Source organism: Rhizobium sp. 01T417 (assembly GCF_056398905.1).
Map to the genome: position 1 here is coordinate 2,501 of NZ_JBFTQH010000018.1, position 109,401 is coordinate 111,901.

At 60.9% G+C, this 109,401-nt stretch carries 114 protein-coding genes, 2 tRNA genes and 3 pseudogenes (2 of these 119 only partly in view); 56 read left to right on the top strand and 63 right to left on the bottom strand.

Translation table 11 applies throughout. The features are described from left to right. Positions 1–1,382, top strand: partial view of a M23 family metallopeptidase gene (locus tag AC1DPR_RS18180; protein WP_018860468.1) — the 3' portion only. 559 nt of this gene lie to the left of the window's left edge; the window shows 1,382 of its 1,941 coding nt (coding positions 560–1,941); its start codon lies off the left edge, out of view; its stop codon occupies positions 1,380–1,382. A gap of 55 nt (positions 1,383–1,437) precedes the next feature. On the opposite strand, the gene clpB is transcribed toward AC1DPR_RS18180, so the two are convergent. From clpB to AC1DPR_RS18235, 11 genes are all read right to left on the bottom strand, one after another. Then, on the bottom strand, positions 1,438–4,041 hold the full coding sequence (gene clpB / locus AC1DPR_RS18185; protein WP_169681319.1) for an ATP-dependent chaperone ClpB: 2,604 nt from the start codon (positions 4,039–4,041) through the stop codon (positions 1,438–1,440). Between the two features lie 251 nt (positions 4,042–4,292). Further along, positions 4,293–4,559: a DUF1214 domain-containing protein gene (locus AC1DPR_RS18190; RefSeq protein ID WP_026371858.1), complete on the bottom strand. Its 267-nt coding sequence runs from the start codon at positions 4,557–4,559 to the stop codon at positions 4,293–4,295. Between the two features lie 404 nt (positions 4,560–4,963). Next, positions 4,964–5,371 (bottom strand): DUF1254 domain-containing protein, encoded by a 408-nt coding sequence (locus AC1DPR_RS18195; protein WP_477816830.1) that lies wholly within the window; start codon positions 5,369–5,371, stop codon positions 4,964–4,966. Between the two features lie 67 nt (positions 5,372–5,438). After that, positions 5,439–7,094, bottom strand: coding sequence for an arylsulfatase (locus AC1DPR_RS18200; RefSeq protein WP_113471544.1), 1,656 nt, complete (start codon positions 7,092–7,094; stop codon positions 5,439–5,441). 218 nt (positions 7,095–7,312) lie between these two features. After that, positions 7,313–8,086 carry a DUF4167 domain-containing protein gene (locus AC1DPR_RS18205; RefSeq protein WP_025661665.1) on the bottom strand — a complete coding sequence of 258 codons (774 nt, stop codon included), beginning with the start codon at positions 8,084–8,086 and terminating at the stop codon, positions 7,313–7,315. Positions 8,087–8,430: 344 nt separating this feature from the next. Beyond that, positions 8,431–9,312, bottom strand: coding sequence for a peptide chain release factor N(5)-glutamine methyltransferase (gene prmC / locus AC1DPR_RS18210; protein ID WP_018857871.1), 882 nt, complete (start codon positions 9,310–9,312; stop codon positions 8,431–8,433). Then, entirely contained in the window at positions 9,309–10,388 is a 1,080-nt protein-coding gene (gene prfA, locus AC1DPR_RS18215) for a peptide chain release factor 1 (RefSeq protein ID WP_018857870.1), read from the bottom strand. The genes prmC and prfA overlap by 4 nt, the downstream gene beginning before the upstream one ends. A gap of 28 nt (positions 10,389–10,416) precedes the next feature. Continuing rightward, positions 10,417–12,684: a phosphoenolpyruvate--protein phosphotransferase gene (gene ptsP / locus AC1DPR_RS18220; RefSeq protein WP_018857869.1), complete on the bottom strand. Its 2,268-nt coding sequence runs from the start codon at positions 12,682–12,684 to the stop codon at positions 10,417–10,419. 90 nt (positions 12,685–12,774) lie between these two features. Further along, the gene (locus AC1DPR_RS18225) at positions 12,775–14,049 is read right to left on the bottom strand and encodes an aspartate kinase (RefSeq protein ID WP_018857868.1); all 1,275 of its coding nucleotides are present in this window, start codon (positions 14,047–14,049) and stop codon (positions 12,775–12,777) included. A gap of 318 nt (positions 14,050–14,367) precedes the next feature. Then, entirely contained in the window at positions 14,368–14,799 is a 432-nt protein-coding gene (locus AC1DPR_RS18230; protein ID WP_018857867.1) for a MarR family winged helix-turn-helix transcriptional regulator, read from the bottom strand. A 19-nt stretch (positions 14,800–14,818) separates the two neighbouring features. After that, positions 14,819–15,268 carry a MarR family winged helix-turn-helix transcriptional regulator gene (locus tag AC1DPR_RS18235; protein WP_018857866.1) on the bottom strand — a complete coding sequence of 150 codons (450 nt, stop codon included), beginning with the start codon at positions 15,266–15,268 and terminating at the stop codon, positions 14,819–14,821. A 376-nt stretch (positions 15,269–15,644) separates the two neighbouring features. Between AC1DPR_RS18235 and AC1DPR_RS18240 the strand changes: the two are divergent. The 3 genes and pseudogenes from AC1DPR_RS18240 to AC1DPR_RS18250 all read left to right on the top strand — a co-directional run. After that, positions 15,645–16,831, top strand: a pseudogene (locus AC1DPR_RS18240) (chloride channel protein); the annotation flags it as partial. A 165-nt stretch (positions 16,832–16,996) separates the two neighbouring features. Further along, a complete protein-coding gene (locus AC1DPR_RS18245; RefSeq protein ID WP_477816869.1) occupies positions 16,997–17,245 on the top strand; it encodes a hypothetical protein in 249 nt (82 codons plus the stop codon). Between the two features lie 132 nt (positions 17,246–17,377). After that, the gene (locus AC1DPR_RS18250) at positions 17,378–19,585 is read left to right on the top strand and encodes a CHASE2 domain-containing protein (protein ID WP_018857864.1); all 2,208 of its coding nucleotides are present in this window, start codon (positions 17,378–17,380) and stop codon (positions 19,583–19,585) included. A 42-nt stretch (positions 19,586–19,627) separates the two neighbouring features. On the opposite strand, the gene AC1DPR_RS18255 is transcribed toward AC1DPR_RS18250, so the two are convergent. Further along, on the bottom strand, positions 19,628–20,587 hold the full coding sequence (locus tag AC1DPR_RS18255) for a FecR family protein (protein ID WP_192303287.1): 960 nt from the start codon (positions 20,585–20,587) through the stop codon (positions 19,628–19,630). A gap of 187 nt (positions 20,588–20,774) precedes the next feature. On the opposite strand from AC1DPR_RS18255, the gene ubiG reads away from it, so the two are divergent. Beyond that, a complete protein-coding gene (gene ubiG, locus AC1DPR_RS18260) occupies positions 20,775–21,521 on the top strand; it encodes a bifunctional 2-polyprenyl-6-hydroxyphenol methylase/3-demethylubiquinol 3-O-methyltransferase UbiG (RefSeq protein ID WP_018857862.1) in 747 nt (248 codons plus the stop codon). 15 nt (positions 21,522–21,536) lie between these two features. Here the strand turns inward: ubiG and AC1DPR_RS18265 are convergent, their stop codons facing one another. The 6 genes from AC1DPR_RS18265 to AC1DPR_RS18290 form a co-directional block, all read right to left on the bottom strand. Further along, complete coding sequence (locus AC1DPR_RS18265) at positions 21,537–22,412, bottom strand: SDR family NAD(P)-dependent oxidoreductase (protein WP_113471538.1); 876 nt, start codon at positions 22,410–22,412, stop codon at positions 21,537–21,539. After that, entirely contained in the window at positions 22,409–23,194 is a 786-nt protein-coding gene (locus AC1DPR_RS18270) for a hypothetical protein (RefSeq protein ID WP_026371856.1), read from the bottom strand. The genes AC1DPR_RS18265 and AC1DPR_RS18270 overlap by 4 nt, the downstream gene beginning before the upstream one ends. A 10-nt stretch (positions 23,195–23,204) precedes the next feature. Next, positions 23,205–23,792, bottom strand: a complete 588-nt coding sequence (locus tag AC1DPR_RS18275) for a protein-S-isoprenylcysteine O-methyltransferase (RefSeq protein ID WP_026371855.1) — start codon at positions 23,790–23,792, stop codon at positions 23,205–23,207. A 68-nt stretch (positions 23,793–23,860) separates the two neighbouring features. Next, the gene (locus tag AC1DPR_RS18280; RefSeq protein WP_018857858.1) at positions 23,861–24,439 is read right to left on the bottom strand and encodes a hypothetical protein; all 579 of its coding nucleotides are present in this window, start codon (positions 24,437–24,439) and stop codon (positions 23,861–23,863) included. 150 nt (positions 24,440–24,589) lie between these two features. Then, the gene (locus tag AC1DPR_RS18285; RefSeq protein ID WP_037075964.1) at positions 24,590–24,718 is read right to left on the bottom strand and encodes a hypothetical protein; all 129 of its coding nucleotides are present in this window, start codon (positions 24,716–24,718) and stop codon (positions 24,590–24,592) included. Between the two features lie 170 nt (positions 24,719–24,888). Then, entirely contained in the window at positions 24,889–25,470 is a 582-nt protein-coding gene (locus AC1DPR_RS18290) for a L,D-transpeptidase (RefSeq protein WP_018857857.1), read from the bottom strand. Between the two features lie 294 nt (positions 25,471–25,764). Here AC1DPR_RS18290 and AC1DPR_RS18295 point away from each other — a divergent pair, with 294 nt between their 5' ends. Further along, positions 25,765–26,520 (top strand): SDR family NAD(P)-dependent oxidoreductase, encoded by a 756-nt coding sequence (locus tag AC1DPR_RS18295; protein WP_018857856.1) that lies wholly within the window; start codon positions 25,765–25,767, stop codon positions 26,518–26,520. A gap of 1 nt (position 26,521) precedes the next feature. On the opposite strand, the gene AC1DPR_RS18300 is transcribed toward AC1DPR_RS18295, so the two are convergent. From AC1DPR_RS18300 to AC1DPR_RS18315, 4 genes are read right to left on the bottom strand one after another with little or no spacing between them, the layout of a single operon-like run. Then, positions 26,522–26,950, bottom strand: coding sequence for a DUF1178 family protein (locus tag AC1DPR_RS18300; protein WP_018857855.1), 429 nt, complete (start codon positions 26,948–26,950; stop codon positions 26,522–26,524). Then, positions 26,947–27,804 (bottom strand): carbon-nitrogen hydrolase family protein, encoded by an 858-nt coding sequence (locus AC1DPR_RS18305; protein WP_018857854.1) that lies wholly within the window; start codon positions 27,802–27,804, stop codon positions 26,947–26,949. The genes AC1DPR_RS18300 and AC1DPR_RS18305 overlap by 4 nt, the downstream gene beginning before the upstream one ends. A gap of 9 nt (positions 27,805–27,813) precedes the next feature. Next, a complete protein-coding gene (gene grxC / locus AC1DPR_RS18310) occupies positions 27,814–28,071 on the bottom strand; it encodes a glutaredoxin 3 (RefSeq protein ID WP_018857853.1) in 258 nt (85 codons plus the stop codon). Positions 28,072–28,102: 31 nt separating this feature from the next. After that, a complete protein-coding gene (locus AC1DPR_RS18315) occupies positions 28,103–28,852 on the bottom strand; it encodes a ComF family protein (protein WP_018857852.1) in 750 nt (249 codons plus the stop codon). A gap of 117 nt (positions 28,853–28,969) precedes the next feature. Between AC1DPR_RS18315 and AC1DPR_RS18320 the strand changes: the two genes are divergently transcribed. Further along, a complete protein-coding gene (locus tag AC1DPR_RS18320; protein WP_025661652.1) occupies positions 28,970–29,854 on the top strand; it encodes a methyltransferase domain-containing protein in 885 nt (294 codons plus the stop codon). A gap of 8 nt (positions 29,855–29,862) precedes the next feature. On the opposite strand, the gene AC1DPR_RS18325 is transcribed toward AC1DPR_RS18320, so the two are convergent. The 6 genes from AC1DPR_RS18325 to AC1DPR_RS18350 all read right to left on the bottom strand — a co-directional run bounded on the left by AC1DPR_RS18325 (position 29,863) and on the right by AC1DPR_RS18350 (position 33,985). Next, complete coding sequence (locus AC1DPR_RS18325) at positions 29,863–30,027, bottom strand: Flp family type IVb pilin (protein WP_025661651.1); 165 nt, start codon at positions 30,025–30,027, stop codon at positions 29,863–29,865. Between the two features lie 66 nt (positions 30,028–30,093). After that, on the bottom strand, positions 30,094–30,411 hold the full coding sequence (locus AC1DPR_RS18330; protein ID WP_018857849.1) for a hypothetical protein: 318 nt from the start codon (positions 30,409–30,411) through the stop codon (positions 30,094–30,096). A 123-nt stretch (positions 30,412–30,534) separates the two neighbouring features. After that, entirely contained in the window at positions 30,535–30,948 is a 414-nt protein-coding gene (gene mutT, locus AC1DPR_RS18335; RefSeq protein WP_018857848.1) for an 8-oxo-dGTP diphosphatase MutT, read from the bottom strand. After that, complete coding sequence (locus AC1DPR_RS18340) at positions 30,945–31,766, bottom strand: GNAT family N-acetyltransferase (RefSeq protein WP_051085593.1); 822 nt, start codon at positions 31,764–31,766, stop codon at positions 30,945–30,947. Before AC1DPR_RS18340 ends, mutT begins: the two co-directional genes overlap by 4 nt. Next, entirely contained in the window at positions 31,735–32,976 is a 1,242-nt protein-coding gene (gene argJ, locus AC1DPR_RS18345; protein ID WP_169681332.1) for a bifunctional glutamate N-acetyltransferase/amino-acid acetyltransferase ArgJ, read from the bottom strand. Before argJ ends, AC1DPR_RS18340 begins: the two co-directional genes overlap by 32 nt. Positions 32,977–33,097: 121 nt before the next feature. After that, positions 33,098–33,985, bottom strand: coding sequence for a peptidylprolyl isomerase (locus AC1DPR_RS18350; RefSeq protein WP_018857845.1), 888 nt, complete (start codon positions 33,983–33,985; stop codon positions 33,098–33,100). Positions 33,986–34,231: 246 nt separating this feature from the next. Between AC1DPR_RS18350 and secA the strand changes: the two genes are divergently transcribed. The 5 genes from secA to AC1DPR_RS18375 all read left to right on the top strand — a co-directional run bounded on the left by secA (position 34,232) and on the right by AC1DPR_RS18375 (position 41,710). Further along, positions 34,232–36,946, top strand: a complete 2,715-nt coding sequence (secA, locus tag AC1DPR_RS18355) for a preprotein translocase subunit SecA (protein WP_018857844.1) — start codon at positions 34,232–34,234, stop codon at positions 36,944–36,946. 191 nt (positions 36,947–37,137) lie between these two features. Further along, complete coding sequence (locus AC1DPR_RS18360) at positions 37,138–37,758, top strand: C39 family peptidase (RefSeq protein WP_477816831.1); 621 nt, start codon at positions 37,138–37,140, stop codon at positions 37,756–37,758. Positions 37,759–37,793: 35 nt separating this feature from the next. Continuing rightward, positions 37,794–38,897, top strand: a complete 1,104-nt coding sequence (locus AC1DPR_RS18365; RefSeq protein ID WP_477816832.1) for a D-alanine--D-alanine ligase family protein — start codon at positions 37,794–37,796, stop codon at positions 38,895–38,897. Between the two features lie 109 nt (positions 38,898–39,006). Then, on the top strand, positions 39,007–40,416 hold the full coding sequence (locus tag AC1DPR_RS18370) for a lipopolysaccharide biosynthesis protein (protein WP_477816870.1): 1,410 nt from the start codon (positions 39,007–39,009) through the stop codon (positions 40,414–40,416). A gap of 4 nt (positions 40,417–40,420) precedes the next feature. Further along, complete coding sequence (locus AC1DPR_RS18375; protein ID WP_477816833.1) at positions 40,421–41,710, top strand: GNAT family N-acetyltransferase; 1,290 nt, start codon at positions 40,421–40,423, stop codon at positions 41,708–41,710. 21 nt (positions 41,711–41,731) lie between these two features. On the opposite strand, the gene AC1DPR_RS18380 is transcribed toward AC1DPR_RS18375, so the two are convergent. Further along, positions 41,732–43,360 carry an AMP-binding protein gene (locus AC1DPR_RS18380; protein WP_477816834.1) on the bottom strand — a complete coding sequence of 543 codons (1,629 nt, stop codon included), beginning with the start codon at positions 43,358–43,360 and terminating at the stop codon, positions 41,732–41,734. Positions 43,361–43,537: 177 nt separating this feature from the next. Here AC1DPR_RS18380 and AC1DPR_RS18385 point away from each other — a divergent pair, with 177 nt between their 5' ends. After that, positions 43,538–44,518: an aldo/keto reductase gene (locus AC1DPR_RS18385; protein WP_477816835.1), complete on the top strand. Its 981-nt coding sequence runs from the start codon at positions 43,538–43,540 to the stop codon at positions 44,516–44,518. A 75-nt stretch (positions 44,519–44,593) separates the two neighbouring features. Next, complete coding sequence (locus AC1DPR_RS18390; RefSeq protein WP_477816836.1) at positions 44,594–45,388, top strand: class I SAM-dependent methyltransferase; 795 nt, start codon at positions 44,594–44,596, stop codon at positions 45,386–45,388. On the opposite strand, the gene AC1DPR_RS18395 is transcribed toward AC1DPR_RS18390, so the two are convergent. Beyond that, positions 45,385–45,969 (bottom strand): TetR/AcrR family transcriptional regulator, encoded by a 585-nt coding sequence (locus tag AC1DPR_RS18395; protein ID WP_018857836.1) that lies wholly within the window; start codon positions 45,967–45,969, stop codon positions 45,385–45,387. The two genes, AC1DPR_RS18390 and AC1DPR_RS18395, sit on opposite strands and share 4 nt — an antisense overlap. Positions 45,970–46,093: 124 nt before the next feature. Between AC1DPR_RS18395 and AC1DPR_RS18400 the strand changes: the two genes are divergently transcribed. Next, the gene (locus tag AC1DPR_RS18400; RefSeq protein ID WP_018857835.1) at positions 46,094–47,392 is read left to right on the top strand and encodes an MFS transporter; all 1,299 of its coding nucleotides are present in this window, start codon (positions 46,094–46,096) and stop codon (positions 47,390–47,392) included. A 120-nt stretch (positions 47,393–47,512) separates the two neighbouring features. Next, positions 47,513–47,597 (top strand) — tRNA-Leu (locus AC1DPR_RS18405). A gap of 81 nt (positions 47,598–47,678) precedes the next feature. Here AC1DPR_RS18405 and AC1DPR_RS18410 read toward each other — a convergent pair. Both AC1DPR_RS18410 and AC1DPR_RS18415 read right to left on the bottom strand, forming a co-directional pair. Next, the gene (locus tag AC1DPR_RS18410; protein WP_477816837.1) at positions 47,679–48,569 is read right to left on the bottom strand and encodes a Hint domain-containing protein; all 891 of its coding nucleotides are present in this window, start codon (positions 48,567–48,569) and stop codon (positions 47,679–47,681) included. 360 nt (positions 48,570–48,929) lie between these two features. Further along, the gene (locus tag AC1DPR_RS18415) at positions 48,930–50,060 is read right to left on the bottom strand and encodes a glycosyltransferase family 39 protein (RefSeq protein ID WP_026371851.1); all 1,131 of its coding nucleotides are present in this window, start codon (positions 50,058–50,060) and stop codon (positions 48,930–48,932) included. A gap of 278 nt (positions 50,061–50,338) precedes the next feature. Here AC1DPR_RS18415 and AC1DPR_RS18420 point away from each other — a divergent pair, with 278 nt between their 5' ends. From AC1DPR_RS18420 to AC1DPR_RS18430, 3 genes are all read left to right on the top strand, one after another. After that, complete coding sequence (locus AC1DPR_RS18420) at positions 50,339–52,090, top strand: cation:proton antiporter domain-containing protein (RefSeq protein WP_477816838.1); 1,752 nt, start codon at positions 50,339–50,341, stop codon at positions 52,088–52,090. 121 nt (positions 52,091–52,211) lie between these two features. Then, positions 52,212–52,808, top strand: a complete 597-nt coding sequence (locus AC1DPR_RS18425) for a YqaA family protein (RefSeq protein WP_018857816.1) — start codon at positions 52,212–52,214, stop codon at positions 52,806–52,808. A 22-nt stretch (positions 52,809–52,830) separates the two neighbouring features. After that, complete coding sequence (locus AC1DPR_RS18430; protein ID WP_018857815.1) at positions 52,831–53,343, top strand: disulfide bond formation protein B; 513 nt, start codon at positions 52,831–52,833, stop codon at positions 53,341–53,343. 21 nt (positions 53,344–53,364) lie between these two features. On the opposite strand, the gene AC1DPR_RS18435 is transcribed toward AC1DPR_RS18430, so the two are convergent. Then, a complete protein-coding gene (locus AC1DPR_RS18435; RefSeq protein ID WP_477816839.1) occupies positions 53,365–53,922 on the bottom strand; it encodes an HNH endonuclease in 558 nt (185 codons plus the stop codon). 111 nt (positions 53,923–54,033) lie between these two features. Beyond that, a complete protein-coding gene (locus AC1DPR_RS18440; RefSeq protein WP_477816840.1) occupies positions 54,034–54,720 on the bottom strand; it encodes a DNA-3-methyladenine glycosylase family protein in 687 nt (228 codons plus the stop codon). Between AC1DPR_RS18440 and gluQRS the strand changes: the two genes are divergently transcribed. Then, positions 54,719–55,600, top strand: coding sequence for a tRNA glutamyl-Q(34) synthetase GluQRS (gene gluQRS / locus AC1DPR_RS18445; RefSeq protein ID WP_018857813.1), 882 nt, complete (start codon positions 54,719–54,721; stop codon positions 55,598–55,600). The genes AC1DPR_RS18440 and gluQRS overlap by 2 nt on opposite strands. Here gluQRS and AC1DPR_RS18450 read toward each other — a convergent pair. Further along, positions 55,565–56,479, bottom strand: coding sequence for a YihY/virulence factor BrkB family protein (locus AC1DPR_RS18450; RefSeq protein WP_018857812.1), 915 nt, complete (start codon positions 56,477–56,479; stop codon positions 55,565–55,567). The genes gluQRS and AC1DPR_RS18450 overlap by 36 nt on opposite strands. Before the next feature lie 77 nt (positions 56,480–56,556). Here AC1DPR_RS18450 and AC1DPR_RS18455 point away from each other — a divergent pair, with 77 nt between their 5' ends. From AC1DPR_RS18455 to AC1DPR_RS18485, 7 genes are all read left to right on the top strand, one after another. After that, a complete protein-coding gene (locus AC1DPR_RS18455; RefSeq protein ID WP_113164268.1) occupies positions 56,557–57,390 on the top strand; it encodes an SDR family oxidoreductase in 834 nt (277 codons plus the stop codon). Positions 57,391–57,410: 20 nt separating this feature from the next. After that, positions 57,411–57,614 (top strand): twin transmembrane helix small protein, encoded by a 204-nt coding sequence (locus AC1DPR_RS18460; protein ID WP_018857810.1) that lies wholly within the window; start codon positions 57,411–57,413, stop codon positions 57,612–57,614. A gap of 25 nt (positions 57,615–57,639) precedes the next feature. Beyond that, positions 57,640–58,218: a cob(I)yrinic acid a,c-diamide adenosyltransferase gene (locus AC1DPR_RS18465; RefSeq protein WP_477816841.1), complete on the top strand. Its 579-nt coding sequence runs from the start codon at positions 57,640–57,642 to the stop codon at positions 58,216–58,218. A gap of 42 nt (positions 58,219–58,260) precedes the next feature. Then, positions 58,261–59,049, top strand: coding sequence for a rhomboid family intramembrane serine protease (locus AC1DPR_RS18470; protein ID WP_477816842.1), 789 nt, complete (start codon positions 58,261–58,263; stop codon positions 59,047–59,049). Between the two features lie 171 nt (positions 59,050–59,220). Beyond that, complete coding sequence (locus tag AC1DPR_RS18475; RefSeq protein WP_169681343.1) at positions 59,221–59,982, top strand: electron transfer flavoprotein subunit beta/FixA family protein; 762 nt, start codon at positions 59,221–59,223, stop codon at positions 59,980–59,982. An 18-nt stretch (positions 59,983–60,000) separates the two neighbouring features. Then, positions 60,001–60,930, top strand: coding sequence for an electron transfer flavoprotein subunit alpha/FixB family protein (locus AC1DPR_RS18480; RefSeq protein ID WP_477816843.1), 930 nt, complete (start codon positions 60,001–60,003; stop codon positions 60,928–60,930). Positions 60,931–61,078: 148 nt separating this feature from the next. Continuing rightward, positions 61,079–61,960 (top strand): 3-hydroxybutyryl-CoA dehydrogenase, encoded by an 882-nt coding sequence (locus AC1DPR_RS18485; RefSeq protein ID WP_025662821.1) that lies wholly within the window; start codon positions 61,079–61,081, stop codon positions 61,958–61,960. Between the two features lie 92 nt (positions 61,961–62,052). On the opposite strand, the gene AC1DPR_RS18490 is transcribed toward AC1DPR_RS18485, so the two are convergent. The 5 genes and pseudogenes from AC1DPR_RS18490 to AC1DPR_RS18510 form a co-directional block, all read right to left on the bottom strand. Next, positions 62,053–62,583, bottom strand: coding sequence for a hypothetical protein (locus tag AC1DPR_RS18490; protein WP_018857804.1), 531 nt, complete (start codon positions 62,581–62,583; stop codon positions 62,053–62,055). Between the two features lie 274 nt (positions 62,584–62,857). Next, the gene (arsK, locus tag AC1DPR_RS18495; protein ID WP_477816844.1) at positions 62,858–64,054 is read right to left on the bottom strand and encodes an arsenite efflux MFS transporter ArsK; all 1,197 of its coding nucleotides are present in this window, start codon (positions 64,052–64,054) and stop codon (positions 62,858–62,860) included. Continuing rightward, positions 64,029–64,457 (bottom strand): arsenate reductase (glutaredoxin), encoded by a 429-nt coding sequence (gene arsC, locus AC1DPR_RS18500; protein WP_477816845.1) that lies wholly within the window; start codon positions 64,455–64,457, stop codon positions 64,029–64,031. The genes arsK and arsC overlap by 26 nt, the downstream gene beginning before the upstream one ends. Then, positions 64,454–65,142: pseudogene (locus AC1DPR_RS18505) on the bottom strand (aquaporin). The gene arsC and the pseudogene AC1DPR_RS18505 overlap by 4 nt, the downstream one beginning before the upstream one ends. 30 nt (positions 65,143–65,172) lie before the next feature. After that, a complete protein-coding gene (locus AC1DPR_RS18510; RefSeq protein ID WP_018857800.1) occupies positions 65,173–65,526 on the bottom strand; it encodes an ArsR/SmtB family transcription factor in 354 nt (117 codons plus the stop codon). A 42-nt stretch (positions 65,527–65,568) separates the two neighbouring features. On the opposite strand from AC1DPR_RS18510, the gene AC1DPR_RS18515 reads away from it, so the two are divergent. Further along, positions 65,569–66,084: a DUF6428 family protein gene (locus AC1DPR_RS18515; protein ID WP_477816846.1), complete on the top strand. Its 516-nt coding sequence runs from the start codon at positions 65,569–65,571 to the stop codon at positions 66,082–66,084. Positions 66,085–66,126: 42 nt separating this feature from the next. Continuing rightward, a complete protein-coding gene (locus AC1DPR_RS18520) occupies positions 66,127–66,375 on the top strand; it encodes a hypothetical protein (protein WP_477816847.1) in 249 nt (82 codons plus the stop codon). Positions 66,376–66,629: 254 nt separating this feature from the next. Here AC1DPR_RS18520 and AC1DPR_RS18525 read toward each other — a convergent pair whose 3' ends face one another. Continuing rightward, a complete protein-coding gene (locus AC1DPR_RS18525; protein WP_477816848.1) occupies positions 66,630–67,511 on the bottom strand; it encodes a LysR substrate-binding domain-containing protein in 882 nt (293 codons plus the stop codon). A gap of 10 nt (positions 67,512–67,521) precedes the next feature. Between AC1DPR_RS18525 and AC1DPR_RS18530 the strand changes: the two genes are divergently transcribed. Together AC1DPR_RS18530 and AC1DPR_RS18535 are read left to right on the top strand one after the other, a co-directional pair. Next, a complete protein-coding gene (locus tag AC1DPR_RS18530) occupies positions 67,522–67,815 on the top strand; it encodes a cupin domain-containing protein (protein WP_477816849.1) in 294 nt (97 codons plus the stop codon). A gap of 374 nt (positions 67,816–68,189) precedes the next feature. Further along, the gene (locus AC1DPR_RS18535) at positions 68,190–68,870 is read left to right on the top strand and encodes a redoxin family protein (protein WP_477816871.1); all 681 of its coding nucleotides are present in this window, start codon (positions 68,190–68,192) and stop codon (positions 68,868–68,870) included. 82 nt (positions 68,871–68,952) lie between these two features. Here the strand turns inward: AC1DPR_RS18535 and AC1DPR_RS18540 are convergent. Further along, positions 68,953–69,097, bottom strand: a pseudogene (locus tag AC1DPR_RS18540) (TlpA family protein disulfide reductase); the annotation flags it as partial. 125 nt (positions 69,098–69,222) lie between these two features. Between AC1DPR_RS18540 and AC1DPR_RS18545 the strand changes: the two are divergent. Then, a complete protein-coding gene (locus AC1DPR_RS18545; RefSeq protein ID WP_477816850.1) occupies positions 69,223–70,125 on the top strand; it encodes a hypothetical protein in 903 nt (300 codons plus the stop codon). A 140-nt stretch (positions 70,126–70,265) separates the two neighbouring features. Beyond that, positions 70,266–70,595, top strand: coding sequence for a hypothetical protein (locus AC1DPR_RS18550; protein WP_192241130.1), 330 nt, complete (start codon positions 70,266–70,268; stop codon positions 70,593–70,595). Here AC1DPR_RS18550 and tlpA read toward each other — a convergent pair. Continuing rightward, entirely contained in the window at positions 70,573–71,235 is a 663-nt protein-coding gene (gene tlpA / locus AC1DPR_RS18555) for a thiol:disulfide interchange protein TlpA (RefSeq protein ID WP_113470286.1), read from the bottom strand. The two genes, AC1DPR_RS18550 and tlpA, sit on opposite strands and share 23 nt — an antisense overlap. Before the next feature lie 41 nt (positions 71,236–71,276). On the opposite strand from tlpA, the gene argH reads away from it, so the two are divergent. The 6 genes from argH (at position 71,277) to AC1DPR_RS18585 (ending at position 78,273) form a co-directional block, all read left to right on the top strand. Continuing rightward, positions 71,277–72,677 carry an argininosuccinate lyase gene (gene argH, locus AC1DPR_RS18560; protein WP_477816851.1) on the top strand — a complete coding sequence of 467 codons (1,401 nt, stop codon included), beginning with the start codon at positions 71,277–71,279 and terminating at the stop codon, positions 72,675–72,677. Positions 72,678–72,756: 79 nt separating this feature from the next. Further along, positions 72,757–72,951: an LPS translocon maturation chaperone LptM gene (gene lptM, locus AC1DPR_RS18565; RefSeq protein WP_018857791.1), complete on the top strand. Its 195-nt coding sequence runs from the start codon at positions 72,757–72,759 to the stop codon at positions 72,949–72,951. Between the two features lie 114 nt (positions 72,952–73,065). Next, positions 73,066–74,334 (top strand): diaminopimelate decarboxylase, encoded by a 1,269-nt coding sequence (gene lysA, locus AC1DPR_RS18570; RefSeq protein WP_477816852.1) that lies wholly within the window; start codon positions 73,066–73,068, stop codon positions 74,332–74,334. 226 nt (positions 74,335–74,560) lie between these two features. Next, the gene (locus tag AC1DPR_RS18575; RefSeq protein WP_477816872.1) at positions 74,561–77,203 is read left to right on the top strand and encodes a TIGR02302 family protein; all 2,643 of its coding nucleotides are present in this window, start codon (positions 74,561–74,563) and stop codon (positions 77,201–77,203) included. A gap of 118 nt (positions 77,204–77,321) precedes the next feature. Then, positions 77,322–77,654 carry a hypothetical protein gene (locus tag AC1DPR_RS18580; protein ID WP_477816853.1) on the top strand — a complete coding sequence of 111 codons (333 nt, stop codon included), beginning with the start codon at positions 77,322–77,324 and terminating at the stop codon, positions 77,652–77,654. Between the two features lie 169 nt (positions 77,655–77,823). Beyond that, a complete protein-coding gene (locus AC1DPR_RS18585) occupies positions 77,824–78,273 on the top strand; it encodes a hypothetical protein (RefSeq protein WP_477816854.1) in 450 nt (149 codons plus the stop codon). A 27-nt stretch (positions 78,274–78,300) separates the two neighbouring features. On the opposite strand, the gene AC1DPR_RS18590 is transcribed toward AC1DPR_RS18585, so the two are convergent. The 3 genes from AC1DPR_RS18590 to AC1DPR_RS18600 all read right to left on the bottom strand — a co-directional run bounded on the left by AC1DPR_RS18590 (position 78,301) and on the right by AC1DPR_RS18600 (position 80,124). Continuing rightward, positions 78,301–78,660, bottom strand: a complete 360-nt coding sequence (locus AC1DPR_RS18590) for a response regulator (RefSeq protein ID WP_007789408.1) — start codon at positions 78,658–78,660, stop codon at positions 78,301–78,303. A gap of 138 nt (positions 78,661–78,798) precedes the next feature. Continuing rightward, complete coding sequence (hpt, locus tag AC1DPR_RS18595; protein WP_018857784.1) at positions 78,799–79,341, bottom strand: hypoxanthine phosphoribosyltransferase; 543 nt, start codon at positions 79,339–79,341, stop codon at positions 78,799–78,801. A gap of 75 nt (positions 79,342–79,416) precedes the next feature. Continuing rightward, positions 79,417–80,124 (bottom strand): hypothetical protein, encoded by a 708-nt coding sequence (locus AC1DPR_RS18600; RefSeq protein WP_477816855.1) that lies wholly within the window; start codon positions 80,122–80,124, stop codon positions 79,417–79,419. A gap of 148 nt (positions 80,125–80,272) precedes the next feature. On the opposite strand from AC1DPR_RS18600, the gene ftsE reads away from it, so the two are divergent. The 4 genes from ftsE to AC1DPR_RS18620 all read left to right on the top strand — a co-directional run bounded on the left by ftsE (position 80,273) and on the right by AC1DPR_RS18620 (position 83,594). Further along, the gene (gene ftsE / locus AC1DPR_RS18605) at positions 80,273–80,932 is read left to right on the top strand and encodes a cell division ATP-binding protein FtsE (protein ID WP_007528031.1); all 660 of its coding nucleotides are present in this window, start codon (positions 80,273–80,275) and stop codon (positions 80,930–80,932) included. A 55-nt stretch (positions 80,933–80,987) separates the two neighbouring features. Continuing rightward, the gene (locus AC1DPR_RS18610) at positions 80,988–81,935 is read left to right on the top strand and encodes a cell division protein FtsX (RefSeq protein WP_477816873.1); all 948 of its coding nucleotides are present in this window, start codon (positions 80,988–80,990) and stop codon (positions 81,933–81,935) included. A 69-nt stretch (positions 81,936–82,004) separates the two neighbouring features. Continuing rightward, entirely contained in the window at positions 82,005–82,712 is a 708-nt protein-coding gene (locus tag AC1DPR_RS18615) for a YdcF family protein (RefSeq protein ID WP_477816856.1), read from the top strand. Between the two features lie 84 nt (positions 82,713–82,796). Next, on the top strand, positions 82,797–83,594 hold the full coding sequence (locus AC1DPR_RS18620) for a lysophospholipid acyltransferase family protein (RefSeq protein WP_477816857.1): 798 nt from the start codon (positions 82,797–82,799) through the stop codon (positions 83,592–83,594). A 2-nt stretch (positions 83,595–83,596) separates the two neighbouring features. Here the strand turns inward: AC1DPR_RS18620 and AC1DPR_RS18625 are convergent, their stop codons facing one another. Next, positions 83,597–84,130, bottom strand: coding sequence for a gamma-glutamylcyclotransferase (locus AC1DPR_RS18625; RefSeq protein ID WP_018857778.1), 534 nt, complete (start codon positions 84,128–84,130; stop codon positions 83,597–83,599). A gap of 51 nt (positions 84,131–84,181) precedes the next feature. On the opposite strand from AC1DPR_RS18625, the gene AC1DPR_RS18630 reads away from it, so the two are divergent. Further along, positions 84,182–85,177, top strand: coding sequence for a DUF2125 domain-containing protein (locus AC1DPR_RS18630; protein WP_477816858.1), 996 nt, complete (start codon positions 84,182–84,184; stop codon positions 85,175–85,177). Positions 85,178–85,187: 10 nt separating this feature from the next. On the opposite strand, the gene AC1DPR_RS18635 is transcribed toward AC1DPR_RS18630, so the two are convergent. The 3 genes from AC1DPR_RS18635 to AC1DPR_RS18645 form a co-directional block, all read right to left on the bottom strand. Then, on the bottom strand, positions 85,188–86,117 hold the full coding sequence (locus tag AC1DPR_RS18635) for a prephenate/arogenate dehydrogenase family protein (RefSeq protein WP_113161172.1): 930 nt from the start codon (positions 86,115–86,117) through the stop codon (positions 85,188–85,190). Then, positions 86,114–87,223 carry a histidinol-phosphate transaminase gene (gene hisC / locus AC1DPR_RS18640; RefSeq protein ID WP_477816859.1) on the bottom strand — a complete coding sequence of 370 codons (1,110 nt, stop codon included), beginning with the start codon at positions 87,221–87,223 and terminating at the stop codon, positions 86,114–86,116. Before hisC ends, AC1DPR_RS18635 begins: the two co-directional genes overlap by 4 nt. A gap of 96 nt (positions 87,224–87,319) precedes the next feature. Further along, positions 87,320–88,096 (bottom strand): class I SAM-dependent methyltransferase, encoded by a 777-nt coding sequence (locus AC1DPR_RS18645; RefSeq protein WP_477816860.1) that lies wholly within the window; start codon positions 88,094–88,096, stop codon positions 87,320–87,322. A 54-nt stretch (positions 88,097–88,150) separates the two neighbouring features. On the opposite strand from AC1DPR_RS18645, the gene gloB reads away from it, so the two are divergent. Together gloB and AC1DPR_RS18655 are read left to right on the top strand one after the other, a co-directional pair. Continuing rightward, the gene (gene gloB / locus AC1DPR_RS18650) at positions 88,151–88,921 is read left to right on the top strand and encodes a hydroxyacylglutathione hydrolase (protein ID WP_018857773.1); all 771 of its coding nucleotides are present in this window, start codon (positions 88,151–88,153) and stop codon (positions 88,919–88,921) included. Beyond that, on the top strand, positions 88,921–89,343 hold the full coding sequence (locus tag AC1DPR_RS18655; protein ID WP_113470280.1) for a cupin domain-containing protein: 423 nt from the start codon (positions 88,921–88,923) through the stop codon (positions 89,341–89,343). The genes gloB and AC1DPR_RS18655 overlap by 1 nt, the downstream gene beginning before the upstream one ends. A 13-nt stretch (positions 89,344–89,356) precedes the next feature. Here AC1DPR_RS18655 and yddG read toward each other — a convergent pair whose 3' ends face one another. Together yddG and AC1DPR_RS18665 are read right to left on the bottom strand one after the other, a co-directional pair. Next, positions 89,357–90,250, bottom strand: a complete 894-nt coding sequence (gene yddG / locus AC1DPR_RS18660; RefSeq protein WP_018857771.1) for an aromatic amino acid exporter YddG — start codon at positions 90,248–90,250, stop codon at positions 89,357–89,359. A 30-nt stretch (positions 90,251–90,280) separates the two neighbouring features. After that, positions 90,281–91,057: a DUF3108 domain-containing protein gene (locus AC1DPR_RS18665; protein ID WP_113470299.1), complete on the bottom strand. Its 777-nt coding sequence runs from the start codon at positions 91,055–91,057 to the stop codon at positions 90,281–90,283. 238 nt (positions 91,058–91,295) lie between these two features. On the opposite strand from AC1DPR_RS18665, the gene rpmB reads away from it, so the two are divergent. Further along, on the top strand, positions 91,296–91,592 hold the full coding sequence (rpmB, locus tag AC1DPR_RS18670) for a 50S ribosomal protein L28 (protein ID WP_024316182.1): 297 nt from the start codon (positions 91,296–91,298) through the stop codon (positions 91,590–91,592). 115 nt (positions 91,593–91,707) lie between these two features. Further along, positions 91,708–92,343 (top strand): queuosine precursor transporter, encoded by a 636-nt coding sequence (locus tag AC1DPR_RS18675; protein ID WP_113470279.1) that lies wholly within the window; start codon positions 91,708–91,710, stop codon positions 92,341–92,343. A gap of 137 nt (positions 92,344–92,480) precedes the next feature. Here the strand turns inward: AC1DPR_RS18675 and AC1DPR_RS18680 are convergent, their stop codons facing one another. From AC1DPR_RS18680 to AC1DPR_RS18695, 4 genes are all read right to left on the bottom strand, one after another. Next, positions 92,481–93,512 (bottom strand): esterase-like activity of phytase family protein, encoded by a 1,032-nt coding sequence (locus tag AC1DPR_RS18680; RefSeq protein WP_477816861.1) that lies wholly within the window; start codon positions 93,510–93,512, stop codon positions 92,481–92,483. A 21-nt stretch (positions 93,513–93,533) separates the two neighbouring features. Continuing rightward, positions 93,534–95,435 (bottom strand): cobaltochelatase subunit CobT, encoded by a 1,902-nt coding sequence (gene cobT, locus AC1DPR_RS18685; RefSeq protein ID WP_018857766.1) that lies wholly within the window; start codon positions 95,433–95,435, stop codon positions 93,534–93,536. Between the two features lie 12 nt (positions 95,436–95,447). Beyond that, positions 95,448–96,440 (bottom strand): cobaltochelatase subunit CobS, encoded by a 993-nt coding sequence (gene cobS / locus AC1DPR_RS18690; RefSeq protein WP_018857765.1) that lies wholly within the window; start codon positions 96,438–96,440, stop codon positions 95,448–95,450. 312 nt (positions 96,441–96,752) lie between these two features. Beyond that, the gene (locus tag AC1DPR_RS18695) at positions 96,753–97,364 is read right to left on the bottom strand and encodes a J domain-containing protein (RefSeq protein ID WP_018857764.1); all 612 of its coding nucleotides are present in this window, start codon (positions 97,362–97,364) and stop codon (positions 96,753–96,755) included. A 100-nt stretch (positions 97,365–97,464) separates the two neighbouring features. Here AC1DPR_RS18695 and AC1DPR_RS18700 point away from each other — a divergent pair, with 100 nt between their 5' ends. Continuing rightward, positions 97,465–97,746: a BolA family protein gene (locus AC1DPR_RS18700; RefSeq protein ID WP_026371844.1), complete on the top strand. Its 282-nt coding sequence runs from the start codon at positions 97,465–97,467 to the stop codon at positions 97,744–97,746. 55 nt (positions 97,747–97,801) lie between these two features. On the opposite strand, the gene AC1DPR_RS18705 is transcribed toward AC1DPR_RS18700, so the two are convergent. Genes AC1DPR_RS18705 through AC1DPR_RS18720 form a run of 4 tightly spaced genes read right to left on the bottom strand, consistent with a single transcriptional unit; the run spans position 97,802 to position 101,359 of the window. Continuing rightward, on the bottom strand, positions 97,802–98,281 hold the full coding sequence (locus AC1DPR_RS18705; RefSeq protein ID WP_026371843.1) for a DUF2938 domain-containing protein: 480 nt from the start codon (positions 98,279–98,281) through the stop codon (positions 97,802–97,804). A 53-nt stretch (positions 98,282–98,334) separates the two neighbouring features. Next, complete coding sequence (locus tag AC1DPR_RS18710; protein ID WP_018857761.1) at positions 98,335–99,645, bottom strand: HlyC/CorC family transporter; 1,311 nt, start codon at positions 99,643–99,645, stop codon at positions 98,335–98,337. Further along, positions 99,642–100,772 (bottom strand): 3-dehydroquinate synthase, encoded by a 1,131-nt coding sequence (aroB, locus tag AC1DPR_RS18715; RefSeq protein WP_112667914.1) that lies wholly within the window; start codon positions 100,770–100,772, stop codon positions 99,642–99,644. The genes AC1DPR_RS18710 and aroB overlap by 4 nt, the downstream gene beginning before the upstream one ends. Next, positions 100,772–101,359, bottom strand: coding sequence for a shikimate kinase (locus AC1DPR_RS18720; protein ID WP_062374831.1), 588 nt, complete (start codon positions 101,357–101,359; stop codon positions 100,772–100,774). Before AC1DPR_RS18720 ends, aroB begins: the two co-directional genes overlap by 1 nt. A gap of 146 nt (positions 101,360–101,505) precedes the next feature. Between AC1DPR_RS18720 and AC1DPR_RS18725 the strand changes: the two genes are divergently transcribed. From AC1DPR_RS18725 to AC1DPR_RS18745, 5 genes are all read left to right on the top strand, one after another. Then, the gene (locus AC1DPR_RS18725; RefSeq protein WP_018857758.1) at positions 101,506–101,682 is read left to right on the top strand and encodes a hypothetical protein; all 177 of its coding nucleotides are present in this window, start codon (positions 101,506–101,508) and stop codon (positions 101,680–101,682) included. Between the two features lie 4 nt (positions 101,683–101,686). Then, complete coding sequence (xerD, locus tag AC1DPR_RS18730; protein WP_025661865.1) at positions 101,687–102,640, top strand: site-specific tyrosine recombinase XerD; 954 nt, start codon at positions 101,687–101,689, stop codon at positions 102,638–102,640. Positions 102,641–102,701: 61 nt separating this feature from the next. Then, positions 102,702–103,655: an acetyl-CoA carboxylase carboxyltransferase subunit alpha gene (locus AC1DPR_RS18735; RefSeq protein WP_018857756.1), complete on the top strand. Its 954-nt coding sequence runs from the start codon at positions 102,702–102,704 to the stop codon at positions 103,653–103,655. A 188-nt stretch (positions 103,656–103,843) separates the two neighbouring features. Continuing rightward, on the top strand, positions 103,844–105,067 hold the full coding sequence (locus AC1DPR_RS18740; protein ID WP_018857755.1) for a L,D-transpeptidase family protein: 1,224 nt from the start codon (positions 103,844–103,846) through the stop codon (positions 105,065–105,067). A gap of 4 nt (positions 105,068–105,071) precedes the next feature. Further along, entirely contained in the window at positions 105,072–105,296 is a 225-nt protein-coding gene (locus AC1DPR_RS18745) for a sulfurtransferase TusA family protein (RefSeq protein WP_018857754.1), read from the top strand. 1 nt (position 105,297) lies between these two features. On the opposite strand, the gene AC1DPR_RS18750 is transcribed toward AC1DPR_RS18745, so the two are convergent. Both AC1DPR_RS18750 and AC1DPR_RS18755 read right to left on the bottom strand, forming a co-directional pair. Then, positions 105,298–106,458 carry a CobW family GTP-binding protein gene (locus tag AC1DPR_RS18750; protein ID WP_018857753.1) on the bottom strand — a complete coding sequence of 387 codons (1,161 nt, stop codon included), beginning with the start codon at positions 106,456–106,458 and terminating at the stop codon, positions 105,298–105,300. 12 nt (positions 106,459–106,470) lie between these two features. After that, positions 106,471–107,595, bottom strand: coding sequence for a D-alanyl-D-alanine carboxypeptidase family protein (locus AC1DPR_RS18755; protein WP_025661862.1), 1,125 nt, complete (start codon positions 107,593–107,595; stop codon positions 106,471–106,473). Between the two features lie 157 nt (positions 107,596–107,752). Between AC1DPR_RS18755 and AC1DPR_RS18760 the strand changes: the two genes are divergently transcribed. After that, positions 107,753–108,916: a M20 aminoacylase family protein gene (locus tag AC1DPR_RS18760; protein WP_018857751.1), complete on the top strand. Its 1,164-nt coding sequence runs from the start codon at positions 107,753–107,755 to the stop codon at positions 108,914–108,916. A 72-nt stretch (positions 108,917–108,988) separates the two neighbouring features. Further along, positions 108,989–109,065, top strand: a tRNA-Arg gene (locus tag AC1DPR_RS18765). A 138-nt stretch (positions 109,066–109,203) separates the two neighbouring features. On the opposite strand, the gene AC1DPR_RS18770 is transcribed toward AC1DPR_RS18765, so the two are convergent. Further along, positions 109,204–109,401, bottom strand: partial view of a c-type cytochrome gene (locus tag AC1DPR_RS18770; protein WP_477816874.1) — the end only. Its footprint extends 216 nt past the window's final position; 198 of the gene's 414 nt are visible here — the last part of the coding sequence; the start codon falls outside the window, past its right edge; the stop codon is at positions 109,204–109,206.

Consider the following 109,401-nt stretch of genomic DNA (forward strand, 5'->3'; position numbering starts at 1 on the left):
ATCTCCAGGTGGCGCCCGGCATGACGCTCGACGAGATCGAGGAGAATGTGCGCTCCAACGGCTCAATCCTGACCGACGGCGCCGCCCAAGTGGCAGCACTCTACTATGTCGACCCACGCCGCTTCTCCAACGACGATAACGACGTTGACCTGACAGCCGGCCTGACGGCGCGCGTCCTCGAGCAGAACATGACGGTCTCCGCACCGGAATCGATCACGCCGCAGACCGAGGAATTCGCCGACGACATCATCCCGGTGCGCCAGTCGACCTCGATCATCAAGGCGATGACGGACTCGGGCTATCCCGAACTGCAGGCCAAGGGGCTGGCAGGCTACCTCTCACCGATGATCGGATCGGACGACCTCTCCAAGGGCGATGTGTTGCGCATCGGCATCCTGCAGAAAGGCGAACAAGCAAAGATCATCCGCGCCAGCATCTATCGCGGCACGCGCCATCTTGTCACCGTGGCGCTTGACGACCACGATCGGTTCGTGGCCGGCCGTGAACCACCTGAGATCGACGCAGTCACGACCGCCTTCGACGACAATTCGACATCGGTCCCGTCCAACCAGAATCTGCCACGCGTCTATGACGGCATTTATCGTGCCGCACTGTCCTACGGCATGACCAAGGACATGACCGCCCTGATCATCAAGCTGCTGGCAAGCAGCGTCGATTTCCAGGCGGAGCTGCGGCCGACCGACACGCTGGAAGCCTTCTTTTCCGTCGCCGATTCCAGCGGTCAGGCAACGGAGGATTCCGAGCTACTCTATGTGAACGCGCGTTTCGGCGACACACAGACCCGCTTCTACCGCTTCCAGGATGCGGAAGATGGGTCGATCGACTACTTCGATCAGGACGGCAAGAGCATTCGGCAATTCCTGCTGCGCAATCCCGTTCCGAACGGCATCTTCAAGTCAGGCTTCGGCATGCGCCGGCACCCGATCCTGGGCTTTGCCCGCATGCATACGGGCGTCGATTGGGCGGCACCGCGCGGCACGGCGATTATCGCAGTCGGCAACGGAACGGTCGAGAAGGCCGGCTGGGATTCCGGCGGTTATGGCAACCAGACCATCGTCCGCCACGCCAACGGCTACGAATCCTCCTACAATCACCAGAGCGCCATCGCCAAGGGCGTCGTTCCCGGCTCCAAGGTACGTCAGGGCCAGGTAATCGGCTGGGTTGGAACGACCGGCGAATCCACCGGTCCGCATCTGCACTACGAGATGATCGTCAACGGCACCAAGGTCGATCCGCTGCGCGTGCGCCTGCCAGGCGGCAAGTCGTTGAAGGGTGAGGCGTTGGCAAAATTCGAGGACGAGCGGCAGCGCATCGACACCCTCCTCGGCAACCAGCCGCCGCCACAAGTGGCAAGCAAGTAGCGTCCATCAAAAATGGCGGCCCGGGGCCGCCATTTTCTTTCCTGTTGTCGAGGCCTTAGGCCGCTTCGTTGACCGCGGAATTCCGCGTCCGGAACAGCAGCCGATCCGTACCGCCTGTGATCTTCACCGTCGAACCATCCGGAACCTGCCCGGAAAGGATCTGTTCGGCGAGCGGATCCTGCACGTATTTCTGGATCACCCGCTTCAGCGGCCGCGCACCATAGACCGGATCGTAACCCTTGTTGGCGAGCCAATTGCGGGCATCGTCATCGAGCTCGAGTGTGATCTTGCGTTCGGCAAGCAATGCCACCAGACGCATCAGCTGGATATCGACGATCGCGCCCATTTCCTCGCGCTTCAGGCGATGGAACAGGATGATCTCATCGATACGGTTTAGGAACTCCGGCCGGAAGTGACCGCGCACGACGTCCAGCACCTGCTCGCGGATCTCATCTGTGTCATGACCGTCGGGTAGCTCCGTCAACATCGTAGCACCGAGGTTCGACGTCATGATGATCATCGTGTTGCGGAAATCGACTGTCCGGCCCTGACCGTCGGTCAGGCGACCGTCGTCGAGCACCTGCAGCAGCACGTTGAAGACGTCAGGATGCGCCTTTTCGATCTCGTCGAAAAGAACGACCTGATACGGCCGCCGGCGAACGGCTTCCGTCAGCGAACCACCTTCCTCATAGCCGACATAGCCGGGAGGCGCGCCTATCAGCCTGGCCACCGAGTGCTTCTCCATGTACTCCGACATATCCATGCGCACCATCGCCGTTTCGTCGTCGAAGAGGAAGCGGGCAAGCGCCTTGGTCAGCTCCGTCTTGCCGACGCCGGTCGGGCCGAGGAAGATGAACGAGCCGATCGGCCGGTTCGGATCCTGCAGGCCGGCGCGCGCGCGGCGCACCGCCCGCGACACTGCCTGAACCGCATCACCCTGGCCGATCACCGATTTCGCCAGCTCGTCTTCCATACGCAGAAGCTTGTCGCGTTCGCCTTCCAGCATCTTGTCGACAGGGATACCGGTCCAGCGGGAAACGACATGCGCAATGTTGTCGGGGATGACGACCTCCTGCACCATGGCGCTGCGATCGCTGTCCTGCTGTTCGGCCTCCGTGAGCTTCTTTTCCAGTTCCGGAATGACGCCGTAAGTCAACTCGCCGGCGCGCTGAAACTCACCCTTGCGCTGGGCGATCGCCAGATCGTTGCGGGCCTCATCCAGCTGCTTCTTCAGATCGGCGGCGAGGCCGAGCTTCTGCTTTTCCGCCTGCCAGCGGGCCGTCAGGGCGTCGGCTTCTTCCTCGAGGCCAGTCAACTCGGTTTCAAGCCGCGTCAGCCGGTCGGCAGACGCCGTATCGGTTTCCTTCTTCAGCGCTTCGCGCTCGATCTTCAGCTGCATGATGCGGCGATCGAGTTCGTCCAGCTCTTCAGGCTTGGAATCCACCTGCATGCGCAGCCGCGCAGCGGCTTCGTCCATCAGGTCGATCGCCTTGTCGGGCAGGAAGCGGTCGGTGATGTAGCGGTTGGAAAGCGTCGCAGCCGCAACCAGGGCCGAATCCGAGATACGGACCTTGTGATGCTGCTCGTACTTTTCCTTCAAGCCACGCAAGATCGAAATCGTGTCCTCGACCGTCGGCTCCTCAACCATGACAGGCTGGAAGCGGCGGGCTAGGGCCGGATCTTTCTCAACGTGCTTGCGGTATTCGTCGAGCGTCGTCGCACCGACGCAGTGTAACTCGCCACGCGCAAGCGCCGGCTTCAGGAGGTTGGAGGCGTCCATCGCCCCATCCGCCTTGCCGGCACCAACCAGCGTGTGCATTTCGTCGATGAAGAGAATGATCTCGCCGTTTTCGGCCTGCACCTCGTTAAGCACGGCTTTCAGCCGCTCCTCGAACTCGCCGCGATATTTCGCGCCGGCGATCAGCGCGCCCATGTCGAGCGCCATCAACTTCTTGTCCTTGAGTGATTCAGGCACGTCGCCGTTGACGATACGCAGTGCGAGGCCTTCGACAATGGCGGTCTTGCCGACGCCAGGCTCGCCGATCAGCACGGGGTTGTTCTTGGTGCGGCGGGAGAGAACCTGGATCGTGCGGCGGATTTCGTCGTCACGGCCAATGACCGGATCGAGCTTGCCCTCGCGGGCTTCGCCGGTCAGATCGCGGGCATACTTCTTCAGCGAGTCGAAGCCTTGTTCGGCGTTCGAGCTGTCAGCGGTGCGGCCCTTGCGAATTTCATTGATGACTTGGTTGAGCGCCAGCGCGGTCACACCGGCATTCTTCAGCGTCGTCGACGTCGAAGCCGAAGACTCGATCGCCAATGCCTGCAGCAGGCGCTCGACCGTGACGAAGCTGTCGCCGGCCTTCTTCGCTGCCTCTTCGGCAGTGGAAAGCACCTTGGCAAGCGGCTGCGCGAGATAGATCTGCCCGTTGCCGCCGGATACCTTCGGCAGCTTGGCAAGTGCGGCATCGTTGGCAAGGCGCGCCGCTTTGGGATCACCGCCGGCGCGCTCGATCAGCGAGGCGGCCATGCCCTGGTCGTCGTCGAGCAGCACTTTCAGTACATGTTCGGGTGTGAACTGCTGGTGTCCCTGCGCAAGCGCATAGGTTTGGGCGGACTGAATAAAACCGCGCACCCGCTCGGAGTATTTTTCGATATTCATGCTGTACCTCCATGGATCGCCCTGCCCTCATAAGGCACAGGCCGATGACTGAGATTGAGCTCCCTTAAATGGCAAGCCCATTGTTCCGCCGCGGTTGGGATTTGCGGCTGACGAACCTGGGCTGGATATGGTGGAGGATTTCAAAAGTTTAAAGAGGCGATGACGTGAAAAACCCCGGCCTTTGCGACCGGGGGTTCTCATTTCATGTCCTGTCTCCGCCGGAGCCATGTCGGCTGCCGGCAGCCATCCAATCACTTGATTTCTTCGATGTCGTTGGGCTTCCAGGAGCCGTCAAAGGCCGGCTGCGTGGGTCCGTAGATGCGGATGTAGCTGAACCAGCCACGTCCGGACTGGGTTTTGATCCAACGGCCTTCGCCATCCTTCGGCGCCGTTGGACCAAAATAGAGGTCGACCGGCTTTGACGTGTCGATGTCCTTCAACTCGAAGAGCGAGCGGAGCGCCGCCTTGTCCTGATCCGTCTGCACGTCGGAGCGAGTCTGCGCGTCATAGAGCGTCACGGACCAGAGCAGCTTGCCCGGGACGGGCTGGGGAATCGTCAGCTTGTAGTTCTTGCTCCGTCCAGAAACGCACCGCTAGCGTCGCGAGCACCGAGCCAATAGAGCCGAGCCCGCGCCGGCCGAACGGTGGAACATTGCGGGCGTGACGATCGCCTGTGCGAACCAGCGATCATGTGCCTCCAGATCGACGCCCATCGGCGTCTCGAACTGGGCAGCGTTGGGAACCAGGCCGACCCACTCCCATTTGCGGTCCGGCCACGCAAAGCGGTCCGGCCGATCGCTATCGAACGCCGATACGAGAAGCTGGTCACGACCAACCTTCGCAGCTTTTTCGAGGATAGCTTTCGTACGGGCATCAGGTGCGAACGGCTTGCCCTTTTAGATACCGAGCGTCGCAAGAAGCCCTACATCGGTGTGAATTTCTCGACGAGGGGTTCCTCATCGATGATCCGCTGCAATACCTCCCGGAACTGGATGTTGTCCTCCCACTTGAGAGAGGTGCTGTCCATTGCCTTCTCGGTGGTGTCGACGATCGCGATTGGCTTCGGCTTGCTGGCCGTACTCAAAGGGTAGACCTTGATGGCGTGCAGCGCCTTCAGCGCCTTGTCCTGGTCGCCACCGACCGGCAGAGCGCGCACAGCAAGCAGAACTTTGTAGGTGGCCGACTTCCCGACATGGTAGCCCTTTGGCACCTTGCCCTTGTAGTCAGGCAGCAGGATGAGGTGCTTTCCACCCTTTCCGCCATCCGGGCCGGGGAGATTATGGTCGTTGATCAGGCCGATATAGGCGCCCGGCGGCAACTCAACCACCATCGGACCGTCCCTCTTTGGTGAGGACAGCCCGCGCCGTTTGGCCGGCGCGGGCTGTCGCGGTGTTTGCCTATTGCGGGGCAAGCCGCTCGAGTTCATTCAACCGCTTCAGTGCCGCTTGCTGGCGAAGCAGCCCGTAGTTGATGCCGCTGGCATTGAGCGAGCTGCCTTCCTGATACGGGAACTGGTCGAAGTCTGAGAAGAAGTCCTTGATCTTCCCCTGGATCGGAACGAGCAGCCACATGTTCCTTGCAAGGAACTCGATCGCTCCGCCACCGTCCTCCATGCCACGCTCGTAGGGGTCCATTCGCAGGTTGGCGATCATAGCCCATGCTGGGACTTCACGGGTGGCCGTGGCAATGTTGCCGTGGCTCGCGATGGCAAAGCTCAGCTTCCAGTCGTTCCAGCGAAGCGCATTGAGATTGCCGCCCTGATCGAAGTAGTAGACGACATCGCGCGGGCCGCTCTGAGCCTCACCCTTCAGGAAAGGCAAAAGATCATAGCCGTCCAGGTGAACCTTGAAATCCTTGGTCCCTGACTTGAACCCGGCCTTCATCTGCTCCTTGATGTCGGATATCCCGGCGGCGCTCGCGAATGTCGGCATCCAATCCATTAGCGTAACGATCTCATTCACCTCGGTCCCGGGTTTGACGACGCCCGGCCAGCGAACCATCATCGGAATGCGGAAGCCGCCCTCCCATGTCGTGCCCTTTTCACCGTGGAACGGCGTCTGGGCACCATCAGGCCACAAGGCAAGCTCGGCGCCGTTGTCGGTCGTGTAGAGAACGATAGTGTTGTCGGCGATGCCGAGCTGATCCAGCTGCTCGAGAAGCTGGCCGACGTGACCGTCGTGCTCCACCATACCGTCGGCATGAATGCCCTTGCCGGTTTTTCCAAGCGAGTCCGGCTTCAGATGGGTGAAGACGTGCATGCGGGTCGAGTTGAACCAGCAGAAGAACGGCTTGTCAGCTTTCGCTTGCCGATCGATGAAGTTCTTGGCGGCAGCCAGGAATTCCTCATCGACCGTCTCCATACGCTTCGTGTTGAGCGCACCGGTATCTTCGATCTTGCCGTCCGCAGTTGACTTGATCACGCCACGCGGACCGAACTGCCGGCGGAACGCCGGGTCCTTCGGGTAGAAGTAGCCTTCCGGCTCTTCCTCGGCGTTGAGGTGGTAGAGGTTGCCGAAGAACTCGTCGAAGCCATGCTTGGTCGGCAGGTGCTGGTCCTGGTCGCCGAGGTGGTTCTTGCCGAACTGGCCGGTCGCATAGCCCTGCGTCTTCAACACGTCGGCAATCGTCGGCATCCAGTCCTGAATGCCGTGCGGATCGCCGGGCATGCCGATCGTCAAGAGGCCGGTGCGGAATGGTTCTTGCCCGAGAATGAAGGAGGCGCGGCCCGCAGTGCAGCTCTGCTGGCCATAGGAATCGGTGAAGATTGCGCCTTCCCTGGCGATGCGGTCGATATTGGGCGTGCGATAGCCCATCAGCCCCATCGTGTAGGCGCTGATCTGCGGTATGCCGATGTCATCGCCGAAGATGACAAGAATATTCGGCTTCTTGCCGGATGGTGCCGCCGCCGTCTGCGCCTGGGCTGCTGCGAAACTCACCATGCTGGCGACCGTGGCGGCCCCGGCGGCAAGGGCTGTTGACCCTATCAGCAGATTACGGCGCGTGAGGTTGCTGGCGTCGGAGGAGGATGATCGTACGCTATCGTCGCTGGCCATTTCGCGTGTCTCCCGTCAAACGTGAACTTTTGGAATGTTGTCTGGTGATGAGATGCATCGGCGCGAACCAAAGAGGCATAGCCACAGCGTAGACGTAAGTACGTTACGGTAAATGCACGACACTTTAACGGTCGGAGGCGAGACGGCGGCAGAAACGAAAAAGGCCGCTCCATAGAGCGGCCTTTTATCCATTAGCTCGGATCGTTGAAGCGATCCGGTTATTCCGAAGCGGCATCCGCCAAAACAGGCGCATCGCCGGAACCTTCACCCTCGGCCGGAGCCTCGCCTTCCGCAGCGCGGCGCGGACGACGCGGACGGCTACCGGCAGTGCGGCGACGCGGCTGACGCTCGCGCGGCTGGCCTGCAGCACTTTCCTCGTCCATCGAAACCTCTGCCGGAATACCTTCGATCTCCGGCTGCGGGCCGCTGCCATCGTTCACCTCGGGCTGCGGCGCTTCAGCTGCGACCGGGGCCGGCTGCTGTTCCTGGCGACGCGGCTGGCGGTCTTCGTTGCGGCGCGGCTGCTCGTCGTTGCGACGCTGCGACTGTTCTTCCGAACGGCGCTGCTGATGCTCGTGCTGGTGACGCGGTGGCTGGACGATGACAACATCGTCATTGTCGATGGCTTCGACATCGTCACCATCGCGCTCCGCACCTTCACTGAATTCGTTGCGGTCGTCGCGCTGGAAGCGCTCCTGCATCTGCGCCTGAGCGGCTGCAATGATGCGGTTATAGTGTTCGGCGTGCTGCAGGTAGTTTTCAGCGATAACGCGATCGCCCGAACTCTGCGCGTCGCGCGCAAGTTGTGCGTACTTTTCAGCGATATGCTGCGCGGTACCACGAATCTTAACGTCTGGGCCGGAGCTGTCGTAGGTCCGCGTCAACGGGTTGCCGCCCTTGCGGTTGAAATTGTTGTTGTTGTTATTTCCGCCGCCGCCGCCGTTGTTATTGCCACGCCCGCGACCGCGCTTGTTCTGCTGTCCTGGCCTCATAGATCGTTCACCTGAATTCTCTGTTTGTTGTGGAGTTATGGCACCAACGGCCGTGGCCGGTTCACCGGCTCAGAGCCCTCGTGCCGCAAGCATACTGCGCCTTCGCGCCAACCTGCCGCTTGTTCTCAAGTCAGTTTGACTGATTCACGCATTGGGTCGTATTCAACCTTTGAAGCTCTCGTTTAAAAGAGCGGACCCCCGAGGCCGAGTTAGTTTCGAACGTCTCACCGTTCTGTCCTATCTCTCCAACGCGTGGGGTCAACCTATATTGCTTCCCGTGGAAATCCAAGCCTTTTCTTCGCAATGACACCAATGTCCTGTTCAGTGCTTAAAGTCGTCGCGCATCACTTGAGCGCGAACACAAGCGCCCGGTCATTCTGGCCGTAATCCTTTACGGATTCCAGAAGCTTGAAGCCTTCAGCCTCGAAAACGTCTGTCACGTCGTTTCGCTGGTCGTAGCCGATCTCAAGTCCCACAACGCCGTTCGGCTTTATGAACCTTGCCGCATCCTTGGCGATGGTTCTGTAGGCGTCAAGCCCATCCCGGCCGCCATCCAGTGCGGCATGGGGATCAAATTTCGTCACTTCGGGAGCGAGAGTGTGAACGACCTTAGAAGCGATATAGGGCGGATTTGAGACAATCGCGTGAAACGAGCCGTGGATATTCTGAAACCAACTGGATTGAATGGTTTCGAAGCGATCCTGCAATCCGTTTCTTTCCGCGTTTGATTTCGCCGTCTTCAATGCATCGGCCGATATATCGCTGCCGACGCCTGACGCTTCCGGACATTCGCTCAACAGAGCAAGGCATATCGCCCCGGTTCCGGTTCCTAGGTCCAGAATATGGATATGGCCCTCGGTATTTGCAAGGTCGCGCAGATAAGGAAGCATCGTATCGACGAGAATTTCCGTATCAGGCCGTGGCTCAAGGGTTTCCGCAGACAAAGACAGCGGCAGGCCATAGAATTCCCGTTCGCCGAGAATGCGGTGAACAGGCTCATGCGCCAGCCGGCGTTCGATGGCTTGCTCGATCATTGCCATCTGCTCTGTGCTGACGGTTTCGCCGCCACGTGTTACGATGGCGGTCGTCGAAAGTCCAAGCAGCCCTGCGACGAGCATACGGGCATCAGCCGAAGCACTGTCGACACCGGCTTCAGTGAAACGACGGCGAGCCTCGGCCAGCATTTGGGAAACCGTAGCCTCGGCCTGTTTCCCGCTCATGCTCATTGCTGCTCGCCGAGTTGCGCCAACTGGCTTGCCTGATAGTCGGCCATCAGCGCGTCGACCACCTCGTCTATCTCGCCGATCATCATCCGGTCGAGCTTGTAGAGTGTCAGATTGATCCGGTGGTCCGTCACCCGCCCCTGTGGGAAGTTGTAGGTGCGGATGCGTTCGGAGCGATCGCCGGAACCGACCTGGCTCTTGCGATCGGCGGAACGCTCGCTTTCGGCCCGTTGACGCTCGGCGTCGTAGAGACGCGAACGCAGAACCTGCATCGCCTTGGCGCGGTTCTGATGCTGCGATTTCTCGGAACTGGTGACGACGATGCCGGTCGGCAGATGGGTGATGCGCACCGCTGAGTCGGTGGTGTTGACGTGCTGGCCGCCAGCGCCGGATGAGCGCATCGTATCGATGCGGATGTCTTCTGGCCGGATCTCGATGTCGATTTCCTCCGCCTCCGGCAGAACCGCGACGGTCGCGGCCGAAGTGTGGATGCGACCGCCGGCTTCCGTTTCCGGCACGCGCTGGACACGGTGAACACCGGATTCAAACTTCAGCTTGGCAAATACGCCCTTGCCGGTGATGGTCGCGATGATTTCCTTGAAGCCGCCCGCCTCGCCTTCGCTCGACGACAGGACTTCGACCTTCCAGCCGTGGGCGGCTGCATAGCGCTCATACATCCGGAACAAATCACCAGCAAAGAGTGCGGCTTCCGAACCGCCGGTGCCAGCGCGGATTTCCAAAATAGCGCTCTTCTCGTCTGCTGCATCCTTCGGCAGCAGCAAGATCTGGATTTCCTGCTCCAGCGCCTCCAGCCGCTCCTTCACCTCGGGCAGCTCCAGTTCGGCCAGATCGCGCATCTCACGGTCCACCGACTTGTCGTTCAGCAGGGTTTCGAGGTCCGCAAGCTCGGCAATTGCCTTCTCGAAGGCGCGGATCTTCGTGACGACGGGCTGCAACTCGGAATATTCGGAGGCGAGCTTGACGTAGACGTCAGCCGAGGGGCCAGCCGACATGCGCGCTTCGATCTCGCCAAAACGGCGTTCCAGCTCGCGCATCTTTTCAACGGGAAGCTTCGCCACCCTTCACTCCGATTCTGCTTGTCTTGACCTAAAGAGGAATATTGTGAGCTTCCGCGAAGTGGGCAAGCACATCGCGGATCGAAGTCGCCGACTTGGTGTCGTCAAGCGCCTCGTTCATCACCTTCGCCAGCGTCTCAACCTCGAGACCGAGCAGCATCGCCTTGACCGGACCGATCGATGCTGGCGACATCGAAACCGAACGGAAGCCTATGCCGAGAAGCGCCATCGCCGAGATTGGCTTGCCGGCAAGCTCGCCGCACAAGGTCACGGGCGTGTTGTTGCGCTCGCCTGCCCGCACGATGTCGCGCAGGATCCTAAGGAACGGTTTGCCAAGCGGATCGAAGCGGTCGGACACGCGCGCATTGCCGCGATCGACCGCCATCGAAAACTGGAAGAGGTCATTCGACCCGACCGAGACGAAATCGACCGCCGACATCAGCTCGTCGAGCTGCCAGAGCAGCGCCGGCACCTCCAGCATCGCCCCGAACTGCAGCTTGCGCGGCAGGCCGTGGCCGAAGCGCGAAAGGTGCTGAACCTCCTTCTGCAGCAGTTCTCGCACGGCGGCGATCTCGGAAACCTCGGTTACCATTGGCACCATCAGCTTCAGCTCGATGCCGGCCGCCGCCTTCAGCATGGCGCGCAGCTGCGTGCGCAGCAGGCCCGGACGATCGAGCGAAAGGCGGATTGCCCGCCAGCCGAGCGCCGGATTTTCTTCCTCATGGCCACGGAAATAGGGAACGACCTTGTCGCCGCCGATATCAAGCGTGCGGAATGTCACAACTCGTCCGGCCGCCTGCTTCAGCACATTGCGATAAAACAGCTCCTGCTCTTCCGCCTTCGGCATGTTGGAGGCGATCATGAACTGCAGCTCGGTGCGGAACAGGCCAATGCCTTCAGCACCCGAGTCCGAAAGCTGCGGCAAATCGACCAGCAGCCCGGCGTTCATCATCAACGATACGCGCTGGCCGTCCCTGGTGCGCGACTCGACCGAGCGCAGCGCCCGGAACTGCTCCTGGCGGCGGGCGCGGAACCGTACCTTTTCCTCGTAGGAGCGCTGATGCTCCGGCATGGGGCGAAGGTGCACATGCCCGCCATCGCCGTCGATGATGACGGCATCGCCGTTTTCGGCGAGCGCCACCACGCCAGCGGCCTGGCCGATCACAGGAATGCCCATGGCACGCGCGACGATCACCACATGGCTCGTCACCGCACCTTCTTCCAGCACGAGCCCGCGCACATTGGCACGCGGATAGTCCAACAACTCAGCCGCACCCATGGCACGCGCCAGGATGATGGCGTCGCTTGGGAAACCGTCCCCCGCTGTGCGGCCGGTATAGCCGGTCAACTGCCGCAGCAGGCGGTTCGCGAGATCTTCGAAATCGTGCATCCGTTCCCGCAGATAGGGATCGGTCATGCGGATCATGCGCGCCTTGGTGTCGCTCTGCACCTTCTCGACGGCGGCTTCCGCGGTCAAACCGTTACGGATTGCTTCCTCGAGCTTGCGCACCCAGCCCTGGTCATGGGCGAACATGCGATAGGTTTCGAGAACCTCGCGGTGCTCGCCCTCCATCGAAACGTCGCGCTGCGACAGAAGGTCATCGATCGAGATGCGGAGCGACCCTAGCGCCTCGCCCAGGCGGCGGATTTCCTTCTCGGAATCCTCATTCAAAAGGTTGGTGACGACGATACGCGGCTCATGCAGCACGACGTAGCCGAGGCCGATGCCTTCATTATAGGTGTCGCCGTCGATGGTCACCGAACGCGTCAGGTCGAGTTCGAGCCCGGGCTTGGTGATCTTCTTGAGTTCGCCGGTGGCGATCATCTCCGCAAGCACCATCGCGGTCGTCTCGAGCGCTTCGAGCTCTTCTTCGCGGTAGGTGCGGCTCGCCTTGTTCTGCACGACCAAAACGCCGAGCGAGCGGCCGGTGCGCAGGATCGGCACGCCGAGGAACGAATGGTAGATCTCTTCGCCGGTTTCCGGCAGGTAGCGGAACGCCGGGTGCGATTGCGCGTCGGAGAGATTGAGAGGCTGCGCCGATGCCGCGATCGTACCGACCAGACCTTGTCCCATCTTGAGCTGGGACAGGTGGACCGCTTCCTTCTTCAGACCTTCGGTTGCATAGAGCTCGAGAACGCCGTCAGCGCGCAGCACATAGACGGAGCAAACCTCCGCCACCATGTTGCCTGCAATCTGGCGAACGATCCGATCGAGACGCTCCTGCGGCTCCAGCGGCTCCGCCATCAACTCGCGCAGCCGCTTGAGCAGCACGCGCGGACCGCCGGAAAGGTCTCTCATTGCGTCTCAAGCTCCAAAACAAACATCAAAGCCTCGCGGCCGACAGCCGCGTGACTTCACAACTTGAACGCGCGGCAGACTCGTTCAGAATCAGTTCTTATCGAGACCGTAGCAGGAATGCAAAGTCCTGACAGCGAGTTCCGCATAAGGACCATCAATCAGGATCGAAATTTTGATCTCAGAGGTGGTGATCGCCTTGATGTTGATGCCCTTGTCGGCCAGCGCCTTGAAAGCGGTGGCGGCAACGCCGGCGTGGCTGCGCATGCCGATACCGATGACCGACACTTTCACCAGGCCCGCTTCGTTCTGAACGACGTCGTACCCGATCTTTTCCTTGTTCTCGCCGAGAACCTTGATCGCCTTGTCGACATCACCCGAAGGAACCGTGAAGGTCATGTCGGTCTTCGAGCCGTCTTCCGAGATGTTCTGGACGATCATGTCGACATTGATGTGGCTTTCGGCCAGCGGTCCGAAGATCGCAGCGGAAACGCCCGGCCGGTCGGCAAGACGGCGAAGCGAGATCTGAGCCTCATCCTTGGCATAGGCGATGCCGGTGACTACTTCCTGTTCCACGATTTCATCCTCGTCACAAATCAGCGTTCCGGGCGGATTCAAGAAGTCACCCATGCCCGGAGCATCGGGATCTTCGAAAGAGGAGCGCACGAAGGTACGGACCTTGTGCACCATGGCAAGCTCGACGGAGCGAACCTGCAGAACCTTGGCGCCGAGCGACGCCATTTCGAGCATTTCCTCGAATGCGATCTTCTTCAGGCGGCGTGCCTGCGGCACGATGCGCGGATCGGTCGTGTAGACGCCGTCAACGTCGGTATAGATATCGCAGCGATCGGCCTTGACCGCAGCCGCGATCGCAACTGCCGACGTATCGGAGCCGCCGCGGCCGAGCGTCGCGATGCGGTTGTCGGGCCCAAGACCCTGGAAGCCGGCGATGACGGCAACCTGCCCCTCGCCCATACGCTTGATGATGTCGGAGCCATCGATATCGAGGATGCGGGCGGCGCCATGGGCGTTGTCGGTACGGATCGGGATCTGCCAACCCTGCCAAGAGCGGGCATTGATATCCATCGCCTGCAGCGCGATCGCGAGCAAGCCGGAGGTCACCTGCTCGCCCGATGCAACAACGGCATCATATTCGCGCGCATCGTAAAAAGGTGAATTGGCGCCGACGACCTTTGGCGTGCCTTGCACCCACCCGACCAGCTCGTTGGTCTTGCCGGACATGGCGGAGACGACCACCGCCACTTCGTGGCCGGCGTCGACTTCACGTTTCACATGGCGGGCAACGTTCTTGATGCGGTCCAGATCAGCGACGGACGTTCCGCCGAATTTCATTACGATGCGTGCCATATGCCTCTACCACGACCTAGCGCCGAGAGAGACCAAAGCCAGACCCGGCATCACGAACCCTGCATGGAGCCGCATGGCCGAAGAGCCCGGAATTGGGAGTTTCTGGAACCCTTCTAGAGCCTTGCACCCCAAGGGCCCAAGTTGCCGCGTCTCTTAGCGAGTTTGTTGGGGGGTGGCAAGGTGTGGAAAGGAGAATGCGACACCCTGGAACTGGCGGGTAAAAGTGGCAGCTGCCACCCCGGCTAGGCCTCCTCAGCCTCGAGGGCGTTGGGCAGCGCAGCAGAGGAGAGAAATCTGCCGGAGGTCTGAGACTTCCCTTCAACGCTCGATTTCGTCCTGCAGCTTCCTGAGGATGTCAATCAGCTGCGGCGCCATCTCCCGGATTTCCGTCAGATGGATAGCAGTCAGGCGCTTCAACACTCGCTCTGCCTTGTCGGTGAGCTCCAATGTCTGCCGGCGCTTGTCGTTCGGATCCGTGCGACGCGACACGTAGCCGGCTGTGACCAGACGTCCAACGAGCTCCGTTGCCGAATGGGGCGCGATCAGCAGCCGTTCAGCAAGCATTCCGATCGTCATCGAGTCTTCGCCGCGATGGCCCTTGATCGACAGCAATGCCTGATGCTGTTGCGTTGGGAGCCCCTCCTCTTGTGCCGCGGACGTGCTGAAATCCATGAAGCGGCGCAAGGTGTAGCGCAGATTGGACAAGGCCTCGTAGTCGGCGTCGGTCAGTCGTTCTCCGGGTGTCCTCAATGCAGATCCCTCGTGGCCATCATTGCATCCATGCGGCGACTTCCATTCTTCGATGATCCTGGAGCACGCGCAACGCCAGCATGAGTTCGGGAGCCATCTCCCGGATCTCGTAAAGATGCGCAGGCGTCAGCCGTCGCAATATCTCTTCCGCCTTGTCTGTCAACCGCACAATAGTCCGGCGCCTCTGCTTCACTTCGATAGTGACATAGCCACGTCCCTCAAGCGAGCGCGTAAGTTCGGCTGCAGATGCAGCCGGGACGAAGAGTCGCGCCGCCAAGGTTGAAACGCTCATCTGTTCTCCGCTTCCCAGTCCCTTGATCGCGAGTAGTGCCTGATGCTGTTGCGGCGATAGACCGAGCTTCTCCGCCGCCTTGGTGCTGAATTGGCGAAATTTTCGAATTCTGTACCTCAGGTTGGCCAACGCGGCATAGTCAACATCCGATAAGCTGCCGTTTTTGCCCGACACCATTTCTGCCTCCAGATCTGCTTGTTGATTTATATCGTATCACGATATATTTGCAACGTCGAACAAAAGCGTTTCAACGGGATCCTCCATGTACGAGCAATCGACCCCTCACCGGCCACATGACTTTACCGGCGGCCTCTCGCGGCGCGAGGCCGGGGACTTTACGACGGACAACCGCGTTCTCGCGCTGGTCGGCATGGCCGTGGTGGTCGGCTCCGGCGGTGCGTTCGCCGCCTGGGTCCTGGTGAGCCTGATTTCGCTGGTCACCAGTCTCGTGTGGTTCGGGCGTTTCAGTATTGCCGCCACCTCGCTTGCTGATGCACCGCGCTCCGTATGGATGGTTGCCATTCCCATCCTTGGCGGCCTTGTTATCGGGCTGATGGCCCGCTTCGGATCCAAGAAGATCCGCGGTCACGGCATCCCCGAGGCAATCGAGACGATCCTGATTGGTGGCAGCCCGATGTCGCCGAAGGTGGCGATTCTCAAGCCGCTCTCGTCGGCGATCTCCATCGGCACCGGCGGACCTTTTGGCGCCGAAGGGCCGATCATCATGACGGGCGGCGCCATCGGATCGCTCTTCGCGCAATGCTTCCACTTGAGCTCGGCCGAGCGCAAGACGCTCCTCGTCGCGGGTGCGGCCGCCGGCATGACCGCAATCTTCGGTTCACCGATTGCCGCAGTCATGCTCGCCGTAGAATTGCTGCTCTTCGAATGGAAGCCCAGAAGCTTCATCCCCGTTGCCATCGCGGCCTGCGTATCGATCTGCTGGCGCCCCTTCCTGTTCCAGGCCGGCCCTCTTTTTCCCAAGCAATTTCACATGGACCTTCCCTGGTGGGGCATCGCGCTCTGCGCTGCGATGGGGATTATTGCGGGGCTGCAATCCGGCCTGTTGACGACGATGCTCTACAAGATCGAAGATCTCTTCGAGGCCCTGCCGATCCATTGGATGTGGTGCCCGGCGATTGGCGGGTTGATCATCGGCCTCGGCGGCTTGATCGAGCCTCGCGCCCTCGGAGTCGGCTACGACATCATCGAAGGATTGCTGAACAGCACTCTTCTGCCGTCGGCCGTGTTGGCGGTCCTGCTTGTGAAAGCATTCATCTGGCTTGTGGCGCTGTCATCGGGCACATCCGGTGGCGTACTCGCGCCGCTGCTGATCTTCGGAGGAGCCCTCGGATGGCTGGTCGGCCTGGTGCTTCCCGGCGACCGGGATTCTGGGCCTTGCTGGGCATGGCCGCAATGATGGGAGGAACGATGCGCGCACCGCTGACGGGCACGTTCTTTGCCGTCGAACTCACCGGCGACGTTTCGATGCTGGTACCCCTCCTGGCGGCCACGGTAGCAGCCTACGTGGTGACCGTTCTCCTTCTTCGCCGGTCGATCCTCACCGAAAAGATCGCACGGCGCGGCCAACACATCACGCGAGAATACGGCATTGATCCCTTCGAATTGACGCGTGCGCGCGAGATCATGATCAAGGAGGTCGACACGCTTGCAGCAAGCATGACAGTCGGCGATGCCTGCGCCTTCTTCGCGACGCCTGCAAGAACGCACCGGGTTTATCCGGTCGTTGACGGCAGCGGTGTCCTCAAGGGACTGGTCTCCGGTAGCGATGCGTTGCGATGGCAGGACGCAGCCGCGTTTTCCGACCAACGTCTCGACGACATGGTGTCCGACGCATCTATCCCCGCGGCACATCCTGACGATACGGTCGGATATGTCGCTGACCTGATGTTGTCGACTGGCTCCGGCCGCATCCCGATCGTGGATCCACAGACCGCCAAGCTTCATGGCTTGATTGCGCGGAAGGACCTACTGCGCCTTCGAAGCACGCTGCGAGCGACGGAGACCGAGCGAAGGCCCTTTCTTGGGCCGCGCAGAGCAAATGACGAGCGCATGCTGACGTTGGAGAATTCAGAGGCTGCAGCTTCGCAGACCAACAACCCGCATCGCCTGGGCAAGGAGTTTCCGACCGACTGAACAGCGTCGCTGATTTGCTCGAAAGGCGCAGTTGCATCGCGCGGTGGAAACAGGCAGCCTAGTCGCGCCCGGAAATGCGCCTCCTTTATCGCCGGCGCCACTTGGTTCCAGGCCCGAGGGCTCCGATTGCATATGACGCGTGCGCAGCAAATCGGCGTTATTATTGGCCTCGCCATCGTCGCGGCGTTCACGATGCTGCGGGCAAGCGATCCACCACTGCTGCGGCAAATCCGCGACGTCACATTTGATGAATATCAGCGGATCTCACCGCGCGCCTTTGAGCCGACACCGGTCCGCATCATCGATATCGACGAGGCCTCGCTCAAGGAATTCGGCCAGTGGCCCTGGCCGCGCGACCGGCTGGCGCTTCTCGTGGAGCGCCTGTCCGATCTGGGAGCCGCCGCGATCGCCTTCGATGTGCTGTTTGCAGAACCGGACCGTCTCTCGCCGCGCACTGTCATGCGCGATGTCGCCGGCGTCGACCCGACGTTGCTGAGGCGGCTACCCGACAATGACGAGCTTTTCGCCCAAGCGATCGCCGGACGCCCCGTGGTGCTCGGCTTCGGCCTGACGACGGAGGGTAACTATCGGCCACCGGTCAAAGCAGGCTTCGCTTTCACCGGCGAGAGCCCCGTCAACGCGCCGCCCCGGCTCGACGCAGCGACACCGGTACGCCCGCAATTGCAGCTCAGTGCGACAGGTCTCGGCCACATCAGCCTCAATCCCGGCAATCCCTCCGCTGTCGTACGCAAGGTCCCGCTCTTTCTGACGGATGGGGAGCAGCTCTATCCGAATCTGGCGATCGAGGCGCTGCGTGTCGCCCAGGGCGCTTCGACCTATGTGTTGGCAGCCGCCCCCGAGGCTCCCGATACACTGACATCGGTCAAGATCGGTGAGTTCGTCATACCGGTGACTGCGAGCGGTGAGTTGTGGCTGTATATCAGTCCTGATGTCCCGCAACGCTATATCTCCGCCGGCAAGATCCTGGCGCCACAAGGCGTCGATCCGCAGGTCGCTGCCGCCATCGAAGGAAGCATCGTCTTTGTCGGCACATCCTCGGCTGGTCTGCAGGATATCCGCACGACGGCGCTCGGCCAGAACGTCCCTGGTGTTTCCATGCATGCCCAAACCGTCGAACAGATCCTGACGGGCCACTTTCTCTCCCGGCCCGATTGGGCGGATGGACTGGAAATTCTTGCGATTGCCATCCTAGGTACGCTCCTGGTGGTGCTGACGACCTTCGTCAGCCCGGCTGTGGCGCTTGCCTGCGGCCTATGCCTGACGGCATTGGCGCTTGCGGCCTCCTGGTTTGCCTTTTCCGCCTGGGGCCTGTTGCTCGATCCGCTCGCGCCGATCATTGCCGGCTCAATCACCCATTTCGCCGCCACCTCATTCCGCATCCTCGTTATCGACCGCGAGCGGCGCGCAGTCCGCCGTGCCTTCGGGCAGTATCTCTCACCCTCGCTGCTCTTTCGGATCGAGCACAGCCGCGATGCGATGCGGCTCGGCGGCGACGACCGCGAACTGACGGTGATGTTCGTCGACGTGCGCGGCTTCACCGAACTCAGCGAACGACTGCAGCCAGCCGAAGTCGTCCGCTTCCTGAATACGCTGCTCGATGCGTTGAGCCGCCACGTGACGGCCAATGAAGGGACGCTCGACAAATTCATCGGCGACTCGATCATGGCCTTCTGGAACGCCCCGGTGGATGTCAAAAATCATCCTGCCAAGGCAGTCCGCGCCGCCCTTGCCATGCGTGAGACGCTCGCTTCGCTCAACGCATCCGATGCTTTCGGCTTCGGCCCGGAGTATCAGGTCGGTATCGGCGTCGGCATTCACACCGGCCTTGCCTGCGTCGGCAACATGGGGGCCGAAACACGCTTCAACTATTCCGCCGTCGGCGACGCCGTCAACGTCGCGGCGCGCATCGAATCCGCCTGCAAGGAAGTTGGCTTCGACATTCTCGTCTCGGAAACCACGGCTGGCGAACTGGCGCATTTCGCACTCCTCGACGCCGGCCTGCTCGGACTGAAAGGCAAGAGCAGCCGGGCGCGCCTCTATGCCGTTGTCGGTGGCGAGCACGTTCGCGGTTCAAGTGCATTTGCCGAGATGCATCGCATTCATACGGAGCTTGTCGCCGCGCTCCGCGCCCATTCGGCGGAGACACGCAAGCTGCTCAATATCGCCAAGCTCAAGTCAGCCGAGCTAACCGCGACCCTGCCCCAATTCTATAGCCGCCTCGGGCGCCGGGCGGACCACTTCCGCGACAGTCCCGGCAATGACGATGACGGTATTGGCGCGGCTCTGCCGCATGAAACCAAGCTTCACCTCGAACCCTGATTGCGGCTCTTACGACCACGACCCATCGCGATCGTGGTCTCATCATCGCCAATTGCGCCCACGGTCGCGGTCAAAAGGGCCTCGACCGAAGTGATCCCAACCGCGATGGTGATCCCAGTCGTGATGGTGGTCACGGTCGTGGTGGTGATGGTGATCAGGCTTGTCCGGCTTGTCGGGTGGATCCGGCGTGTCCGGGGGCTGTTGCGGTGTCTGCGGCAATTGGGACGGTTGAGGTGCCTGTGGCGCCTGCTGCGGCGCCTGGGGTGCCTGCGGCGCCGGCCGCTCCTGCCGCTGCGGCCGGGGCCGGTCCTGACGGTCCTGGCGCAGGGACGCCAGCCCGCAACTGGTGCGAATGCCGCCGAGCGCGCCCGAAAGCTGCTGATCGCCGGACAGGAAGGGCAACGCTCGCGGATTACTCAGTGTCTGCAGCGTGCTGCGATCGACCTTGCTCGGATCCGTCATTCGGCCGCCGCGGGTTGCGACCACGCAGTCGCATTGCTGACGCAACTGCTTGCAGCCCCCTGGGCCGCAGAAACTTGCGGCACCGTTCAACAACACGATCGCCGTCGTACCGTTCGGGCCGACGTAGAAATCGAACGCCGTTCCGCGCACCCCGATCGTGCCGGCCGGAGTTACAATCGAGTAGGCCGACGAGGCTGAATTGCCGCTGATCCAGCGGAACGTGCCTTTCGCCGCCTTGATCGAAAGCCTCTTCACGGAGGCCGAATCGTCATAAACGAACTTGTCGATCACGACCGTCGACCCCGCACCGACAGCCAGTTTGGTGCCATCCTTGAAGATGAATTGTCCAAGGCCGGACTGCGATGTGCGGATGCGCTCGTCCTTATGGACGGGGGATCGCACAACCAGCGGGCCGGTCTCGCCTGAAACCTCGGTTCGAATCAGTGTTGCCTGCCCAACCGGCTCGGCGGAGAAAGCCTGCAGCGGACCGAATAAAGCAAAGAAGACACCTGCAGCGACAGCACCACAGAAGCGAGACATGGTCGACCCCCGATAAACTGTCAGTATATTAGCATATTGTTAACTTTAACGTCTTCTCATCTTCTTGGTGTAGGGAGTACGGCTTTCGCCTTCACCGGGAGTTGCTTGCGCACCACGCCCGCGGTCAGCTCTTGACTTCCTCACAGCTTCGTCCGACTTCACTCAGAACGAATGCGAGGACAAAAGCATGAGCGAAGCGGCAAAAAGCACGATCGACCAGGAAGAGGTGGACCGCTTTTCGGCGATGGCGGCCGAATGGTGGAGCCCCACCGGTAAATTCAAGCCACTGCACAAATTCAACCCCGTGCGGCTCGCCTATATTCGCGATAAGGCAGCGGAAAACTTCGGCCGCGACGTTCGTTCCCCAAGGCCGCTAGAGGGTCTTCGCGTCCTCGACATTGGCTGCGGTGGCGGTTTGCTCTCGGAGCCGGTGGCCCGCATGGGTGCCAGCGTCGTCGGTGCAGATCCATCGGAAAAGAACATCGGCATCGCTTCGACCCATGCGAAAGCCTCAGGCGTATCCGTCGATTACCGTGCCGTCACGGCCGAACAGCTTGCAGAGGCCGGCGAAACCTTCGACATCGTTCTCAACATGGAGGTCGTGGAACACGTCGCCGACGTCGATTTCTTCCTGGGCACCTGCGCAAAGATGGTTCGCCCGGGTGGCTTGATGTTCGTCGCAACGATCAACCGGACGATGAAGGCCGCCGCGCTCGCCATCTTTGCGGCAGAAAATATCCTGCGGTGGCTGCCGCGCGGCACTCATCAATATGAGAAGCTGGTCCGTCCCGAAGAGATCGAAAAGCCGGTTGCGGACAATGGCCTTTCGATCATCGATCGCACGGGCGTCTTCTTCAATCCGCTGTCAAACCAGTGGAATCTGTCGAAGGACATGGATGTGAACTACATGATGCTGGCGAAACGCCCTGGCTAATAGAGGTCGCGAGGGTCAGACCCCTCGACGCGCCTGTCTCGAGCCACAGCACTCCTTGAAAGGCTTGCCCGAGCCGCATGGACACAGGTCGCGACTGCGCCGTTGCAGGCGACCGATCAAGGGCACCTTCACGGCCGATGGCAGCGACGATGCCACGAAGGCGACCAGCTTCGCCGAAAGGCTTGGAATCACCAGACGGCGTCCGGCTTTGAACCCGCGCCAGGCGCGCTCGGCCACATAGTCCGAGCTGAGCTTGGGCAGGATCTTGAACAGAGCCGCCCGACCAGCACCAGACCGCTCCAGAAACTCCGTCGCAACGGGCCCAGGCGCAACGCAGGTAACCGTCACGCCGGTTGATCTGACCTCTTGATGCAGCGCCTCCGAGAAGGAGCGGACGAAGGCCTTGCTGGCGTAGTACAGCGCCATGTTCGGACCCGGGGTGAAACCCGCAATGGAGCCGAGATTGAGCACGCCGCCGCGGCCACGCGCCACCATACCCGGCAGGAAGTGCAGGGTCAGGTCAGTGAGTGCCCGGATGTTAAGGTCGACCATGCCAAGCTGGTCGGCAATCGGCAGTGTCGTTGCCGCACCGCGCAAACCATAGCCGGCGCTGTTGACCAGCACCTCGCAAACAAGGCCGTTGGCCGTAAGGAAGTCCTTCAGCCGCGCCGATGCGTCGGCCGCAAGCAGGTCGAGCGAGAGGGTGAATGCTGGGCCGCCTGCCGTTTTCACATCATCCGCAGCCGCCTCCAGTCCATCCAGCGACCGCGCAACGAGGACGACCGTCGCACCTTCTCGGGCCGCCACCTTGGCAATCGCCCGGCCGATGCCACGGGACCCACCGACCACGACGACGGCGGGGCGCAATGCTTCACGCTGTTCGTCTGTCATGGTGCCATCCCCGACACCGCCCCATCGGGGATCGCTTCGCCTGAAGCCATCCCGCGGACTTCGTCGGCAATCGCCCCATTCAGGATACTTTCGAAGCGAACGAGCGCACGGGCAACGTTCGCGCCATCCATGACCCGGTGATCATAGTGGATGCGCACGGTGACCGTTCCGTCTTCGGAGATCGGGCCATAATTGAAAATGGTGGTCAGCGGCGTTAGAGGGTTCAACGACTCCGCCCCCAGGCCCGAATAGACCGACAGCTGGAATGTGCCGAAGCGCCGTCCGCGTTGACGGCCAAGGTTCAGCCCAAGCCACATCAGGAGCCATCGGATCGGGCCGGGTGCGCGCGCAAATTTCAGCGCCCTGCGGAATTCCTTGATCTCATGGATCGGCTTTGATCTGGCTGCAAGAAAATGTCCCTCGATCTCGGCAATGGACCGATGCTCCGGATCCTTGATCGTGCTCAGCAGAACGATTCGCTCGCCCTCATGCTCGCGCTCATGCGCAACGGAGGCGACACTGACCGGATATTCGTAGAGTTGCGGCCGGGGCAGCTTGACATAGGCACGCCGCAACTCCGCCACGTCCTGGCTGAGAAGGGCATAGCCCTTCAGGAACAACACCGTCCAGGACGTCTTGCTCTGCTGCGCCATCCTCGCTTGCTGTAGCGGCGCGAGATTCATCTGCCGCTGCACCGTGACGCGCGGCACGCCGATCGAGAACCGCATCAGGTCTCCGACCAGACGTCGTGATGGCGAAAGCTTGACGGCGCGTCCCCGCATCCTGCGTCCTCTAGTAGATGTAGGGGATAATTCGCTTCGTCCGGTCCATGTAGGCGCGGTACTCGGGACCGAAAATCTCCAGCATCATCCGCTCCTCCTTGTCTACCCGCAAAAAGAACAGGACTGCGAAGCCGATCAGGCCCGCCAGCCCAACGACCCAATTCGCGAGCAGAAAGGCCTGGCCAAGCGCCATCAGCAGAAAGGAGGTGTACATCGGATGGCGGACGAGCGCGTAGGGGCCGTGGGAAATCAGCTCGTGTTTCTCGCGGATCTGCAGCGTGATCGACCAGTTGCGGCCAAGCGCCTTGTGCGTCCTGCGGAAGACCCACATGGCCGTGAAAAACAATAGAGCACCGAGAATCACTGCCCACAGATGAGCAGGGTAGTCGGCGGCTGCTGGCTTTCCGGTTGCGACGTAGAAGCCTGGAATAAAGGCAAGCCCTATCAACGCAGCCGTAAGACCCGCCGCCTCCACACCGGAGCGCCGGTCGCTGACGACCCTCGTGCGCCTCGCGCGGCGTTCCGAAGGATAGCGAATGGCATACCAGGCGATGATGCCAAGCACCCACACGATTTTGCCAATGAGAGTGACGCTCAATTCAGATCACCGGAGCCCTTCTACGCCTGCCATCTATGGTGCCGAACGACCCGACGGCTCGCTCCGCATCACGTATTCATCTCTCGCAGCTTTGTAATGAACTCTTGCGGACGAAGCCAGATGCTAGGCGTCTTGTATCCCATGGAACTTGCGATCTCGCCGACGAAATTGTTGCAATTGTCGACGGTGGCCTGCCACATCTTCGATTTGGCCTGCAGGTCACGAATGTAAGCGACGGTCTTGTTGTACTCCGCTTCGGTGAGCAGGATGCGCCAGCTTGCCGAACGATAGGCTTCTTCAAGATCGCCATCCGTGGCCCCGGTCGACGCCGGAACGGGGATGAAATGCCCGAGTACGTAAGGCGCGGCGTCGGGAGAAGCCGGCGCAAGCCCGGCGACCTGCGGATTGATCATTCCGCCAGCCTTGTTCAGGCGTCCGAACACCGCATAGGTATGGCCATAGGTCAGCGCATAGCGTGAACGGAATTCGATGAAATACTGCCCCTCGCGCTGGGAGGCTTTAGCGACTTGTGCACCGCTGGCGTTCGAGGTGTACCTCGGTTGCGGTGGCTTGTCGTCAGATTGGCAGGATGTGAGCGCGAGCGCGGTGAGAATCAGGAGGGATAGGTGGCCTTTAGCAAGCGTCATGCTACGCTTCATCTCCGAGATCGAAGAGCACAGACACCCAAACAGAAATGCCAGCCTAGGGTTGCGCATTTGCGCATTAGGCAGCCTGGCTCCGACAACGATTTGGGGGAGGGGCCACAAAGTCCCTCCCCCTTACTCAAAAGTCAGATGTTACTTGGTGATCGGGGCTTCTGCCACCGGTGGCGGGGCTTTGCCCTTGCCCTTACCAACTGCTCCGCAAGCCGTCAGGCTCGAAACGGAAAACAAAGCAACAAGGCACATGATTAGGATTCTGCTCATCAAGTAGTTCCTCTCCGTTAGCATGGAATAGGTTATCGAAGGCAACGATTCTACTAATAGCGGTAAATTAGCGACAAGCCAAGTGCAGAAAGGGCACACCTAGCCGTCGCGTCGCACAGGCGACGCGCAAAGCTAACAGAGGGTGGCAATATCGATACAAAATGTAAGTATCATACGACCAAAACGCCGGTCCCAATGGGCGCCCGGCTGTAGAGGTGAACGATGTCTTCATTGGTCATGCGGATGCAACCATTCGACACGGCCTGTCCGATCAGCCAGGGCTCGTTCGTTCCGTGGATCCGGAAATAGGTATCCCGCCCGCCTTGGTAAAGATAAAGCGCCGCGGCGCCCAGAGGGTTGTTTTCCCCTCCGGGAACGCCCCCAGCATACTGCGCCAAACGCGGCTTGCGTTCGATCATGCTCGCGGTCGGCGTCCACGATGGCCACTCGGCCTTCCGCCCGACAACGGCATTGCCCTTCAGAGTAAGACCTTCCTCGCCGACTGCCACGCCATAGCGTGTCGCGCGGCCTTCGTCCTCAACGTAGTAGAGGTAACGTTCGTAGGTGTTGACGACGATACTGCCCGGCGCCTCGCCGCCCGAATATGCAACCTCACGCCGCCGGTTGCGGTAGCTGACGCCATTCGAAGAAAAGGGAGACCCTATCGGCCAACTCGCCGTGGTGCATCCAGAGGTCATCAATGCCACACAGCCCAAGACTAGGCCACGGCGCGTAATATGGTCGTTATCCATCGTTACCTGCTGATTATGGTGAGCCCTATCGCTTTCCTTTAGCATCCTGTTGTATTCAGGCCAAGTCATCGGTGGACCGCTCAAGCGCTCTTCTGTGCAGAAACCTCCCTATCGTTGTATAAGTTCTTCATAATGTCGCCGTGTCGGAGGGCGCCTCTTGCGGCAATGGGCGCCGCGAAGCTAGGTTGAGACGCTTCGCGCCGCGGCGCCGGCGCGTATCGCGGGGCTTCCGGGAGGTTGGCAGCTGTTCGCGTTTGAATTGACCTTGTCGCAGGGGAGCGATAGCAAATAACGATGAATCTTGGTTTCGAAGGAAAAGTAGCGATCGTCACCGGCGCCGGCTCAGGCATTGGCGCGGCCATCTCCCGTCAGTTGGCCGAGGAGGGCGCGGAAGTTGTCGTCGCCGATATCAATGTCGAAGCAGCGGAGCGGGTTGCAACGGAGATTCGCGAAAAAGGAGGCAAATCTCGCCATTTTGCGGTCGACGTGACCGATGCTGCAGCTGTTGAAAAGCTGGTCAAAACGGTCGCCGAAACCTGCGGCGGCCTCCATCTGGCGGTCAACAATGCCGGCGTCGACGGCGTGCGCAGGGCGACGGGAGATTATCCGCTCGACAACTGGCACAAGCTGATGGACGTCAACCTCAACAGCGTTTTCTACTGCATGAAATACGAGATCGGAGCGATGCTGGCCCGCGGCGGCGGTGCGATCGTCAATGTATCCTCCGTGCTCGGTGCCGTCGCACTGCCGATCGCATGCGCCTATACGGCGGCTAAACACGGCGTCGTTGGACTGACAAAGGCGGCGGCGATAGAATATGCCCGCCTGGGAATCCGCATCAATGCGGTCGGTCCCGGCTGGATTGAGACACCACTCTCATCGGAACATCGTGATATTGCGAGCAGCCGTCGCATGGAAGCACTGCAGCCGATGGGCCGGCGCGGCACGCCCGAAGAAGTGGCAGCTCTCGTCTGTTTCTTATTGTCGGAGCAGGCAAGCTTCATCACCGGCAGCTACCATCTCGTGGATGGCGCCTACAGCGCGCACTAGCTCAATTCACATCGTCGGGCAAAACAGGCAGGGCCGCGATTTCGATGCCTTCGTCCAAAAGCGCTTGGGCCTCATCCATCGTGGTCTGCCCGATGATGCCGCGGGCGTCGCTTTCCCCGTAATGGATCTTGCGGGCCTCCTCGGGAAACCGCGTTCCGACATCCTCGGAATTGGCCCTGATCGTCGCAACAGCCTCTTTCAGCTTCTGGAACGCGTCGCGCCGCATCGTATCCATCGCCAGCGTCTGCATTTCATCCTTCTTGCGCGCCGTCGAAACCGAAGGCGCCATCAGGAGCTTGGAGATGGATGCGGAGTTGCAGGCGGGACAGGTCAGGAATCCTGATGCGATCTGGCGATCGAAATCGGCACTTTCGGAAAACCAGCCTTCGAATTCGTGGGCATTTTCACAACGCAGCGAATAACGGATCAAGCGGCCACGCCTCCTGCGACTGCCCCTGGAACCCTCTCGATTGAGAAATCACGGCCGTTTTTCAGATTGGGAATCTTGTCATGAGCTGACTTGACGGCCGCCGTATCAATGTCGGCAAGGATGACGGCTTCGCCCTCCGGCCCGGCCGAAGCCAGAACGCGGCCCCAGGGATCGACGATCATCGAATGACCAAAGGTCTCACGCCCGTCCTCGTGGTGCCCGGCCTGAGCAGCGGCAATCACAAAAACGCCATTCTCGATCGCGCGTGCCCGAAGCAGGATTTCCCAATGTGCTTCGCCGGTCTGCTTCGTGAAGGCAGCAGGCACCGTCATCACTTCGGCGCCGGCAACAGCCTGGGCGCGGAAAAGGGTGGGGAAGCGAACGTCATAACAGATCGCAAAGCCCATTTCAGCAAAGGGAAGCGACAACACGCGCGCCTCGGACCCCGGCCGGTAGGCAGCGCTCTCGCGCCAGCTTTCGCCGTTGTCGAGATCGACATCGAACATATGGATCTTGTCGTAACGATTAAGGATCTTGCCATCAGGCCCGAAGAGGTAGCCGCGGTTGGCAAGCTTGCCGTCATCGAGCGCAATAGCGGTCGAGCCCACATGCATGAAGATGCCGAGCTCCCGGGCCAATTCCGAACCTGTCCGCACGATGACGTCATTGGTTTCGTCGCGAAGCAGTGCCTTGGCAGCGGCACGATCGCGCTGCAGCATGCCTGTCATCTCAGGTGTCTGCACATAGATCGCGCCCTGGCCCGCAGCGTCGCGGACGAGGCGCGCCATCGCGGCAGCGTTCCTCTCGGGATCGACGCCGGAGCACATCTGGATGGCGGCAGCCGTAAACGTCATCGCACTTCCTTACGCGGCAAGCAGAGGATCAAGCCCGCCGGCCCGATCCAGCGCATAGAGATCATCGCATCCGCCGACGTGCTGCTCGCCAATGAAAATCTGCGGGAACGTCGTGCGGCCGTTGGCCTTGCCGATCATTTCCTGGCGAAGTTCCGGCGCAAAGGTCGCATCGTGCTCGACGAAATCCACGCCCTTTTCGGACAGCAGCGATTTGGCACGCGCGCAGTAGCCGCAGGCTTGGCGCGTATAAATGGTCACGGGTGCCATGGGGTCTCCAGACAATACGGTTATCTTTTCGTCATATAGTTTCTGAAAGAGCCCTTGCAAAGGTCAAAACCGTGATGTCCGCCGCTCCGGCCTTGCGCAGTACTTTTGCCGCCGCGGCAACCGTGGCACCGGTCGTGTAGACATCATCGACAAAGACAAGCCGCTTGCCGAAGACGTCGTTGTCCCGCGCCTTGGCAATGGCAAAGACACCGCGAACATTTTCCTCGCGCGCATCTGCGCCGAGACCCACCTGAGGGCGGGTGCGCTTGACGCGCATCAGCGTTGCCGGCAGAAGCGCCCTTCCGGATCGCTGCGCCAGATGACGCGCCAGCTCTGCAGCCTGGTTGAATTTGCGCGAGAACATGCGGCTTCGATGCAGCGGTACCGGCAGGATGGCGTCACACCGCTCCACCATCCCGTCACTCGCGCGTAGCATCCATTCGGCCATCATTGGCGCGAGATCCGTTCTGTCGCGGTATTTCCGGCCATGCACCAACTGGCGCACCGGCTCGTCATGAAATGCGGCTGACCGCAGCCGGTCGAACGGCGGCGGATTGGCAATCGCCTCGGCGCTGAGTATGCCGGAACCGAGATCATGCGAGAACGGTATCCCGAGGATTTCGCAATACGGCCGTTCGATAAAGCGCAGTCCGGACCAGCACGTCGGACAAAGGCCGTTGTGGCGACCGGTGGCGATGCCGCAAACCACGCATCCCGGCGGATAGACAAAGTCGACCAAGCGCCCGAAGGGACGCATTAGAAGCGTCCCATCCAACTTCATAGGCGATCGTCGTCTCCCAAGCCCCACTGCCCCAACCCTCTCGCGAAAGCTTAGCGCGTTTCGCCTTCGAGGAAAATCGCCTTGCAGCACCGGTTCTGCGGGACTATGCACTGCGCCATGGATATGATCTTCGACCAGGCCCGGATCGCAGTAAACCGGCATCGCGCCCGTCTCCACCATGACCCTAAGGCGACCTTCCTTCTCGATATCGCCGCGGAAGAACTCGGCGAGCGTCTTGCCGTGGTCGAACGGACCTTCGAACATGCGGTCGAGCTGCATGGCGCCACCGGGGCTGCGGCCCGCGCTGCGATCGCAACCGGCAAGGTCAGGCAACTGACACGGGTCGAAAGCGAGCACGCCTATGCGGAAGCGGGCGAGGCTATCATCGAGGCTGCTCTGGAAGAGGTTCCCCTGGAGCCACAGTCGGCAAACCTCGTGCTGGCCCCGCTCAGCCTTCACTTGACCAACGACACGCCGGGCGTCTTCATCCAGATCCGTCGCGCCTTGAAACCCGATGGGCTCTTTCTTGCCGCGATCCCTGGATCGGGCACATTGCAGGAGCTGCGCGAGATCCTGCTGGCGACAGAAATCGAAATGACCGGAGGTGCGAGCCCACGGGTCATCCCTTTCGCCGACGTGCGCGACGTCGGCGGTCTCATGCAGCGCGCCGGTTTCGCCCTGCCCGTGATCGATGCAGAGACCTATACGGTCCGCTACGACTCGATCTTTCCGCTGATGAAAGACCTGCGGGCGATGGGAATGACCAATCCGCTTCTTGCGCGCAGCCGCAAACCTCTGACGCGCGCCTTCTTCCTACGGGCGGCTGAAATCTATGCCGAGCGATACGCCGATCCGGACGGCCGGATCAGGGCAACCTTCTCGATCATCTATGTCTCGGGATGGGCACCGCACGAAAGCCAGCAGAAGCCGCTTCGCCCAGGATCGGCGAAGGTGAGGCTCGCCGATGCGTTGAAGGTCGAGGAGCATAAGCTGAAGCAGTAGAAATCGGCTCAGTTCGGGAACTGGTTGGCGATATTGCTCAAAAGGCCGTTGATATCGCCACCAAGCGCCCGCGCTCCACCGATGAGAGCCACGGATATGAGGGCCGCAATCAGGCCGTATTCGATCGCGGCCGCGCCACGGACGTCTGCCAGAAATGCCCTTATTAGTCGCATGCCAACCTCGGCGCTAAAGCGGCAGTCCTTCATCACGTTGCGTCTGCCGCGGCAGCAACGCCAGTATCAGCAACCAGCTCCGCTTCCGTAACCCTGAACCACGCAAACAGAACCCGGCGTTTCCTGAAGCACGCTGCGGCGGATCGTGTAGCGTTTGCCGTTCTCGGTCTTCGGTATCGAGCCCGTTGTCATCGTATCGAATTCCGACGGCGCGCTGGCAAAGACGCTCGACCTGGACTTGTCAGCAAGCATCGGCGTCAAGATCAAAGTCAGGGCAACAACGGCCGTGCCAAACAGCAGCGCAATATTCAGCACTCCCGTTCTGCTCGAGCCAGTCGAGGCCTGTTCTTTCTCTCTAACAGCTTTCCAGAAATCGTCGTCCATGCGTCAAGCCTTCTACACACACGCCAGTTGCTTGATTGAGGCCGATATTTGGCAGAAGGTGTTAAACGATCGATTAATATCCACACCCAAATTCGACGCTTACTGGATAATAATCAGAAGTTCCTAAAGTAAATCCTGCAACATCGGGATCAGGGGCTCGTCAGCGGGCGGCATCGGGTAGTCGCGCAGAGCTTGCGGCTTCACCCATTTCAACGCCTGCCCCTCTTTCCCGTGCGGAATTCCTTCATAGCGCCGGCAGACATAGAGCGGCATCAGCAGATGGAATTTCTCATAGGTATGGCTCGCGAAAGTCAGGGGCGCCAGGCAGGCGACCTTGGTCGTGATCCCGAGCTCCTCGTGAAGCTCGCGCACCAATGATTCCTCCGGCGTCTCGCCCGGCTCCACTTTGCCACCGGGAAACTCCCAAAGCCCCGCAAGCGATTTTCCCTCGGGGCGTTGCGCCAACAGAATTCGCCCGTCGGCATCGATCAGGGCACAAGCGGCAACGAGAAGGATGTTTCGGGCTGCCTCGCTCATCGTGACGGCTCCTGCCGCCAGTAGGAATAGCGGTAGGCTTCACGGAAGCCGAGCCGTTCGTAGAGTGCCAGGGCCGGAGCGTTCGTCGCCTTCACCTGCAACCAGGCGGAACGGGCGGTGCGCATCCTGGCCCAGCGCAGGGCCGATGTCAGGATTTCCATGCCAAGGCCTTCGCGGCGGCGCTCCTTGGCGACGGAGAGCGACATGATGCCGGCGAGGTCGTTGTCCTGAACGCAGAGAACGGTCGCAAGCGGCCCCGTTTCCGCATCTTCGATCATGAACAGGCCCGACGGCGGCTTGATCGCATTGATGATTTCGGCGAGCGCCGGCTTGAGCTTGGACGAGACGCCGTCGGTTGCCAGATTGGCATCCACGAAGCGGCCAATATCGTGAGTCGGCAGATGATCGAGCGTATCCGGCAGTTCCGCATGCGCAAGATCGCAGGTCATGACGATCGTCTCGTCGAAGGATGACCACTGCTGTTCCCGCACGAGGTCGATCAATACCGGCGAGGCGAGCGGCGTCTGACGCAGAACTGCCGGGCGGCCATAGGCTTCGAACTTGCGGCCTGCCTTGGCAAGACGGATTTCGACATCGCGGTGATCTGAAGGATCGAGCGGCACGATCGAATTCAGCCGATTGGACGGATGCCCCGCCGTCAGCCGTATCTGCCAACTGCCGTCGTACTGCACGGATGAGGCTGGCCAAGCCCGGAAGCCGACAGCCTCCAGCCTGCGCACGAGTGGCAGATTTGCCTTCTTGGATAATGCTTCAGTCAATGAAAAATCAGCTCCGGTAGTCACCGTTGATGGCGACATACTCCTTTGTAAGGTCGCACGTCCAGACCGTGGCGGTGCCGTTTCCAAGACCGATGTCGACCTTCACAGGAATATCCTGCTTTTTCATGACGTTGGTTGCAGCTTGCTCGGAATAGACGGCGTCGCGCTCGCCGTTGACGGCAACACGCACATCGCCGAACCAGATAGCCAGCCGATCGCGGTCGGCCATTTCACCGGACTTGCCGACGGCCATGACAATACGGCCCCAGTTGGCGTCCTCGCCGGCGGCCGCGGTCTTGACCAGCGGCGAATTGGCGATCGACAGCGCGATCTTCTTGGCCGCGGCATCGCTTTCGGCCCCAGTCACCGTGATCTCCAGCATCTTCGTCGCACCTTCGCCGTCGCGCACGACCTGCAGGGCAAGATCCTTCAGAAGATCATTGAGCGCAGCGCGGAACGAGGCAAGGCGGGCGTCATCGGCGCTCTCGACCCGAGCCTGACCGTCCTCGGCAGCCGCGCCGGTGGCAAACAGCATCAACGTATCAGAGGTCGAGGTATCGCTGTCGACCGTCATCGAATTGAACGTCGGATCAACGCCCGCGGATAGGAGCGATTGCAGGGCGGCGGGAGCAATATCGGCATCGGTGACCACGAAGGAAAGCATGGTCGCCATATCAGGCGCAATCATGCCGGCGCCCTTGGCAATGCCATTGATCGTCACCTTCACGCCGCCGATCTCGGCACTGCGGGTGGCGACCTTCGGATAGGTGTCTGTGGTCATGATCGCCTTGGCGGCCTCGAACCAGAAGTCACCGGTCGCATCCTTGTGCATCTGGTCGAGAACGCCAGAGAACTTCGTCGCGTCCAGCGGTTCCCCGATGACACCGGTCGACGCGAGGTAGACCTCGTTCTCGCCGCAACCGACGGCAGCCGCTGCCGACTTTGCCGTCAGGGCAGTCGCGTCGCGCCCCTTCAAACCAGTGAAAGCATTCGCATTGCCGGAATTGACGACGACAGCGCGTGCTGTGCCATGCGGCAGGTTTGCGCGGCAGAAATCGACCGGCGCCGAAGGGCACTTCGAGCGCGTAAAAACGCCCGCGACTGCGGCCGGCTTGTCGAACACCATCATCAGTACGTCGGTGCGGTTCTTGTACTTGATGCCGGCTGAGGCAGTGGCCATGCGCACGCCGCTCAGGGCGGGCACATTGGCATATGATTTCGGAGCGAGCGGAGAAACGGAACCGGACATGGCAATTCGACCTGGTGGCTGGAAGGATTTTCAGGGCGAAGTATAAGCCGGCTCGCCCTGCGGAAATACGACAACTGCTATAGTGAAGGGCCCGGAAGAACCGGGCCCTAAACTTTGGATTTTACTGCTGCGGCTGCGCGGCGGGTTCATCACCCGGCTGCGGCTGCTTGTTGGCGTCGTCATAGCCCTTGCGCAGCGCTTCGTCGGTGATCTCGACCTTGGACTTTTCCTTGGCAGAGGCGAGAAGCGCAAGGTACTTGTCGCGCATGACGAGCTGGCGAACCTGGTCCTTGACCTGATCGAAGGCTGGTGGAGCGGCGTCGCGCTTATCTTCGACCAGGATAACGTGATAGCCGAAATCGGTCTTCACGGGGGTCTTGGTGTAGGTGCCCTTGTCAAGGGCGAAGGCGGCCTCTTCGAATTCCTTGACCATGCGGCCCTTGGTGAAATAGCCGAGATCGCCACCGTCAGCCTTGTTCGGATCGGTGGACTTTTCCTTCGCCAGATCCGCGAAGCTCTTGCCGGCGTCCAGCTGCTTGATGACGTCCTTGGCCTCGTCCTCGGTCTTCACGAGAATGTGGCGGGCGTGAACTTCTTCCTGCTTCGGAAGTGCTGCGACTTCCTTGTCGTAGCGCGCCTTGACGTCCGCGTCGGTCACCGTGTCGACGACGTGCTTCTTGAAGTAGGCGTTGTGCAGTTCGCGATCAGCGAGATACTGCATGCGCTTCTTGAATTCGGCGTTCTGGTCGAGCTTTTCGGCCGTTGCGTCCAGCGCCAGCAGCTTGACGTCGATGGCGGCGGACAGGGCGGCGATCTTCTTCTGGTCGTCCGGCAGCTGGGCGAGCTGCGGGTCGAGATTGGCAACGGCCAGATCGAGATCGGACTGATGAATCTCGACATCGCCGACCTTGGCGACGACGGCATCCGGCTTGTCTTCCGCACGGACCGGCGCCTGGAACGCAACGAAGGTTGCGAACGCCATCACAGCGATTTTGTTGTAGTTCAACATCAAATAACCCTTCACAGTTACACCCACCGGCTTCAGCTTCGTGAATTCAGCCTGAAACAGCCATCAACACTGGAATGTGGCCTTTGTATATCAGCCAAATCCGTTGACATCATTCGACCCCCCTCTTATCTGTCACGCAACCTCGCGTCCAGAACAGTTTCCTGGCGTTTCGAGACGTGTGCCTGAAATTCGGCCGGGCAGCGGATAAGAAAAGCCGGGGAATATTATTGAGAAAGGACCAGTCATATGGTCAGCTTTGGCGGTATAGCCCGCAAAATATTTGGCTCTGCCAATGATCGCCGCGTGCGGTCCTTCCAGCCGAAAGTCGCAGCCATCAACGCCATCGAAGAAAAGACGAAGGCTTTGAGCGACGAGCAGCTGGCTGCCCAGACCGTCGAATTCCGCAAGATGCTGGCAGATGGCAAGACGCTCGACGACATCCTTGTGCCTGCGTTCGCCGTTGTGCGCGAGGCTTCGCGCCGCGTTCTCGGCCTGCGACCTTTTGACGTACAGCTGATCGGCGGCATGATCCTTCATGACGGCGACATCGCGGAAATGAAGACCGGTGAGGGCAAGACGCTTGTTGCCACGTTGCCGGTCTACTTGAACGCACTCGCCGGCAAGGGCGTCCACGTTGTCACCGTGAACGACTACCTCGCCCGCCGCGACGCCGCGACCATGGGCAAGATCTATGGCTTCCTCGGCCTGACCACGGGCGTCATCGTCCACGGCCTGTCGGACGAGGAGCGCGCTGCCGCCTATAACTGCGACATCACTTACGCGACCAACAACGAACTCGGCTTCGACTATCTGCGCGATAACATGAAGTACGAGAAGAACCAGATGGTCCAGCGCGGCCACAACTTCGCGATCGTCGACGAAGTGGACTCGATCCTCGTCGACGAAGCGCGAACGCCGCTGATCATTTCCGGTCCGCTGGACGACCGCTCCGACCTCTACAACACGATCGACGCCTTCATTCCGCAACTGAGCGAAGGCGACTACGAGATCGACGAAAAGCAGCGCTCAGCCAACTTCTCCGAAGAAGGCACCGAGAAGCTGGAAAACCTGTTGCGCCAGGCTGGCCTGCTGAAGGGCCAGTCGCTCTACGACATCGAGAACGTGGCGATCGTCCACCACGTCAACAACGCGCTCAAGGCCCACAAGCTGTTCCAGCGCGACAAGGACTACATTGTCCGCAACGACGAGATCGTCATCATCGACGAGTTCACCGGCCGCATGATGCCGGGCCGCCGCTACTCGGAAGGCCAGCACCAGGCTCTGGAAGCCAAGGAAAGGGTGACCATCCAGCCGGAAAACCAGACGCTGGCGCAGATCACTTTCCAGAATTACTTCCGTATGTACGGCAAGCTCGCCGGTATGACCGGTACGGCGCAGACGGAAGCGGAAGAATTCGGCAACATCTACGGCCTCGAGGTTGTCGAAGTGCCGACCAACCTGCCGATCAAGCGTACCGACGAAGACGACGAGGTCTATCGGACCTTTGAAGAGAAATACAAGGCTATCATTGCCGAGATCGCGGACGCTCAGAAGCGCGGCCAGCCGGTTCTCGTCGGCACGACCTCGATCGAAAAGTCGGAACTGCTCGCCGAGATGATGCGCAAGCAGGGCTTCAAGGACTTCCAGGTCCTGAACGCCCGCTACCACGAGCAGGAAGCGTATATTGTCGCGCAGGCCGGCGTGCCAGGTGCGGTAACGATCGCCACCAACATGGCGGGCCGCGGTACGGACATTCAGCTCGGCGGCAACCTTGAAATGCGTGTCGAACGCGATCTTGGCGAGATCGAGCCCGGCCCCGAGCGCGACGCAAAGATCGAAGGGATCCGCGAAGAGATCAAGCAGCTCAAGGAGCAGGCACTTGCCGCCGGTGGCCTTTATGTCATCGCAACCGAGCGCCACGAGAGCCGCCGCATCGACAACCAGCTGCGCGGCCGTTCCGGCCGTCAGGGCGACCCTGGCCGTTCCAAGTTCTACCTGTCGCTTCAGGACGACCTGATGCGCATCTTCGGTTCCGACCGCATGGATAGCATGCTGCAGAAGCTCGGTCTCAAGGAGGGCGAAGCCATCGTTCATCCCTGGATCAACAAGGCTCTGGAGCGCGCGCAGAAGAAGGTCGAAGCCCGCAACTTCGACATCCGCAAAAACCTCCTGAAATACGACGACGTTCTGAACGATCAGCGCAAGGTGATCTTCGAACAGCGCCTCGAGTTGATGGAAGCGGCCAATATTTCCGAGACCGTCTCCGACATGCGCCGCGAGGTCATCGACGATCTCGTCGAGAAGCACATCCCCGAGCGCGCCTATGCCGAGAAGTGGGATGCCGTTGGCCTGAAGGAGCGGACAGCAGCCTTGCTCAACCTCGATCTGCCGGTTGAGGACTGGGTTAAGGAGGAAGGTATCGGCGAGGACAGCATTCGCGAGCGCCTGACGGAAGCATCCAATGCGGCCTTCACGGAAAAGGCCGAACGCTTTGGCGACGACATCATGCACTATGTCGAGCGCTCGATCGTCATGCAGACGCTCGACCACCTGTGGCGCGAGCATATCGTCAACCTCGACCACCTGCGCTCCGTCATCGGCTTCCGTGGCTACGCACAGCGCGATCCGCTGCAGGAATACAAGTCGGAAGCGTTCGAGCTCTTCACCTCGCTCCTGAACAACCTGCGTGAAGCCGTCACCGCACAGCTGATGCGCGTCGAACTCGTGCAGCAGGCACCTGCGGAGCCGGAACCTCCGTTCATGCAGGCGCACCACCTCGATCCGAATACGGGCGAAGACGATTTCGCGCCCGCGTTCCTGGCCTCGGAAGTGGTTGTCGCCCCGGAAAACCGCAATCCGACCGACCCGTCGACCTGGGGTCATGTCGGCCGCAACGAGCCTTGCCCCTGTGGCTCCGGCAAGAAGTTCAAGCATTGCCACGGCGCCTTCGCACAGGCTTGAGCCGGCCGGTAAGCTAGAAACAAGGCCCTCGCGACGGAAACGTCGCGAGGGTTTTTTTGTCCGCCCAGTTGTCGCTCGCGCCCAGCCCCTTCACAACTCCTGATTTAATAATCAGCGCACACTTCAGCCACAGAACTGTCGCTTTGTTCGCCGAGTTTGCGACCATATTCGTTTTGATTGCCGAGGAAGAGATGAACGCTTGCGCCCGAGCGGTTCCCTATTTCAGCCAGTGGGAAACGGCGTCGATGACGCTGCCTGTGCTTGAAAGCGGCTCGTCTGCATTATTGAGCGATCCGCTCTGGCACCAGTCTGGCGCCGAGACGGTCGAAGAATATGCCCGCTGGGCGGTCAATATCTGCGGCATGGCATGCCTGAAGATGGCACTTGCCGCACGCGGCGAGATGCACCGGACCATCGACCTGGCACGGGCCTGCACTGCTTTTGGCGGGTACGTCGTCAATGAGGCGGATCAATCGATCAAGGGATTGATCTATGCGCCGTTCGTCACCTTCGTCGGGCGGGCCTTCGGCCTCAAGGCCGAAACGATCACCAATCTGCCGACCACTGATATTCCCGATTTGCTTCGCAGGAACACATTCTTCATCGCCTCGGTCAACAGCCAGATCCGGTGGCCGGATCGCGAGCCGCCGTCGCGCGGCGGCCATCTCGTACTGGTAACGGCGGCATCGCCCGGAACGATCCGTTTCCACAATCCATCCGGCCATGACGCTCGAAGCCAGGCAGACGTCGTACTGCCGCTCCCAACCTTCGACCGCTTCTTCGCCAATCGCGGCGTGGCCATCATTCTCTGACAACCTCAACAGACCCATCCGAGCAGAAAATCATCATGCCGAACACGCGTTCTACGGAAACTGACCGGCCCACAGCCTCGCGCCTGCGGGTCGCTGTCCTCTTCGGCGGGCGTTCGCCCGAGCACGATGTCTCAATCCTGTCGGCAACCAATGTCGTCAATGCGCTCGATCGTGACCGCTACGACGTTCTTCCCATCTACGTGACGAAGGAAGGGCGGTGGTTGCTGATGGCACGGCAGACGGAACTGTCGACCGCAGCAACCGTCGGCGACGCTCCGGAATTGACGCTGCTGCCCGGCGGTCGGGGCCGCCTGCTAGCCATTCCCGCGAATGCAGCTCCATACGAAGTTCCGCCGATCAACATCCTGTTTCCCGTCCTGCATGGCATGCACGGCGAGGACGGATCGGTACAGGGACTGGCCGCCGTCGCCCGCGTGCCGCTCGCAGGCTGTGGCATCCTCGGCTCGGCAACGGCCATCGACAAGGATATCGCCAAGCGCCTGTTGAAGGAGGCTGGTCTACCGGTCGCGAAGGCCGTCTGCATCGAACAAGGCGCGGAGCCGCCCTTCGCTGATGTTGTAAAAAAACTCGGCCTTCCGCTTTTCATCAAGCCCGCGCGCCAGGGCTCTTCCGTCGGCGTCAGTAAGGTAGCCGACGCCGACAGCTACGCCGCCGCCCTCGCCGAAGGCTTCAGGCACGACCGCAAGCTGCTGGCAGAGGAATTCATCACCGGCCGCGAGATTGAATTCAGCGTGCTCGAACACGCCGATGGTTCGCTCTTCGTATCACTGCCCGGCGAGATAGTGCCCACCGAAACCCACGGCTTTTATAGCTACGAGGCCAAGTATATCGACGAGAATGGCGCAGCGCTCAGAGTTCCCGCGCAACTGCCGAAGGAGATCGGGGAAGAACTGCGCCGCACAGCGACCAATGCCTTCAAAGCGCTCGGCTGCGATGGAATGGCGAGGGTCGATTTCTTTCTCACGCCCGACATGTCCTTCGTCGTCAACGAACTCAACACCATACCCGGCTTCACCAATATTAGCATGTATGCCAAGGCCATGGCCGCCAGTGGCGTCAGCTATGCCGAGGTTCTCGACCGACTGATCGAACGTGCGCTTTCCCATGCAGGCCGCTGATTTCTGGCGTTCCAGCCGTTGGCACGAATGACGGTGTCACAACCGTTTCTTAACGCCGTTCTGCCAAGACTTCGACGACGATTTGCCTGAAGAGTTTTGCGTGTTTGTGATGGCGGTCATTGAGACGGCGGAAAAGATGCTGCCTGCGGGTCTGCGCCCGGCGGGAAGTCGCCTGCTGCGCTCGTTTGTGACCGCTCTGACTGCGCGCGGCGATAAGGCTACAGCTCAGCGCATGGCGCTGACCGCCTTTTCCATCCGCATCGTCAGCGCCGCCCTCGCCTTTCTGTCGCAAATCGTATTGGCCCGCCTCATGGGCGAATATGAGTACGGAATTTTTGTATTCGTCTGGGTGCTGATCGTCCTCTTCGGCGATCTTTCCTGCCTGGGCTTCCACACCGCCGTAGTGCGGTTCCTGCCGCAATACAAGGCGGCCGGCTCTTTTGAGAAGATCCGCGGACTGACCGGCACCGCCCGCATCTTCGGATTGCTCTCCGGCACGGCCGCTCTTGTCATCGGCATGATCGCCCTGCATCTCTTCCGCGACAGGATCGAGGGTTATTATGTCATCCCGATCTTCCTCGGACTGGTCGCCATGCCGATGATCGCCCTCGGTGATATTCTCGAAGGCACGTCGCGGGCCAATCACTGGCCTGTCATGGCGTTGAGTCCTGCCTACATCGTACGGCCGGTCCTCATCATTCTTTTCATGCTGACTGCGATCGGGCTTGGCGCGCCGCGCACCGCGATGACGGCGATGCAGGCCGCACTCATCGCGACCTATGTCACCACCGTCGGCCAATACGTCGCAACGCTCTTGCGACTGCGCCGCCATTACCAAGAGGGTCCGCGCGAGGTCGACTTTCTCGGTTGGCTTGGTGTCGCCTTCCCAATCTTCCTTATCGAGGGGGTCAGCTTCCTGTTGACCAATTCTGATGTGGTCGTGGTCGGCATCTTCCTCGAACCGCACGACGTCGGGATCTATTTCGCCGCTGCCAAGACGATGGCGCTGGTCCACTTCATCAATTTCTCCGTGAAGGCGGCATCCGGTCCGCGCTTTTCAAGCCTCATCGCCGAGGGGACACGCGAGCAGCTCGCGGCTGCTGCGATCGACGCCGCGCGATGGACCTTCTGGCCCGCGCTCGCCATCGGCCTGGCCGTTGTCGCCGCCGGCCATTTTCTGCTCTCGCTCTTTGGCGGCGCTTTCACCGCTGGCTATATCGTGATGGCAATCCTGCTGACGGGCATCCTCGCCAAAGCCCTGGTCGGACCGGCGGAAACGCTGCTGATGATGGCTGGCAAGCAGAACGTCTGCGTTCTGCTCTATGCCGGAGCGCTGGCAGCGAACATCAGCCTCAACCTGCTCCTCATCCCAAGACTGGGTATCGAGGGTGCGGCGATCGCCACGGCCTCGGCCATGGGCGTCGAAGCCATCCTCCTGCATTTTGCCGTCCGGCGCGCGCTTGGAATTATGCTTTTCGCATTTGCCACGCCTCCGGCCAAAACAGACATGGAAGCCTGATATAATGGTGCGCATTCCTCCAGCTACTGAAACGACCGATGTCACGACGAACCGCATGGTTCACGAGCTAGCGGCTCTCGATTTCGACATGCCACGGCCGGATGCGCGCGTTGAAGTCGGCCGTCCGGGCCGTGAACTCTGCCTCTATTCCGGCAAGCTCGGCTACGAACTGCAGGAAGAGCTCGATTTCCTCTCCAACCGAGCGATGGAGCCGAATGTCTTCTTCACCGGTCGCTTCCTCGCCCCGGCCATGCCGCGGCTGGATGATAGAGAGGTTAGCTTCGCCCTGTTGCGGGATCTGAGCGACACGCGAAGCCGGATGCGCTTCCTGATGCCGTTCTCCATCGAAAAACCCGGCTTCGCCGTCGGCCCCTCGATCGTACGGGTCTGGTCGAACGGCTTTGCACCGCTCGGCACGCCGCTGGTCGATACCGAGGATGCAGGCGAAACGCTGGACAATCTCTATGACGGCCTGACCCATCGGGACCTGCGCCTGCCCCCAATTCTCGTGCTGCCGGATGTCAGGCTGAACGGGCTCTTTGCCCGCATGGCAAGGGCGGTCGCCATCGGCCGCAACCTGCCGATCACCATCGCCAATCCCTATCAGCGCGCCATGCTGCAGAGCGACGAGGAAGCAACCGTCTATCTGCGCGACGCGATTTCTTCGTCGCATCTGAAGGAGATGCGGCGGCAATGGCGTCTGCTCGAGGACTTGGGCACGGTGGTTTATAACGTCGCCCGCCAGGCGCGTGAAGTCCACGCGCGTTTCGAAGAGTTCCTTGCGCTCGAGGCCGGCGGCTGGAAGGGCAAGAAGCGCAGTGCGCTGGTGACCGATCGCTACCACACCGCCTTTGCCCGAGAGGCGGTTTCCAACCTCGCCGCCGTCGATGCCGCTCGTGTCCACACGATCGACCTCAACGGCAAGGCAATCGCCTCGATGGTGGTCTTGATGATGGGCGGCGAGGCCTACACCTGGAAGACGGCCTACGACGAAGCCTATGCGCGCTATTCGCCAGGCAAGTTGCTGATGGGCGAGGTGACCGAATGGCACCTTGACGACGCCAACATCGTTCGTTCCGACTCCTGCGCCATCCCCGATCACCCGATGATCAATCGCTTCTGGAAGGAGCGGGAGGAGATGGGCACGATGGTAATCGGGCTGAACCAGAACGGCGACCGGGACGTGCGCCAGGTGGCCGCCCAGCTCCATATGTACAGCAGCACCCGCAACGTCGCGAAGATGCTGCGACAGAAGATCATGTCACTCGCCCGGCGTGGAAAGTCTCCCCAGTGACGTCAGGTCACGCCAAAGCCGTCAGCCGGCAGCGGCCCGCTCCCTGAGCAGGCGCCGGATGACCTTGCCTGTCGTGGTCAAGGGCAGTTCCGGGACAAATTCCACTTCGCGCGGATACTCGTGCATCGAAAGCCGCAACTTCACCCATTCGCTGATCTCGGACGCCAGCTGTTGGCTTGGCTCGAATCCTGGCGCCAGCACGACATAGGCCTTGACGATCTCGGTGCGAACGGGATCGGGCTTGCCGATGGCTGCGGCCAGCTGCACGGCGGGATGGCCGATGAGGCAGTCCTCGATTTCGGCTGGCCCGATCCGATAGCCTGAGGAGGTGATGACATCGTCATCCCGCCCGAAGAAGGTGACGTAGCCGTCCGCATCCTGGCGCCCGATATCGCCTGTCAGAAGCCAATCGCCGACAAACTTCCGCTCGGTCGCCCCTACGTCGTCCCAATAGCCGAGAAACATCACGGGATCCGGGCGGCGGATGGCAATCTGCCCAGCTTCGCCAACAGGAAGCTCCTTGCCGGCTTCGCTGACGATGGCCACACGATGCCCGGGCACCGGGCGTCCGATTGCGCCGGGATGACTGATTCCGATCGCGGCGCTCGACGAAAGCACGAAATTGCACTCCGTCTGGCCGTAGAACTCGTTGACCGTAATCCCGAGCGTCCGCTTGACCCATTCCAGCGTTTCGGCACCGAGCGACTCGCCCGCTGCGCCGATGGTGCGCAAGACGAGATCATATTTGGCACGTGGATCTGGCACCGATTTCAGTAGCCGCAAGGCCGTCGGCGGAATGAAACCGTTGCGCACCTTCATTTCGGCCATGATGCGATAACCCATGTCGGCATCGAATTTCTGCGCTGGCGAGGAGACGACGGGAACACCGAGCAACAGGCTGGGCAGCAGCGCATTCAGCAAACCGCCAGCCCAGGCCCAGTCCGAAGGTGTCCAGACCTTGTCTCCGGCCTGCGGAAATCCCTCATGGGCAAACTGCATGCCCGGTATGTGCCCCGCCAGCACCTGATGACCGTGAAGCGCGCCCTTCGGCGGACCGGTCGTTCCCGACGTGAAGATCATCAGCGCCGGATCGTGGGGCGCGGTTTTCGCGACCTCGAACACCGGGCGATGGCTTTCGACCAGCGCTGAAAAGTATCGCACGCCCGGTCGATCGCCGTCGACGCAGATCACTTCGGAAAGGTCAGGTAGTCGCTCGCGGATATGGCTGATGCGGTCGAGCCCGAATGTGTTGGTGATGACGACGGAAGCGCCCGCGGTCCGCAGCCGGTATTCCAGCGCCTCGACGCCGAAGAGCAAGGCCAACGGCAGTGCGATCGCGCCGATCTTGTAGATCGCAACATGGGCGATAACGGTCTCGAACGACTGCGGCAGGAGCAGGGCGACCCGATCACCTTTCGTTACCCCCAAAGACACCAGCGCATTGGCGAGCGACGCCGACCGGTCGGCCAGCTCGCGGTAGGTCATGGAGAGATGATTGCCGTCAGGGCTGAAGTGCTCAAGGCAAACGCGATCAGGCGTCCGCGCCGCCCATTCGTCGCTCACCGCGCGGCCGATATTGAAATCCTCCGGTATTTCCCAGGCGAAATCACGGTAAAGGTCTTCGTAGCGATCGCGCTGCGGTAGTCTCATCGGCGAAAATCCAGTCAAATGCTGCAGCAGCTAACACCGAGAGCCCGGCACACGCAAGCGCGAGACCTTGCGATGGCTTCTCGATGGTCACAAAACTTTTGTGTGAGGAGCAGACACTTTCAAGGTTGCCGCGCTAGATCAAAGGGCGCTGGGTAGCGACTCGTTTGGAGCAATTTCATGGATTACGTCAAATTTGGCGGCACTGGCTTGGAAGTGTCGAAGATCTGCCTGGGTTGCATGACCTTCGGCGAACCTGGCCGTGGCAACCACAGTTGGACACTCGGCGAAGAAGACAGCCGGGCATTGTTCAGACAGGCGCTCGATCTCGGCATCAACTTCCTCGACACCGCCAACACCTATTCGGACGGCTCCTCGGAGGAGATCGTCGGGCGCGCGATCCAGGACTTTTCAAAGCGGGACGAGATCGTGCTCGCGACCAAGGTCTTTAACCGCATGCGTCCGGGGCCGAACGGCGCCGGCCTGTCGCGCAAGGCGATCTTCGACGAGATCGACAACAGCCTGCGTCGCCTTGGCACCGACTATGTCGACCTCTATCAGATCCACCGGTTCGATTATACGACGCCGATCGAAGAAACGCTGGAAGCCCTGCATGATGTCGTGAAGGCAGGCAAGGCGCGCTATATCGGCGCCTCCTCCATGTATGCCTGGCAATTCGCCAAGATGCTCTATACCTCGCGCGCCAATGGCTGGACGCCATTCGTCAGCATGCAAGATCATCTGAACCTGCTCTACCGGGAGGAAGAGCGCGAAATGCTGCCCTTCTGCCAGGATCAGAAGATCGCCGTCATTCCCTGGAGCCCGCTCGCCCGCGGTCGGCTGACGCGCGACTGGGATGAGAAGACAACCCGCAGCGAGACGGACGAATTCGGCAAGACGCTCTACAAGCAGGCGGAAGACGCCGATCGTACCATCATCGGCGTTGTCGGAAAGCTGGCCGAAAAACATGGTGTCTCCCGTGCCCAGATTGCGACCGCCTGGATCCTGCAGAAGGGCGCCGTCACGGCGCCGATCATCGGCGCGTCGAAAGCCAAGCACTTGGCCGACGCCGTCGCCGCACTGTCCGTAAAGCTGGCCCCAGAAGACGTCGCCGCGCTCGAGGAACCCTATGTTCCCCACAGGGTCGAAGGTTTCAAATAACGCGACAGTTTGGAGAGTTGCCGGTCGCGGGCGTTGAGCCGGCGACCGCGGCCACTTCCGTTCAAGGATATTGCCATGACGACGATCCCCTTCGAAGCGCGCCGCTTTCAATCCACGGCCGCCTACTACACGCGCTATCGCGTTCCCTATCCCGATCAACTCATCGGGCAGGTTGCCAAGCGCGCCGGCCTCGTGGCCGGCGAGCGTGTGCTTGACCTTGGTTGCGGCCCCGGTCAGCTCGGCATTGCTTTCGCGCGGCTGGCCGGAGCAACGGTCACTGGCCTCGATCCGGAACCGGAAATGCTGGAGGCGGCGCGGACGGATGCAGCCGCCGTCGGTGTCAACGTCACCTTCATCAAGGGCTCTTCATACGATCTCGGCCCGCGCTTTGCGCCGCTCAAGATGACGGTCATGGGGCGTTCGTTTCACTGGATGGACCGCCTGGAGACGCTGAAGGCTCTCGATGAAATCACCGTGACTGACGGTTGCGTGGTGCTGTTCGGCGATCGCCACATCTCCTCGACGCCCGACTGGCGGCAGGCCGTCAACGAGATCGCCGAGAGCTTCGCACCGGAGCGCAATGCCAATCGCGAACGGCGGAAAAGCCCGGATTGGATTGAGCATGAAAGCATCCTCCTTCGCTCGCCCTTCGGTGATCTGGAGCGGATCTCCGTTGTGAGGGAGCGCAAGCTCGGCCTCGACGATATCGTCGGCCGCGCCTTCTCGACCTCGGTGACATCGCCACAGGCGCTTGGCGAAAGGACGGCAGCCTTCGAGGCCGAGCTTCGCGCCACCCTCCTCAAGCTTTCGCCCGAGGGCAGCTTCCTGGAGGTGGTGGAGATCGGCGGCCTGATTGCACGCCGCGGCTAGCCTTCGGTCCTGTTCTCAAGGGAGAGTGCATCGCGAGTCGCATAGAGAAAGCTGTCGGAGAGTTCACGGCTCTCGACGGCTCGCGCCAGGATCACCGCACCCATCATCGCTGAAAGCGTCGTAAAGCCCTTCTCGCGCCGTTCCTCTGGCGTCTTGCCGGACACAATCTTGGACAGAATATCAACGAGCATCGAAAGCCCATCGTTGAATGTCTCGCGCATCGCTCCGTGACTGCGACTGACTTCCTGGGCAAGCGAAGCGAAAACGCAGCTGCCGCCTGGGTCGTCGACGCTGCAGCGCGACAGATAGTGATTGAGCAGCGCATCGAACGGCCGCTCCGGCGCCGACGCGATGATCTCGTTCCAGCGAATCTTCACCTTCTCGATCAATGCGCGGCTCACTTCCAGCGCCAGCTCTTCCTTGGATTCGAAATGGCCGTAGAACCCGCCATGCGTCATCCCGGCAGCCTTCATGATCTCGGCGACGCCTATGCCGTCGAAACCCTTTTCGCGAAACAGCACCCCGGCAACCGTCAGGATCTTCTCGCGATTCTCGGCAAATTTCTCTCGGCTGACCCGCATTCGGTTCTCCGCAATTGGCAGCTTGACAATTTATATGACGTCAATCATCAATACGCAACAATTATGATGAGCATCATCTAAAAGCTTCCGATAGTCTCCGGCAACCTCAAAACGGAACGGCCACATGGTATCGACTGCACTTGCTTCATCTCTGGCGCGACGCAACATCCACTATGGATGGGTGGTCGTTGCAGCAACCTTCCTGACCATGCTGGTGACCGCTGGCGCGATGGGCGCCCCCGGCGTCCTCATCAAGCCGCTCCAGGACGAGTTCGGTTGGGAAACTTCGCAGATATCTTCCGCGCTCGCCGTCCGGCTGATTCTGTTCGGGCTTATGGGACCGTTCTCGGCCGCTTTCATGAACTATTTCGGCATCCGCAAGGTTATCGTCTTCGCCATGGTCCTGATCGGCGGCGGCTTCGTCGGCTCGCTCTTCATGAGCGAACTCTGGCAGTTGCTCCTGCTCTGGGGAATCGTCGTCGGCTTCGGCACCGGGCTGACCGCAATGGTGCTCGCCGCAACCGTATCCGCCCGCTGGTTCACCAAGCATCGCGGCCTCGTGGTAGGCATGCTGTCGGCGAGTTCTGCGACGGGACAGCTGGTCTTCCTGCCACTGATGGCGGAGTTGACGGAACGCTACGGTTGGCGCGCAACAGTCTTTCTGGTCTGCGGCATGATCATGTTCGCCGCACTCATCGTACTGGCCTTCATGCGCGACCGCCCTTCCGACCTCAACCTGCCCGCCTTCGGCGAGGCACATATCACGCCACCGCCGCCAACCGAATCCGGGCTGCTGGCGATGCTGGCAACGCCGGTCACGGTTCTCAAGGAAATCTCCGGTACCTCGACCTTCTGGATCCTGTTCGCCACCTTCTTCATCTGCGGTCTCAGCACCAACGGCCTGATCCAGACGCATTTCGTCACGCTCTGCGGTGACTTCGGTATCATGCCGGTGGCTGCCGCCAGCGTTCTTGCCGTGATGGGCATTTTCGATTTCTTCGGCACGATCGGCTCCGGCTGGCTGTCGGACCGCTTCGACAATCGCTGGCTGCTCTTCTGGTATTACGGTCTGCGTGGCCTGTCGCTGCTGTTCCTGCCCTTCAGCAATTTCAGCTTCTACGGACTGTCGATCTTCGCGATCTTCTATGGCCTCGACTGGATCGCCACCGTGCCGCCGACCGTCAAGCTCGCCGCCGACCGTTTCGGTCGCGAAAAGGCGGGCCTCGTCTTCGGCTGGGTTTTCACAGGCCATCAGTTGGGAGCGGCGACCGCCGCCTACGGCGCCGGCTGGTCGCGCACCGAACTGCAGAGCTATCTGCCCGCCTTCTTCATTGCCGGCGCCTTCTGCCTGCTCGCCTCCGTCCTCGCGATCACGCTGAAGAAGTCGGCCGTCCATCAACCCGCCGCCGCGGTCGCGCATTGATACCGTTTCCGGCCGCACGTCGCGAGCCGGAAACTCCAACAAATCAAGCCGAGAACTTCGCCCGCCGTCTTGCGCGCGCGGGCGAACGCATGCTAGACAGCCGCCTCGTCGGTATCCGTTGCCCCATTGGCGGAATTGGTAGACGCGCTCGACTCAAAATCGAGTTTCGAAAGAAGTGCTGGTTCGACCCCGGCATGGGGCACCATCCCGACAAAACGCTAGTGATTTAATTTCCTATTCTTTGGCGTTTTTGTCTCAAGCACGCAAAACCTCGAAATCAGCCTGTCTAGGCCGAGAGCTCTTTGGCTTGCGCATTGATCTTCTCGCAGACATCCTCGAACGGATCACGCATTGGCACCAGAGGCGAGGCGCCGAGAAGAAGAAGGGCTTTCAGATGTTGCCAGCCGCCTTCCTCGCCCAGAACCGTCGCATAGGATGTCATCGGCTCGCGTAGCTCACCAGCATACAGGCGTTCGTATTCCGCGAAATTTCCGAAATTATCGCGATTGCTGTCCGAGGGGTGGAAGGTTTCTGCCGCAGCGCCTTCAGCAAGGATTACTTGGTGTGTCGCGAGCAGAACGGCGTAATACTCAATCGTCAAATCGTCGCGCGGTGCGATCGGCGCGATTGTTGTGCCGTTTACGAGATCCTTCACTCGGATAAGTACGCCATTCAGGAACAGAGCATGGCCGGGTGACAGGTAGAGATCGGAATGTGGCGTGCCATCGCCCAGTGCATCACGTGCCACTCGAATCGGTACGACGCCTTCCTGCCAGCACGCGCCTCGCTTCGTAAATACCTGCCGACCGACCCACTTGATTGGGCTGGTTTCTCCTTCCAGAAGAACAACGCGATCCCCCGTCTGCAGGTCCTCGACACGCTTTTCGCCGCAATCCGTAAGGATTGACGTCCCACGCAGAAAGCACTGCGCACCGCCGCCAGAGTTGCCATTTCCGCCAGAGTTGCCATTTCCGCCGGAGTTGCCATTTCCGCCGGAGTTGCCATTTCCGCCCGAGTTCCCGTTCCCGTTACGTGGGCCCGCTCTCACCGGCAAAGACGACGCTGCCATTGCAAGGGCTGCCACGCTTGCAACGCGAGCGCCGGCAGCGGCCGCCACTCCCAGAAAACGTCGGCGCGCGGTATTGCGTGGCAGATTCGGATCTTGGAAATAAGGCATCCTGACGCTCCTTGCTACGAACAGCGTTGGACAATCGATAATACGCCTTCCACCTTTTCTCGCTAAGTCGGTAGAAAGGCTTAGTACGAAACGTGCTCGTCCAGGGACTGGAGCTTCTCGTCCAATGTAGGGGCTGTGAGGCGCGCTTTAGCCGATGAATTCGGGCCCGCGACAGACATCGCGGAGAAGGACATAACGATCCCGTAAGCTATTGCTATGTCTGATAATTTCGAAGGGTCATAATTTCGCGCGCTTGCCACACCCCGGCATGCGGCAGCCACTGGCAGATGCCACGCAAGATCAGCGCTCGATCCGCTCCGCCCGCGTCTCGGCAAGACGAGCGGCATCGCATGACATGCTTTAGTGGAAGCTCCCAACGAAAACGACGCCCAGGGAGATAAAGATCACCGCCCCCACAAGCGCGACAAGCTTCCCGATTGCGCCGGGGACCTGGACACCTGAGGCCTCGACCTTGAATGCCAGATAAAGCGGGAACGCCACGAAGAAGATCGAGATCCACTTCGGACGCATGATCGTCGCATCGACGGCGAGCATGATCACGTAGACCAGAAACATGCTGATGACGAGCATCCGGCCGATGACCCTCGTCCATTCGCTGCTGGTGCCAAGGATCGTCCGGATATGGCCACGATAGACAATGGCGAGGATAGCGAGCGTCAACGCCGAACATTTGACGATCGCTCCCAACAGCTCCCAGGCCGCAACCACTTGCTCGGGCATCCCGGCGCTAGCGGCTGCCCGCAAATTTTTCAGCGTGTCGCCGGTCGCCAAATCCAGATGGGTCACGATCCAATAAACATGCGGGGCCGCGACGATGAGACCAACCGCGATGGTCACCGCCAGCCGCCAGTTGAAGACCAATCGCCGCAGGCCAGGTTCGAGAAGGAGCGCTGCAACCGTCGCGACCGGGACGATCGCAAAGTTGTACTTGGCAAGGAATCCCAACCCGGCTGCTGCGCCGAGAAGTGCATAATTGCCGGTCGACGGTCGTTCCGCCATCAATGCCAGTACGTAGAGAAAGAACGCGACGACAGCGAAGGCGCCGACGCTGTGAGTTAGATCCCGCTGCGAGAGCAGAAAGACCACAGGCAGGCTCAGGAAGCCGATGGGGGCGATCCATGCAGTTTCGCGCTTGCCCATCACCTTGCGGGCCGCGAGACAGAGAAAGATGCAACTCAGCAGCAGCGTCCCGTTCTTTACGAAAGCCAGCGTGTCGACAGAGGCGCCGAAGATCTTGGCGAAATAGTAGAATAGCCAGTCGTAGAGCGGCGGCTGGTCGCCGTAGCCCAGTTGCAAGGCATGCGAGAGCCTGATCTGCTCTGCCTCGTCGGACGCCAGATCGCCACCACGCAAGAGTCGAAGAACGAAGCTGGCGCTAAAGTATGTGGCGAGCAGGAGCACGGGCAGGAGTGTGCTTAGACGCGTGGCACGCCGGGTGGAAAGGTATGAACTATCAACAGTATCAGTCAACTTCTGCCCCGTATGCGCTCGGTCTAAACGAGTATTCAGGACGAAAATATGCAACTACTCTAATGGAGAGTATAGCGCTTCACCTGCAATTTCAGGGGTTCTCCAGCATCGTTCAGAAGCTGGGTGTTGCCGCAGGGCAACGCTTTCTCATCTCGTCGTTTGCAACATTGCTGCCTCAATCGGGCTCTACCCAGCAATTGGCCCGACGCGGCAAATCAACTGTTTAATTTCTTCGGCGTTTCGGCCACACTGCGCCCGCCAAGAGGGAAAGCGCACGCGTGCATCAGGAAGTATCGCTTATTGCAACAGTTGCCGTGAGTTTCGTCTGCGCGGCGATACTCGGCTATCTCGCCGATCGAGTGCGTCTGCCGCCGCTTGTCGGATACTTGTTTGCAGGCATCGTGATGGGCCCTTTGACGCCCGGCTTCGTCGCTAATGCCGAGCTTGCCAGCCAGTTGGCGGAGATGGGCGTCATCCTGTTGATGTTCGGCGTTGGCTTGCATTTTTCGACCGCCGACCTGCTTGCCGTGCGCGGGATTGCCGTACCGGGCGCAATCGCGCGGATCGTCGTCATTACCCTGCTCGGTATCGGGCTCGCCAGCTGGTGGGGCTGGAACCTTGGGGCGGGAATCGTCCTTGGACTCAGCCTGTCAGTAGCAAGTACGGTTGTGCTGTTGAAAGCCCTGGAGGAGCGGAACCTGCTCAACTCCGCCAGCGGCCGCGTCGCCGTCGGCTGGCTGATCGTCGAAGACCTTGCCACGGTCCTGGCACTGGTGCTTCTGCCTGCCGTCGCCGAATTGCTCGGTGGTCATGCGACCGCGGGCGGCCTTGCACACGACGCCGGGCTGCCGCTTCCGCTGACGATAGCGCTGACGCTGGTGAAGGTTGGTGCCTTTGCGGTCATGGCAATCTTTCTAGGGCCGAAGATCGTCCCTTGGCTCCTGACGCTCGTGGCGAGAACCGGTTCGCGCGAACTTTTCACCCTGACGGTCCTCGCAATAGCGCTTGGCATCGCGTTCGGCTCGGCGAAAGTCTTCGGCGTTTCGTTTGCGCTCGGCGCCTTCTTCGCAGGCGTGGTGATGAGCGAGTCCAACCTCAGCCATCGGGCCGCAGCCGATTCGCTGCCGCTTCAGAACGCCTTTTCGGTGCTGTTCTTCGTCTCGGTCGGCATGCTGTTCGATCCGTCGATCCTGGTGCGGCAGCCGATGGCTGTCATCAGCTCGCTGGCGCTGATTGTCGTCGGCAAGACCATCGTCTCCTTCCTCATCGTCGTCATGCTTCGCTATCCGATCGGCATGGCACTGACCGTGTCAGGCGGACTGGCGCAGATCGGCGAATTCTCGTTCATTCTCGCCAGCCTCGGCGTTTCTCTCGGGCTGCTGCCAAGTGACGGGCAGGACATCATCCTCGCATCCGCCATCATTTCGATCACGCTCAATCCGCTCGTCTGCTTGGGTGCCGAAGCGCTGCATACCCATGTGCACACCAGATGGCCGGTGCTCAGCAATCGCTTCGGTCGCCGCCGGCACGAGGCACTCGGCCGCGAGCTTGAAAAAATCCGAGCGATCAACGAGGCCCGCGAGCACAAGCATCAGCTCGAGATGGAAGAACTTATCGAAACCTTCCCGCTGTTTGCCAAGGTCGATGAAGATTCGCAGGAGGAGTTGCTGCTCCTCTTTCGGCCGAAATCGGCCTTGCCGGGCGAACGCGTGGTGCGCAAGGGCGACCGAGGCGATGGCATGTATTTCCTGTCATCGGGCGCAGTGGAAGTACAGCTACCGGGCGAGCCGATCCGGCTGGAGCCGGGCGCGTTCTTCGGCGAGATGGCGCTGCTCAGCGGCGGACGACGCACCGCGGACGTCGTTGCCGTGGATTTCTGCCAGTTCTTTGTGCTCGAAAGACGTGATTTCAACATGTTCACGGCAAAGCATCCCGTTCTGCGTCAGGCCGTCAGCGAAATGGCGCGCGAACGAACCGAAATGAACGTCATGCGGCAGAAGAGAGATCAGCCCTCCAGCGTCGACTCCTGAGCTCATCGCCGCCGTTTGATCACGAAGATTTTTGGCACGTCACCCTACGAACGACACAGCAAGCATTTACAGCGGCGCAGACGCCCCATAAAGCTCATGCGCTCGAAGCGAAAGGATCGGAATGCTCCGCAGACTCTACGACTGGACCATGTCACTCGCGGGCCGGAAATCGGCCGAAGTCTGGCTCGCCGTTATAGCCTTCGTCGAAAGTTCTGTCTTTCTGGTTCCTGCCGACGTTCTCTACCTGCCGATGGGGCTCGCAAAGCCGGAACGCGCCTATCGCTACGCGCTGGTCGCAACCGTTGCATCCGTCCTGGGCGGCATCGCCGGCTGGGCGCTCGGCTACTATGCCTATGATGCGATCGCTCGCCCGGTTCTGGAATTCTACGGAAAGCTTGGCGCCTTCGAGCAGCTCAGGCTCTATATCCACGATGAGTGGGAAATCCTGCTGTTGCTGCTCGTCACCTCCGGCCTGGCGCATCTGCCGCCGATCAAGGTCGTGACGATCCTTGCCGGCGTCATTCACATGAACCTCGGCTTCTTCGTTATTTCCGCGATCATCGCACGCGGTGCCCGCTTCTTCTTCCTCGCCTGGCTGCTGCGCCGCTATGGCGAGCCGATCCGCCACTTCATCGAGAAGCGCCTTGCGCAGGTTACAGGCATTGTTGCCGCCGTCGCCATCGCCCTCGGGATTGCCTATAAACTACTTGCCCACTGAGCTATTCGCGCGGAGTCCGTTCATGCCTGCCTCGTTTTCCCTTGCTCGCCCGGTCGTCGGCTACTCGCTGGTGCTCGCACTAGGCATGGCGGTCGTCGTCGGAACTGCGCTTGGCTTTCAATATATCGGCGGCTACATCCCCTGCGCGCTCTGCCTGCTGCAGCGCCAGCCCTACTATTACGGCATTCCGGTCGCGATCCTCGGCGCGGTTGCCTCCGCAGTCGGCCTTCCGAGCTGGATCGGCCGGGCATTCCTGCTTGCCGCCGGCATGCTTATGATTGTCGGCGCCGGCATGGGCGTTTATCACTCAGGTGTCGAGTGGCAGTTCTGGGAAGGACCGGCGACCTGCTCCACGACGGCAGGCAGCATGACGCAGAATGCCGGCGACCTGCTGGGCGAGCTGAACAGCATCAAGGGCCCCTCCTGCACAGACGCCGCGTTGCGCGTCCTCGGCCTCTCCTTCGCAGGCTGGAACGTGATCACAAGCCTTGTCCTGGCGGCTTTCGCCTTCGTCGGCGTCCGTAAGACGGCCTGAGCCTGTCTGAGTAGAGACTGATCAGGGCTGCAGTTCGCTATCCCAGTAGAGGTAGTCGAGCCAGCTGTCGTGCAGGTAGTTCGGCGGGAAAAGCCTGCCGTTATTGTGCAGGTCTTGCACCGTCGGCTGGTACGGCTTCTGATTCGGGAACATGCCTGCCTGCTTCGGCAGCTTGCTGCCTTTTCTCAGATTGCAGGGGGAGCAGGYAGCAACGACATTTTGCCATGTCGTTTCGCCGCCATGGGCACGCGGGATGACGTGGTCAAAGGTCAGGTCATCGTGCTCGCCGCAATACTGGCATTCGAACTTGTCGCGCAGGAACACGTTGAAGCGCGTAAAGGCCGGGTTGCGGGAAGGCTGGACATAGGTCTTGAGGCAGACGACGCTCGGAAGCCGCATCGAAAAACTCGGCGAAGACACCGAATGCTCATATTCTGCAATGATATTCACACGGTCGAGAAATACCGCCTTGATCGCGTCCTGCCAGGACCAAAGCGACAAGGGGTAATAACTCAGGGGCCTGTAGTCAGCGTTCAGGACGAGCGCTGGCAGGGCCTGGGGGGAGACTGCAATCGTCAAGGGACTCTCCTGATCGATTCGGCATCTGCCCTCTTATATTAGGCCGGTTGTGACGGCATTGTGAAGTCTAATAAATTCAGGCATCAATCCTTGTATTTACTGCACGGTCACTCAGTCGACCGGCAGCATACCGCGACCGAGCTTGACGGCGTAATAGGCCCAGAATAGCCTCGCCGCGATCGATCGCCACGGTGACCATCCACCCGCCATGAACGCCAGCTCGCGAGCAGCTGGGCGAGCGCCGAGATCGAATGCCGCAGCCACGGCGTTCTGCAGGGCGACGTCGCCGGACGGAAAAACGTCCGCATGGCCGCCGCAGAACATCAGATAGACCTCGGCGGTCCAGGGACCGACGCCTTTGAGAGCCGTAAGCTTGGCCAGCGCCTGGTCGGGCGGCAGCGCAGAAAGCGCTGCAAGGTCGAGACGGCCCGAGGCAACCGCCTCGGCAATGCGCGACAGCGTTTCGGCCTTGGCGCGCGAAAGACCGAACTCCCGCCAGGCCTCCGGATGGAGAAGCACATAATTATCAGCCGTCAGCACGCCTTCGCTCGGCCGCATCCGTTTCCAGATCGCTTCGGCACTGGCTCTCGACACCATTTGCGACACAATAATGTGCGCGAGCCCCTCGAATCCCGGTTCGCGCAGCCGCAAAGGAAGCGGGCCAGTCTCGGCCGCAATGGCAGCAAGTCTCGGATCCAGGTGAAGCAGCTTCTCCAGCCCTTCTCTCACGTCATCGTCGCTGCAAATGATCAACACGCTTCCTCGCGATCCCATCGAATCCGTGGCAGAAGAAAGCATGACCGCGATTCCCCGTCAAAAGCCTGTCTTTCGTTTTGCGCCAAGCCCCAATGGCCCGCTGCATCTTGGCCATGCACTTTCTGCCTTTCTGAACAGAGACATGGCGGCGTCCGCAGGCGCACGCTTTCTGCTGCGTATAGAAGACATCGACCTGACACGCTGCACACCCGAATTCGAGGCCGGCATTTACGCCGACCTCGAATGGCTCGCCATAGACTGGGAACGACCTGTGCGGCGGCAGTCGGAGCATTTCGCCGAATACCAGTCGGCGCTTGACCGGCTGGTCGACCTCGGCCTCGCCTATCCCGCCTTCATGACGCGGGGAGAGATCAAGACGCGCGTTGCCGCCGCCGAAGCCAATGGCACCCCCTGGCCGCGAGACCCCGACGGCTCGCCGCTCTACCCCCCCGACGATCGTCAACGCGCCGATTTCGACCGACGGCAGCTTCTCGCATCAGGCGTGAAACACGCCTGGCGGCTCGACATGAGCAAGGCTTTGGAGGCTGCCGGCGAGGCTCTTTTCTGGGAGGAAACAGGATACGGCGACCGTGGCACCATCGCCGCAAATCCAGGCGCGTGGGGAGACGTTGTCCTGTCGCGGTCGGATGCGCCGTCGAGCTACCATGTCTCGGTCGTCCTCGATGACGCGCTGCAGGGGATCACCCATGTGGTCCGTGGGCTCGATCTCTTTCACTCAACCTCGGTGCATAGATTGCTGCAGACGCTGCTCGGCCTGCCGGCGCCTGTCTACCATCACCATCGCCTGATCACCGATGAGGACGGACGCAAGCTTTCGAAGAGCCGAAGCGACACGGGGCTTTCCGAACTTCGCGACCGCGGCCTGTCACCGGCCGATATCCGTCACCTTGTCGGGCTTTGACGCCTTGGCCTGACCTCTGCCCAGGAAATTGTTCTTGAAGATCGCACGCACGCGGAACTTCAGGAGGGCGGCATTGATCTCGGCGCCGACAATGAAGATGACGCCGACCATATAAAGAAAGATCAGCACGATCATCACCGATGCCAGGCCGGCATAGGTCGCCGTATAATTGGCGAACGTCGCGAGGTAGTACGCGAAGATCAGGGCTCCCACCAGCCAGAGCAGCAGCGTTACCAACACGCCTGGCGCCACGTCGAATACCCGGCGCCGGCCCGCCGGCAGCCATAGGTGAACGACGAAAAGGCCGATAGTCAGCATGAACAGCGTGCCGTAGACGCGCCAGCTGAAAACAACCTCGAGCGTGTCGGCAAACAGCGGAAACCAATAGCGCGCGTAGTTCAGGGCAATCGGCACCGCCACCAGCAGGACGCTGACGGCGGCGAAAATGACCACGGCGATCATGACAAAACCAAGGCTTGCCAGGCGGGTGAGATACCACGGCCGCGTTTCCTGGACACGATAAGCGCGATTGAGCGAGATGCGCAGCGCCTCGACTCCGTTCGAAGCGAAGTAGGCCGCCGCCAGCACGGACACGGTCAGCAGGCCGCCGCGCGGTATCGTCAGAACCTGGATTACCTGATCGACAAGCGGCTTGGCGATCGCCTCGGGCCAGGTGTCGAAGATGAGATGTATCGCCCTGTCCGAGAACTGGTCAGCGCCCAGGAAGGTCGCCAGTGTCGTCCCGAAGATTAGAAATGGAAAAACGGCGAGAAGCGTCGACAACGCGACATGGCTCGCCATCGCGAAGCCGTCATCCTCTATAAGGTGGCAGATAGCGTCGTAGACCACATCATAGAAGATGCGCATTATCTTCGGCATTCCGTCTCCCGGCTTTGATCGTTGTGTCGCCCGTTCGAATATGGGAAACCACTCCTATTTTGTACAGGAATCATTCCATGTCGGATCAGCGCACCATCATCGTGACCGGATGCTCTTCCGGGATCGGCGCGTACTGCGCCCGCGCGCTGAAGGCCGATGGCTGGCGGGTCTTCGCCACCGTGCGCAAGTTCGATGATCTGGCCGCCCTCCACGCCGACGGCATCGAGGCCCTCCGCATGGACTATACGCGGCCCGATACGATCTCGGATCTCGTGCGCGACGTGAGCGAGCTGACGGGCGGACGCATCGACGCGCTGTTCAACAACGGCGCCTACGGGCAGCCCGGCGCCGTCGAGGACCTGCCGACCGAGGCTCTGCGCGCCCAATTCGAAACGAACGTCTTCGGCTGGCACGAGTTGACACGTCAGGTCGTGCCGCTGATGCGCAAGCGTGATCAGGGGCGGATCGTCCAGTGCTCGTCGATTCTCGGTGTCGTGCCGTACCGCTTCCGCGGCGCCTATACCGCCTCCAAATTCGCTCTCGAAGGCCTCAGCATCAGTCTTCGCATGGAACTGCAGGGTAGTGGCATTCACGTGAGCCTGATCGAGCCGGGCCCGATTGCGTCTCGCTTTACGGCAAATGCGCTCGTAAAAATCCACGAGCACATAGACGTCAGGAACTCGGTCCATGCGGCAGATTACCGCCGCCAGCTTGCGCGTCTTGACGGCTCGGGGCGCCCCAATCGACATAAGCTTGGTCCGGAAGCCGTTTATACCGTACTGAAGCACGCATTGAACTCGAACAATCCGAAACCACATTACCCCGTAACCACGCCGGCAAAGCAGGGCATGGTGTTGAAAAGGCTGCTGCCTGCAGACCTTTTCTATCGCCTGATGCGCTGGGTGGACTAATCAGGAAAGCCAAAGCCAGCATGTCCACGGTCACCTATATTCTCGCGATCATTGTCATGGGCATTGTCGCCATCGTACTGATTCGCGGTCTTTTCAACATGATGAAGGGCGGCAATCCGAACCTTTCCAACAAGCTGATGCAGCTGCGCGTGCTCCTGCAGGCGATCGCAGTGCTCCTCATCATGCTGACACTCTGGCTGACCGGCGGCGGCCGCCCTAGCTAAGGCGGGGAAAAAGAAGGGGGTAGGCATGGTAAGGCTCAACAAGATCTACACGAAGACCGGCGACGACGGCACGACGGCCCTGGTTTCCGGGCCGCGTCGACTGAAATACGATCTGCGTGTCGAAGCCTACGGCACCATCGATGAAACCAACTCCGCGATCGGCGTCGCGCGGCTTCACATGCAGGGCATGCCGGTCCTGGACCGAATGCTGACACTGATCCAGAACGATCTCTTCGATCTCGGCGCCGATCTTGCAACGCCGGACGATGGCAAACTGCCCGCACACGAGCCGCTGCGCATCGTTGAAAGCCAGGTCTCGCGGATCGAGAACGACATCGACGAATTGAACGCTGACCTGCAACCTTTGAGATCTTTCGTGCTGCCGGGCGGTCACTCGGCTGCCGCTCATCTTCACCTCGCCCGCACGATCGCGCGCCGCGCCGAGCGGCTGATGGTCGAGCTTGCCCGCACGGATGGCGAGGTCGTCAGCGATGCCGCGTTGAAATACGTCAACCGCGTTTCGGACTTCCTGTTTGTCGCCGCCCGCCACGCCAATGACCGCGGCCATGCGGATGTGCTTTGGGTTCCGGGAAAAAACAGGTAGGCTCCTTCCCGACTATGTGGCGCGAACGCCAGGGCAGGCTTCATGTTCATACCGCTGCACGATGCCAATACGCTGAAGCATATCAAGGTCCAATGGGTGACGATGGCGCTGATCGCGATGGATTTCGCGGTTTGGCTATTCACCGGGGTGGTCGCCAACGAGTCCGCGTCGCAGGCAACGATTGTCGGCCTGGGCTACATTCCCGCGGTTGCGTTTAACCACGCCAGGCTGGCGCCGGCGCTGGCCCTTATCCCGGAACCGCTAACCTACATCACCTATTCCTTCGTGCATTCCGGCTTCTGGCACCTTGCGCCGAACATGGTTTTCCTGTGGGTCTTTGGCGACAATGTCGAAGATGCGATGGGGCACTTCCGCTTTCTTATTTTTTATCTGCTCTGCGCGGCCGCCGGCGCTCTCGTCCATGGCCTTGTGGGGCCGACATCGGAAGCGCCGCTCGTGGGCGCCTCGGGCGCGATCTCAGGCGTGGTCACCGCCTACGTCGTCTTGCATCCCCGCGTGAAGGTCTGGGTGCTGGTGCTGATGCGCGTCCCGCTGCCCTTGCCGGCCTTCGTGCCGCTCCTTCTCTGGATCGGCCAGCAATTCGTGATGCTGGTCTTGGAACCCGACGGCAGCATCTCCTGGGGCGCCCATGTCGGCGGCATCGTCGCCGGCGGCCTGTTGGTCCTTCTGATGCGTCGCCGCGGCGTCCCGTTATTCGATCGGGAGGTCGTCACGCCCAGGGCTGTCAAAAACCGGCCAGCCGCCAACCCGACGATGGTCGTGACGCCCGGCCAACAGCTGCGCCCGCGCCTGCCTTGGGACAAGCAATAACTCCAATATTGACGTGAACGTAAGCGTAATATATCCACGGGATCAATTTGCCTATCTGCGCCATGGAAGCGTTGTGTTTGGAGGAAAAACGCGTATCCATGTCGCCATTCGACAATCGGAGCAGCGCCGAAACGCGCATTTTCTTGGCGAAAGAGTTGAAGGAAGGACCCCATGAAAATTCTCGTCCCCGTGAAGCGGGTGGTTGATTACAACGTGAAGATCCGCGTGAAGCCGGATGGCACAGGCGTCGAACTCGCGAATGTGAAGATGTCGATGAACCCGTTCGACGAGATCTCGGTCGAGGAAGCGCTGCGGCTGAAGGAAGCCGGCAAGGCCGAGGAGGTGATCGTCGTCTCGATCGGCCCGGCCAAGGCCGAAGAGACGCTGCGCACAGCACTTGCCATGGGTGCCGACCGCGCCATCCTGGTGGAGACCGACGATGCCGTCGAGCCGCTCACTGTGGCCAAGATCCTCAAGGGCGTCGTCGACGCCGAACAGCCGGGCTTGATTATCACAGGCAAGCAGGCGATCGATGACGACAGCAACCAGACCGGCCAGATGCTGGCGGCCCTGCTCGGCACGGCGCAAGCGACCTTCGCCTCGAAGATCGAGATCGAAGTTGCTGGCCCTGGGGGCAAGGCCCAGGTGACCCGCGAGGTCGATGGCGGCCTGCAGACGATCGAAGTCAAGCTTCCGGCCGTCGTCACATCAGATCTGCGCTTGAACGAGCCGCGCTACGCCTCGCTGCCGAACATCATGAAGGCGAAGAAGAAGCCGCTCGACAAGAAGACGCCGGCCGACTTCGGCGTCTCCACCGCGCCGCGTCTGAAGGTCTTGAAGACCGAGGAGCCGTCCGGCCGCAAGGCAGGCGTCAAGGTCAAGTCGGTCGCCGAGCTGGTCGAGAAGCTTAAAGTCGAAGCCGGCGTTCTCTAAGGGTCGAAAGGAAATATCATGGCTATTCTTCTTCTGGCTGACCACGACAATGCCAGCCTTTCCGACCAGACCGCCAAGACGCTGACGGCTGCCGCCAAGATCGGCGGCGAAGTGACCGTGCTTGTCGCCGGCAAGGGCGCAAGACCTGCGGCCGATGCAGCCGCCAAGTTGTCGGGCGTCTCCAAGGTGCTGCTCGCTGAAAGCGACGAGCTTGCCAATAACCTGGCGGAGCCACTGTCCGCCTTGATCGTCTCGCTGGCAGCAAGCTACGACACGATCATCGCCGCCGCTACCTCGACCGGCAAGAACGTCATGCCGCGCGTCGCGGCCCTGCTCGATGTCGCTCAGGTCTCGGAAATTATTGAAGTGATCTCTGCCGACACCTTCAAGCGGCCGATCTATGCTGGCAACGCCATCCAGACCGTACAGGCGACCGACGCCAGACGAGTCATCACCGTGCGTACCGCGTCGTTCGCCGCCGCTGCCGAAGGCGGTTCTGCCCCGGTCGAAGCTATTGCGGCCGCGGCCAACCCTGGCCTGTCGAGCTTCGTCAAGGACGCGCTGTCGGCCTCCGACCGTCCGGAACTGACGTCTGCGAAGATCATCATCTCCGGTGGCCGTGCCCTCGGCTCTGCCGAGAAGTTCAAGGAAGTCATCCTGCCGGTCGCCGACAAGCTCGGTGCTGCCGTCGGCGCCTCGCGCGCCGCCGTCGATGCCGGATACGCCCCGAACGACTGGCAGGTCGGCCAGACCGGCAAGGTCGTCGCTCCTGATCTCTACATCGCCTGCGGCATCTCAGGCGCCATCCAGCACCTCGCAGGCATGAAGGATTCGAAGGTCATCGTTGCCATCAACAAGGACGAGGAGGCGCCGATCTTCCAGGTTGCCGACTACGGTCTCGTCGCCGATCTCTTCGAAGCACTGCCGGAACTGCAGAAGGCGCTCTGATGCGTGCAGATGCCCTTATTTCGCACTTGCGAATGACTGGAAAATTATCCTTTTAAGGGCTACTACTTCTGCCGGGCGATCATTTGCCCGGCAGTTTTGTTAGAAAAATGCGGCAGCGCGGCGGCGCATGCCGAGCGGGGGTTTGGAGATGAACGCGGTGTTGAAGACGATTGGCATTATCGGCGCAGGCCAGATGGGTTGCGGCATCGCGCAGGTTTCGGCAGATGCAGGCTATAAGGTCCAGCTCTACGATCTCTCCGAGGAACGCGTCCAGCACGGCCTGGCCACCATCAACGGCAACCTCGCCCGCCATGTGACGAGCGGCAAGATGACGGACGAAGAGCGTTCCGCCACCCTCGCCCTGATTTCCGGCTCCTCCGACATCAACGATCTTGCCGCGTCCGATCTCGTGATCGAAGCCGCGACCGAAGACGAAAACGTCAAGCGCAAGATCTACGCCCAAGTGTGTCCGGTCCTGAAGCCGGAAGCAATCCTTGCCACCAACACGTCCTCGCTCTCGATCACCCGGCTCGCTTCCGCCACCGACCGCCCCGAGCACTTCATGGGCATCCATTTCATGAATCCGGTGCCGGTCATGAAACTCGTGGAACTGGTTCGCGGCATCGCGACGGACGAAGTGACCTTCGCAACCGCCAAGGACTTCGTCGCCTCGCTGGAGAAAACGGTGACGGTCGCCGAGGATTTCCCGGCCTTCATCGTCAACCGCATCCTGTTGCCGATGATCAACGAAGCCATCTACACGCTCTACGAAGGCGTCGGCACCGTCGACGCCATCGACACCGCCATGAAACTAGGCGCCAATCATCCGATGGGGCCGCTGCAGCTTGCCGATTTCATTGGCCTCGACACCTGCCTGTCGATCATGCAGGTGCTGCACGACGGCCTGGCTGACTCGAAGTATCGCCCCTGCCCGCTGCTGGTGAAATATGTCGAAGCCGGCTGGCTCGGCCGCAAGTCCGGGCGCGGCTTCTACGATTATCGCGGCGATACGCCGATCCCGACCCGCTGACGCCAACCGATCTCGACGATCCGCACGGTCTCGTTTCATTCTTGCCGTTCGAAGGTTGTCCGCCGAAACTGATGAGCTGGCGAAACCAGAACCTATGCGCCGCGAGCATCGCGCTTCGCCTGCGAAACGGCGCTCGCCTTCCGCAGTCTACCGCGCTCCATGGGGCGGATGAGATCTTTGCGCTTTGTGCTTTCGATCGAGTGCATGCCTGCGTGGGCCTGCCGCGTGTTAAATGACTCGTCCTTCTCGCTTTTCGCTTCTTTCCTTCGTGCCAACGCGGCGCGCATGTTCTCGACCATCTGAATTTTAGCAAGCATTCGACGCCGGCGGGCCTGTTCTGCGTTCACGCTGCGCACGCCCATGGCCAGAACTTCGAGTTTGCCTCTCGTGCCTGTATCCTTGCGTGCCGGTGTCGCCCCTTTGGGTTGCGCCTTGCCTCTCATTTCCCTGCGCTGTCTGTTCGCCTCGCTTTGCGCACGATCGCGCCTTTCACGGATTCGCTTGGCGAGATCAGAGAGATCTGTATCCGACAAATCCTGCATTGCCGGATGGTGAGTCTTTTGAACGAGCTGCCATTCGTCCGCCGTTAGCAAACGCTCTGCCTGCTTGCGCGAAATTGCCATCTACGCCTCCTACGCTATCGCATCAGTACACCGACTTGGTTCGAGAGGGCTCGCTGCGCACCAGCAAAGCGAGCTAGAGCTTCGAAAGCTTGGTTCGGTCGCGGGTCCAACTTATCCGCGCGACTGTGTCCGATTCACAAACCTAGCGCTGACGGCAAGGTCGGCAATAGACTTTCAGTGTCGCTAGTCGCACGGTCACTGCGATAGAAGTACTCCAGGTTGCCGGCGTTCGCGACCCGGCCACGGCTTCCGGTCGGCGGTGCGCCAACCGCAATTATCGCAACGCCGGGATGGAAAGTAGCGCGATGATGGAAAGCACGCCTAAAGCAGCGGCCGTGCCGAGTGACTGTGTGATGCCGAAGTTCTCCATCGCAAAAGCCAGGACGAACGGCGCAAGCGCCGACAGGATCAGCCGCGCTGCCATCATTCTCCCTTGCAGCTTGCCGTAACCGTCGCTGCCGAAGAGATGCAGAGGCAGCGTACCGCTGACGATGCTCAGCAGGCCATTGCCCATGCCGAAGATCACGGCGAAAGCCATCGCACCCGGCACGGACGGAGCCGTGAACAGCAGCACCAACACGCCGCCCGGAATCAGCATGGCCGCGATCACCGCCAGATGGATTGCCGGCAGGTTCTTACCGAAGACCATGTTGATCAGCCGGCTGCTGACCTGCGATGGGCCGAAGAGTGTCCCCACGAGGGCAGCGGCTCCGCCGAGTCCAAGGCCGGACAGTAGTGGCACCAGGTGCACCAGCGTGGCCGAACTGACGAGCGACATCAGTGATAAGCCGCTGACCATGATGGCAAAGCCGAGCCGGCGGCGAGCAGGTGGCAAGATCCCCTCCACTCGCTGGGCGGCGACCAATGCCGCCGTCGTCCGTTGCGTGCTCCTGCTGCGCGACAGCCATGCATGGATCGGCAGGCAGATGGCCAGGTTGAGAACGGCGAAGATCAGATAAACGTTCTGCCACGTAAGATGCGCATTCAGCGCCGCGGTGATTGGCCAGAAAATCGTCGAGGCAAAACCGGCAATCAGCGTCAGATAGGTGATGCTGCGGGATGCAACCTGTGGCCGGATCTGCACAAGCAGCGCGAAGGCTGCGCCGTACTGAACAAGGTTTGCGGCAACTTCGACGGCGATGAGCGCGGCAACAAACACGGCCTTGTCGGGCGCGAGAGCGCAGGCGGCCAGAGAGACAGCAGCAATAAAAGAGCCCGTAGCCATCACCCGGCTGGCGCCGATCCGGTCAAACAGCGCTCCCAACCACGGAGCCGTCAGGCCGCCGACCAGAAGCGCCGCAGAGAGAGCGCCGAAGACCCATTCCTTCGACCAGGCAAACTGCGCGGCCATATCGGGAGCAAGAATGCTGAAACTGTAATAGAGGGTGCCGTAGCCGATGATCTGTGTCACACCGAGCGCCAGCACGGCCAGAAGCGGCACGCGTTCAGACAAGGCGTTTACCTTGGGCATCGAGAACCTGCTGCCCGTCTTCCTTGGCGAACGGACCTTTGTGGGTGCCGGGCAGGATAACCAGGACGACCTCCGAAGGCCGGGCGAGGCGCGTGCCCAGCGGGCTGATGACGAAGGGACGGTTTATCAGGATCGGGTCTTTCAACATGGCATCGAGCAACTCGTCATCGGCCAGGTCAGGGTTGTCGAGTCCGAGTTCGGCGTAGGGCGTATCTTTCTCGCGGATCGCGGCACGGACGGTCAGGCCTGCATCCGCGATCATCTTGATGAGTTGTTCACGGCCCGGCGGATCTTTCAAGTATTCGACGACCACAGGTTCGATGCCCGCATTGCGGATCATTGCCAGCGTATTACGCGAGGTGCCGCATTTCAGATTGTGATAGATCGTGACGTCGATTGTCATGGCGCAGGTTCCGTTTCAGTCAGTGATTGAGGATTGCGAGCTTCCATCAGCAGCCAACTCGCCAGCAATGCGCCGAGGATTTCCGCGACAATAAAACCCGGCAGATCGACGGGCGGATGCCGGAAAAGGTGTTCGTCAGCGAGCGGGCGATAGCGACCGCAGGATTGGCGAATGAGGTCGAAGCGGTGAACCAGTAGGCCGCCGTGATGTAGAGGCCGACCAGCCATGCCACCGCATCGGCACGAAAGCGCAGACCGGCGAGGATGACGAAGACGAGGCCGAACGTGGCAGTCACTTCGGCCAGCCACTGCGCGCTGCCGGTGCGGATGGTGGTCGAGACCTGCAGCAGAGGCAGTCCGAACATGGCATGCGCGAGCAGCGTTCCGGCAACGCCGCCAAGGATTTGTGCACCGATATTGGCCAGAGTAGACATGGCAGTCAGCTCACGGCGCAGCGCGAAAACCAGCGACACGACCGGATTGAAGTGAGCGCCGGAAATCGGCCCGAGGATGGTGATCAGCACAACGAGGATCGCCCCCGTTGCCAGCGTGTTGGCGAGCAGCGCAAGCGCCGTGTCCGTCGTCAGTCTGTCCGCCATGGTGCCCGAGCCGACCACGGTTGCGACCAGAAGAGCTGTGCCCAACGCCTCCGAGGCAAGGCGACTGGAGAGCGGAAAAGATGTCATGGCCTCAGGTCCCGGACTAGATCAGGACGTTCATTGAATTTTTCCCTTGCCGGGCGGGCAGCAGGCAGCGATTTCCGCAGCCGGCGCACAGATTTCCAGATGGCCGGCGCAGCAGTCTTCCATCAGGAAGCGCACGAGGCCGCCGAGCGCATCGTAATTGGCGGTGTAGATGATCGAGCGGGCTTCGCGCTGCTGGCTGACAAGGCCCGCCCGGTCCAACTCCTTCAGATGGAAGGAAATGTTCGAGGGCGATAGTTCGAGCTTCTCCGCAATTGTCCCGGCGGCCATGCCCTCGGGGCCGGCAACGACGAGCATGCGGACGATCTGGAGGCGGGTCTCCTGAGACAGCGCGCCGAACGAAGCGAGGGCTTGACGTTCATCCATAATTCAATAATCCTTGAAATGTTGAAACAAGGAGTACCTCAGATGAATGCGATCGACAAGGCCCTGTCTTCAGATATCAGCCTCGGCCTTCTGCTTGAGGCTCTGGCAACGTCTCCAGATCTGCCTCTGGCGTTCCGCTACGACGGTCGGTTGGCGAAGCCGGGCTATCGCGTCACCGAGGTCAAGGCCGGACAGTTTTCGGCACTCGACTGCGGAGCCAACCCGGAAGCTTGGGCGGAGACTTTCGTTCAGCTCTGGGATATCGAGGAGGGCGACCGCACCCACATGCCGGCCGGCAAGTTCGCCGCCATCATTCGCAAGGTTTCCGAACATGTGCAGCTTGATGGCTCGGCGAAGCTGACCTTTGAGGTAAGCGATGGTGTGCAGCCGATGCAGCTCTATTGCGCCTCGATCCCGGTCATCAGCAACGGTGTGGTGCAGGTTGAACTCCTTCCCCGCGCGGCAAGCTGCAAGCCGCGTGACCGGTGGCTGGCGAAGCAAGCCCAAGAGACGGCCTGCCGCGGGCCGGCGAATGCTGCTACCAAGTGCTGTGGCTAAATCCACCACTGACTGCTTGCGACGGATAGGAGACGCTGACGGATGATCGGAGCGGCAACGACGTCACCCGTCACCCGAAGACTGAAAATCGCGGCCTTTGCCGGCGAAACCGTCGAGCGTCGGCGGTTGCCGTCTTCGCCCTTGGAGGAAAGCCAGCGATCAGCTTGCGACCCAAAGAATGCAAGCCAGCCCGGCGAAGAAGACCGCAAGAACGAGTGCAAGCCTGGCGAAGATCCAGCAATCGTCTGCGCGATCGAAGGCAACCTCGTGCTTATCGGTGTGCCCAGATGATTGCGCTTGAGCCGCCTGACGCGATTGCACCGCGACGTAATATAACCACCAGCGACCGTACATCGCCTCATCCTTCCAGCAAAACTGCATGACTGTTCAAGCGGCCAGATGATCGACCGCACCGGCTAAGATCATCGGTGCGGGCATATCTTTTCGATTGGATGGACGGGCACCCGATGTAAGCATCGCATAAAAGACGGTGATGGACTTCGCTGGCGCGATCCTGCTTTGGCCCGCTTGGCGCCGGCTTGCCTTTAAATGGGGAACCCCAACTCCGAGACCGTCGTCACGATCAGCGATCGCATCCACAGATGCGCTCGATCCTGGTCGTAGCGGGAGTGCCAGTAGAGGTTCACGTGCGGCGCGGGAATATCGATTGGCGGTTCGAAGACCATCAGGTCGAGCTGCGCCTTGACCGCTCTCGCAAACTGCACGGGCACCGCCGCGACATGCGAGCCGGCGGCAACGGCGAGCGCCACGCCCTGAAAATGCGGGAGCGCAAGCGTCACGTTACGACGAAGCCCGTGCGACTTCAGAGCCTCGTCCACCATGCCGGAAAGCGTCCCATCGATCGAACGTATAGCATGGGGCAAGCGGGAAAAGAGATCGAGCGGAATCTGTCCGCCGTCCGGAATCGCTGCAATGGCCTCGTTGTTTCGTGATGCGATGATGACGAAGGGCGATTGAAAAAGCAGCGCGCTTGATACCCAATCCGGTAACTCGAGCGGACGCTCGAGGGCCATATCGACCGCATTCTCTTGAAGCAGCCTTGCGACGTCGCCCCTGGCGCTATCAAGCAAACGCAGGCGCACATTCGGCGCTTGTTCGTGCACCTTTCGCGCCAACTGGGGCATCAACAGCATGGAAAAGAAGTCGGCCCCCAACAGCGTGTAGGTCCGATCGAGTTCGCCTAGTTCCAGGCCGCGGACCGAGCGGATCATTCCCTCGATTTCCGCGAGCGCCAGGCGGGCCCTTTCACCAAGTTCGACTGCCCTGGGCGTGGGCAGCATTTCGTTTCCCTGCCGCGCGAAAAGATTGTCGTTGAAGAGGTGGCGAAGCCTGTTCAACGCCGCACTCACGGCCGGCTGACTGAGACCGATACGATCCCTGGCAAGCGATGACAAGATCAGCGTCATCGAGCATTGGATGCCATGGGGAGAGACGCCGCCTCTGCACGTTCACCATCGCGAAGATGAAGTTTTCCATTTGCTCGAAGGCGAGATGCGCTTCCAAATCGGGCAGCGAGAGGTTCGCGCCAGCGCGGGGCAGACACTGGTTGCTCCGAAGGGTATCCCGCACAGCTTTCGGGTCGAAAGTGTCGCCGGCGCCCATTGCCTGACGATCACGCGTGGCGATGACTTCGAGACAATGCTGCGGCAGGCAAGCCAGGTCGCCGACAAGGCCGAACTTCCCGCCGCGACCGCCCGTCTCCCGAGATGATCGACGCGCTCACGCGCTGCTGCGCCGAAAACCATATCGCGATCGTCGGGCCGCCGCTCTCCTAAGGCGACGTCCCCACCTACCTTTGATCAGCGCCTTCTCGTCGCTATCCCAGGCGGCGGGCCGTTCATGTGGAGATCTGGCCGCCCTCGCCGCCGTCCAACAGGCGCCCCGCAGAGCTAGACCAGTTTTGCTGTTTAGCGCTTGCTCGTCGGCCAATGTGGGGCCATTCTCAGGATCGATCCTGGCGGTTCGCCAAGACGAGAGGTCAGGCCTGCAACGCTGAATCTCGACCTCGGCAGCGCCCAACGCGGGCTCGACTTCAAAGCACTTGTCGTGGTGCCTTTCTGATCCCCGCGGCGAGGAGGTTGTTTATGTCTGTGTGCCATGTCGAACATCTGTTGCAACCGGGCGACCAAGCTCCGAACTTTGTGCTGGATGCAATCTCACGCGAAGGGAAGATCGCACTTGATGACTTTCGCGGCCGCAGCCCGCTATTGATCGGTCTGTTTCGGGGCCTGCACTGTCCGTTCTGCCGTCGCCATGTCGCGGCTATGGCACAGCTCAGCTCGACGCTGCGCGAGAAAGGCATCGAATCCCTGGTCGTTGTAAGCACCCCGGTAGAACGCGCGCGACTCTATTTCCGTTACCAGCCGATACCCAATCTTTTTGCGGCATCCGACCCGGAACGGAATTTGCATCGCGCCTTCGGCTTGCCCGTCCTCGAGTTCACCCACAATGAGACCGACTGGCCATACAAGGTTGGAATGGACGTGGTCATGGCAATGCGGGTCGATCGACCGGGAGAGTTGCCGGAACCAATGGCCCCGCCCACAGCAGGTGATCTTCTCAACAAAAAGGACCGGTACGAATTTACGGAAGCCGATCGGCAGGTGAGCCTCACCGGACATATGCAGCTTGTCGGTCACTTCTTGCTCGATCGAGAAAGTGTGGTGCGTTGGAGCTTCACGGAGGTCGAAGACGAGGGGCGAAATGTGTGCCAGGCGCTCAATCCCGAAGAACTTCTGTCGGCAGCTTCTCAAATCGCAGATTAACAACGAAGAATTCCGAGTGGTGTAGCAGATGCCACCTAGCCCATCCGCTGTTCTGCACGCAAGCGGCCATAAGCCGCCTTGCCTACGACTCTATCGCTCCCTTGATCAGCGCCTTGGCATCGTCGCTGTCCCAAGCGGCGGGGGCCGTTCATGGCGGAGATCAAGCAGCCCTTGCCGTCGATCAAAAGCGTGACGGGGAGGCCTTCCTTCTTCAGGCTGTTGAAGACCTCGCCGCGGCTTCGACGGCCACCGCGACGGGCTTCTGGTTGTGTCCGCTAAATAAAGTCGCTCAAAAGCATATACGATTGCTGAAGGTTTATTGATTAGCCTTGGATCGAGCCGAGGGACATCGATGAACAGCACGAGCAAGAAAAGCGCTTCGAACGACATGCTGAAAAGGCTGGCGCAGCCAAATACATGGCTTCTTGCACTGGTGGCAGTGGTCGTGCCGAATTTGATCTTCCTGCTCGCAACTCCGTACTTTCTTGTCTACCGGCTGGTTTCGCCTCCCCTTTATTTCCTGGCAGCGATGATTTCCCTTTGGCTGCGGCCACCGTTTGTTTATGTCCTTTTCGGGCTCGTGGCGATTATCGACTTAAGCTTGGTGGTCGCAGTCATGTTCTACTTACCCCTGGCAACCGCCTTTCATACGATTCGCTATCTTGCATCGATCGATGTCGCCGCATCTGCTTTTTACATCGGCGCAATTTCTCTTTTTCTTTTCAACGCGCTTGGAACAGCTTGGCTCGTAAACCGGCATAGAAAGGCGCTTTGCGCTGCCTCGCCATTGCCCGCGGCCATCCTGGCCGCTGCGCTGCCCGTGGCAGATGGCTACGTCAATCGCTTATACGTAAAACAGCCTGCCTCACATTTTGAAAGTGCGATGGCACTGAACGGCCTTGATGCCGAAAGCATAACCAAGCGCGGACGGAACCTGCTGATCGTCATAGTGGAAGGGCTTGGCTCGTTTTCCGACCCCGGGATGAAAGCCCTCTTGGCCAGCAAATTTGAAAGTGCAGCAGTTAAAGCGGGCTACAGCGTACTCTCCGGCAGAAGCAACTTTGAGGGCTCAACCACCTCTGCCGAGTCACGCGAACTATGCGGGCGATGGGGAAATTCACCGACTATTTGCGCGCCGAACAATACGACTGCCTTCCTCGACAACTTGCCGAAAGGGGTTTCGCTACAATCTCCTACCACGGCTATTCCAGCGAAATGTTCGATCGAGATGTCTGGTACCCCCGGATTGGCATAAAAGAATCCCATTTCCTCGACGACCTTGCACGCGATCGGCAGCTCTTCCCATCCCGATGCGGCAGCGTCTTCAACGGCCTTTGTGATGGCGAAGTTGGTGACGCAGTTCATCTCCGTCTTCTGGCCAAGAGCGCGCAGCCGATGATAGTCTACTGGTTGACGCTTAACTCGCACATACCCTACGTCGCGAAACCTGGCGGCCAGCTTCATTGCAGGACCAACGAAGCAATCATCAAGAACCAGCGCGTTTGCGAATTGACCGAGATCTGGGCAGAGGTTTTCGACAAGATTTCCGAGATTGCAGCCGATCCAAAGCTACCATCGACGGATATCCTCGTTGTCGGTGACCATACAACACCATTGTGGGAAAAGCGGGCGGCTGTCGCGTTTACGCCAGGCAAGGTCGACTGGTATTTTCTTCAAACGCGTCAAAGTGCTCAGACACAGCTTACGAACCTATCGCGCCCTTGATCAGCGCCTTGGCATCGTCGCTGTCCCAGGCGGCGGGGCCGTTCATCGCAGAGATCAGGCAGCCTTTGCCGTCGATCAAAAGCGTGACCGGCAGGCCGAAGGCGAGGCCTTCCTTCTTCAGGCTGTTGAAGACCTCGATCGTGTTGTCGCGGTAAAGCTGCAGCGCGTTTACGCCGATCTCGCTGAGAAAGGCCTTCGGCTTCTCGTCGTCGCCGGTGTCGATGTTGACGGGCACGACCTGGAACCTGTCGCTGCCCAGCTCCTTCTCGAGCGCGTTCAGCGCCGGCATTTCCTCGCGGCAGGGTACGCACCACGTCGCCCAGAGATTGAAGAGCACGGTCTTGCCGGCGAAATTGTCGAGCGTCATCGATTTGCCGTCCGCGCCCTTGAAGGAAACGGTGGTAAGCCTGCGGTGCTCGTCAGGAGCGACCATCGCCGCCACCTGTCCCTTGAGCAGCGGCGCGATTCTCGCGGCGATCTCCTTTGTCGCCGCGCATTCGCCCGAGGCCGTTTGCGTCCTGCCATTGCCAGACCCGGCTTCCCTGATGTAAACCGCTGCCGCACCGGCAATAATGCCTGCGACGGCCGCGATCCCGATCAGCTTCAGGGATGGCAGGCGCAGGGACTTTCTTGTCGTCATTTCATTCTCCGAGACACGCGTTCTTCAAGGCAGGCATCGTCATGGCCGACAGCACGGATACCAAATCTTCCAACCAGATGTGGGGCGGCCGTTTCGCCTCCGGTCCCGATGCGATCATGGAGGACATAAATGCCTCGATCGGTTTCGACAAGAAGCTGTTTGCCCAGGACATCCGCGGTTCTATCGCCCATGCCACCATGCTTGCCCACCAGGGCATCATTTCGGCAGACGATAAAGACAAGATCGTCGAAGGGCTAAACACGATCCTGTCAGAGATCGAGAGCGGCAGTTTCGAATTCTCCCGCAAGCTCGAAGACATTCATATGAACGTCGAGGCACGCCTCGCCACGCTGATAGGCCCGGCCGCCGGTCGCCTGCACACAGCCCGCTCCCGCAACGACCAGGTCGCGCTCGATTTCCGCCTCTGGGTCAAGGAAGAGCTGCAGAAGACCGAGCAGCTACTGACCAACCTGATCGCCGCCTTCCTCGACCGCGCCGAAGAGCACGCCGAGACCGTCATGCCGGGCTTCACGCATCTGCAGACCGCCCAACCCGTCACCTTTGGCCACCATTGCATGGCCTATGTCGAAATGTTCGGCCGCGACCGCTCGCGCGTGCGCCATGCAATTGAGCATCTGGACGAGAGCCCGATCGGCGCGGCAGCGCTTGCCGGCACCGGCTATCCGATCGACCGCCACATGACGGCAAAGGCGCTCGGCTTCCGCGAGCCGACACGCAACTCGATTGACACGGTTTCGGACCGCGACTTCGCCATCGAGTTCCTGTCGATCGCCGCCATCGCAGGCATGCACCTGTCGCGTCTGGCGGAAGAAATCGTCATCTGGTCGACGCCGCAATTCGGCTTCGTGCGCCTGTCGGATGCCTTCTCCACCGGTTCGTCGATCATGCCGCAGAAGAAGAACCCTGACGCCGCTGAGCTGGTGCGCGCCAAGACCGGCCGCATCAACGGTTCGCTGATCGCACTTCTGACAATCATGAAGGGCCTGCCCCTCGCCTATTCAAAGGACATGCAGGAAGACAAGGAACAGGTCTTCGACGCTGCCGAAAGCCTGGAGCTGGCAGTATCAGCCATGACCGGCATGGTTCGCGACATGGCCGTCAACAGCGCGCGCATGAAGGCCGCTGCCGGTTCCGGGTATTCGACCGCGACCGACCTTGCCGACTGGCTGGTGCGCGAAGCCGGCCTGCCGTTCCGTGACGCGCATCACGTGACCGGCCGTGCGGTGGCGCTGGCCGAGAGCAAGGGCTGCGACTTGGCCGAGCTGTCGCTTGCCGATCTGCAGGCGATCAATGCCGGTATCACCGACAAGGTTTACGACGTGCTGACGGTCGAGGCATCGGTTGCAAGCCGCAAGAGCTTCGGCGGCACGGCGCCGTCGGAAGTGCGCAAGCAGATCGCCTATTGGCGAGCCCGCAACTGACCTCAACAATCAGGGTGCACAAGCTGGATAAACTTCGCTATGAAGGTGTCCACCAGTGCCGCTTCCCAAGAGGAACTCCATGCAGAAGAGCTTGCCGCAGATCGTCCGCCTGACGGTTGTTTTCGCCGTGATCGGCCTTGCCGTCGCCGGGTGCGGGCGAAAGGGCGATCTCGACCCGCCGAGCGCGAACGCAACGAAGACCGGTGACTCGTCCAAGCCGACGCCGCAGCCGGGCAGGGTCGACAGGCCCTTCATCCTCGATCCGCTTCTCTAAGGCACGCGGCGATCTTTCGGATTCGCCAGCAGCGCTTTAGCCTTTGTATTTATGCATGTCCTGATCCCGAAACCGGTTCCCACGTCGGGAGACATGCTTTGAGAGGCCACTGACGTGAACCATTTCGACTACCGCGACGGCGTTCTCTACGCCGAAAACGTTCCCGTTCCCGAGATCGCCAAGGCCGTCGGCACGCCTTTTTATGTCTATTCCACGGCCACTCTCGAGCGCCACTACCGCGTCTTCTCGGAAGCCTTCCGCGATGTCGACGCGATGGTCTGCTACGCCATGAAGGCGAATTCCAATCAGGCAGTGCTAAAGACGCTGGGCAATCTCGGCGCCGGCATCGACGTCGTATCCGAGGGAGAGCTGCGTCGCGCACTGGCCGCCGGCATCCCGGCATCGCGCATCATGTTCTCCGGCGTCGGCAAGACAGCGCGGGAGATGGACCTGGCCCTCGAGGCCGGCATCTATTGCTTCAACGTCGAGTCCGAGCCGGAACTCGAGATCCTCAACCAGCGCGCCGTCAGGGCAGGCAAGAAGGCCCCTGTCTCCTTCCGCATCAATCCCGATGTCGACGCCAGGACGCATGCGAAGATCTCGACTGGCAAGAAGGAAAACAAGTTCGGCATTTCCTGGGAGCGCGCCCGCGCCGTCTATGCCCGCGCAGCAAGCCTGCCCGGCATCGAAGTGACCGGCATCGACATGCATATCGGCAGCCAGATCACCGACCTGCAGCCATTCGAAGACGCCTTCAAGCTGCTGCGCGAACTGGTCGGCACGCTACGCGCAGAGGGCCACGATATCCATCACGTCGATGTGGGCGGCGGCCTTGGCATCCCCTACCGGGACGACAACAACCCGCCCCCATCGCCGGAAGCCTATGCTGCGATCGTCACGAACACTCTGCGCGACCTCAACTGCAAGATCGTCACTGAGCCCGGCCGCCTGATCGTCGGCAATGCCGGCATCCTGGTCACCGAAGTGATCTACGTGAAGGACGGCGGCGAGAAAACCTTCGTGATCGTCGATGGCGCGATGAACGACCTCATCCGTCCGACTCTCTATGAGGCCCATCACGAGATCCGCCCCGTAGTGATCTCGGCAGCGAACGCGCCGCGCATCAAGGCGGATATCGTCGGCCCCGTATGCGAAACCGGCGACTATCTGGCGCTCGACCGCGAAATGGCGATGCCGAAGTCCGGCGATCTCTTCGCCATCAGCACCGCCGGCGCCTATGGCGCGGTTCAGGCCGGCACCTATAACAGCCGCCTTCTGGTTCCTGAAGTGATCGTCAAGGGCAACGATTTCCACGTGATTCGCCCGCGCGGCACCTACGAAGAGCTCATCGCCCTCGATTCCATCCCGGCCTGGCTGGACTGATCACCGCCTGGCGGGGGCATCACTTTTTGGCGAAGAACCGTGAAAAACCGGCATTGGCTGGGGCTTGCCCTCGCCTTCGCCACAAAGAATGCTATCCTTGATCGAGAGCGAATTGCCCCGGCAATCGCCGGAAACGCCCTCCTGCTTTGAACGCCAGCGCGCGGAGAACGGATTGAACAAGAGCTCCAGCAAGGAGAAAACCGGAGCATTTGCCCTGAGGCCTTCCTTGGCGCGCCTGGTCGCGGCCAAGCGCTTTCTGGCGCGCCTGGTCCTGCTGTTCGAACAGATCCTACCTCTCCTGCTGCCGATTCTGTCGGTTGTGGCGCTCTACCTCACAGCGTCTTGGTTCGGTGTCTTCCGCTACGCGCCCGAATGGATTCGCATGGCGCTACTGATCATTTTTGCGGTTGCCACCCTCGTCACCCTCCTTCCGCTGCGCCGGCTTCATTGGCCCGATGTGGCTGCTGCCGATCGGTTGCTCGAGCAGCGCAACGGCCTGCAGCATCAGCCTGTTGCCGTTCAGGAAGACGAACCCGCCACCGACACGCCTTTCGCCCGCGCCCTTTGGCGCGAACATCAGACGCGGATGGCGGAGAAGATCGCGGCGCTCGATACCGGCTTCCCACGCCCCGACATCGCCTCCCATGACCGGCTGGCCTTGCGTGCCATCCCGGCATTGCTTGTGGTAATGGCTTTCGCCTATTCGCTATCGACGAGCGGCGGTTCGATCTCGGATGCGCTGCAGCCGCGGCCCGCGCCGCAGGCAGTTGATCCTGCCGTGCGTATCGACGCCTGGGTCACGCCCCCCTCCTACACCGGTCGCGCGCCGATCTATCTGACGGCAAACGGTACCGAGCAGACGGCGATCCGCGTCCCCGAACTCTCGAGCCTGACGGTCCGCGTCAGCGGCGGAAAGACGGCGGAGAAGGTTGTCTTCCGGCACGAGAATGGCGAGGCCGAGGACATCACGCCTCAGGAAGCCGCCAAGCCCCCTGTTACGCCAGTGGCCACTCAGCAGACCGACGGCACGGCTCCCATCAATCCCGCGCTGTCCGCCACGACGCATCTGATGAAGCTCGAGGAAAACGGCAGGCTCGAGGTCAACGGTCGCGCGTGGAGCTTCGACGTTATTCCTGACAAGGCGCCCGAGATCGCCTTCAATGGAATACCGAAGCCGACCGTCAACGGCGCTCTCGAAATCGGCTTCACGGTCAAGGACGATTACGGCGTGCAGGAAGCGCGCGCGGAGATCGTTCCTGTCGACTCCGACCCGGCCGCAACGCCGCTTTATCCGCTGCCGGACTTCCGCCTGGAGATCCCCCGCCGCAATTCGCGTGACTCCAAGGGATTGACCAGCAAGAACCTGACCGAGCATCCGCTGTCGGGCAAGCGGGTCCGCATCACCCTTATTGCCAAGGACGCCGCCGGCCAGACGGGTCGCAGCTCGCCCTACGAGATGACGATGCCGGCCCGCCCGTTCCACGAGCCGCTGGCCGCCGCCGTCGCCGAAGAGCGGCAGGTCTTTTCGCTCGACACGCGCAAGATGCTGGAAGCGATCACGCTGAACGAGGCGCTGACGCTGCGCCCGGAAGAGACGATCCCGAAGCTGACCAACTACCTGCTGCTGCAATCCGCTCTGACGCGGATGAAGCTCGCCAAGGGCGAGGAGGCGCTGAAGGATACCGCCGACCACCTCTGGGATATCGCTGTAGGCATGGAGGATGGCGATCTGTCGCAGGCAGAACGCAATCTGCGCAACGCCCAGCAGAACCTGGCCGACGCTCTCCAGCGCAACGCCCCTGATGCCGAGATCAAGAAGCTCATGGACGAGCTGCGCAAGGCGATGCAGGACTACATGAAGGAGCTTGCGCAGCGCATGCAGAATGCGCCGATGCAGCCGAACCAGAATGCTCAGAACATCCTTCGCCAGCAGGATCTGGAGCGGATGATGGACCAGATCGAGAATCTGGCGCGCTCCGGCAACCGCGACGCTGCCCAGCAGATGCTCTCCGAGCTGCAGCGAATGATGAACAACCTGCAGGCCGGCAGGCCACAGCAGGGGCAGCAGGGTCAGGACAACAGCCAGATGCGCCAGCAGATGGACAAGCTTGGCCAGATCCTGCGTGACCAGCAGAAGCTGATGGAAGAGACCTTCAAGCTGGACCAGCAGTTGAAGGATCGCATGCAGCGCGGCGATCCGAACATGGGGATGAACGATCCGCTGCTGGACGAGATGCCGATGGACAATGACGGCATGCAGCAGGATCAACAACAGGGACAGCAAGACCAGAGTCAGGACCCGAACCAGAACCAACAGCAGAGCCAGAACCAGCAGGGTCAGTCGCCTTCCGACCAGATGACGGCTGAGCAGCTGCGCGAAGCCTTGAAGCAGCTGCGTTCGCGCCAGGACGAACTTGGCAACCAGCTTGGCGAGCTGCAGAAGGGTCTCGGCGACATGGGCATCAAGCCCGGTCCGGGCTTCGGCCAGGCCCAGCGCGAAATGGAAGGCGCCGGACGCGAACTCGGTCAGGGTCACGGCGAACCGGCCATCCAGGGCCAGGGACGCGCCCTCGAGGCGCTCCGTCAGGGCGCGCGCGACATGATGAACCAGATGATGCAGGCCATGCAGGGCCAACAGGGACAAGGCCAGCAGGGCCAGGTCGGGCAAGGCAATCAGAACGGCCGCGACCCGCTTGGACGTCCGCGCCGCGCCGAAGGCCCCGATTTCGGCGATCAGGTGAAGGTCCCGGACGAGATCGACGTGCAGCGCGCCCGCGAAATCCTGGATGCCATTCGCGAGAAGCTCGGCAACAACCCGCCGCAGGAAATCGAACGGCGCTACCTGGAACGGCTTCTGGACATTCAATAGCTCGGCTGTGCCAATTCAGGTCACAATAGCGTGAGATTCGCCAGCTCCACGCCAGCACTCCCTATGTCTATTTTGACGCAGATCGCGCGTCGTTTGGGCATGAGTTGAGGGTATTTCCATGAAAACGGAATGGAAGCTGATCGCAGCTGTCGCTCTTGGAATCGGCATGGCTGCAAGCACGGCAAGCGCAATGGATATTGGTGGTTTCGCAACGACCAACAGCGGTGGCAGGACCCTTGCTGCCGACGGCTACGAATCGAGCCGAAGCTGGGGCGGATCGAACAGCTACCGACCGGCTCCCTACAGCATGGAGACAACGGGGAGCATTTCGTCCAGCCGCTCCAGGGCACGGCAACCCGTCAACTGTCCGCCGAGGCCGATTCCCGGCACGCTGCAGACGCAGGGCGGAAACAGCGGAACGACCATAAATCCCGCCTGCCCCGACTATTGAGAAGCTACGGGTTGGATCTTGCCAACGAGGCCATCGTCTCCACGTGGCGCGGCGAAGGCATGATCTGTGCGTGACTGGATGACAAACTTCAAGTTCCGCCACCGAGGCGAGTCCCGCCTGGCGAAAGCTTCGTCTTGTCACGCTGCAGCTGAATAACTATAGCGATTCGATGGCAATTCTTTTCAAGACCGTAATCGGTGAAAACGCGGCATTCGAGTTGATCGAGAATGCGCTCTCCCGTACCGGCGAATACGATGGCTACCTAAACGTCGTGGCTGACGAAGGCGAGAAGACTCTCCCTTGGTCACCCGGCATGCATGCCGAGCAGTTCCAGGCGGAAATCACGGAAATTCTCCGTTCGACCTGGGATATCTGCCGCTTCTGGGTGATCTACGAGCGGCGCGACGACCGGCAGGAGGCCGAAGCCAACGCCATCCGCAACGCGGCGTTTAGGCTGACGCGCGGCTATGCCGGCGTCATCGTCGTGACGCTCAGCCTGCTCCACAAGCGCGACAGCCTGGCCGATATCGAACTGATCTTTGTATGTTTCCAGCAGGACTTCCAGCGACGCAATTTTCGCGTCCGCTATGAAGGCAAATTCATCCCCGATGAGGGCTGAATAGTCGAGATCATGCCGTTAGCCGCCTCAGGCGGCCAACGCACGCGCGACAGCCTTGCGGATATCGGGCAAGGCAAAGGGCTTCGAGACGACATCGACGATCTTCTCCGCCAAGTCGTCCGCGCGTTCGCGCTGTTCCGCGTAGCCAGTCATCAACAGGATCTTCAGTGCCGGGAAGGCGGATTTTGCCTGATGCGCCAGTTCGATGCCGTCCATCACAGGCATGCGGATATCCGAGAGCAGCAGGTCGTAGACGCCGTCTCTGAGTTTTTCCAGTCCCTCCGCACCGTCAGCGGCTTCTTCGGTCTCATGACCGTCAAGACGCAAAGCGCGGGCTACGAAAGAGCGTAGGGAGTCCTCGTCTTCCGTAATCAGAATTTTTGCCATGGTGTGCATCACTCCGTTTCATGCCCCGCAACGGAAATCACACGAGTTTCCTTTGCGATCGGTAAACGGCAGGAAGGGATGGACGGGATGGTTAACAACCCGTCTCATCGTGGCGCATTCAGGGTCAGGTCGTGATCCCTAGGCGTCGCCGGTGACGACGCCGACAAATGGGAGTTCGCGGAAGGCGTAGGCGACATCCATGCCGTAGCCGACGACGAAATAGTCAGGGCATTCGAAACCGACATAGTCGGCCTCGAGCTTTTCCTTGCGCTTGACGCTCTTGTCGAGGAGCACGGCGATGGTGACGTTGCGGGCGCCGCGCTCGTAGAGCAGTTCCTTGGCAAACAGCAGCGTACGGCCGGATTCCAGAATATCGTCGATCAGAAGAACGTCGCGATCCTTCACGTCGCTGTCGATATCCTTGACGATCCGCACGCCTTGCGAGACCGTGCCGGTGCCGTAGCTCGAGAGAGTGATGAACTCGACCTCTGGCGCGAGGCCGCTGTCATGCAGCGCGCGGATGAGGTCCGCGGCAAAGATGAACGAGCCTTTCAGCACCGCAATAACCAGCAGGTCCTTCGTCGGTCCCGATGCAATCTGCTTCGCCATGGCATGATTGCGTTCGGCAATCTGCTCGGCTGTGAAGAGTGGCTCGATGTTTTTTCCGCGCACGACGGGCATAAGCAGGCTTGCTCCATGAATAGAAGCACAAGCCGTTACCACAAACGGCGCGATGAAACACCCCTTTAGAGCCCTTCAGGGCATGAACGAAAGCCGGACTTCCGGCATTTTTCCACCGGTGTATTGGACTCTCGTAGAAAATCCGCGGCTTTGCCCTGCGTAGATGACATCCACCGGCGGGTTGATGACGATGCTTGCGGTCAACTGCTCGCCGGCAAAAAAGTTGGCGCGGATGGGGCGAACGATCTGCGTCGTGCCGCTCTGGTTGTCGATGATGCCGTTGATCAGCAACACCTGCATCCCGTTTGCCTCGCGGGGCGTGATCGTGACATGCGAGAAATGCAGCGGTGCCTCTGCCGGTGCAGCGTCGCTTTCACAGAGGCCGGAGAAGCCACCGACGATACCAAACACCAGCACCGAAAGCGCGCCCACCAGGGCGGCGAAAGTCTTGACCGATGCCTGCTGCAGCCAGGCTTCGCCCGCTCGGACGAATGATTCCATCGAAGCTCGCGGGAACGTCGGCCGGAGCATCGAAGGCGCCGGGGGACGTCGGCGATTGCCAGTGAAGCTCCGGGCATCAAAGGCCTGGGAGCGGTTGTTGATCACTACGAATTCGGCATCGGCCACATCGGCTGGGCGGGCTCGGCGGGCCTCGCGCTTGATCGGCTCGGGCGGCAGAAAATCATAGCTGCGGCCGGGCGCCTGGCGTCTGAACGAGGAGGAGGTCATGATGACGGCCTTTCCGGTGTCCACATGGTTTCGAGCCGGACGGAAATCCGGCATTGAAACGAATCCTCCTCAGTCGTAAATTTTAATGGTTAATGCTTCGCAAAGATCGCCATCAAAGCGGCGTCTTTCCGATAAATTTACTGGTTGTTAATGCTGTTGGTTAACAAGTCGTGCGGTGAACAAACAAAAGACTGATCTATCGTTGATCCACTTCGAAAATGTCGGTTTGCGCTATGGGATGGGCCCGGAAATTCTCCGGGACCTGACGTTCGACATTCCGAAGAAATCGTTTCAGTTCCTGACCGGCCCCTCGGGCGCCGGCAAGACCACCTTGCTCAGGCTGCTGTTTCTATCGCTGCAGCCAACCCGCGGGCTGATCCGCATGTTCGGACGCGACATTTCCGATATCCCGCGGCCCGAGCTGCCGCTGCTGCGGCGCCGCGTCGGCATCATCTTCCAGGAATTCCGGCTCCTCGACCACTTGACGACCTATGAGAACGTGGCCCTCCCGCTGCGCGTTCGTGGCAAGGACGAGAGTTCCTACAAGACCGACGTGCTGGAACTTCTGAAGTGGGTCGGTCTCGGCGAGCGCATCAACGTTCTGCCGCCGGTGCTATCGGGCGGCGAAAAGCAGCGCGCCGCGATCGCGCGGGCCTTGATCGACCGTCCCGAGATCCTGCTTGCCGACGAGCCGACCGCCAACGTCGACCCGCCGATGGCCCGCCGTCTGCTCAATCTCTTCCTTGAGCTTAACCGTCTCGGAACGGCCGTTGTGATCGCCACCCACGATCTGGCCCTGATGGACCAGGTTGAAGCCCGCCGTATGATTCTCTCGGAAGGGCACCTCGATATCCATGACTAAAGCAGCGCCCAAACCGCCGGCGGAGGCCGCCCCGAAAGGTCAGAAGCGGCCGGAGATGAAGGTGCGGCCGACGGCGCCGATCCTGCCGTCTGCCAACATTCAGGGCAATGCGCTAATGGTGGTGATCGCCATCATGGCCTTTCTCGCCTGCCTGACGCTCGGCGGCGTCAGCATGGTGCGTTCCACAGCGGCGAGCTGGGAGAGCCAGATTTCCCGCGAGATCACCATCCAGATCAGGCCCGATGAGGGCTTGGACATGGAAAAGACGCTGGCGCAGGCGCGCGATCTCGCTCTGACATTCGTCGGCACCAAGGATGGTCAGATCGTCGACGAAGCGGCAACCGCCCGCCTACTCGAACCCTGGCTCGGCACAGGGCTCGACATCAAGGAACTTCCGGTCCCGCGGCTTGTCATTATCACCATCGACGAAAGCAACCCGCCCGATTTCGAGGCAATGCGCTCCCTGCTCAAGGGGAGCATTCCGCAGGCTTCGCTCGACGATCACCGCACCTGGGTCGACCGTCTGGTGTCGATGGCCCACACGACGGTCATGATCGGCACCGGCATCCTGCTGCTTGTCTTCTCGGCCATGGTACTGACAGTCGTTTTCGCAACCCGAGGAGCTCTCTCTGGCAACCGCCATATCGTCGAGGTGCTGCATTTCGTTGGCGCCGAAAGCTCCTTCGTCGCCAACGAGTTTCAGAAGCACTTCCTGAAGATCAGCCTGAAGGGATCGGCGGTTGGGAGCGCCCTTGCAGCGCTGTTCTTCCTCACCGCCGGCTTCTTGCAGAGCCGGACCTTGGCGACGCCGCAGACGGACCAGGCCACCGCGCTCTTTGGCACGTTCTCGGTCGGCGCTCTTGGCTATCTCGGCATCTTTGCGACCATGATCATCATCGCCCTGCTGACGACCTTCACGGCACGGCTGACGGTGATGCGGACGATTTACGAGATCGATACGTTGCGTTCCGACCCGACACGGGCGGATGGGCTCGTGAATTAAGCTTGTCATGCCTTTTTTGCCATGAAAGCGTCTGTTCGCCGCCGCAATCTGCATATATTTTTCCGATTCATGAGCATAGGACACATTCCGCGCACCCCGATTCGCCCTGGAGCGGAGCTTCTTCGCTCCGACGGGCGACCTATTCGCGGCCCCGTGCGACGCATGCTGCGCTGGGGCGGCATGGCCTCCATCCTTGCCATCGCCCTGATTTTTGGTGGGTTCCTGCGCTTTGCCGATTCCGTCACGACCCTGAAACCTCCGCTTGACCCACGGGCAGACGCAATCGTCGTTCTGACGGGTGGCTACCAGCGAATCGACCAGGCCGTCGAACTGCTGCAGAAAGGCGCCGGAAAACGCCTGCTGATTTCGGGCGTGCATCCGACAACCACGCCGAAGCAGATCCGCAGGATGACCCAGGCCTCGCCGGAACTTTTCACATGCTGCGTCGACGTCGGCTACGACGCACTCGACACGATCGGCAATGCCCAGGAAGCATCGAACTGGATCCACCAGCGCGGCTACAAGAGCGTCCTCGTCGTCACCAACAACTACCACATGCCGCGCAGCCTGGCGGAACTCGCTTATGTCGACGCCGAAACGCAGTTCATTCCCTACCCCGTTGTGAATACGGACCTGAAGACCAGCGACTGGTTCACCGATCCCAACGCCGTCCGGGTCATGCTCGCCGAATATGCGAAAGTGCTCTTCGCCGGCGCGCGCAATCTGACGGGACTTGGCCGGCACCCTGGGCTCCGCTCGGCAGGCGTCTCCGGCTAATGCCGAGGGAAACCTTTTTCTGAACGCCAATATCGTGTAGGAGGGCGCAACCGCCTCTTGCGGACATTGGCCTCGGGAAAATTTATGATCGCCCTGCGTTCCGTTCTCTTCAACACGATCTTCTACGCCAACCTCATCGTTCGCATGATCGTGCTCTCCCCCTATTATTTCGTCGCGCCACGCAAGGACGCCTACCGCATACCGAAGAACTGGGCACTGTCGAGCCACTGGCTGATGGAGAAGATCGTCGGCACGACCTTCGAGATCGAGGGCATGGAGAATCTGCCCGATGGCGGCTATATCCTGGCGCCGAAGCATCAGTCGTTCTGGGATACCTATGCCCTGCTGCCGTGGCTCAAGGATCCGGTCTACATTCTGAAGCGAGAGCTGATGTGGATCCCGCTCTTCGGTTGGTATGCCAAGAAGCAGCGGATGATCCCGGTCAATCGCGGCGCCCGCGGCAAGGTGATGGTCGAGGCGTTGAGGCGAACCAAGGAAGAGCTGGCAACCGGCCGCCAGCTGATCATTTACCCCGAAGGCACGCGCCGCCCGCCCGGTGCCGAACCGCTCTACAAATACGGCATCGCCCGCATGTACCGCGACCTGCAGCTACCGGTCGTGCCGGTCGCCATGCACCCCGGCCTGTTCTGGCCGCGCCGCAGCACGTTGCGCTACCCCGGTCACTTCAAGGTGCGGATCCTGCCGCCAATCCAACCCGGCATGGACCCCGATGCCTTTTTCGCGCATCTGATCGAGGTGACCGAGAAGGCGAGCGATGAACTGCTGGTCGACACGGTCAAGCGCAACCCGAACCTGCCGCTCCCGCCGACCGCCGCTCGTCGGCTCGCGGAATTGCAGAAAGCGATGGCAACGACGACCTGAACTCAGGCCGCGTTTCTTAGTCGTTCCACTTCGCCGACCACCTGCTCCAGCCAGTGGTCGCGAATGCCCATTTCCCGCAGGTGTGCCAGCGTATTGAAGACATAGGCGTCGTTCGGCCCTGATCGGCCCTCCGCACCGTGGACAACGTGCGCCGCCGCGATCGCGTCGAGCCCACCGGCATATTGCGTATGCGCTCGATCGACGACGTAGGCGACCGCCTTGCTGCTCCGGCCGTCCGCCAACTGGAGGGGCAGGCAACGCTCAAGATAGACGTTGGTTACGAGCTCGCGCTCCCTCAGATAGTCGATTGTCTCGCCCCACTGATCCGGCGCGATCCGAAAGGCCATTCCACGGCAGGAACCACCACGATCAAGGCCGAGCACGAGGCCCGGTTTCTGCTGCGTGCCGCGATGCACCCAGGAATGCACGCAGAGCGACCGTCTATAGCCATAGACAAGCGCCTGAGAACGCTCCAAAAATTCGAAGCCCGGATTCCACATCAGTGATCCGTAGCCAAACACCCAAAATTCGTCCATATCGCACGCCAGACCCACATTCCCTCTCGCGCGTCACCTTTGGAGAACATCATGGCAGCGTCAAGCCCATCCCGCAGCGGCAGAAAATTCTGGTGGCTCGGCTGCATCATCCTCCTGGTGATCGCGCTTTATACGAGTGGCTGGTTCTATGCCGCCTCGCAGCTGAAAACGACGGTGCTGAAGGCGATCGCGCCCGGCAACACCGCAGGCGTCAGCGCCGAATGCGCCGATATCGACTTCCGCGGCTATCCGTTCCGGATCGGCCTGTTCTGCTCGAAGGTCGATGTCGATGACAACGTCAACGGCGTGTCGGCGAGTTTTGGCGAGCTGCGCTCCGCAGCCCAGGTCTATGCTCCGGGGCATATCGTTTGGGAGCTCGACTCGCCCGCCGAGATCCGCACCGCCCACGGCCTGACGCTCAATGCCGAATGGGCGAACCTGCAATCCAGCCTGATCACCAAGCTAAAGGGCATCGACCGCTCCTCCACCGTCATCGACGGGCTCAAGGGGACGGCGGTTTCCCAGACCGGCCAGACGATCAATTTCGACGCTGCTCACACGGAGATCCACCTTCGCCAGAACAACGGCGACCTGGATGGCGCGATCTCGCTGACGGATTCCAATACCGCCATCAAGGACTGGCCGGCATTCCCGAAGCTCTCGGCGAGCGCCGACGTGACCCTGGCCGGCAAGGCCGGCATGATCGACGGCAGCGACCAAAAGGGCCTCTACGGCGCCAGCGGCGAGCTGCGCAAGGTCGTGGCCGACATCGGCGACGGCAAGGTCATGACCCTGAGCGGCCCCTTCTCCTTCGACGAGGAGGGCTATCTGTCGGGCAAATTCAAGCTGGAGATCGAACAGCTCGGCCCCTGGCGCGACAGCGTCAAGCAGACCTTCCCTGAAATCGCCAAGACGGTCGACACCGCCGCCAAGCTGCTGAAAGCTTTGGCGGGCGGCGGCGACAAGGTTTCCGTCGATCTCGTTGTAGCACGTGGCAATGCCACGGTCGGCGGTTTCATTCCGTTGGGATCGATCCCGCCGATCTGAAATAGAGCCTTCAGGCTTTCTTTTCGAGCGGATGCGGACGGCCGAAGTCCGGCGCATCGACGTCCTGGCCGGCCTGGATGATCGAACGGCGGATGGCACGCGTGCGGGTGAACAGATCGAAGATCTTGTCGCCCTCGCCCCAGCGAATGGCCCGCTGCAGATAAGCGAGGTCCTCGGAGAAGCGCGCCAGCATTTCGAGGATCGCATCCTTGTTGTGCAGGCATACGTCGCGCCACATCGTCGGATCGGAAGCCGCCAGACGCGTGAAGTCGCGGAAGCCGGACGCGGAATACTTGATCACTTCCGATTCCGTCACCGCCTCGAGATCATCCGCCGTGCCGACAATGTTGTAGGCGATGATGTGGGGCAGGTGCGAGACGATGGCGAGCACCTTGTCGTGGTGCTCGGGATCCATCTCGTCGACCTTGGAGCCGAGCGTTTCCCAGAACTGCCGCAACTTTTTCAATGCCGCTTGGTCGGTTCCGGCGATCGGGGTGAAGATGCACCAACGCCCTTCGAAGAGCCCGGGAAATCCGGCGTCTGGGCCGGACTTCTCCGTGCCGGCAAGAGGATGGCCGGGAATGAAATGCACGTGCGGCGGCATATGCGGCTGCATTTGGGCAATGACGGATGCCTTGGTCGAACCGACATCGGTGACGATGGCACCGGGCTTCAGGCTGCCGGCGATTTCTTTCGCCACGCTCTCCGACGCGCCGACGGGAACCGACACGATCACCAGGTCCGCATCCTTGACGGCCTCTGCCGACGAGGTCGTATAGCGATCGCCCAGGCTCAACTCCTCCGCTCGCTTCAGCGTTTCGGCGCTGCGCGTCGAGATGACGATCTCACCTGAGAGACCGAGCCGCCTGATATCATAGGCCAGCGAAGAGCCGATCAGGCCGATCCCGATCAGGGCAATGCGATCGAACTGCACCGTCATGACTTGCGTCCCATGAACTCGCCGAGCGCTTCGATGACGCCACGGTTCGCCTCTTCCGGACCGATGCTCATGCGCAGCGCGTTCGGGAAGCCGTAGCCCTTCACGGCGCGCAGGATGTAGCCGCGGCTGGTCAGGAACTCATCGGCTTCCGGCGCGCGCTTGCCATCAACATCCGGGAAGTGGATGAGCACGAAGTTGGCGACCGACGGTGTCACCTTGAGGCCGAGAGCCTCGAGCGCACCCGTCAGCTTCTCGATCCACATCTGGTTGAAGGAGGCGGCCTCCTGCGTGAATGCCTGGTCGCGAATGGCCGCGGCACCCGCTGCAATGGCCGGCGCGTTCATGTTGAACGGGCCGCGGACGCGATTGACCGCGTCGATGATGTCTGCCGGCGCATACATCCAGCCAACGCGAAGCGCGGCCAGGCCATAGACCTTGGAGAAGGTACGGGTCATGACGACGTTGGCATTCGACGAAACGATCTCGATGCCGGCCTCGTAGTCGTTGCGGCGGACATATTCCGCGTAGGCGGCATCGAGCACCAGAACGACCTGCTTCGGCAGGGATGCCTGAAGACGGCGGATTTCGCTGACCGCAACATAGGTACCCGTCGGATTGCCGGGATTGGCGATGAAGACGATCTTGGTCTTCGGCGTAACGGCCGCCAGAATGGCATCGACGTCGACCGTCTGATCCTTCTCCTTGACGACGACAGATGTCGCACCCGCGCCCATGATCTGGATCTTGTAAACGAGAAAGCCGTGCTCGGTGATGATGCCTTCGTCGCCAGGCCCGAGATAGACATGGCAAAGCAGGCCGAGCAACTCGTCCGAGCCATTGCCGCACATGATGTTGGCGGGGTTCAGACCATGCACAGCCGCGATCGCCTCACGAAGTTCCGTCGACTGGCCATCAGGATAGCGCTCGAGACTGCCGGCAGCATTGCGGAAAGCTTCGATCGCCTTCGGGCTCGCGCCAAGGGGTGTTTCATTGGAAGAGAGCTTGTAGACGCGGGCAACGCCCGGCGCATGTTCCTTGCCCGGCACATAGGCTGCGATATCCAGAATACCGGGACGCGGAACGGGCTTGCTCTTCTCTTCGCTCATGGGATCGACCTTGGAAATACCGGGAAAATTCGGCTGAAATTGCCCCGTGGCAATAGAACGGAACGGCGCCCTTGTCGAGTGCCACGGCTTTAGGCTCTAACGACTGCGCGTCGTTGGAACGCCGTGCGGCGCCAGAACCGGTACGAAGACGCGCCGCGAGGCGCGGACGGCAACCGGCAGGCCCTGATAGAGCCGCTTCTGCGCCTCGACGATAATAACGCCCGAGAATGCCGGCCATAAGGCGCGTCCCACGCGGTCGAAGACACTGCGCAGGCTCATCATCGTGCGCAGCTTCGAGGGTGGAAAGAACAATGCTTCCGCCGTCGCGCCGGGCGTGAAATTGGTCTCGCGCAGAAGGCTCGTCAGCTGCCCTCGCGAATAGGGGCGTCCAGAGCCGAACGGCGTGTGTTCCATGCGCGCCCAAACACCGCGGCGGTTCGGGACGACGATGACCAGCCGTCCGCCTGGCGCCAATACGCGCCACAGCTCCTTCAGGGTTTCCCGCGGGCTTTCGGCGAATTCCAGGGAATGGACCATCAGCACCCGGTCAATCGAGGAATCCGGCAGTGGCAATTCCTCGTCGAAGATCAGGGCGGTCGAGGAAAGAGCGCCTACCGGCCAGTTCACCGCCCCCTGCCCGGCCGGCATGAAGGCAAAGGTTCGCTCCGTGTCGGGTTGAAAGCGATCGAGGAAGGGAACCACGTAGCCGAGGCCAACGAGACGCTCCTGCGGTAGCCGCACCCAAAGCGACGAGAGGGCCATAGCGATCGAGTGCTCGGCAATGCGCCCGAGGTCGGAATGATAGAACTGGCGTAGGTCGACAATATCAGCGTGCATCAAGGCAAATGTTATCAGTGCACGGTTGGACTTCAAGGCGCGACCCTCTACATTCCCGATATACCCGCGATAAAGAGGCTGCCTGAAACTATGAAACCTTTGGATTTAGACGTTTTTCTCTGCCGTTCCGACAATTTCGGTGTGTTGGTGCACGATCCTGAAACCGGCCTGACGGCATCGATCGACGCTCCGGATGCAGGCGCAGTGGAGAAGGCTGCGTCCCGCCGCGGCTGGACGATCTCGCATATCTTCACAACCCATCACCATACGGACCACGTCGAAGGCAATCTCGCGCTCAAGGAACAATATGGCTGCGAGATCATCGGCCCGATCAACGAGGCGGTGGCAATCCCCGGCCTCGACAAGACCATGGCCGATGGCGATACATTCCTGTTCGGCGATCACACGGTACAGGTCATCGAGACTCCCGGACATACGGCCGGGCATATCTGCTACCACTTCGTCGACGACAAGCTGCTTTTTGCCGCCGATACGCTATTTGCGCTCGGCTGCGGGCGTCTTTTTGAGCGCCCGGCTGCCGATATGTGGCACTCGCTTCAGAAGCTTGCCGTGCTGCCTGACGAAACCGCGATCTACTTCGGCCACGAATATACACTGTCGAACGCACGTTTTGCGGTCACCATCGATCCGGACAACCAACGACTGGTAGTCCGTGCGGCCGAAATCGAAGCTCTGCGGGCCGAGAACAAGTTCACCATCCCGACCACGCTGGCGCTTGAAAAAGAGACCAACCCGTTCCTGCGCGCCGCCGATCCGGCCATCCGTCGCAACCTGCTGATGGAGAACAAGAGCAACGAGGAAGTCTTCGCGGAGATCCGCCGGCGCAAGGACAATTTCTGATGTCGCCGGACGATATTATCCGCGAGCTTGGAATGCAGCCGCATCCCGAAGGCGGTTGGTACGTGCAGACGTTCCGAGACCTCAAGGGGGGATCGCGCGGCCACTCGACGGCGATCTACTATCTCCTGACGGCGGGGCAGCGTTCTCACTGGCACCGCGTCCGTGATGCGGCGGAAGTCTGGCACCACTATGCCGGTGCTCCGCTTGCGCTTCACTGCTCTGAGGATGGCACCAGCAGCGAGACGCTGATCCTTGGGACTGACATCCCCAAGGGCGAGCGTCCGCAGGCGATCATTCCCGCCAACTGGTGGCAGTCAGCCGAAACAACGGGCGATTACACGCTAGTCGGATGCACGGTTGCGCCCGGCTTCGAATTCGCATCCTTCGAAATGGCACCGCCGGACTGGAAGCCGGCGGATTAGAGCCTTTCAGCGTCTAGGCTATTCCGCCTTGCTCAACCATCGTGGCCTTGCGGCGAAACATCTCGTTTGCCGCAAGCACGGCACCGCCTGTCACGAGCACGCAGGCGAGGGCGATCCGCCAGCTCGGCTCGGCAAAGCCGAACAGCGTGAGGTTGAGCGTCGAGAGAAGCGGCGCGGCATAGCTTGCGGCACCCAGGATCTGGATATCGCCGTTCTTGACACCGTAGTCCCACGCATAAAAAGCCGCTCCCACAGGAAAGAGCCCGAGGCCAACCACCGCGATCCACTGCAACGCCGTTTCCGGCCAGACGGTTGTCTCGAGCCCTAGATGGCAAATGAGCGACAGGATCGAGGTCGCGATGCAGAAGCCGGTGACGACGTCGGTCGAGACCGCATCGAACCGCCGTGTCAGCAGCGAATAGCCCGACCATGTGAAGGCGCAGAGGAAAGCCGCTCCATAGCCGACGGCATAGGCGCCATCGAAATTGATGCCGTTGCGTCCGACGATCAGGAAGGTGCCGCAGAGACCGGCCAACGCCCCAGCCACATGATACCAGCGCAGTCGTTCGCCCGGCAGCAGCGCCGATCCGACGACGATCAAGAGCGGCCAGAGATAGGCAATCAGCCCGGCTTCGACGGCCGGGGCGTTTCTGATGGCCGTGAAATAGAGGAAATGATACCCGAACAGGCCGGCGATCCCTGTCACCCAGACCTTGGCCGGCTGCTTGAGCAGCGCCAGGCGCGAAGGATTGAGGAGCAGCACGACGATGCCGGGAATGCTGCCGATGGCAAAGCAGATAGCCGATAGCTGGAACGGCGGCATGGTGCCTGATGCAGCTGTCAACAGCGCCAGGATCGACCACATGAGAATGGCCGTAAAGCCGATTAGCGTCGCCCGAAGCTTCACCTGTCCCCCTTCACGGAGGCCCCTGCTCCGTCAGCTTGCACCGTACTTTACAGCGGTGATCGTCACCGGTCCGTATTGCGTCGGAATACGAACATAAACAGGAGCATATACATTTGCCGCGTCTGACTTGGCAAACCAGATTTCCATCCGGCTGCTCTTGCTCAGATAATCGATATCCTTCCGCCCCTTCTTGTAGCCGGAGCGAGGGACGAACCGCACACTGCAGACGGTCGCCTTGCCGTTGAAACCCGTGGTCGAGAAATTCTGGGCACCCTTCGGCGAGAGCACGAGATCCATGCGCATCTCGCCGTCATAAATCGGCAGCTTCTGCGCGCAGACATTGGCATCTGCGGGAAAGATCAGACCCGAGATCGGATCGAGGACCGAGCGCATGTCGCTTGCCGGTACGTTGACCCAGTTGTTCGGAGGCTTTCGGGGCGGCTTCACCGTCGTCGAGGTGATATTGCCGTTGCTGTAGCGCACCTCGTATGTCCGGGCGCGCTTGCCGCTCTTGTAGTAGAGATAGTAGCGGGACGCCTGCAGTCGGTCGCCGCGCAGAACGCCGTCGACGCTCGTCTTGGCGGAGATATTGGTAACGAGATCGGCAAGGCCGGCCGAGCTGATGTCACCCGACACCTGGTAGCTCTTGTCGTCCTCGATCTTCGTCAGGAAAGCGGCGCGCGCAATCGTCAGAATACCGAGCGAGACCCTGTATTCCGTCCGATGCACGATCTCGCTCGCGCTGGCCGGAATGGCCATCAGCGCCGCGACCCCGGAAACAAAAATGCGTTTGCCCAGATGAGCCATGAAATGAACCTTATTCAAGCGGCTGGTAAAGCCGTTCATCACGGTCTATACGCCTGAGTCACGACGAAGCAAACACAAGCTTTTTGACAGAATTGCGGGAAACGCCAAGGTTTGGCTTGACGCACGCGGCCTGTCTGACTATAGAACCGCAACTTTCCAATCATGGCCTGTTGGATTGGTAGCCCGATTTTGCGCGGGTCTGCAACCGATGGCCGAGAAAAACAAGAATAGGTGTTCCATGTCCCGCATGTGCGAATTGACCGGCAAGGCAGTCCTGACTGGTAACAATGTCAGCCATGCCAACAACAAGACCAAGCGCCGGTTCCTCCCGAACCTGTGCCAAGTTACGCTGATCTCCGACGCGCTCGGCCAGCGTTATCGTCTTCGCGTTTCGGCTGCTGCTCTTCGTTCCGTCGAACATCGCGGCGGTCTCGATGCCTTCCTGCTGAAGGCAAGCGAAAATGAACTGTCGATGCGCGCTCGTCTGCTGCGTCGCCAGATCGTCAAGAAGACTGCCGAAGCTGCTGCTGCGTAAGCTTCGACCGCTTCTTCTTCATACGGCTTCAAAAGGCTTGCACGGATAATATCCGGACAAGCCTTTTGCTTTGCCGATTGTTCCTCGAACTGGTGGCATACCCCAGGATAAAAAAATGCTGACGACTCGCTCTACGCTGATCTATGTCGCACTGATGACGCTGGTCGTCGTCGCCTCGAACTTCCTCGTCCAGTTCCCGCTGCATGCCGAGCTCGCCGGCATCAACCTGGCCGACATCCTGACCTGGGGCGCCTTTACCTATCCGGTCGCCTTCCTAATCACCGATCTGACCAACCGCCAGTTCGGCCCGCGGGCAGCCCGCAAGGTTGTCTTCGCCGGCTTCGTCGTTGGCGTGACGCTGTCCTTCTATACCTCGGTTCCGCGTATCGCGATCGCCTCCGGCTCGGCCTACCTCGCTGGGCAGTTGCTCGATATCTCGGTCTTCAACCGCCTGCGCCGGCAGGCCTGGTGGCGCGCACCGCTCGTCGGTTCGCTCATCGGGTCGATGCTGGACACGGTGATTTTCTTCTCCTTCGCCTTTGCGGCCTTCTTCGTCTTCCTCGGCCCGAACGATCCCTTCGCGCTTGAATCGGCGCCAATCCTCGGCGTCTTTTCCGCTGCGGCACCGCGCTGGATTTCCTGGGCGATTGGCGATTTCTCGGTAAAAATGATCGTCGGCCTCGTGATGCTCCTGCCCTATGGCGCACTGATGAACGTGCTGCGCCCGATGCAGGCCGCACCCGCCAACTAAAAAGCCGAAGCCACTATCTCGGACGGACGACGGAGCCGATGCTCCGCCGTTTTGCGTTCGAGCACACGGAAACTCGCTGAACGACTGGCTATTTTGCGGTTACGCTGCTTCCAGTGATCGGCGACTGATGCCAGGTTTCAATTCTGTAAGCGAGCCGTGTCGCCGGCTCGCGGTTCCACCAACCGGAACTCCAGCATCAGATTTCGCTGCAGGATGGAGTGATTGTCATCGGAGACGATCACTACATGCGTGGTGCCGTCTTCGGCTGCGAAGGCATCCAGACCTTCCATATTGTCGATCTGGTAGCTGAAGTCGCCCTGCAGCAATATCTCGCCGTCCATGACGACGCTCGGGCGGATGTCGGCCGCCTTGATGCGGCGAATGCGCATTCCGATACCTTCCGCCATGTTGAAACGGCGCTCCAGGAGCAGGAGATCACCGTTCGGCAGGAAGGCTCCGTCCGTCGCGTCGAAATCGCCATAGTGAGCGAGCGACAGGCGTCCCTTCTGCGGCCCGTCCAAGATCGCTGCATAGGCATTCCCGTCGGCATCCAGGCTGCGTTCCGCGACGATCAATGTGCCCCCTTTCAGAACGCTGTCGACGGGCGCAACGGCGATCGTCTCGAAGCCGCGATTCCCCCGCAGCGATTTCTTGGGAAAGGGAATCGGAAGGGCATCGATCGCACGCGATGTCTCGAAACCCGGATCGGGATAGACATCGACGCGATGATCCTGCTCGAAGGAAACGAGGATCCGGTCGCCATGCAGCGTCAGGCCCTCGGCATCCATATACCCCTTGCCTTCGAAGCTGCGCCCCACGCGGTTCTTCATCGGCGTGATGGCGACTTCGGCGAGACCCGACAGGCGTCCCTGCGGATCGCGTTCGATATGGCCCGTCATCCAGTGACCGGTGTCCAGCACGCCGACGAAATGCGTCTTGTCCGATCGAAACCGGATCGACGACAGAGAGCCGAACAGTCGCTGCGGCGAGACCATTTCCAGCCCGCCGAGAAACTCGAGCGAGCCGAACTTGATCTCATCGGAGCCGATCTTGAATTCGGTGATGACGCGACTGCGGACCTCGACGTCGCCCTCGGCAAGCGCCGACGACATGAGAGCCGCCAGCCCGAAAGCAATTGACATCAGGCTGGCGAAGGGCTTCCGGAGCATCCAGAAAGCGTCCTTTCGCGGTTAACCGGCGCGGCGGAGGCGACCGCCCCGCGGCTGGGCGGTCTTATCTTCAAACAGCGACGCAAGCTGCTCGGTCATGGCACCGGCCAGCTCGTCAGCATCGACGATCGTTACGGCGCGCCTGTAATAGCGCGTCACGTCATGGCCGATGCCGATTGCCAGCAGCTCTACCGGTGAGCGCGTCTCAATCCGGTCGATGACGGCACGCAGATGTCGCTCCAGGTAGTTGCCCGGATTGACCGACAGCGTCGAGTCATCCACCGGCGCACCGTCGGAGATCATCATCAGGATCTTGCGCTGCTCACGGCGGCCGATCAGGCGGTTATGCGCCCACATAAGCGCTTCGCCGTCGATGTTCTCCTTGAGCAACCCTTCGCGCATCATCAGGCCGAGATTGGGCCGCGCGCGACGCCAGGGCGCGTCGGCCGACTTGTAGATGATATGCCGCAGATCGTTGAGACGGCCCGGCGTCTGCGGCTTGCCGCTGGCAAGCCACTTCTCGCGCGCCTGTCCGCCCTTCCAGGCCTTCGTCGTGAAGCCCAGGATCTCGACCTTGACGCCGCAACGCTCCAGCGTGCGGGCCAGGATATCGGCGCAGGTGGCGGCAACCGTGATCGGACGGCCGCGCATCGAGCCCGAGTTGTCGATCAGAAGCGTCACCACCGTATCGCGGAACTGCGTGTCGCGCTCCATCTTGAAGGAGAGCGCCTGCATCGGGTCGATGATCATGCGCGTTAGGCGTGCCGGGTCGAGATAGCCTTCCTCGAGATCGAAATCCCAGGAACGGTTCTGCTGCGCCATCAGGCGGCGTTGCAGGCGGTTGGCCAGTCGACCGACCGCGCCCTGCAGGTGCGCAAGCTGCTTGTCGAGGAAGGCCCGCAGGCGCTCGAGCTCGGCCGCGTCGCAAAGCTCTTCGGCGGTAATCGTCTCGTCGAACTCCTCGGTGAAGACGTGGTAGTCCACCTTCTCGTTGAAGTCGTCGAAGGGCGTGTTCGGACGGCGGGTCTCGCCCGGCGTCTCGGAATCTTCCTCGCCTTCTTCCTGCATGTCGTCGTCGGAGATCTCGGCGCCTTCGGTCTCGCCGTCCTCCATCTGCTCGTCGGCGACCTCGCTGTCCTCTACGGGCGCGGCATCCGAACCCGCATCGTCATCGACCTCGTCCTGATCCTGCTCGTCGCCGTTCGGCTGGTCTTCCTGCTCCGATTCATCGTCGGACTCTGGCTGACTGTCGTCGTCACCGTACTCTTCCGCCATTTCCATGGCGGAGAGCATGTGGCGGATCACCTTGGAAAAGGCCTGCTGGTCGCCGATGACGGAGGGAAGGTCGTCGAGGTCGGACCCAGCCTTCTCCTCGATGAACGAGCGCCAGAGATCGAGCACCTTGCCGGCGGAGGCTGGCGGCTTCTCGCCCGTCAGCTTCTCACGCACCATCATGGCCATCGCTTCGCCGATCGGCGCGTCTTCCTGCCGCTCGATGCCGGAGAAATTCGCCTTGGAGTATTTCTCGTCGGTCATCGTCCGGAGATTCGTGGCCACGCCTTCCATCCGCAGCGCACCGATCGATTCCACGCGCGCCTGCTCGACGGCGTCGAAGATTGCCCGCGCGTCGGAGCCTTGCGGGGCCATCGTCGCATGAACCTTGTCGTCGTGGCATGCGAGCCGCAGCGCCATCGAGTCGCCGAGACCGCGCGTAATCGCCAGCTCACGCATGGTCGGGCGCTTGGAAAGCTCCGGCAGACGGATCCTTTCGGCCGTCATTCCAGGGCGTTCATTGGCGAAGGTCACCTCGACGTCGCCGTCGCCGGCGATCGCGCGCACACTGCCGGTTATCGCCCGGCGCAACGGCTCGACGTCGACAGGCGAGCCGGGCTTTGCTTTCGAATTGTCACCGCGAGCAGCCATGATCGGTTGGCCTTAGGCCTCCAGGACGATGTTGGCGGCGCTTTCCTTCAGCTCGACGCCGAAGGCGCGCTGGTAATGCTCGGCAACCAACGGACGCTCCAGCTCGTCGCACTTGTTGAGGAAGGTGGTGCGGAAAGCGAAGGCGATGTCACCGAAAATCTCGGCATTCTCGGCCCAGGTGATAACCGTACGCGGGCTCATGACGGTCGACAGGTCACCGTTCATGAAGGAAGCACGGGTCAGATCGGCGACGCGCACCATCTTGGAGACAAGATCGCGACCTTCCTTGTTCTTCCCGAAGCTCTTCACCTTTGAAGCGACGATGTTCACTTCATGGTCGTGCGGCAGGTAGTTCAGTGTGGTGACGATCGACCAGCGGTCCATCTGCGCCTGGTTGATCTGCTGCGTGCCGTGATAGAGGCCGGTCGTGTCACCAAGACCAATCGTGTTTGCCGTCGCAAACAGGCGGAAGGCTGGGTGAGGACGGATGACACGGCTCTGGTCGAGCAGCGTCAGGCGGCCGGACGATTCCAGCACGCGCTGGATGACGAACATGACGTCAGGGCGGCCGGCATCGTATTCGTCAAAGACGAGCGCGACATTGTGCTGGTATGCCCAGGGCAGGATGCCGTCCTTGAATTCGGTGACCTGCAGGCCGTCCTTGAGCACGATTGCGTCCTTGCCGACGAGGTCGATACGGCTGACATGGCTGTCGAGGTTGATACGCACGCAGGGCCAGTTGAGGCGGGCGGCGACCTGTTCGATGTGCGAGGACTTACCCGTGCCGTGATAGCCTGAAATCATCACGCGTCGGTTATGGGCGAAGCCGGCAAGAATGGCGAGCGTCGTCTCGCGGTCGAAGAGATAGTCGGGGTCGAGGTCCGGAACATAGGCGCTGCCCTGGCTGTAGGCCGGCACGCGAATGTCGGAATCGATACCAAAGACCTCCCTGACCGAAACGGTGGTGTCCGGAAGCTCCGAAATATCAAGGTCAATCTTGCTCATCATGTCTCCAAGGCGGGTGCCCGACACCCGGCCATACTGTCTCAGCCCATTTCGCAACCATGACGCCGCAGTTTACCCCGCGCTCGTTCATGTCGGAACGTCGGCGATGCATCTCCGGGACTGAAACGAAACCTCGGGGGCGATAATCTACCGCTAGCGAGCATTCTTGAACAAAGTCCCGGACAAGAAACGCCGCGCCCGGAAGTGGCCGAGGCGCCTGTGGGACAAACGCAGAAACTTATGCCGCGGTTGCCTGCGGCCTCAGCCGATTTGGGACCATACCTGATTGAAGACCAAGAGCAAGGACGGGAATTAACAAAAACCGTTCTGCTTCAATAATTGATAGGCCTGGATGACGGCGCGGAAGCGTTCCTCCGAGCCGCGGTCGCCGCCATTGGCGTCGGGATGGTGCTTCTTGACCAGTTCCTTGTAGCGGCTCTTGATCTCAGAGGAGGTGGCGCTGGCATCAAGCCCCATCGTGTCGAAGGCCTTGGCTTCCAGGCTTTTCAGCTTGCGCTGCTCGGGAAAGCGCGGGCCGCTCCCCTTGGTGCCGTTGACGAAGCCGAAGGGATCGCGCACCCGGTAGGAGCCCGAGCGCATATCGGAGTGCAGCGGGCTGTTCTTGGCGGCCTTGTTGACGCCGACCGTCCAGGTCGGGCGATGCCCTGTTATCGCTTCCTTCTGGTAGCGCGCAATCTCGCCGTCGGAAAGGCCGGAGAAGTAGTTGTAGCCCTTGTTGTATTCCTTGACGTGCTCGAAGCAGAACAGGAAGAACTGTCCCTCGGCATTGCGTCCGACGGGAGCGCGATGCACGCCTTTTTTGTCGCAGCCATCCCACTGACAGGCAGGGGGTGCCTGTTCGGTTTCCTGCTCGCGTTTGCGGCGGGTGCGGATGCGGTCGAAATATTTGGAATCGAGTCTCATGACGGCGCTAATTATGGGCCTGCGAAGAGGCGACAACAAGAATTGACAAACCGGAATGTTGCTGGCTTGGTGGGAACCTTTTTCGCAAAGCAACGAGACCATGACACTGCAGACCCGCATCGAAGAAAAGCTGACCGCCGCGTTCGCGCCGGAGCGCCTCAGCGTCATCAACGAAAGCCATCTTCATGCGGGCCATCAGCCTGACATGACGGGCACCGGCGAGACCCATATCCGGGTGCGCATCGTATCCGCCAAGTTTGCCGGCATGCCGCGACTGGCGCGGCACCGTGCGATCACGGAGCTTCTGAAGCCAGAACTGGATGCCGGATTGCATGCACTCGCCGTCGAACCGGCAGCCCCTGGGGAGCCGGTGCGCTGGTAGGCGGCTGCGTGAATATAGGAACTGGGCGGCGCTCTCCCAAGAGCGCCGCAAAGACTTAGCGGATGAGAAGCGCCGTGCCGTAGAGCCCGAGCGCAAAGAAGGTATGCGCAACGAGATTGAGAACGCGCACCTTGTTCGGATTGGGCGTCTTGGAGGCCGCCACTCCGAGCCCCATGCCCGGCTGCATCAGGAACCAGCCGGCGCCGACGGTGACGATGGCGAAGATCCAGGCAGGCAGGAAAGTCGGCGTATCGAGCCAGGCGGAGCCGACGATCAGCACCAGCAGCAGACCGTAGATAATGCCGACGGCATAATGGCCAATCCAGCCGAGCGCCCGCTCGTGCCGATAGGGTTCGGCGGCATTGATGTCGTCGTGAAAGACGCGGCCCTTGGCCACTTCCCTGAACCAGCGCCCGGCCGGCGCCCAATTCGGCAGCCCGCCACCAGACGTGACGCCGTAGAGCACGGTCCAGATATCCATGAGCGCGGTCGCGCCGATACCGATGATCACAGAGCGCCAGATAATATCAAGCATGTGAAATCCCATCAAAAATGTGCCGCCGGCCCCCTCGGCCAGATCGGCGAAGGTCAGGCCGGCTTCGCCCCGTCCTCCTCGGCCGAGCGGATACGAAGCCTGGTGATACGGTTCTTCTCGCGCTTCATGACGATGAAGCGCTTCCCATGAAAGGTGAAGGCCTGGCGCTCTTCCGGAATGGTCATGGATTCGTGGATGACCAGACCAGCGATCGTCGTCGCCTCCTCATCGGGCAGGTGCCAGTCGAGCGCCCGGTTGAGATCGCGGATCGGCACCGTTCCGTCGACGACGATCGAGCCGTCGGCCTCCTGGCGCACGCCCTGCATCTCGATATCGTGCTCGTCGGAAATATCGCCGACAATCTCTTCCAGAATGTCCTCCAACGTCACGATGCCCTGCACCTCGCCATATTCGTCGACGACGACAGCAAAGTGCTGCTTGCGGCGCAGGAAGGCGTTGAGCTGGTTCTCGAGGCTGGTGCTATCGGGCACAAACCAGGGCTTCTGGGCGATCTTCGAAATGTCGAGATTCTCCGGCTCGACATTCGGCTCGGCAAGCGCCCTCAGAAGATCCTTCGCATGAACAACGCCAATAATATTATCCGTCGTGCCACGCCAGAGCGGCATGCGGGTAAAGGGGCTTTCAAGGATTGTCCGTACGACGACCTCAGGCGGATCGTCGGCATTGATCGCCCGCATCGCGGTGCGGTGGACCATGATGTCGGAGAGCTCGAGTTCGCCGAGATCAAGGACGCCGCCCAGACGGTCGCGGTCCGCCTTCACCACCGATCCTTCGCGATGCAGCAGATCGACGGCGCCGCGCAGTTCTTCGTGCGCGGAGAGCATCGAGACTTCGCGCGAGAGATTGATGCCGAAGAGCGACAGTATCCGGCGAACGATCGCATTCACAAAGGACGAAACCGGACCGACGACGGCGACAAACATCTTGACTGCAGGAGCCGTGTTCAGCGCAAACCGATCGGGGGTGGAAATCGCCCAGCTCTTCGGCAGCACTTCGGCGAAGATGACCAGGATGACGGTCATCGCCAAGGTGGCGAGCGCCACGCCGGAATTGCCGAAGACGCCAAGAAACAGGCTGGTCGCCAGCGACGAGGACAGGATGTTGGCGAGGTTGTTGCCGATGAGCAGCGCGCCGATCAGTCGGTCGCGGCGTTCGATAAGCTGACGCACGATCCCCGCACGTTGCTCGCCGTTGGCTTCGAGCGTGTGGATGCGGCTGCGGGAGACGGCGGTCAGCGCGGTCTCCGAGCCGGAGAAGAACGCCGACATGAGGACGAGGGCCACGATAGAGACAATTTCCGGCCAGTATGCGGAAAAAAATGCCAACGTGCCGTCGAGGGTCATCGCGGGTGTTTCTCCTTGAGGAAGCTCAGCACTTCCGACGCAGGTACGTCATCGGCGACGAAGGACTGCCCGATGCCGCGGGTCAGGATGAAGGTCAGCTTGCCGCCCTTCACCTTCTTGTCCTGGGCAATCGTGTCCATCAGCATTTCGGCCGGCGGCAGCGCTCCCGGAATTTCCGACATGCGGGTGGGCAGGCCGACGGCCTTCAGGTGGGTTTCGACACGGCGGGCGTCATCCGTGCTTGCCAGGTTCATGCGCGCCGAGAACTCGTGCGCCAGAACCATGCCGATCGAAACACCTTCGCCATGAACGAGGCGAGCGCTGTCATAGGCGGTCGCAGCCTCCAGCGCGTGGCCGAAGGTGTGGCCGAGATTGAGGAGGGCGCGTTGTCCAGTTTCGCGCTCGTCGGCAACGACGACATCCGACTTTGCCTGACAGCTGGTGGCAATCGCCTCGATGCGCGCGGCACCGCCGGCAAAGACTGCCTGCCAGTTGGCTTCCAGCCAGGAGAAGAAATCAGGCTTGTCGATCAGTCCGTATTTCGCGACCTCGGCGTAGCCGGCGCGAAACTCGCGAGCGCTCAGCGAATTCAGGACATCGGTATCGGCGAGCACCAGATCCGGCTGATGAAAAACGCCGATCAGGTTCTTGCCGTGGCGGCTGTTGATACCCGTCTTGCCGCCGACCGAGGAATCGACCTGCGACAGCAGCGAGGTCGGAACCTGCACGAAACGCACGCCGCGGCGCACGATGCCCGCCGCAAAGCCCGTGAGGTCGCCGATAACGCCGCCGCCAAGGGCGATCACGTAGTCGTTGCGCTCGATCCGCGCTTCGAGGACCTTGTCGCAAACGGTCATCAGGTGCTCGAAGCTCTTGGTCTTCTCGCCCGCCGGAAGCACGAGGGTGGCAGACGCGATGCCCGCCGCCTCGAGGCTTTGAACCAGCGCATCCAGATAGAGCGGCGCCACATGTGCGTCGGTGATGACAGCCGCCTTGCGGCCCTTCAGGCGCGAGGCGATCTCAGTACCGGCGCGTGCGATCAGGCCCGGCCCGATCAGGATATCGTAGGCGCGCTCTCCGAGCGGTACGTGAACCTTGCGTTCGGAGGCGGAGGCATCAGCATTCATCAGGCTGCACTTTCGGTTCGGGCGTCGATCACGGCTTTGAGTACTTCTTCCGCCATCAGTTCCTTGCGCACATCGCGCGAGAGGACGGTGAGGTCGGCGAGCTCGTAGATCGGATAACGCGCATTCATCAAGTTTTCGAGGGTCTGCTTGGGATTCTCGGTCTTGAGCAACGGCCGCGTGTCACGCTTGTTGACCCGCTCCCAGAGAACGTCGAGGTCGGCCTTCAGCCAGACGGAGACGCCGCCCTTCTTGATATGCTTGCGCGTCCGGTCGTTGATGAAGGCGCCGCCGCCGGTAGAGACCACCCGCGGACCATTCTTCAACAGGCGTTTCATGACGCGGGTTTCGAGCGCCCGGAATTCTTCTTCGCCATAGGCCGCGAAGAGCTCACCGATGGACATGCGGGAGACCCTCTCGATCTCGGCGTCGCTATCGACGAAAGGGATGCCGAGCTGATGCGCGACGATCCGGCCGACGGAGGACTTGCCCGCGCCCATCAATCCGACGAGGATCAGGTTACGAGAACCGAGCGCAGCACGAGCCCTGTCTTTCAAGCTTTCGGCAACGGTCAGAACTGGGTCGCTCATTGGTCCATTCACACTTTGTTTGCGAACGGTATCGACAAATGCAGGTGTAGCGTCAAGTCGCGGGCAAGGGAAACGTGGTCCAAATGCGCCTTCTTGCACTTGCAAACATGCTTCTTCATAAAGAAGCAGAGCCATGGAGTCGCTGAATGCCAAGTCTGTTCCGTTTTCTCGCCATATTGGCGATCATCGCCGGTGCGATATACGGAACGATGTGGGCATTGGTTGCTTTTGTCGAGCCACAGGAGCGCGACGTGACGATCCGCCTTCCGTCCGAGCGGGTCAATCCTCCGGCCACCGGCGCCATCAACCCGTCCAAGAAGTGAGACAATGAAGGATCTCGGCTGGGTTCACGTCGAAGCCTTTCTGGAAATGATGAGCGCGGAGCGGGGCGCTGCGGCCAATACACTCTCTTCCTATGAGCGGGATCTTGACGATCTGCACGGTTTCCTGAACGGCAAGGGAGTGCGCCTGCTGGAGGCGGCGTCGGCCGATCTTTCGGCCTACCTGTCTTCCCTTGCCGCCCAAGGCTTCAAGCCTTCCTCGCAGGCGCGGCGACTGGCGGCGATGCGCCAGTTTTATAAGTTCCTTTACGCCGAGGGTCTGCGCACCGACGATCCGACCGGCGTTCTCGATGCGCCGAAGAAAGGCCGGGCTCTGCCGAAAACGATGGGGGTCGACGAAGTTGGCCGGTTGCTCGAGCAGGCGGAAACCGAAGCGCAGGATTCCGCGCCCGGACAGTTGCAGCGCCTTCGCATGCTGGCCCTGCTCGAACTGCTCTACGCAACGGGGATGCGCGTCAGCGAACTCGTCTCGCTTCCGGCCCGCGTGCTCGACCAGGACGGACGCTTCCTGATGATCCGCGGCAAGGGCAACAAGGAACGGCTTGTGCCGCTATCGCAGTCGGCGATCGTGGCGCTCAAGCTCTACGGCCGTATGCTCGCCGCTGAAAACGACGCCGCCAAAGTGCCGCAGGAAAGCCCTTGGCTGTTTCCCGCAGCGTCCAAGGAGGGCTATCTGCCGCGTCAGGTTTTCGCGCGTGATTTGAAAAATCTTGCGATCCGGGCAGGTCTTACCCCATCTATGATCTCGCCGCATGTCATGCGGCATGCATTTGCAAGTCATCTTCTCGCCAATGGCGCGGATCTTCGCGTCGTTCAGGAACTGCTCGGCCACTCGGACATTTCAACCACGCAAATCTATACGCATGTGTTGGAGGAACGGCTTCAACAACTGGTCCAAACGCACCACCCCCTTGCCAAACAGGCCAAAAAGCAGGAATAGGACCGGCGACAAAGGGCGAGCTCATCAAACTAGCCCCGGCAAAGGAACGGAAACGCACCTCATGCACAACTATCTCGACTTCGAAAAGCCGATCTCCGACCTCGAAGGCAAGATCATCGAACTGAAGAAGCTCGCCACGGAAGACGAGAGCATCGACACGTCAGATGAAATCGGCAGGCTCGAAGTTCGCGTTCGCGAAGCGATGGTCGACATCTACTCGAAGCTCAACGCCTGGCAGAAGACGCAGGTTGCGCGCCATCCGCAGCGACCGCATTTCGTCGACTATGCCAAGACGCTGTTTCAGGAATTCACGCCGCTTGCCGGCGACCGCAAGTTCTCCGAAGATGCCGCAATCCAGGCAGGCCTTGCCCGCTTCCGCGGCCAGCCCGTCGCCGTTCTCGGCCAGGAAAAGGGCAACGACACGAAGAGCCGCCTGAAGCACAATTTCGGCAGCGCCCGCCCCGAAGGCTATCGCAAGGCGATCCGCGTTCTCGAGATGGCTGACCGCTTCGGCCTTCCTGTTATCACGCTCGTTGACACGGCAGGCGCCTATCCGGGCGTCGGCGCCGAAGAGCGTGGCCAGGCCGAAGCCATCGCCCGCTCGACGGAAATGTGTCTCTCTGTGAAGGTACCGATCGTTTCCGTCGTCATCGGCGAAGGCGGCTCGGGCGGCGCGATCGCGATCGCCACCGGCAACCGCGTCTACATGCTGGAGCATGCGATCTACAGCGTCATCTCGCCGGAAGGTGCAGCCTCGATCCTCTGGCGCGATTCCGCCCGCGCCAAGGAAGCCGCCACCAACATGAAGATCACGTCCGAGGACCTGAAGGCGCTCGGCATCATCGACGGCGTCATCAGCGAGCCGCTCGGCGGCGCGCATCGCGATCCGGACAGCGTGATCGCCACGACCGGTGATGTCATTGCCAAAGCTCTGGGCGAGCTTTCCAACCGCACCGGCGAGCAGCTTCGCAACGAGCGTCGGCAGAAATTCCTCAACATGGGCCGCAATTTGTAGTGCACAAACGCGCGGCTGCGCCGTGAATGAGGCCAAACCTTGGCCACAATAATGTTATCAATAACATTACTACTTGCGGGGGACGCGAGCGCGCTTCATAGGCTGCTAAGAGTTTGTGAACCATAGTCAGCCTATGATTCGCTCCGCGTGCCGGGGCCGGGTTGCATACTGTTGATGGGCTTTTTTGAATGCGCATTCGTCATTTTGCATATGTTTCCCTGATGGCGCTGGCTTTGGCCGGCTGCAACGATGCATTGGAAACCGCCCAGGTCGATCTTTCCAGCGTCAAGAACAAGGTCGAGCAGCCATTGCCGCCACGCATCCTGTCCGAGATGTCGGCCAAGAGCATGCAGCGCAACTCGCCGATCATGATCCGCATCTTCAAGGAAGAAGGCGCGCTGGAGATCTGGAAGGCGAAAACCGACAATCGCTTCGACAAGATCGCCGACTACAAGATCTGCGCCTGGTCTGGCCGCCTCGGCCCGAAGGTAAAAGAGGGCGACCGGCAGGCCCCGGAAGGCTTCTACAACCTGACGCGCGCCAATCTCAATCCGAACTCCAAATACTACCTCGCGATCAACACCGGCTTTCCGAACCGCTATGACGCTGTGAACGGCCACAATGGCACCAACCTGATGATTCACGGCGCCTGCTCTTCGTCGGGCTGCTACTCGATGACCGACCAGCAGGTACTGGAGATCTACGCCTTTGCCCGTGACGCCTTTGCCGGCGGCCAGTCGACAGTGCAGCTTCAGGCCTTCCCCTTCCGCATGACCGCGGAAAACATGGTGCGCCATCGCCTGAACCCGAACATCGAGTTCTGGAACATGCTGAAGGTCGGCTACGACAATTTCGAGGTCACCAAGCGTCCTCCCGAGGTGAATTTCTGCGAGAAGAAATACGTCTTCAACCAGCAGTCAACCGACAATGGCGAGTTCAATCCGGCCGGCAAGTGCCCGGCAATGTCGACGCCGCCGGCGCTGACCGCCGCGCTTGCCTCCTACGGCAAGACCTACGATGCCGACTACGCCAAGGCCATGAAGAAGTATGATGGCATGGCCTGGTACGACCCGAGCGAGGCGGAGCGCAAGGCCGTGGTCGCTAAGCTGCGAAAGGGTCGCGAACTGGCCTATGCACCGACCGGCACCTCGCTGGAGGCGGGCAAGATGGTCAAGGTCGCGGACCTCGAAGAGATGATGGCGAGCAAGACCGCGTCCGCGGTTGCCGCAAATGCGGCGCCCAATGCTACGCCGGCATCCTCCGAAGCAAAGGAAATTGCCGTCGCCGCTGCCGTTCCGGCTCAGGTTCCGATCCCAACGCCGAGCCCGCTGGCATTCGCGCCGGTACAACAGCCCGAACCGGTGGAAGTCGCCTCGAAGAAGCCGTTCTGGAAATTCTGGGGCAGGGACTGACGGCGTGAGCGCCATCCTCTATGACCTACGCGGGCTAAAGTGCCCGCTTCCCGTGCTGAAGACCCGCCGCAAGATGTCCTCCCTTCCGAGCGGCTCACTGATCCGCGTCGAAACGACAGATCCGCTCGCTGGCATCGACATCCCTCATTTCTGCAACGAAGACGGCCACGAACTGATCGAGGCTGAGACGACGGAAGGCGGCCACCGCTTCCTCATCCGCAAGCGATAGATTAAAATCGCATTCCCGGCACGGCAAGCGGATTGTCGTGCAGCGCGGTGCGATCCGGCGTGTCGATGCGCGGCTTGCCGAGAAACGCGTCGAACAGATCCTTGACGAAGGCTTCCGGCAGATCCTTGGTGATCAGCACCATGCGCGTGCGCCTGTCCTGAGGGTCGGGCCATGCGGGCAGGCGCGATGGCTGATGGAAGATGCTCTGCACGCCGTGAAGCACCAGCGGCCGATCCGGGCGGTCCGAGACCGCGACGATCGCCTTCATCCGCAGCAGCTTGTCGCCATGCGCCGAACGCAAGAGATCGATGAACATGTCGAGCGCCATCGGGTCGATCGGCTTGTCCTCGACGATCGAGAAGGACCGGATCGATGCATCGTGGCGGTTCACATCATGTGGGTCCTGGTGATCGTTCCCGTGATGATGATGGTGATGGTCGTCAGCACCATGGTGATGATGGTCATGCTGGTGATGCGCCTCATGCGCATCCTCATCCCGCAGCCAGCGTCCGACGTCGGCAATCTTGTTTGTCGGATCGTAGAGGCCGTTGACGAGCACACTGACCTGCCCTGCTTCGGCGCTGTCGGCATCCATCAATGCGGCACGCGGATTGAGCGCATCGAGACGCGCCTCCAGTGCTTCCAACACGTCTGGCGAAGCCATTGTCCGCTTGGAGAGAATCAGCCGATCGGCAACCGCGGCCTGCTTCACCGCTTCCTCGTGATTGTCGAGGGTCTGCGAGCCGTTGACTGCATCGACCACCGTCACGATGCCATCGAGGTCGAAATTGGTGGCGATGATGGGGTTGCCCATGATCGCCTGCATGACCGGTGCCGGATCAGCAAGGCCGGTCGTCTCGATCACGACGCGCTTCACCGGCTTGACGCGGCCCGTCTGTACCGCGTCCATCAGATTTGCGAGGGTATCGACGAGCTCTCCGCGCACCGTGCAGCATAGGCAGCCGTCCGACAGTTCGATGATCGCATCGCCCGAGCTTTCCACCAGTAGATGATCGATGCCGACATCACCGAACTCGTTGATGATCACGGCGGCGTCCTTCATCGCCGGATCCTTGAGGATCCGGTTCAGCAAGGTGGATTTGCCGGCGCCAAGAAAGCCGGTCAGGATGGTGACCGGTATCCGATCGGAAACAGCGCTCATGTCAAAGTGGCCTCAGAAAGTGGTCGGGCGTGGCAGCGGAACCGGGACCTTGGCAATCGTTCCCGCGGTATCCGCGGTCGCCAACTTGTCCGGCTGCGGTTCGTTCTGGCCCGGGATCAGTCCTGCGAAGACGAAGTTGGGGTCGTGGTCCATTTCCTGGATATAGGGAGACTGAACCTTCATGCGGCCCACTTCGTCGCGCGTTTCGCTGCGGACCTTGGCACCCTTGGCGCTGCAGATATCGGCGGTAATATCGGCGACCTGATCCTGACCCGGGCCATAGGGCCGTAATGAACTGAGCGTATCGGGCGCGGCAAACTGCGAAGTGAAGCCCTTTTGCAGCAGGTCGGCGGAGGCATCCGCCCGCGCCGCAAGACTGTCCGTGCCGAGCACGACAGAGATCAAGGTACGGCCGTTGCGCGTCGCCGAACCGATCTGGTTGAAGCCCGAGGCGCAGATGAAGCCGGTTTTCATGCCATCGGCGCCGGCAAAACGACCGATCAGCACGTTGATGCTCGGCACGTTCTTGGTGCCCGTCGTGATGCCTTCAAGCGAGAAGTATCCGGCGTATTGCGGGAACTCGCGACGAAGCGCCACGGAAAGGACCGCAAGATCGCGCGCCGTCGTATACTGGCCCTTGCCGGGCAGGCCGTTCGGATTGACGAAATGCGAGTCGGTCATGCCGAGCTTCGCCGCCTCGGCGTTCATCTTCAGCACAAAGGCTTCCTGCGTTCCGCCGACGGCCTCGGCAACGGCAACCGCAATGTCGTTTGCCGACTTGACCATCAGGATCTTCAGCGCGCTGTCGAGCGTCAGCTTCTGTCCCGGCTTGAAATACATCTTTGCCGGCGGCTGGGCTGCCGCCCGCTTGCTCATGACGATGGGGGTATCGAGGCTGATCTGGCCGGCGCGAACCGCGTCGAAAACCGTATAGACGGTCATGAGCTTGGTGAGCGAAGCCGGATACCATTTGCGGAAGGCTTCCTCGTGCTCCAGCACGCGGCCGCTCTGCACATCCACCAGAATATGCGGATTCGCATAGGCCTGAGCGGAGGCCGAGAGCGCGATGGCGGCTGCGGAAGCTACGATTGAAAGCGGCCGCAAGGCGGCAAGCAAACGGTTCTGGCGCGTCAACACGGTTCGTCCTTAAAGATGTCCGGAAGTCTCGAAAGTTTCCCCTATTTAACGTATATGGCCATGACATGGCAAAGGGCCTTGATTAAGTTATTTCTGCGGCATCGTGTCCTTGCGACCCGATCCCGTCCCCGTTTCGATTTCACGACAGGAAGCTGACATGCCGATTTTGAACAGAGCCGCCGAACTTCAAGACGAGGTGACAGAGTGGCGCCGGCATATCCATGCACGCCCCGAACTTCTTTTTGCGGTCGAGAACACCGCCGCCTTCGTGGCTGAAAAACTCAAGGAATTCGGCGTCGACGAGATCGTCACCGGCATCGGCAGGACCGGCGTCGTCGGTCTGATCAAAGGCAAGGGCGAGGGCGGGCGCACCATCGGTTTGCGCGCCGACATGGACGCGTTACCGCTTACCGAAATCAGCGGCAAGCCCTGGGCTTCCACGACACCTGGCAAGATGCATGCCTGCGGTCACGACGGCCATACGGCCATGCTGCTCGGCGCGGCCAAGTATCTGGCCGAGACGCGCAACTTCAACGGCAACATCGCGGTCATCTTCCAGCCCGCGGAAGAAGGCGGCGGCGGTGGCAACCTGATGGTCAAGGACGGCATGATGGAGCGCTTCGGCATCGAAGAGGTCTACGGCATGCACAATCTGCCGGGTCTTCCTGTCGGGCACTTTGCCATCCGTAGCGGCGCGATCATGGCCGCCACCGACGAATTCACCATCGCCATCAAGGGCCGCGGCGGCCATGCGGCCCAGCCGCACCGCACGATCGACCCGATCGCCATCGGCGCTCAGATCGTCAGCAATCTGCAGCTGATTGCCTCCCGCAATGTCGATCCGCTGCGTTCGGTCGTCGTCTCGGTCACCAAGTTCAACGCGGGCTTCGCCCACAACGTCATCCCGAACGACGCGACGATCGCCGGCACCGTGCGCACGCTCAATGAGGAGGTGCGTAACCTCGCCGAAACCCGCCTGAAGCAGGTCGTCAACGGCCTCGTTGCCGCCCACGGCGCAGAGGTTGATATCGACTTCAACCGGAATTATCCCGTCACCTTCAACCACGCGACGGAAACCGGCCACGCCGTCCGCATCGCCGGCGAGATTGCTGGCGCAGGCAACGTCAATGCGGAGATCGACCCGATGATGGGCGGCGAGGATTTCTCCTACATGCTGAACGCCCGTCCCGGCGCCTTCATCTTCATCGGCAACGGAGACACGGCCGGCCTGCACAACCCCGCCTACGATTTCAACGACGAAACCATCGCCCACGGCATTTCCTACTGGGTGCGGCTCGCCGAACAGCGCCTCGGCGCCTGAAATCTGACGTCAGTTACACATGCAAAAGAGCTTGGCTTCCGGCCAAGCCTTTTGTATGCATGACGCTCAAGTGGTCCCGTAGCTCAGCAGGATAGAGCATCAGATTCCTAATCTGAGGGTCACGCGTTCGAATCGCGTCGGGATCACCATTATTTCAGTAACCGTGTCGTACTGCACGCTTCCGCTCTGAGTTCAGGGCAACGGAACCGGCGCGTCGCCGAGCGTTCGCAGATATGCGATCACGTTCAGTCGATCAGTTTCATCAGGCGCTCCACGAATCTCCATGTTTACGCCTGGGGTTGTGAGGGTTGGACCGGCGAGAAAAATGTGAGGTCCTCGAACTTCCAAGTCCCCTCCCACGCCAACAGGGTCTGGGAGTAGCGGTTGAAATTCGCCGATGCCTTGTCGCGCCCGACAACCTTCCAGAGGTTCGGCCACCTGGTGGACCCGCTCTGCGCCTTTGTTGCATGGCACGTGGCGCAGTT

What these genes read in the sequence shown, in the direction of transcription:
- clpB (WP_169681319.1), bottom strand. Translation starts at nt 4,041, where the DNA reads ATGAATATCGAAAAATACTCCGAGCGGGTGCGCGGTTTTATTCAGTCC.
- AC1DPR_RS18195 (WP_477816830.1), bottom strand. Translation starts at nt 5,371, where the DNA reads ATGGTGGTTGAGTTGCCGCCGGGCGCCTATATCGGCCTGATCAACGAC.
- AC1DPR_RS18200 (WP_113471544.1), bottom strand. Translation starts at nt 7,094, where the DNA reads ATGGCCAGCGACGATAGCGTACGATCATCCTCCTCCGACGCCAGCAAC.
- AC1DPR_RS18205 (WP_025661665.1), bottom strand. Translation starts at nt 8,086, where the DNA reads ATGAGGCCAGGACAGCAGAACAAGCGCGGTCGCGGGCGTGGCAATAAC.
- prmC (WP_018857871.1), bottom strand. Translation starts at nt 9,312, where the DNA reads ATGAGCATGAGCGGGAAACAGGCCGAGGCTACGGTTTCCCAAATGCTG.
- ptsP (WP_018857869.1), bottom strand. Translation starts at nt 12,684, where the DNA reads ATGAGAGACCTTTCCGGCGGTCCGCGCGTGCTGCTCAAGCGGCTGCGC.
- AC1DPR_RS18225 (WP_018857868.1), bottom strand. Translation starts at nt 14,049, where the DNA reads ATGGCACGCATCGTAATGAAATTCGGCGGAACGTCCGTCGCTGATCTG.
- AC1DPR_RS18235 (WP_018857866.1), bottom strand. Translation starts at nt 15,268, where the DNA reads ATGGTGTCGGGCAAAAACGGCAGCTTATCGGATGTTGACTATGCCGCG.
- AC1DPR_RS18245 (WP_477816869.1), top strand. Translation starts at nt 16,997, where the DNA reads ATGTTGTCGACTGGCTCCGGCCGCATCCCGATCGTGGATCCACAGACC.
- AC1DPR_RS18250 (WP_018857864.1), top strand. Translation starts at nt 17,378, where the DNA reads ATGACGCGTGCGCAGCAAATCGGCGTTATTATTGGCCTCGCCATCGTC.
- AC1DPR_RS18255 (WP_192303287.1), bottom strand. Translation starts at nt 20,587, where the DNA reads ATGTCTCGCTTCTGTGGTGCTGTCGCTGCAGGTGTCTTCTTTGCTTTA.
- ubiG (WP_018857862.1), top strand. Translation starts at nt 20,775, where the DNA reads ATGAGCGAAGCGGCAAAAAGCACGATCGACCAGGAAGAGGTGGACCGC.
- AC1DPR_RS18265 (WP_113471538.1), bottom strand. Translation starts at nt 22,412, where the DNA reads ATGACAGACGAACAGCGTGAAGCATTGCGCCCCGCCGTCGTCGTGGTC.
- AC1DPR_RS18270 (WP_026371856.1), bottom strand. Translation starts at nt 23,194, where the DNA reads ATGCGGGGACGCGCCGTCAAGCTTTCGCCATCACGACGTCTGGTCGGA.
- AC1DPR_RS18280 (WP_018857858.1), bottom strand. Translation starts at nt 24,439, where the DNA reads ATGACGCTTGCTAAAGGCCACCTATCCCTCCTGATTCTCACCGCGCTC.
- AC1DPR_RS18285 (WP_037075964.1), bottom strand. Translation starts at nt 24,718, where the DNA reads ATGAGCAGAATCCTAATCATGTGCCTTGTTGCTTTGTTTTCCGTTTCG.
- AC1DPR_RS18290 (WP_018857857.1), bottom strand. Translation starts at nt 25,470, where the DNA reads ATGGATAACGACCATATTACGCGCCGTGGCCTAGTCTTGGGCTGTGTG.
- AC1DPR_RS18295 (WP_018857856.1), top strand. Translation starts at nt 25,765, where the DNA reads ATGAATCTTGGTTTCGAAGGAAAAGTAGCGATCGTCACCGGCGCCGGC.
- AC1DPR_RS18305 (WP_018857854.1), bottom strand. Translation starts at nt 27,804, where the DNA reads ATGACGTTTACGGCTGCCGCCATCCAGATGTGCTCCGGCGTCGATCCC.
- grxC (WP_018857853.1), bottom strand. Translation starts at nt 28,071, where the DNA reads ATGGCACCCGTGACCATTTATACGCGCCAAGCCTGCGGCTACTGCGCG.
- AC1DPR_RS18315 (WP_018857852.1), bottom strand. Translation starts at nt 28,852, where the DNA reads ATGAAGTTGGATGGGACGCTTCTAATGCGTCCCTTCGGGCGCTTGGTC.
- AC1DPR_RS18320 (WP_025661652.1), top strand. Translation starts at nt 28,970, where the DNA reads ATGGATATGATCTTCGACCAGGCCCGGATCGCAGTAAACCGGCATCGC.
- AC1DPR_RS18325 (WP_025661651.1), bottom strand. Translation starts at nt 30,027, where the DNA reads ATGCGACTAATAAGGGCATTTCTGGCAGACGTCCGTGGCGCGGCCGCG.
- AC1DPR_RS18330 (WP_018857849.1), bottom strand. Translation starts at nt 30,411, where the DNA reads ATGGACGACGATTTCTGGAAAGCTGTTAGAGAGAAAGAACAGGCCTCG.
- mutT (WP_018857848.1), bottom strand. Translation starts at nt 30,948, where the DNA reads ATGAGCGAGGCAGCCCGAAACATCCTTCTCGTTGCCGCTTGTGCCCTG.
- AC1DPR_RS18340 (WP_051085593.1), bottom strand. Translation starts at nt 31,766, where the DNA reads ATGTCGCCATCAACGGTGACTACCGGAGCTGATTTTTCATTGACTGAA.
- argJ (WP_169681332.1), bottom strand. Translation starts at nt 32,976, where the DNA reads ATGTCCGGTTCCGTTTCTCCGCTCGCTCCGAAATCATATGCCAATGTG.
- AC1DPR_RS18350 (WP_018857845.1), bottom strand. Translation starts at nt 33,985, where the DNA reads ATGTTGAACTACAACAAAATCGCTGTGATGGCGTTCGCAACCTTCGTT.
- secA (WP_018857844.1), top strand. Translation starts at nt 34,232, where the DNA reads ATGGTCAGCTTTGGCGGTATAGCCCGCAAAATATTTGGCTCTGCCAAT.
- AC1DPR_RS18360 (WP_477816831.1), top strand. Translation starts at nt 37,138, where the DNA reads ATGAACGCTTGCGCCCGAGCGGTTCCCTATTTCAGCCAGTGGGAAACG.
- AC1DPR_RS18365 (WP_477816832.1), top strand. Translation starts at nt 37,794, where the DNA reads ATGCCGAACACGCGTTCTACGGAAACTGACCGGCCCACAGCCTCGCGC.
- AC1DPR_RS18370 (WP_477816870.1), top strand. Translation starts at nt 39,007, where the DNA reads ATGGCGGTCATTGAGACGGCGGAAAAGATGCTGCCTGCGGGTCTGCGC.
- AC1DPR_RS18375 (WP_477816833.1), top strand. Translation starts at nt 40,421, where the DNA reads ATGGTGCGCATTCCTCCAGCTACTGAAACGACCGATGTCACGACGAAC.
- AC1DPR_RS18380 (WP_477816834.1), bottom strand. Translation starts at nt 43,360, where the DNA reads ATGAGACTACCGCAGCGCGATCGCTACGAAGACCTTTACCGTGATTTC.
- AC1DPR_RS18385 (WP_477816835.1), top strand. Translation starts at nt 43,538, where the DNA reads ATGGATTACGTCAAATTTGGCGGCACTGGCTTGGAAGTGTCGAAGATC.
- AC1DPR_RS18390 (WP_477816836.1), top strand. Translation starts at nt 44,594, where the DNA reads ATGACGACGATCCCCTTCGAAGCGCGCCGCTTTCAATCCACGGCCGCC.
- AC1DPR_RS18395 (WP_018857836.1), bottom strand. Translation starts at nt 45,969, where the DNA reads ATGCGGGTCAGCCGAGAGAAATTTGCCGAGAATCGCGAGAAGATCCTG.
- AC1DPR_RS18400 (WP_018857835.1), top strand. Translation starts at nt 46,094, where the DNA reads ATGGTATCGACTGCACTTGCTTCATCTCTGGCGCGACGCAACATCCAC.
- AC1DPR_RS18410 (WP_477816837.1), bottom strand. Translation starts at nt 48,569, where the DNA reads ATGCCTTATTTCCAAGATCCGAATCTGCCACGCAATACCGCGCGCCGA.
- AC1DPR_RS18425 (WP_018857816.1), top strand. Translation starts at nt 52,212, where the DNA reads ATGCTCCGCAGACTCTACGACTGGACCATGTCACTCGCGGGCCGGAAA.
- AC1DPR_RS18430 (WP_018857815.1), top strand. Translation starts at nt 52,831, where the DNA reads ATGCCTGCCTCGTTTTCCCTTGCTCGCCCGGTCGTCGGCTACTCGCTG.
- gluQRS (WP_018857813.1), top strand. Translation starts at nt 54,719, where the DNA reads ATGACCGCGATTCCCCGTCAAAAGCCTGTCTTTCGTTTTGCGCCAAGC.
- AC1DPR_RS18440 (WP_477816840.1), bottom strand. Translation starts at nt 54,720, where the DNA reads ATGCTTTCTTCTGCCACGGATTCGATGGGATCGCGAGGAAGCGTGTTG.
- AC1DPR_RS18450 (WP_018857812.1), bottom strand. Translation starts at nt 56,479, where the DNA reads ATGCCGAAGATAATGCGCATCTTCTATGATGTGGTCTACGACGCTATC.
- AC1DPR_RS18455 (WP_113164268.1), top strand. Translation starts at nt 56,557, where the DNA reads ATGTCGGATCAGCGCACCATCATCGTGACCGGATGCTCTTCCGGGATC.
- AC1DPR_RS18460 (WP_018857810.1), top strand. Translation starts at nt 57,411, where the DNA reads ATGTCCACGGTCACCTATATTCTCGCGATCATTGTCATGGGCATTGTC.
- AC1DPR_RS18465 (WP_477816841.1), top strand. Translation starts at nt 57,640, where the DNA reads ATGGTAAGGCTCAACAAGATCTACACGAAGACCGGCGACGACGGCACG.
- AC1DPR_RS18470 (WP_477816842.1), top strand. Translation starts at nt 58,261, where the DNA reads ATGTTCATACCGCTGCACGATGCCAATACGCTGAAGCATATCAAGGTC.
- AC1DPR_RS18475 (WP_169681343.1), top strand. Translation starts at nt 59,221, where the DNA reads ATGAAAATTCTCGTCCCCGTGAAGCGGGTGGTTGATTACAACGTGAAG.
- AC1DPR_RS18480 (WP_477816843.1), top strand. Translation starts at nt 60,001, where the DNA reads ATGGCTATTCTTCTTCTGGCTGACCACGACAATGCCAGCCTTTCCGAC.
- AC1DPR_RS18485 (WP_025662821.1), top strand. Translation starts at nt 61,079, where the DNA reads ATGAACGCGGTGTTGAAGACGATTGGCATTATCGGCGCAGGCCAGATG.
- AC1DPR_RS18490 (WP_018857804.1), bottom strand. Translation starts at nt 62,583, where the DNA reads ATGGCAATTTCGCGCAAGCAGGCAGAGCGTTTGCTAACGGCGGACGAA.
- arsK (WP_477816844.1), bottom strand. Translation starts at nt 64,054, where the DNA reads ATGCCCAAGGTAAACGCCTTGTCTGAACGCGTGCCGCTTCTGGCCGTG.
- arsC (WP_477816845.1), bottom strand. Translation starts at nt 64,457, where the DNA reads ATGACAATCGACGTCACGATCTATCACAATCTGAAATGCGGCACCTCG.
- AC1DPR_RS18510 (WP_018857800.1), bottom strand. Translation starts at nt 65,526, where the DNA reads ATGGATGAACGTCAAGCCCTCGCTTCGTTCGGCGCGCTGTCTCAGGAG.
- AC1DPR_RS18515 (WP_477816846.1), top strand. Translation starts at nt 65,569, where the DNA reads ATGAATGCGATCGACAAGGCCCTGTCTTCAGATATCAGCCTCGGCCTT.
- AC1DPR_RS18520 (WP_477816847.1), top strand. Translation starts at nt 66,127, where the DNA reads ATGATCGGAGCGGCAACGACGTCACCCGTCACCCGAAGACTGAAAATC.
- AC1DPR_RS18525 (WP_477816848.1), bottom strand. Translation starts at nt 67,511, where the DNA reads ATGACGCTGATCTTGTCATCGCTTGCCAGGGATCGTATCGGTCTCAGT.
- AC1DPR_RS18530 (WP_477816849.1), top strand. Translation starts at nt 67,522, where the DNA reads ATGCCATGGGGAGAGACGCCGCCTCTGCACGTTCACCATCGCGAAGAT.
- AC1DPR_RS18535 (WP_477816871.1), top strand. Translation starts at nt 68,190, where the DNA reads ATGTCTGTGTGCCATGTCGAACATCTGTTGCAACCGGGCGACCAAGCT.
- AC1DPR_RS18545 (WP_477816850.1), top strand. Translation starts at nt 69,223, where the DNA reads ATGAACAGCACGAGCAAGAAAAGCGCTTCGAACGACATGCTGAAAAGG.
- AC1DPR_RS18550 (WP_192241130.1), top strand. Translation starts at nt 70,266, where the DNA reads ATGATAGTCTACTGGTTGACGCTTAACTCGCACATACCCTACGTCGCG.
- tlpA (WP_113470286.1), bottom strand. Translation starts at nt 71,235, where the DNA reads ATGACGACAAGAAAGTCCCTGCGCCTGCCATCCCTGAAGCTGATCGGG.
- argH (WP_477816851.1), top strand. Translation starts at nt 71,277, where the DNA reads ATGGCCGACAGCACGGATACCAAATCTTCCAACCAGATGTGGGGCGGC.
- lptM (WP_018857791.1), top strand. Translation starts at nt 72,757, where the DNA reads ATGCAGAAGAGCTTGCCGCAGATCGTCCGCCTGACGGTTGTTTTCGCC.
- AC1DPR_RS18580 (WP_477816853.1), top strand. Translation starts at nt 77,322, where the DNA reads ATGAAAACGGAATGGAAGCTGATCGCAGCTGTCGCTCTTGGAATCGGC.
- AC1DPR_RS18585 (WP_477816854.1), top strand. Translation starts at nt 77,824, where the DNA reads ATGGCAATTCTTTTCAAGACCGTAATCGGTGAAAACGCGGCATTCGAG.
- AC1DPR_RS18590 (WP_007789408.1), bottom strand. Translation starts at nt 78,660, where the DNA reads ATGGCAAAAATTCTGATTACGGAAGACGAGGACTCCCTACGCTCTTTC.
- hpt (WP_018857784.1), bottom strand. Translation starts at nt 79,341, where the DNA reads ATGCCCGTCGTGCGCGGAAAAAACATCGAGCCACTCTTCACAGCCGAG.
- AC1DPR_RS18600 (WP_477816855.1), bottom strand. Translation starts at nt 80,124, where the DNA reads ATGCCGGATTTCCGTCCGGCTCGAAACCATGTGGACACCGGAAAGGCC.
- AC1DPR_RS18610 (WP_477816873.1), top strand. Translation starts at nt 80,988, where the DNA reads ATGAAGGTGCGGCCGACGGCGCCGATCCTGCCGTCTGCCAACATTCAG.
- AC1DPR_RS18615 (WP_477816856.1), top strand. Translation starts at nt 82,005, where the DNA reads ATGAGCATAGGACACATTCCGCGCACCCCGATTCGCCCTGGAGCGGAG.
- AC1DPR_RS18620 (WP_477816857.1), top strand. Translation starts at nt 82,797, where the DNA reads ATGATCGCCCTGCGTTCCGTTCTCTTCAACACGATCTTCTACGCCAAC.
- AC1DPR_RS18625 (WP_018857778.1), bottom strand. Translation starts at nt 84,130, where the DNA reads ATGGACGAATTTTGGGTGTTTGGCTACGGATCACTGATGTGGAATCCG.
- AC1DPR_RS18630 (WP_477816858.1), top strand. Translation starts at nt 84,182, where the DNA reads ATGGCAGCGTCAAGCCCATCCCGCAGCGGCAGAAAATTCTGGTGGCTC.
- AC1DPR_RS18635 (WP_113161172.1), bottom strand. Translation starts at nt 86,117, where the DNA reads ATGACGGTGCAGTTCGATCGCATTGCCCTGATCGGGATCGGCCTGATC.
- hisC (WP_477816859.1), bottom strand. Translation starts at nt 87,223, where the DNA reads ATGAGCGAAGAGAAGAGCAAGCCCGTTCCGCGTCCCGGTATTCTGGAT.
- gloB (WP_018857773.1), top strand. Translation starts at nt 88,151, where the DNA reads ATGAAACCTTTGGATTTAGACGTTTTTCTCTGCCGTTCCGACAATTTC.
- AC1DPR_RS18655 (WP_113470280.1), top strand. Translation starts at nt 88,921, where the DNA reads ATGTCGCCGGACGATATTATCCGCGAGCTTGGAATGCAGCCGCATCCC.
- AC1DPR_RS18665 (WP_113470299.1), bottom strand. Translation starts at nt 91,057, where the DNA reads ATGGCTCATCTGGGCAAACGCATTTTTGTTTCCGGGGTCGCGGCGCTG.
- rpmB (WP_024316182.1), top strand. Translation starts at nt 91,296, where the DNA reads ATGTCCCGCATGTGCGAATTGACCGGCAAGGCAGTCCTGACTGGTAAC.
- AC1DPR_RS18675 (WP_113470279.1), top strand. Translation starts at nt 91,708, where the DNA reads ATGCTGACGACTCGCTCTACGCTGATCTATGTCGCACTGATGACGCTG.
- AC1DPR_RS18680 (WP_477816861.1), bottom strand. Translation starts at nt 93,512, where the DNA reads ATGCTCCGGAAGCCCTTCGCCAGCCTGATGTCAATTGCTTTCGGGCTG.
- cobT (WP_018857766.1), bottom strand. Translation starts at nt 95,435, where the DNA reads ATGGCTGCTCGCGGTGACAATTCGAAAGCAAAGCCCGGCTCGCCTGTC.
- cobS (WP_018857765.1), bottom strand. Translation starts at nt 96,440, where the DNA reads ATGAGCAAGATTGACCTTGATATTTCGGAGCTTCCGGACACCACCGTT.
- AC1DPR_RS18695 (WP_018857764.1), bottom strand. Translation starts at nt 97,364, where the DNA reads ATGAGACTCGATTCCAAATATTTCGACCGCATCCGCACCCGCCGCAAA.
- AC1DPR_RS18700 (WP_026371844.1), top strand. Translation starts at nt 97,465, where the DNA reads ATGACACTGCAGACCCGCATCGAAGAAAAGCTGACCGCCGCGTTCGCG.
- AC1DPR_RS18705 (WP_026371843.1), bottom strand. Translation starts at nt 98,281, where the DNA reads ATGCTTGATATTATCTGGCGCTCTGTGATCATCGGTATCGGCGCGACC.
- AC1DPR_RS18710 (WP_018857761.1), bottom strand. Translation starts at nt 99,645, where the DNA reads ATGACCCTCGACGGCACGTTGGCATTTTTTTCCGCATACTGGCCGGAA.
- aroB (WP_112667914.1), bottom strand. Translation starts at nt 100,772, where the DNA reads ATGAATGCTGATGCCTCCGCCTCCGAACGCAAGGTTCACGTACCGCTC.
- AC1DPR_RS18720 (WP_062374831.1), bottom strand. Translation starts at nt 101,359, where the DNA reads ATGAGCGACCCAGTTCTGACCGTTGCCGAAAGCTTGAAAGACAGGGCT.
- AC1DPR_RS18725 (WP_018857758.1), top strand. Translation starts at nt 101,506, where the DNA reads ATGCCAAGTCTGTTCCGTTTTCTCGCCATATTGGCGATCATCGCCGGT.
- xerD (WP_025661865.1), top strand. Translation starts at nt 101,687, where the DNA reads ATGAAGGATCTCGGCTGGGTTCACGTCGAAGCCTTTCTGGAAATGATG.
- AC1DPR_RS18735 (WP_018857756.1), top strand. Translation starts at nt 102,702, where the DNA reads ATGCACAACTATCTCGACTTCGAAAAGCCGATCTCCGACCTCGAAGGC.
- AC1DPR_RS18740 (WP_018857755.1), top strand. Translation starts at nt 103,844, where the DNA reads ATGCGCATTCGTCATTTTGCATATGTTTCCCTGATGGCGCTGGCTTTG.
- AC1DPR_RS18750 (WP_018857753.1), bottom strand. Translation starts at nt 106,458, where the DNA reads ATGAGCGCTGTTTCCGATCGGATACCGGTCACCATCCTGACCGGCTTT.
- AC1DPR_RS18760 (WP_018857751.1), top strand. Translation starts at nt 107,753, where the DNA reads ATGCCGATTTTGAACAGAGCCGCCGAACTTCAAGACGAGGTGACAGAG.